Annotated in this window: 93 protein-coding genes and 10 pseudogenes (1 of these 103 only partly in view); 59 read left to right on the forward strand and 44 right to left on the reverse strand. The window is 69.4% G+C overall.

Annotated features, from left to right (window positions below; genetic code table 11):
• Positions 1–899 carry the 5' portion of a CaiB/BaiF CoA transferase family protein gene (locus QP089_RS30520; RefSeq protein WP_285916167.1) on the reverse strand. The gene continues 361 nt to the left of window position 1, outside the view, so the window shows 899 of its 1,260 coding nt (coding positions 1–899); the start codon lies at positions 897–899; its stop codon lies beyond the left edge, outside the window.
• 331 nt (positions 900–1,230) lie between these two features.
• On the opposite strand from QP089_RS30520, the gene QP089_RS30525 reads away from it, so the two are divergent.
• Together QP089_RS30525 and QP089_RS30530 are read left to right on the forward strand one after the other, a co-directional pair.
• Entirely contained in the window at positions 1,231–1,752 is a 522-nt protein-coding gene (locus QP089_RS30525) for a nuclear transport factor 2 family protein (RefSeq protein ID WP_285916169.1), read from the forward strand.
• Between the two features lie 45 nt (positions 1,753–1,797).
• Positions 1,798–2,631, forward strand: coding sequence for a TetR/AcrR family transcriptional regulator (locus QP089_RS30530; RefSeq protein ID WP_285916171.1), 834 nt, complete (start codon positions 1,798–1,800; stop codon positions 2,629–2,631).
• A gap of 5 nt (positions 2,632–2,636) precedes the next feature.
• Here QP089_RS30530 and QP089_RS30535 read toward each other — a convergent pair whose 3' ends face one another.
• Complete coding sequence (locus QP089_RS30535; RefSeq protein WP_285916317.1) at positions 2,637–3,512, reverse strand: SDR family oxidoreductase; 876 nt, start codon at positions 3,510–3,512, stop codon at positions 2,637–2,639.
• A 141-nt stretch (positions 3,513–3,653) separates the two neighbouring features.
• Between QP089_RS30535 and QP089_RS30540 the strand changes: the two genes are divergently transcribed.
• The 5 genes from QP089_RS30540 to QP089_RS30560 all read left to right on the forward strand — a co-directional run bounded on the left by QP089_RS30540 (position 3,654) and on the right by QP089_RS30560 (position 9,669).
• Positions 3,654–4,328 (forward strand): FadR/GntR family transcriptional regulator, encoded by a 675-nt coding sequence (locus QP089_RS30540; RefSeq protein WP_285916172.1) that lies wholly within the window; start codon positions 3,654–3,656, stop codon positions 4,326–4,328.
• 578 nt (positions 4,329–4,906) lie between these two features.
• A complete protein-coding gene (locus QP089_RS30545) occupies positions 4,907–5,854 on the forward strand; it encodes a sugar ABC transporter substrate-binding protein (protein WP_285916173.1) in 948 nt (315 codons plus the stop codon).
• 38 nt (positions 5,855–5,892) lie between these two features.
• Complete coding sequence (locus QP089_RS30550; RefSeq protein WP_285916174.1) at positions 5,893–7,401, forward strand: sugar ABC transporter ATP-binding protein; 1,509 nt, start codon at positions 5,893–5,895, stop codon at positions 7,399–7,401.
• Positions 7,402–7,406: 5 nt separating this feature from the next.
• Entirely contained in the window at positions 7,407–8,483 is a 1,077-nt protein-coding gene (locus tag QP089_RS30555; RefSeq protein WP_285916176.1) for an ABC transporter permease, read from the forward strand.
• A 19-nt stretch (positions 8,484–8,502) separates the two neighbouring features.
• Positions 8,503–9,669: a flavin reductase family protein gene (locus QP089_RS30560; RefSeq protein WP_285916177.1), complete on the forward strand. Its 1,167-nt coding sequence runs from the start codon at positions 8,503–8,505 to the stop codon at positions 9,667–9,669.
• Positions 9,670–9,673: 4 nt separating this feature from the next.
• On the opposite strand, the gene QP089_RS30565 is transcribed toward QP089_RS30560, so the two are convergent.
• Both QP089_RS30565 and QP089_RS30570 read right to left on the reverse strand, forming a co-directional pair.
• Complete coding sequence (locus tag QP089_RS30565; protein ID WP_285916178.1) at positions 9,674–9,817, reverse strand: hypothetical protein; 144 nt, start codon at positions 9,815–9,817, stop codon at positions 9,674–9,676.
• A 194-nt stretch (positions 9,818–10,011) separates the two neighbouring features.
• Positions 10,012–10,541, reverse strand: a pseudogene (locus QP089_RS30570) (transposase family protein); the annotation flags it as partial.
• 672 nt (positions 10,542–11,213) lie between these two features.
• Between QP089_RS30570 and QP089_RS30575 the strand changes: the two are divergent.
• The 3 genes from QP089_RS30575 (at position 11,214) to QP089_RS30585 (ending at position 14,134) form a co-directional block, all read left to right on the forward strand.
• Positions 11,214–11,447, forward strand: a complete 234-nt coding sequence (locus QP089_RS30575) for a hypothetical protein (RefSeq protein WP_285916180.1) — start codon at positions 11,214–11,216, stop codon at positions 11,445–11,447.
• A gap of 450 nt (positions 11,448–11,897) precedes the next feature.
• The gene (locus QP089_RS30580; protein ID WP_285916181.1) at positions 11,898–12,332 is read left to right on the forward strand and encodes a hypothetical protein; all 435 of its coding nucleotides are present in this window, start codon (positions 11,898–11,900) and stop codon (positions 12,330–12,332) included.
• A gap of 128 nt (positions 12,333–12,460) precedes the next feature.
• A complete protein-coding gene (locus QP089_RS30585) occupies positions 12,461–14,134 on the forward strand; it encodes a UDP-N-acetyl glucosamine 2-epimerase (RefSeq protein WP_285916182.1) in 1,674 nt (557 codons plus the stop codon).
• On the opposite strand, the gene QP089_RS30590 is transcribed toward QP089_RS30585, so the two are convergent.
• A complete protein-coding gene (locus QP089_RS30590) occupies positions 14,118–16,184 on the reverse strand; it encodes a tetratricopeptide repeat protein (protein WP_285916184.1) in 2,067 nt (688 codons plus the stop codon). The genes QP089_RS30585 and QP089_RS30590 overlap by 17 nt on opposite strands.
• Positions 16,185–16,341: 157 nt before the next feature.
• Here QP089_RS30590 and QP089_RS30595 point away from each other — a divergent pair, with 157 nt between their 5' ends.
• Both QP089_RS30595 and QP089_RS30600 read left to right on the forward strand, forming a co-directional pair.
• On the forward strand, positions 16,342–16,812 hold the full coding sequence (locus QP089_RS30595; RefSeq protein WP_285916185.1) for a hypothetical protein: 471 nt from the start codon (positions 16,342–16,344) through the stop codon (positions 16,810–16,812).
• Positions 16,812–18,086, forward strand: a complete 1,275-nt coding sequence (locus QP089_RS30600) for a hypothetical protein (RefSeq protein ID WP_285916186.1) — start codon at positions 16,812–16,814, stop codon at positions 18,084–18,086. Before QP089_RS30595 ends, QP089_RS30600 begins: the two co-directional genes overlap by 1 nt.
• Here the strand turns inward: QP089_RS30600 and QP089_RS30605 are convergent.
• The 3 genes from QP089_RS30605 to QP089_RS30615 all read right to left on the reverse strand — a co-directional run bounded on the left by QP089_RS30605 (position 18,064) and on the right by QP089_RS30615 (position 21,115).
• Complete coding sequence (locus tag QP089_RS30605) at positions 18,064–20,172, reverse strand: tetratricopeptide repeat protein (RefSeq protein WP_285916187.1); 2,109 nt, start codon at positions 20,170–20,172, stop codon at positions 18,064–18,066. The two genes, QP089_RS30600 and QP089_RS30605, sit on opposite strands and share 23 nt — an antisense overlap.
• A 197-nt stretch (positions 20,173–20,369) precedes the next feature.
• Positions 20,370–20,657 (reverse strand): hypothetical protein, encoded by a 288-nt coding sequence (locus tag QP089_RS30610; protein ID WP_285916189.1) that lies wholly within the window; start codon positions 20,655–20,657, stop codon positions 20,370–20,372.
• Between the two features lie 140 nt (positions 20,658–20,797).
• Positions 20,798–21,115: a hypothetical protein gene (locus QP089_RS30615; RefSeq protein ID WP_285916191.1), complete on the reverse strand. Its 318-nt coding sequence runs from the start codon at positions 21,113–21,115 to the stop codon at positions 20,798–20,800.
• A 311-nt stretch (positions 21,116–21,426) separates the two neighbouring features.
• Between QP089_RS30615 and QP089_RS30620 the strand changes: the two are divergent.
• The 4 genes and pseudogenes from QP089_RS30620 to QP089_RS30635 all read left to right on the forward strand — a co-directional run.
• Positions 21,427–21,813, forward strand: a pseudogene (locus QP089_RS30620) (winged helix-turn-helix domain-containing protein); the annotation flags it as partial.
• Positions 21,806–22,450: a transposase gene (locus QP089_RS30625; protein WP_446474098.1), complete on the forward strand. Its 645-nt coding sequence runs from the start codon at positions 21,806–21,808 to the stop codon at positions 22,448–22,450. The pseudogene QP089_RS30620 and the gene QP089_RS30625, both read left to right, overlap by 8 nt.
• A gap of 98 nt (positions 22,451–22,548) precedes the next feature.
• Positions 22,549–24,954, forward strand: coding sequence for a UvrD-helicase domain-containing protein (locus QP089_RS30630; protein ID WP_285916194.1), 2,406 nt, complete (start codon positions 22,549–22,551; stop codon positions 24,952–24,954).
• Positions 24,951–25,088 (forward strand): hypothetical protein, encoded by a 138-nt coding sequence (locus QP089_RS30635; protein WP_285916195.1) that lies wholly within the window; start codon positions 24,951–24,953, stop codon positions 25,086–25,088. The genes QP089_RS30630 and QP089_RS30635 overlap by 4 nt, the downstream gene beginning before the upstream one ends.
• On the opposite strand, the gene QP089_RS30640 is transcribed toward QP089_RS30635, so the two are convergent.
• From QP089_RS30640 to QP089_RS30650, 3 genes are all read right to left on the reverse strand, one after another.
• Positions 25,081–25,464: a helix-turn-helix domain-containing protein gene (locus QP089_RS30640; RefSeq protein ID WP_285916197.1), complete on the reverse strand. Its 384-nt coding sequence runs from the start codon at positions 25,462–25,464 to the stop codon at positions 25,081–25,083. The two genes, QP089_RS30635 and QP089_RS30640, sit on opposite strands and share 8 nt — an antisense overlap.
• Positions 25,465–25,934: 470 nt before the next feature.
• Positions 25,935–26,267, reverse strand: a complete 333-nt coding sequence (locus QP089_RS30645; RefSeq protein ID WP_285916199.1) for a tyrosine-type recombinase/integrase — start codon at positions 26,265–26,267, stop codon at positions 25,935–25,937.
• Complete coding sequence (locus QP089_RS30650) at positions 26,264–26,482, reverse strand: hypothetical protein (RefSeq protein WP_285916200.1); 219 nt, start codon at positions 26,480–26,482, stop codon at positions 26,264–26,266. Before QP089_RS30650 ends, QP089_RS30645 begins: the two co-directional genes overlap by 4 nt.
• Positions 26,483–26,833: 351 nt before the next feature.
• Between QP089_RS30650 and QP089_RS30655 the strand changes: the two genes are divergently transcribed.
• Complete coding sequence (locus tag QP089_RS30655; protein WP_285916201.1) at positions 26,834–27,022, forward strand: protein kinase family protein; 189 nt, start codon at positions 26,834–26,836, stop codon at positions 27,020–27,022.
• A gap of 364 nt (positions 27,023–27,386) precedes the next feature.
• On the opposite strand, the gene QP089_RS30660 is transcribed toward QP089_RS30655, so the two are convergent.
• Together QP089_RS30660 and QP089_RS30665 are read right to left on the reverse strand one after the other, a co-directional pair.
• A complete protein-coding gene (locus QP089_RS30660) occupies positions 27,387–28,028 on the reverse strand; it encodes a TetR/AcrR family transcriptional regulator (protein WP_285916202.1) in 642 nt (213 codons plus the stop codon).
• A gap of 128 nt (positions 28,029–28,156) precedes the next feature.
• Entirely contained in the window at positions 28,157–28,930 is a 774-nt protein-coding gene (locus QP089_RS30665) for a transposase family protein (RefSeq protein ID WP_285916203.1), read from the reverse strand.
• 197 nt (positions 28,931–29,127) lie between these two features.
• Here QP089_RS30665 and QP089_RS30670 point away from each other — a divergent pair, with 197 nt between their 5' ends.
• The 7 genes from QP089_RS30670 (at position 29,128) to QP089_RS30700 (ending at position 39,669) form a co-directional block, all read left to right on the forward strand.
• On the forward strand, positions 29,128–29,316 hold the full coding sequence (locus QP089_RS30670; RefSeq protein ID WP_285916204.1) for a hypothetical protein: 189 nt from the start codon (positions 29,128–29,130) through the stop codon (positions 29,314–29,316).
• Positions 29,317–29,328: 12 nt separating this feature from the next.
• Complete coding sequence (locus QP089_RS30675) at positions 29,329–29,937, forward strand: alpha/beta fold hydrolase (protein WP_285916205.1); 609 nt, start codon at positions 29,329–29,331, stop codon at positions 29,935–29,937.
• Between the two features lie 349 nt (positions 29,938–30,286).
• The gene (locus QP089_RS30680; RefSeq protein WP_285916207.1) at positions 30,287–30,430 is read left to right on the forward strand and encodes a hypothetical protein; all 144 of its coding nucleotides are present in this window, start codon (positions 30,287–30,289) and stop codon (positions 30,428–30,430) included.
• 255 nt (positions 30,431–30,685) lie between these two features.
• Entirely contained in the window at positions 30,686–32,143 is a 1,458-nt protein-coding gene (locus QP089_RS30685) for a DUF2397 family protein (RefSeq protein ID WP_285916209.1), read from the forward strand.
• Positions 32,140–33,429, forward strand: a complete 1,290-nt coding sequence (locus QP089_RS30690; RefSeq protein WP_285916211.1) for a DUF2398 family protein — start codon at positions 32,140–32,142, stop codon at positions 33,427–33,429. The genes QP089_RS30685 and QP089_RS30690 overlap by 4 nt, the downstream gene beginning before the upstream one ends.
• A gap of 10 nt (positions 33,430–33,439) precedes the next feature.
• Complete coding sequence (locus QP089_RS30695; protein WP_285916212.1) at positions 33,440–38,419, forward strand: SbcC/MukB-like Walker B domain-containing protein; 4,980 nt, start codon at positions 33,440–33,442, stop codon at positions 38,417–38,419.
• Positions 38,416–39,669: a DUF2399 domain-containing protein gene (locus QP089_RS30700; protein ID WP_285916214.1), complete on the forward strand. Its 1,254-nt coding sequence runs from the start codon at positions 38,416–38,418 to the stop codon at positions 39,667–39,669. The genes QP089_RS30695 and QP089_RS30700 overlap by 4 nt, the downstream gene beginning before the upstream one ends.
• Positions 39,670–39,944: 275 nt before the next feature.
• Here QP089_RS30700 and QP089_RS30705 read toward each other — a convergent pair whose 3' ends face one another.
• Positions 39,945–40,655: a hypothetical protein gene (locus tag QP089_RS30705; RefSeq protein ID WP_285916215.1), complete on the reverse strand. Its 711-nt coding sequence runs from the start codon at positions 40,653–40,655 to the stop codon at positions 39,945–39,947.
• 119 nt (positions 40,656–40,774) lie between these two features.
• Positions 40,775–41,341, reverse strand: a complete 567-nt coding sequence (locus QP089_RS30710) for a hypothetical protein (protein ID WP_285916216.1) — start codon at positions 41,339–41,341, stop codon at positions 40,775–40,777.
• Positions 41,342–41,606: 265 nt separating this feature from the next.
• Here QP089_RS30710 and QP089_RS30715 point away from each other — a divergent pair, with 265 nt between their 5' ends.
• Positions 41,607–42,833 (forward strand): IS110 family RNA-guided transposase, encoded by a 1,227-nt coding sequence (locus QP089_RS30715; protein WP_446474099.1) that lies wholly within the window; start codon positions 41,607–41,609, stop codon positions 42,831–42,833.
• 5 nt (positions 42,834–42,838) lie between these two features.
• Here the strand turns inward: QP089_RS30715 and QP089_RS30720 are convergent, their stop codons facing one another.
• The 6 genes from QP089_RS30720 to QP089_RS30745 all read right to left on the reverse strand — a co-directional run bounded on the left by QP089_RS30720 (position 42,839) and on the right by QP089_RS30745 (position 47,530).
• On the reverse strand, positions 42,839–43,588 hold the full coding sequence (locus QP089_RS30720; protein ID WP_285916217.1) for a hypothetical protein: 750 nt from the start codon (positions 43,586–43,588) through the stop codon (positions 42,839–42,841).
• 413 nt (positions 43,589–44,001) lie between these two features.
• Positions 44,002–44,673: a hypothetical protein gene (locus tag QP089_RS30725; protein WP_285916218.1), complete on the reverse strand. Its 672-nt coding sequence runs from the start codon at positions 44,671–44,673 to the stop codon at positions 44,002–44,004.
• 16 nt (positions 44,674–44,689) lie between these two features.
• Positions 44,690–45,280, reverse strand: a complete 591-nt coding sequence (locus tag QP089_RS30730) for a hypothetical protein (RefSeq protein WP_285916219.1) — start codon at positions 45,278–45,280, stop codon at positions 44,690–44,692.
• 30 nt (positions 45,281–45,310) lie between these two features.
• Entirely contained in the window at positions 45,311–45,715 is a 405-nt protein-coding gene (locus QP089_RS30735) for a hypothetical protein (RefSeq protein WP_285916220.1), read from the reverse strand.
• A gap of 338 nt (positions 45,716–46,053) precedes the next feature.
• A complete protein-coding gene (locus QP089_RS30740) occupies positions 46,054–46,437 on the reverse strand; it encodes an STAS domain-containing protein (protein WP_285916222.1) in 384 nt (127 codons plus the stop codon).
• A 376-nt stretch (positions 46,438–46,813) separates the two neighbouring features.
• Positions 46,814–47,530, reverse strand: a complete 717-nt coding sequence (locus tag QP089_RS30745; protein ID WP_285916223.1) for a hypothetical protein — start codon at positions 47,528–47,530, stop codon at positions 46,814–46,816.
• Between the two features lie 74 nt (positions 47,531–47,604).
• Here QP089_RS30745 and QP089_RS30750 point away from each other — a divergent pair.
• Both QP089_RS30750 and QP089_RS48910 read left to right on the forward strand, forming a co-directional pair.
• A protein-coding gene (locus tag QP089_RS30750; protein WP_285916224.1) for an IS5 family transposase occupies positions 47,605–48,422 on the forward strand; the annotation gives its coding sequence in 2 pieces (ribosomal slippage) (positions 47,605–47,952 and positions 47,955–48,422; 816 coding nt in all).
• Positions 48,419–48,610 (forward strand): pentapeptide repeat-containing protein, encoded by a 192-nt coding sequence (locus QP089_RS48910; protein ID WP_353070643.1) that lies wholly within the window; start codon positions 48,419–48,421, stop codon positions 48,608–48,610. The genes QP089_RS30750 and QP089_RS48910 overlap by 4 nt, the downstream gene beginning before the upstream one ends.
• A 251-nt stretch (positions 48,611–48,861) precedes the next feature.
• On the opposite strand, the gene sigM is transcribed toward QP089_RS48910, so the two are convergent.
• From sigM to QP089_RS30765, 4 genes and pseudogenes are all read right to left on the reverse strand, one after another.
• Positions 48,862–49,611, reverse strand: coding sequence for an RNA polymerase sigma factor SigM (sigM, locus tag QP089_RS30755; protein ID WP_285916226.1), 750 nt, complete (start codon positions 49,609–49,611; stop codon positions 48,862–48,864).
• A 267-nt stretch (positions 49,612–49,878) separates the two neighbouring features.
• A pseudogene (locus QP089_RS48915) lies at positions 49,879–50,097 on the reverse strand (helix-turn-helix domain-containing protein); the annotation flags it as partial.
• Between the two features lie 14 nt (positions 50,098–50,111).
• Complete coding sequence (locus tag QP089_RS30760) at positions 50,112–50,381, reverse strand: hypothetical protein (RefSeq protein ID WP_285916228.1); 270 nt, start codon at positions 50,379–50,381, stop codon at positions 50,112–50,114.
• Positions 50,382–51,151: 770 nt separating this feature from the next.
• Positions 51,152–51,337, reverse strand: a pseudogene (locus QP089_RS30765) (transposase family protein); the annotation flags it as partial.
• A gap of 152 nt (positions 51,338–51,489) precedes the next feature.
• Between QP089_RS30765 and QP089_RS30770 the strand changes: the two are divergent.
• From QP089_RS30770 to QP089_RS48920, 3 genes are all read left to right on the forward strand, one after another.
• A complete protein-coding gene (locus tag QP089_RS30770; protein WP_285916229.1) occupies positions 51,490–52,005 on the forward strand; it encodes a hypothetical protein in 516 nt (171 codons plus the stop codon).
• 502 nt (positions 52,006–52,507) lie between these two features.
• Positions 52,508–53,590 carry a recombinase family protein gene (locus QP089_RS30775; protein WP_285916231.1) on the forward strand — a complete coding sequence of 361 codons (1,083 nt, stop codon included), beginning with the start codon at positions 52,508–52,510 and terminating at the stop codon, positions 53,588–53,590.
• A gap of 353 nt (positions 53,591–53,943) precedes the next feature.
• Complete coding sequence (locus QP089_RS48920; RefSeq protein ID WP_353070644.1) at positions 53,944–54,531, forward strand: class I SAM-dependent methyltransferase; 588 nt, start codon at positions 53,944–53,946, stop codon at positions 54,529–54,531.
• Between the two features lie 404 nt (positions 54,532–54,935).
• Here QP089_RS48920 and QP089_RS30780 read toward each other — a convergent pair whose 3' ends face one another.
• Positions 54,936–55,283 carry a phosphatase PAP2 family protein gene (locus tag QP089_RS30780; protein ID WP_285916233.1) on the reverse strand — a complete coding sequence of 116 codons (348 nt, stop codon included), beginning with the start codon at positions 55,281–55,283 and terminating at the stop codon, positions 54,936–54,938.
• A gap of 56 nt (positions 55,284–55,339) precedes the next feature.
• Here QP089_RS30780 and QP089_RS30785 point away from each other — a divergent pair.
• A pseudogene (locus tag QP089_RS30785) lies at positions 55,340–55,779 on the forward strand (IS5 family transposase); the annotation flags it as partial.
• 20 nt (positions 55,780–55,799) lie between these two features.
• On the opposite strand, the pseudogene QP089_RS30790 reads toward QP089_RS30785, so the two are convergent.
• A pseudogene (locus QP089_RS30790) lies at positions 55,800–57,027 on the reverse strand (IS110 family RNA-guided transposase).
• Positions 57,028–57,500: 473 nt separating this feature from the next.
• Between QP089_RS30790 and QP089_RS30795 the strand changes: the two are divergent.
• The 3 genes from QP089_RS30795 (at position 57,501) to QP089_RS30805 (ending at position 60,037) form a co-directional block, all read left to right on the forward strand.
• Positions 57,501–57,971, forward strand: coding sequence for a DedA family protein (locus QP089_RS30795; protein ID WP_285916235.1), 471 nt, complete (start codon positions 57,501–57,503; stop codon positions 57,969–57,971).
• 41 nt (positions 57,972–58,012) lie between these two features.
• Complete coding sequence (locus tag QP089_RS30800) at positions 58,013–58,720, forward strand: phosphatase PAP2 family protein (protein WP_285916236.1); 708 nt, start codon at positions 58,013–58,015, stop codon at positions 58,718–58,720.
• A gap of 225 nt (positions 58,721–58,945) precedes the next feature.
• Complete coding sequence (locus QP089_RS30805; RefSeq protein ID WP_285916238.1) at positions 58,946–60,037, forward strand: glycosyltransferase family protein; 1,092 nt, start codon at positions 58,946–58,948, stop codon at positions 60,035–60,037.
• A 20-nt stretch (positions 60,038–60,057) separates the two neighbouring features.
• Here the strand turns inward: QP089_RS30805 and QP089_RS30810 are convergent, their stop codons facing one another.
• From QP089_RS30810 to QP089_RS30825, 4 genes are all read right to left on the reverse strand, one after another.
• Positions 60,058–61,359 (reverse strand): sensor histidine kinase, encoded by a 1,302-nt coding sequence (locus QP089_RS30810; protein ID WP_285916239.1) that lies wholly within the window; start codon positions 61,357–61,359, stop codon positions 60,058–60,060.
• Positions 61,360–61,379: 20 nt separating this feature from the next.
• Complete coding sequence (locus QP089_RS30815) at positions 61,380–62,036, reverse strand: response regulator transcription factor (RefSeq protein WP_285916240.1); 657 nt, start codon at positions 62,034–62,036, stop codon at positions 61,380–61,382.
• Between the two features lie 10 nt (positions 62,037–62,046).
• Positions 62,047–62,835: a COG4705 family protein gene (locus tag QP089_RS30820; RefSeq protein ID WP_285916241.1), complete on the reverse strand. Its 789-nt coding sequence runs from the start codon at positions 62,833–62,835 to the stop codon at positions 62,047–62,049.
• Between the two features lie 70 nt (positions 62,836–62,905).
• On the reverse strand, positions 62,906–63,868 hold the full coding sequence (locus QP089_RS30825; protein ID WP_285916243.1) for a lysylphosphatidylglycerol synthase transmembrane domain-containing protein: 963 nt from the start codon (positions 63,866–63,868) through the stop codon (positions 62,906–62,908).
• A 567-nt stretch (positions 63,869–64,435) separates the two neighbouring features.
• Between QP089_RS30825 and QP089_RS30830 the strand changes: the two genes are divergently transcribed.
• Together QP089_RS30830 and QP089_RS30835 are read left to right on the forward strand one after the other, a co-directional pair.
• A complete protein-coding gene (locus QP089_RS30830; protein WP_285916245.1) occupies positions 64,436–65,083 on the forward strand; it encodes a phosphatase PAP2 family protein in 648 nt (215 codons plus the stop codon).
• A 540-nt stretch (positions 65,084–65,623) separates the two neighbouring features.
• On the forward strand, positions 65,624–66,484 hold the full coding sequence (locus tag QP089_RS30835) for an isocitrate lyase/PEP mutase family protein (RefSeq protein ID WP_285916248.1): 861 nt from the start codon (positions 65,624–65,626) through the stop codon (positions 66,482–66,484).
• Positions 66,485–66,615: 131 nt separating this feature from the next.
• Here the strand turns inward: QP089_RS30835 and QP089_RS30840 are convergent, their stop codons facing one another.
• The 3 genes and pseudogenes from QP089_RS30840 to QP089_RS30850 all read right to left on the reverse strand — a co-directional run bounded on the left by QP089_RS30840 (position 66,616) and on the right by QP089_RS30850 (position 70,337).
• The gene (locus QP089_RS30840) at positions 66,616–68,856 is read right to left on the reverse strand and encodes a bifunctional glycosyltransferase/CDP-glycerol:glycerophosphate glycerophosphotransferase (protein ID WP_285916250.1); all 2,241 of its coding nucleotides are present in this window, start codon (positions 68,854–68,856) and stop codon (positions 66,616–66,618) included.
• A 424-nt stretch (positions 68,857–69,280) separates the two neighbouring features.
• Positions 69,281–69,466: pseudogene (locus tag QP089_RS30845) on the reverse strand (transposase); the annotation flags it as partial.
• Between the two features lie 295 nt (positions 69,467–69,761).
• Positions 69,762–70,337 (reverse strand): GNAT family N-acetyltransferase, encoded by a 576-nt coding sequence (locus QP089_RS30850; RefSeq protein WP_285916251.1) that lies wholly within the window; start codon positions 70,335–70,337, stop codon positions 69,762–69,764.
• Here QP089_RS30850 and QP089_RS30855 point away from each other — a divergent pair.
• From QP089_RS30855 to QP089_RS30875, 6 genes and pseudogenes are all read left to right on the forward strand, one after another.
• Positions 70,336–70,560, forward strand: coding sequence for a hypothetical protein (locus QP089_RS30855; protein ID WP_285916253.1), 225 nt, complete (start codon positions 70,336–70,338; stop codon positions 70,558–70,560). The genes QP089_RS30850 and QP089_RS30855 overlap by 2 nt on opposite strands.
• A gap of 332 nt (positions 70,561–70,892) precedes the next feature.
• Complete coding sequence (locus QP089_RS30860; protein WP_285916255.1) at positions 70,893–71,399, forward strand: hypothetical protein; 507 nt, start codon at positions 70,893–70,895, stop codon at positions 71,397–71,399.
• A gap of 263 nt (positions 71,400–71,662) precedes the next feature.
• On the forward strand, positions 71,663–72,286 hold the full coding sequence (locus tag QP089_RS30865) for a hypothetical protein (protein ID WP_285916257.1): 624 nt from the start codon (positions 71,663–71,665) through the stop codon (positions 72,284–72,286).
• Entirely contained in the window at positions 72,279–72,461 is a 183-nt protein-coding gene (locus tag QP089_RS49140) for a hypothetical protein (RefSeq protein ID WP_512699687.1), read from the forward strand. The genes QP089_RS30865 and QP089_RS49140 overlap by 8 nt, the downstream gene beginning before the upstream one ends.
• Positions 72,389–73,492 (forward strand): NsdA family TPR-like regulatory protein, encoded by a 1,104-nt coding sequence (locus QP089_RS30870; protein WP_512699688.1) that lies wholly within the window; start codon positions 72,389–72,391, stop codon positions 73,490–73,492. The genes QP089_RS49140 and QP089_RS30870 overlap by 73 nt, the downstream gene beginning before the upstream one ends.
• Positions 73,493–73,724: 232 nt before the next feature.
• A pseudogene (locus tag QP089_RS30875) lies at positions 73,725–74,600 on the forward strand (transposase); the annotation flags it as partial.
• Positions 74,601–74,620: 20 nt separating this feature from the next.
• Here the strand turns inward: QP089_RS30875 and QP089_RS30880 are convergent.
• From QP089_RS30880 to QP089_RS30895, 4 genes and pseudogenes are all read right to left on the reverse strand, one after another.
• Positions 74,621–75,142 (reverse strand): annotated as a pseudogene (locus tag QP089_RS30880) (transposase family protein); the annotation flags it as partial.
• A gap of 25 nt (positions 75,143–75,167) precedes the next feature.
• Positions 75,168–76,652: an ISKra4 family transposase gene (locus tag QP089_RS30885; RefSeq protein WP_285916260.1), complete on the reverse strand. Its 1,485-nt coding sequence runs from the start codon at positions 76,650–76,652 to the stop codon at positions 75,168–75,170.
• Between the two features lie 51 nt (positions 76,653–76,703).
• Complete coding sequence (gene ltrA / locus QP089_RS30890; RefSeq protein ID WP_285916262.1) at positions 76,704–78,482, reverse strand: group II intron reverse transcriptase/maturase; 1,779 nt, start codon at positions 78,480–78,482, stop codon at positions 76,704–76,706.
• Between the two features lie 824 nt (positions 78,483–79,306).
• Positions 79,307–79,528 carry a hypothetical protein gene (locus QP089_RS30895; RefSeq protein WP_285916264.1) on the reverse strand — a complete coding sequence of 74 codons (222 nt, stop codon included), beginning with the start codon at positions 79,526–79,528 and terminating at the stop codon, positions 79,307–79,309.
• A 541-nt stretch (positions 79,529–80,069) separates the two neighbouring features.
• Here QP089_RS30895 and QP089_RS30900 point away from each other — a divergent pair.
• The 3 genes from QP089_RS30900 to QP089_RS30910 all read left to right on the forward strand — a co-directional run bounded on the left by QP089_RS30900 (position 80,070) and on the right by QP089_RS30910 (position 83,108).
• Positions 80,070–81,995 (forward strand): NACHT domain-containing protein, encoded by a 1,926-nt coding sequence (locus tag QP089_RS30900; protein WP_285916266.1) that lies wholly within the window; start codon positions 80,070–80,072, stop codon positions 81,993–81,995.
• Between the two features lie 115 nt (positions 81,996–82,110).
• Positions 82,111–82,374 (forward strand): hypothetical protein, encoded by a 264-nt coding sequence (locus QP089_RS30905; RefSeq protein WP_285916268.1) that lies wholly within the window; start codon positions 82,111–82,113, stop codon positions 82,372–82,374.
• Positions 82,375–82,715: 341 nt separating this feature from the next.
• Entirely contained in the window at positions 82,716–83,108 is a 393-nt protein-coding gene (locus QP089_RS30910; protein WP_285916269.1) for a peptidase inhibitor family I36 protein, read from the forward strand.
• A 211-nt stretch (positions 83,109–83,319) separates the two neighbouring features.
• On the opposite strand, the pseudogene QP089_RS30915 reads toward QP089_RS30910, so the two are convergent.
• Positions 83,320–83,541: pseudogene (locus QP089_RS30915) on the reverse strand (transposase); the annotation flags it as partial.
• A gap of 617 nt (positions 83,542–84,158) precedes the next feature.
• Here QP089_RS30915 and QP089_RS30920 point away from each other — a divergent pair.
• Positions 84,159–85,745: a carboxylesterase/lipase family protein gene (locus QP089_RS30920; protein WP_285916270.1), complete on the forward strand. Its 1,587-nt coding sequence runs from the start codon at positions 84,159–84,161 to the stop codon at positions 85,743–85,745.
• A gap of 103 nt (positions 85,746–85,848) precedes the next feature.
• On the opposite strand, the gene QP089_RS30925 is transcribed toward QP089_RS30920, so the two are convergent.
• Both QP089_RS30925 and QP089_RS30930 read right to left on the reverse strand, forming a co-directional pair.
• Complete coding sequence (locus QP089_RS30925; RefSeq protein WP_285916272.1) at positions 85,849–86,949, reverse strand: sensor histidine kinase; 1,101 nt, start codon at positions 86,947–86,949, stop codon at positions 85,849–85,851.
• 215 nt (positions 86,950–87,164) lie between these two features.
• Positions 87,165–87,773, reverse strand: coding sequence for a M15 family metallopeptidase (locus QP089_RS30930; RefSeq protein ID WP_285916274.1), 609 nt, complete (start codon positions 87,771–87,773; stop codon positions 87,165–87,167).
• Positions 87,774–88,170: 397 nt separating this feature from the next.
• Here QP089_RS30930 and htpG point away from each other — a divergent pair, with 397 nt between their 5' ends.
• From htpG to QP089_RS30950, 4 genes are all read left to right on the forward strand, one after another.
• Complete coding sequence (gene htpG, locus QP089_RS30935) at positions 88,171–90,060, forward strand: molecular chaperone HtpG (RefSeq protein WP_285916276.1); 1,890 nt, start codon at positions 88,171–88,173, stop codon at positions 90,058–90,060.
• A 1,363-nt stretch (positions 90,061–91,423) separates the two neighbouring features.
• Entirely contained in the window at positions 91,424–92,095 is a 672-nt protein-coding gene (locus tag QP089_RS30940; protein WP_285916278.1) for a response regulator, read from the forward strand.
• A gap of 399 nt (positions 92,096–92,494) precedes the next feature.
• A complete protein-coding gene (locus QP089_RS30945; protein ID WP_285916279.1) occupies positions 92,495–93,481 on the forward strand; it encodes a ParB/RepB/Spo0J family partition protein in 987 nt (328 codons plus the stop codon).
• A gap of 56 nt (positions 93,482–93,537) precedes the next feature.
• A complete protein-coding gene (locus QP089_RS30950) occupies positions 93,538–93,771 on the forward strand; it encodes an MbtH family protein (RefSeq protein WP_285916281.1) in 234 nt (77 codons plus the stop codon).
• Between the two features lie 86 nt (positions 93,772–93,857).
• Here the strand turns inward: QP089_RS30950 and QP089_RS30955 are convergent, their stop codons facing one another.
• Both QP089_RS30955 and QP089_RS30960 read right to left on the reverse strand, forming a co-directional pair.
• Positions 93,858–94,628 carry an ABC transporter permease gene (locus tag QP089_RS30955; RefSeq protein WP_285916283.1) on the reverse strand — a complete coding sequence of 257 codons (771 nt, stop codon included), beginning with the start codon at positions 94,626–94,628 and terminating at the stop codon, positions 93,858–93,860.
• A complete protein-coding gene (locus QP089_RS30960) occupies positions 94,628–95,641 on the reverse strand; it encodes an ATP-binding cassette domain-containing protein (protein WP_285916285.1) in 1,014 nt (337 codons plus the stop codon). The genes QP089_RS30955 and QP089_RS30960 overlap by 1 nt, the downstream gene beginning before the upstream one ends.
• 677 nt (positions 95,642–96,318) lie before the next feature.
• On the opposite strand from QP089_RS30960, the gene QP089_RS30965 reads away from it, so the two are divergent.
• The 9 genes from QP089_RS30965 (at position 96,319) to QP089_RS31005 (ending at position 106,757) form a co-directional block, all read left to right on the forward strand.
• A complete protein-coding gene (locus tag QP089_RS30965; protein ID WP_285916287.1) occupies positions 96,319–97,659 on the forward strand; it encodes a lysine N(6)-hydroxylase/L-ornithine N(5)-oxygenase family protein in 1,341 nt (446 codons plus the stop codon).
• The gene (locus QP089_RS30970) at positions 97,659–98,372 is read left to right on the forward strand and encodes an FMN-binding negative transcriptional regulator (protein WP_285916289.1); all 714 of its coding nucleotides are present in this window, start codon (positions 97,659–97,661) and stop codon (positions 98,370–98,372) included. Before QP089_RS30965 ends, QP089_RS30970 begins: the two co-directional genes overlap by 1 nt.
• Before the next feature lie 5 nt (positions 98,373–98,377).
• A complete protein-coding gene (locus QP089_RS30975; RefSeq protein ID WP_285916291.1) occupies positions 98,378–99,823 on the forward strand; it encodes an AMP-binding protein in 1,446 nt (481 codons plus the stop codon).
• 3 nt (positions 99,824–99,826) lie between these two features.
• Complete coding sequence (locus tag QP089_RS30980) at positions 99,827–100,933, forward strand: hypothetical protein (protein WP_285916293.1); 1,107 nt, start codon at positions 99,827–99,829, stop codon at positions 100,931–100,933.
• Between the two features lie 47 nt (positions 100,934–100,980).
• Positions 100,981–103,776, forward strand: coding sequence for a helix-turn-helix transcriptional regulator (locus QP089_RS30985; RefSeq protein ID WP_285916295.1), 2,796 nt, complete (start codon positions 100,981–100,983; stop codon positions 103,774–103,776).
• A 231-nt stretch (positions 103,777–104,007) separates the two neighbouring features.
• Positions 104,008–104,382 carry a nuclear transport factor 2 family protein gene (locus QP089_RS30990; protein ID WP_285916298.1) on the forward strand — a complete coding sequence of 125 codons (375 nt, stop codon included), beginning with the start codon at positions 104,008–104,010 and terminating at the stop codon, positions 104,380–104,382.
• A 35-nt stretch (positions 104,383–104,417) separates the two neighbouring features.
• Positions 104,418–105,494 (forward strand): branched-chain amino acid aminotransferase, encoded by a 1,077-nt coding sequence (locus QP089_RS30995; protein ID WP_285916301.1) that lies wholly within the window; start codon positions 104,418–104,420, stop codon positions 105,492–105,494.
• A 173-nt stretch (positions 105,495–105,667) separates the two neighbouring features.
• Positions 105,668–106,087 carry a cold shock domain-containing protein gene (locus QP089_RS31000; protein ID WP_285916303.1) on the forward strand — a complete coding sequence of 140 codons (420 nt, stop codon included), beginning with the start codon at positions 105,668–105,670 and terminating at the stop codon, positions 106,085–106,087.
• A gap of 43 nt (positions 106,088–106,130) precedes the next feature.
• Positions 106,131–106,757 (forward strand): DUF1707 domain-containing protein, encoded by a 627-nt coding sequence (locus QP089_RS31005; protein ID WP_285916305.1) that lies wholly within the window; start codon positions 106,131–106,133, stop codon positions 106,755–106,757.
• A 108-nt stretch (positions 106,758–106,865) separates the two neighbouring features.
• Here the strand turns inward: QP089_RS31005 and QP089_RS31010 are convergent.
• On the reverse strand, positions 106,866–111,060 hold a 4,195-nt coding region (locus QP089_RS31010; RefSeq protein ID WP_285916307.1), incomplete at its 5' end, for a non-ribosomal peptide synthetase.

Below are 111,060 nucleotides of genomic sequence, written 5' to 3' on the forward strand. Positions count from 1 at the left end.
ACCCGGTCGGCGTTCGTCGCGTAGCGCGGGTCGTCCGCCTCGAGGTGGAAGGCGGCGCTGAGGCGGTGCCACATGGCGTCGTTCCCGCAGGCGATCTGCACGCTTCCGCCCGCGCAGCGGAACAGCCCGTAGGGGGCGATGGTCGGGTGGTGGTTGCCCTGCGCGCGACCGACCTCGTTGGCCACTGTCCAGCGCGTTCCCTGGAACGCGTGGGCCGCGACGACGGAGGACAGCAGCGACGTGCGGACGATCTGTCCCCTGCCGGTGCGGTCGCGCTCTCGCAGCGCCGCGAGTACGCCGAACGCGCCGTTCATGCCGGCGAGCAGGTCGGCGATCGGCACTCCGACGCGCTGCGGATGCGCGGGGTCCGGTCCGGTGAGGGACATCAACCCGGCCTCACCCTGGGCGATCTGGTCGTATCCGGCGCGGCTCGCCTCAGGGCCGTCGTGCCCGAACCCGCTGATCGACAACACCACCAAGCGCGGGTTGAGCCCCATCAGCCGCTCGGTCCCGAATCCCAGCCGCCGCAGTCCGCCCGGCTTGTAGTTCTCCAGCAGGACGTCCGCCCGCTCGATGAGCCGGGCCAGCAGCCGGGAGTCCTCGTCGCTCTTCAGGTCGAGCGTGATCGACTCCTTGTTCCGGTTGCAGGACAGGAAGTACGTCGACTCCGCAGTGCCGTCCTCGGCGCGGACGAACGGCGGCCCCCAGGACCGGCTCTCGTCTCCGGCAGGACTTTCGACCTTGATCACGCGAGCGCCGAGGTCGCCGAGCATCATCCCGGCCTGCGGTCCGGCGAGCGCACGACTGAGATCGATGACGAGCAGCCCTGCGAGCGGCCCGCCGGATGCCGGCCCGCTCGCGGGCGGATCCGTATGGTTCTCGACTCTGTCTGTCGGCACGATCGTGGCGCTCGATTCTGACTCGGAGGAGTGGATGTGGTGAGCACCCTAGGAAAACTCGAGGCAAAGTGTCAACATTTTCACGAGCGGCCGGTCGGGTTGACCTGGCCGGGCAAGCTCTCGCCCCTCCACCTTGGCCTTACTGAAACCCCCTAGATCTTGCAGGGGCTTAGATCATGTGGAGTCGTTTCAGTGCGGAGGCGGGCACGGAGTGTCGCGGGCAAAGTGTTGACACTTTTCGTGGAGCCTCCTTAGGGTGAGCCGCGCAACCGAAGGGCGCTCGGTCGGGCATTGACGCCGATGGGCGACCGCAAGGACGAGGAGGGCAACCATGGTTGAACACGACAAGGCCGCCATCATCGAGGCCATGAACCTCTACGGGTTCGCGCTCGACGCCCACCAGTGGGATCTGTTCGACCGGGTCTTCACCGAGGACGTGACGGCGGAGTTCGGCCCGGCCGGAGCCGCATGGAAGGGCCTCGCCGAGTTCAAGCGCTCGTTCGCCGAGTTCCACGAGACGCTGGACGGCCACCAGCACACGATGATGGGCCATCTGGTGCACGTCGATGGCGACAGGGCCCACGCCTTCGCCTACGGCAACTGGCTGCTCGTGCGCGAGGCGGCCGAAGGCGGTCCGACCTGGCAGGGAACCGGCTGGTACGACGACGAGCTCGTCCGAACCGACCGCGGGTGGCTCATTCGGCGGCGCGTCTGCCGGCTGATGTCCTGGACCGGCAACCCCCTGGTCCCCGAGCCGAACGCCGAACACAACCCGGACATGAAGACGAACGTGCTGCGCGAGCACGGCGACGCGGGCATGATCGGATTCCTGAAGGCGATCCAGGCGGAGTAGCCGCCCGTTTCGCCTGACATGCGAGTTCATAGTAAATTGAACGATATGTCACGCATCAAGAGCTCGCCCGGCGGTCAGGTCCCGCAGGAGATCATCGAAGCCACACTGCGGGCCGCGGCGGACCGGGGCGTCTCCGTGGCCGAGGTGACCCTGCGGGACATCGCCCTGGAAGCCGGACTCTCCCGCAGCACACTGGTGCGCCGGCTCGGCGGCACCCGGAACGCGCTGGACGAGGCGTTGCTCGCCGCCGGCGTCGAACTGGGAGGCCGGAAGCCGGTCAGGGAGCGCGCGATCGAGGTCACGGGCACCATGATCAGCACGCAGGGGCTGGGACGCGTGACCTTCGAGCGGGTGGCGGCTGCGGCCGAGTGCTCCGTGCCCAGCCTCTACACGACCTTCGGGAGCCGCGACGAACTCCTGCGGGCGGTGTTCGAGCGTTACAGCCCCATCCTCGACGTCGAGGCGTTCCTTGCCTCGTCGCGTGGCGACCTGGAGGACACTGTCCGACGCCTGACCCGGCTCATGGTCGACACACTGGAGCGCGAACCGCGCGTCCTGCCGACGCTCCTCGCGGAGGTCTTCGCCCGTCCCGGTGACGAGAGCGTCCACATGGTCTTCCAGAACCTCACCCCTCGCCTGCTGGCGGGGCTGGGCGCATGGCTCGCCGAGGAGGCCGCCGCCGGTCGCATCCGTGATCTGCCGCCCCTGCTGCTCACCCAGCTCATGGTCGGCCCGATCTTCCTGCACTTCCTTCTGCGCCCCGTCACGAGCCAGGTCGTCCCTGCGGCCGACCTTCCCAACAAGGACGAGGCCATCGAGGCCTTCGCCCAGGCCTTCCTCCGAGCGGTCGCCCTGCCTCCGACGGAGCCGCTCGACTAGCTCCCTCAGTACGAGGCTTTCTTGGCCGTGAAGGCGTCGAATTCCCGCTGGGCGAACTGCTCGAAAGTGGTCGGGGGTCGGCCGAGCAGCCACGTCAGTACGTTGGGGTTTCCGATGAAGTCATGGCTGCTGTAGCGATCGCTGATCGCCCGCAGGAGCCGGGCCTGGTACGGGAACCGGGTGGGGCTCTCGGCTCCGAGGGTCGCCTTGAGAAAGGTCTCGGAGTCGATGCGTTCGGCGGTGACGTGGCGCCCCGTCACCTCTGACAGGATCTTCGCGAGGTCGTGGGCCGTGTATCGCCCGGGCGCCACCAGCTCGTAGGTGGCGCCGGCGTGCTGTTCGGCGTCGATGAGGACGCCTGCGGCCACTTCGGTCACGTCACCCAGGTCCACCATCGACTGGTAGCGGTCGAGCGCCCAAGAGAGGGCGAAGACGTCCCTCTCGAAGGCGGCCCTGAGCCGATGGCGCAGCATGTAGTTGGCGGGTTGGAGGATGGTGAACTCCATCCCCGACGAGAAGAGATGTTCTTCGAGGTCGCGCTTGATCTCGTGTTGGACGAGGTCGGTGATGATCGGGTGAAGCACCGAGCTGAAGACGAAATGCCGTACACCGGCCGCCCGGGCGGCGTCGATGGCGGCGATCCCCATCTCCCGTTCTCGGGGATGGAGAGCGGGCCCGACGTAGTAGACCTTCTCAACGCCTCGCATGGCTCGGGTCAGGACGTCCGGGTCGGCGGCGTCCCCGACGACGACGTCGGTGACACCGTTCGCGTGCAGGGCCTGTGCCGACTCTTCGGAGCGAACACAGGCACGAAGTGTGACTCCGGCCGCCATGAGTCGCGGGAGTAGCACCTTGCCTTGATTGCCGTTCGCCGCCGTCACCAGTAGCAACTGCCGACTCCTTGATGAAATAGACCGAACCAATAGGTTTGATAATAATGCGGTCTCCGGCCGGTTCCGTCAAGGGAGGAGCCGGCCAGACCGGATCCTGGTCGAATCGGGCGTATCCGTTAGGCTCCATCCATGGTCCTACCTGCCCAGCGAACCCGCGCCGAGGACGTCGTGGCCTATGTCGAGGACAAGATCGACAAGGACGGACTGCGTCCCGGTGACCACATAGGCACCCGTGCCGACCTGCGTGAGCAGACCGGCGTCGCGAAGGCCACTGTCAACGAGGCGATCCGGCTGCTGCAGGAACGGCGGCGGATCGTGGTTCGGCCCGGGCCGGGCGGGGGACTGTTCGTCGCAGCGGCCGATCCGGTCGTCCGGCTCGGGCGTACGCTCCTCGTCGTGCACGGTGAGCCGTTGGCGGTGGCCGAGGCCATCGAGGTCCGCGAGCAGCTCGAGCCGCTCGTGGCCGTGCACGCGGCAAGGCACCGCTCGGCGAAGGACGGGCGCGAGCTCAAGGCGCTGATCCGGGCGATGGAGAAGAACCTCGAGGACGTGTCCCAGTTCGTCTCGCTGAACTGGGACCTGCACGTCCGCATCGCGGCCATCTCGCCGAACGCGGTACTGAGGGGCACCTACGTCGGGCTCTACGAGTTCGTCAACCAGGTGTCGCTGGTGGATCCCCAGCCCCGCGACAACGACTACCTGGCGCAGCGACTGAGGGTCCACAGCGACCTGGTCACCGCCATCCTGGCCGGTGACGACGACGCCGCCCGGCAGGCCGCGGAAGCGCACCGGCACTCGAGCTGAGCCCGGCGGTCACCGACTCCTGCTGTCGCTCTGAACCGAGAACCAGGTCCGGGGATACCGGGCCGCCGGCCCCGCCTCGAAGGACCCCATGGGCTCCGGCCTGCGCGTCGGCGTGTCCGCGCTCGGCTACGGCCATCGAAATCAGACCTAACCATTAGCCCTGATACAGGCGCCGGAAGTCTTGACGCGGCTCATGGGCGAGGTGCAGGGTAAGGCCTATTGGTTCGGCCCATTTAGGTCGGGGGACAGCACCGACCGCGGAGGCCCCCGAGGCGTGCCGGGGCGAGCCGGTTCGCAGCATCACGTCATTTCTGCACCCATCCACCCCCACAGGAGCGCGAAAGATGCTCGCAAGGTTCAGTGACCTGGGGCGCGGCAGCGCCGTCGGCGGACGCGCAAACCGCGGCGCCACCTGGAAGATGATCATCACCTGTGTCTCGGCGGTCGCGGTCATGTCCGTCGCGGCCTGCGGTGCCTCATCAGGTTCGGCCGCCGCTTCGAAGTCGGGGCGGAAGGCGAACGTCGCGGCGGCGAAGACGGCACTCGCGCCCTACACGGTTCCGCCGACCGGCTTCCCGGTGACCGAGCCTCTGCCGCAGAAGCTGCCGGCCGGCAAGAAGTTCGTCTATCTCCAGTGCTCGACGCCCATCTGCGCCGCGGTGGGCATGTTCGTGCAGCAGGCGGTCAAGGCGATTGGCGGGACGTACACCGCGGTGAACGCCGGTTCGACGGCGCAGACGGCGCAGGCCGCCGCGTCGAGCGCGAACGCGCTGAAGCCGGACGCCGTCATCCTCGGTGCGATCGACCCGGCGCTGTTCGGCAGTGGTCTGAAGAAGCTCGCCGACGGCGGCGCGAAGCTGGTCTCCCTCCAGATCGACAAGGACGTGAAGCCGTACGGCATCACGTTCAACTACCTGGGCACCGACCTGAGCCGGCGCAACGGAAAGCTCCTGGCCGACTGGGTGATCGCGAACAAGGGCGCACAAGCCCACCCGGTGCTCTACACCCTGCCCGCCCTCGACATCTCGGCTCCGGTGCAGAAGGCCTTCCAGGCCGAGATGAAGGCGGACTGCCCAGCGTGCAAGGTGCGCGTCGTCCCCATCGACGTGAGCACTCTCGGGACAACGGCGCCGCGGACCATCGTGACCGACCTGCAGGCCCACCAGGACACGAACGCGGCGGTGTTCGTGAGCCTCTCGGCGGCCGGAGGGCTGCCGCCGGTGATGAAGGCCGCCGGTCTGTCGGTCACGACCGTGGGCTTCGGCCCCACCGCCGGCAACCTGCAGGACATCAAGAGCGGCTCGCTGACCGCCGCCCTGAACATCGACTTCCCGGTCTCGACGTGGACCGCCGTCGACGCGGCCGCCCGCCTGATCGAGGGCGCCCAGCCGACGGCGAACGAGCAGGCCGGCGTGGTGCCCGAGCAGTTCTTGGAGCAGAAGGACATCACCTTCAACCCGACCCTCGGCTGGTCGGCGTTCCCCGACTACGCCCAGCGGTTCGCCAAGCTCTGGCAGGTCTCCTGATGGCCGACACCGCGGCGCCTCTGCTTCGGATCGAAGGCATGTCGAAGACGTTCCCGGGGCTGAAGGCGCTGGACGGCGTGTCGCTGGAGGTCCACCCGGGGGAAGTTGTCGCGGTGCTGGGACACAACGGCTCGGGCAAGTCGACCCTGGTCAAGATTCTGGCCGGTGTGCACCAGGCCGATCCCGGGACCGTCGTCGAGGTACGTGACGCCGACGGCGAGTTGGCGTCGGGACCGGCGGCCCGCGAGAATCTGCATTTCATCCACCAGGATCTCGGTCTGGCCGACATTCTGACGGCAGTGGAGAACCTCGGGTTGGGCAGGTCGGCGCGCGGCCGGGCGCTCGCACCCGTCCGCGGGGCCGCCGAGCGCCGCCACGCCCGGCAGCTCATCGCCCGATTCGGCGCCAGCCTGGACGTGACGGTCCCGGTGGGGAAGCTGTCGCCGGCGCAGCGGACGATCGTCGCGATCGCCCGGGCGCTGGACGGCTGGACCCGTCCGGACAACGTACTGCTGCTCGACGAGCCCACGGCGGCGCTGCACGGCGATGAGGTGCAGGTTCTGTTCGAGGCGATCCGGCGGGTCGCCTCGTCCGGGGCGGGGGTCATCTTCATCTCCCACCGGCTCGACGAGGTGCTGGAACTGGCCGACCGTGTGGTGGTGCTGCGCGACGGGCGGGTGGTCGCGGAACAGGCCACCAGCGAGCTCGACCACGACACGATGGTGACGCTCATCGCCGGTCGCGAGATCGCCGAGACGACCGTGCGGAGTCGGGACGAGACCGGTGAGCCGGTACTGACCGTGGCCGGCATCAACGGTGCGGAGATCCACGACTTCTCGCTGAGCCTGCGGGCGGGTGAGATCGTCGGTGTCGGCGGCATCCTGGGCTCAGGGCGAGAGCAACTCGCACCGATGCTGTTCGGAGCCCGGCACCGGTCCGGCGGCCGGGTCGAGGTCGGCGGGCGGGAACTGGTCCCCGACGACGTCCCGGCGGCGATAGAGAGCGGGATGGCCTACGTACCGGCCGACCGCCGGCGGAGTGGCGTGGTGATGGAGATGAGCGTCCGGGAGAACCTGACGCTGCCGCTGATGCGCCCGCTGCGACGATCCTTCGGGCGTCTGGACAGGCGAACCGAGCGGGCGCAGACCCGCTCCTGGATGCGGACCGTCGGACTGCGCCCGCCCCACCCCGAGCAGCCGCTCAAGCTGTTCAGCGGCGGCAACCAGCAGAAGGTCGTACTGGCCAAGTGGCTGCGCGTCCGTCCTCGCGTGCTCCTGCTCGACGAGCCCACCCAGGGCGTCGACGTGGGCGCCAAAGCCGCCATCTACGAACTGGTCCTGGCCGCCCGACGGGACGGGACCGGCGTCCTGCTGTGCTCCTCGGACTCCAAGGAACTCGTGTCCCTGTGCGACCGCGTCCTGGTGCTCAAGGACGGCCGGGTGGTCAGCGAGGTCCCGCAGGAGGCCCTGACCGAAGAACGTCTGGTCCGCGAGGAGTTGGGGCTCCAGACGGTCGACGCTCGCACCAGTACGAGCGATCCGGAGTGAGGAAAATGCAGACGACCAGTATCGCCGCGAGTCCTGGGCAGGCGTCTGGCGACGCCTTGCCGGCAGCGGTGTCCGAGGTGCGTTGGTGGGTTCGGTTGCGGCGTGCGGTGGCGTTTCGGAACGTCTCGGCGTTGTATCTGCTGGCGTTCATGGTCGTGGTGTTCGCGTTGTGGGTTCCCGGTACGTTCCTGACGGCCGGGACGTGGCGGTCACTGCTGTCGGATCAGGCGCTGACCTGTCTGGTGGCGGTCGGGCTGGTGGTCCCGACGGCTGCGGGTGTGATCGATCTGGCGATCGGTGCGCAGGTGGGGCTGGGTGCGGTTCTGGTCGCGCGGTTGCTGGTCGGTCACGTTCCGATCCCGGTGGCGATCGTGCTGTCGCTGTTGGCCGGTGCCGCGGTGGGGGCGTTCTCCTGGTTGATGATCACCCGCGCCCGGATTCCGTCGTTCATCGCCACACTGGCCGTGAGTTCGCTGCTGGCGGCGTTGACCGCTTGGGTCTCCGGCAGCCAGCAGATCGTCGACCTTCCCGCCGGCTTCGGCAAGCTCGGCACCGGCCAACTTTTCGGCATCACCTACCCCGTCTACATCATGCTCGCCGTCGCCGTGCTGCTCTGGTACGTCCTGGAACACACACCCGCAGGCCGCCGCGTCTACGCCACCGGCGGCAATCCCCAGGCCGCTGCTCTGGTGGGGGTGCGCACCTCGCGAGTCATCCTGTTCGCGTTGCTGACGTCCGGCGCGGTGGCCGGGTTGGCGGGGTTGCTGTTGACCTCCCAGCTGTCCACCGGCGACCCGACCGTCGGGCCCGGCTACCTGCTGCCCGTGATCGCCGCGGTGTTCCTCGGCTCCACACAGTTCCGGGGCGGCCGCTTCAACATCTGGGGCACCGTCGTCGCCGCCTACACCCTCGCCGTCGGAGTCAAAGGCCTGCAACTGGCCGGCCTGCCCATCTGGATCCCCGACCTTTTCAACGGCACCGCGCTCCTGGCCGCCGTCGGCCTGGCCGCATGGCGAAGGGCACCCGCCACCCGCAGGATCGGACCGGGTCGGCTCCTGCCTCCCCGGCCTGCGGCCCGGTAGCAACTGAAGGAGGTCTCTCATGTCCACGGGCATCGACTCGGCCCTGTTCCGTGAAACGCTGGGGCACTACCCGACCGGGGTGGCCGTCGTCACGGCGATTGCCCAGGACGGCCGCCCCACCGGGATGGTCGTCGGAACATTCTCCTCCGTCTCTCTGGACCCCCCGATGGTCGCGTTCTTCCCGGCCACGAACTCCAGGAGCTTCCGTCAACTGCGGACGGCCGGAGCCTTCTGCGTCAACGTCCTGGCATCTGACCAGGAGCCGCTGTGCCGCCGCATCGCGACGGGCGGAGCGGACAAGTTCGACGGCGTTCGCTGGCGGCCCGGACCACTCGGTTCGCCCATCATCGAGGACTCCGTGTGCTGGATCGAGTGCACGTTCCAGGACATTCGGGAGGCAGGCGACCATTTCGTCGTCCTCGGGCTGGTCCACGAGCTGGCCGTCGAGCGGTCAACGCTTCCGCTGCTGTTCTTCCAGGGTGGCTACGGACGGTTCTCACCCGGATCTTTCATCGCCACGCCGGATCCCGACCTGATCCAAGCTGCGCAGCTGGCCGAAACGATCCGATCCCAGATCGAGGACCTCAGCACCGAGCTCGCTGTCAACTGTGGCGTCCTGGCCGAGATCCGCGGTGACGCCGTGCAGGTGCTCGCGGCGAACCGGGGATCGGTCGCTGAACCCTTTCCCCTCGGCCATCGGCAGCCGATCATCCCGCCGCTCGGAGCGGTCTTCCTGGTGAACTCGACAGCGGCGCAGGTCGAGGAGTGGCTGCGGCGCGCCCCCGATGACAGTCGCGACCGCCGCGATCTCTATCGTGCCGGGCTCGACAAGGTACGCGCGTGCGGCTACTCCCTTCTCGCCGCCGAGCCCCGGCTCCTCCAGCGCCAACAAGCGGCACTGTCCGCGTTCGAGGAGTCCGACCGCCTGCCACGACACGAGCGCGCGGTGCAACAGGCGACCTCCGAGCTAGCCGAACTGTTCTGCCCTGACCTCCTGCCGGGCGAACTGTACGACCTCGCCTCGATCGTCGCGCCCATCCCCACTGACGCAGACCTGCCCCCGATGGCGATCCGGATAACCGGTATGCCCGCCGCCGTTCCAGCGGAACAGATCGAGTCCTGGGTTCACAGCCTCAAGCGCGTCGCGGCCGCCGCCGGAGCTGCCATGACCGGTACACGCGGATGAGCAGCTACCGGTACACGCTGCGCAGCAGGGTGGACGTGCCGCGGCCGTTGCGGCCGACGAGGGCGACGAACTCACCGGTCGCGGCGGCGAGGCCGACCATCGGGCGGGCGTCGATATGAGCGGCGACGCCGGCCAGGTCGAGGCGCATGGTCGCCTCCCGTGGCCCGCCGCCGCAGCAAGCCGCAGGAAGAACGGACGCCGAGGCCCGGCGTGTGAAGGTCCCGACCGACAGCTCGTTGGGTCGGCCAGCGATCCTGGCGGCAAGGTCGACCAGCACCATGAAGACCGCGCCGGTCAGCGGCGTGACCCGCAGTACCTCGCGGTGTCTGCCAGACAACGTGGGATTCCCGCCTTCTCCAGCTCCCGCAGGACTCCCCAGACGCGGGTGGCGGTCAGGTCGTGGACCTTGCCGGGCATCGCCCCCGAGGTCCACAGGATCGTCCCGTCCGGTCCGGCGATCACCTGCACGTTCATCCCGTGCACCCGGTGCTTGCCGCAGAAGTAGGGGCGGTCGGCCTTCACCCGGTCGGTGTGGATCAGCGTGCCATCCAGGACCAGGTGCGTCATCTCGTCCGTCTTGGCCTTGCGCAATGCAGCCCCCAGCTTGGGGGAATGCGCCGACAGCAACGCGACGATCTCCTCGACGTAGCGCCAGGCGGTGGCCACCGACACCCCGAAGCCCGCGGCGGCCTCGACGAGCGTCTCGCCCTTGCGCAGATGCACCAGCACCAGCACCAGCACCAGCAGAGCCTGCCGGCCCGGGTTCAGCAGCCGCCACCGCGACCCGATCGCCCGGCGATGACGCCGGACGATCCCCCCACACACTTCAGCGTCGGACGCGACAAATCCACAGCGGCACGGTAAAACAGCATGCAAAAGCTCCTGGTGGGACGGCGTGGGTTGTGGTGATCAACCCGTCTACCAGGGGCTTCTCTGCATCCGAAAGGGGGTCCATCAACTCGCGATCATGCTGTGATCAACCCGCATGTCCGAGGATGAAAGAGAGTCATTGTTGCGACGACCAATTGAATCCGCCGAGTGCATCACCTTGCCCACCTGGCGGCGGCCCCAAGCGGACCCGTTCCCCCAGATTCACACCGGTCTGCACCCGTTCCTCCTCCTCGTCGTTCCTTCGGTCGGTCAGAGGACACCGGCGGCATCGCCGGGTCGCGCGCGGAAACCGCTGCCCCGGCGTGGGTGACCGAACCGCACCGCACCGCATTGCCGGCGGCCTGGCCCAGCCGGCCTCGCCCACTGCCGAACACCGACCGCGCCGGGTTCAGAAACACCACTGCCTCACCACCGAGGGCGGTCAAGGATGAAGCCGTCCCAGGACAGCACAACCGGCGGCGGGGAATCATCAGCCGAAAAGGTTGTGATCCGATCCCCCGGAGGATCACCCCTGGACCCGGCCTCCGATCGAAAGAAATCTGTTCGCTCATTAACCTGCGTTTGTTCCAGCGCATCGAGCTGGTCCGCGCCCCTGGCGGCCGAGCCGCGGTTACTGCTGGAAGAGCCCTGCAACAGGGCTCAGACACAGCGCGGTGGACAAGTTCGGAGCGATCGAGTCCATGCAGTGGGCCACAGGCACCGCCCGGCTGCTCAAGGGCCGCACCACCAGGCCGGTGTTCTTGGCCGACCGGCAGGTCCCGGCCTCGGGGCGGCGGGTCCCGGCGGCCGGCAACGTGTGCCCGGTCACTGGCCGCGGCCGGCCCTCGTACCCGCGCGCGGAGTACCTGTTCCAAGACCGCCTCGGCCGCCTTGGACTCGCACGGTAAGGGGTGGACGGTGCATCAGTTGCGGCACTCGGCGCGGACCCGGCTGGCGGCCAGCGATCGGCTATATCCGCAAAAAGGCGCCAAGTTCTGGCGCTACGGCGATCACAGAGATTTCAACGAACATCGGAGGACCTGCTGCCGTCATCGCACTGGCAGCCGGACCTCAAGAGAACACGCGTCGTCGTGGCCGGATTCGAATCCCAAAGGTGTATCTACTCATCACAGACGAGGCGACAGAACTCGCGAGTAAATCCTTGAGCCGGTCGCCATCGAGGAGACCCTCAGGTTGGACGAACTCGACAAATGGCTTCGGACGGCGCCGCCTGGGTTCACCTCTGGCTTCGTTGCGGGATTCGGATGCGGCCAGTGCGTCGGCTTCAGTGGCGGATCGGCGGGACACGTGGTCAACTTGTCTTGACCGTCAGCCCCGCCGACGTTGGAGAGTGATCGATGGTGGACCCGTTGACCTTGGCGATCGCCACTGCCGCAGCAGGGAAGGCTGTCGAGCTCACCGGCCAGCCGGTCAAGGACGGGATCGTCGCCCTGGGCCGCAAGGTGCGTGGCCGATTCCGCGGCCGGCCGGACGACGAGGAGGTACTGAGCGGCGCGATCGCCGATCCCGAGGATGACGCCCGGCTCGTCCGGCTCGCCGAGACGCTGCGTCGCGAGATGGAGGCTGAGCCCGCGTTCGCCGACGAGCTTGAGGCCGCGCTCCGGCGCGCCATGGGTGAGGACTCCGGGTTCCGCACCGAGGTCGAGAACAGGCTCCAGCAGACACGCGTGGAGGCGACCTCGAAGGACGACGGGGTCACGAACGTTTTCAACGGGAACGCGGAGAAGGTCATCCAGCTCGGGGACCTGCACGGCGGGCTCACCATCAACTGACGCACCCTCGCTATGGTTGCCCTGTTTGTCGGTTTGGTGACACAGGGCGGGCGATGACAGAGGAGTGGGCCAGGGTTCCGGTCGGACCGGAGTCCGAGCGCTGGACGACCCGACCCGGGCGGCGCACCGTGCTGGCGATCGTCCACAACGTGACATCGCTGACCCGGCTGCTTGACGTCGTCTCATTGCTCCACGGCGACCTACGTCTCCAGGTGCTGTTCACGTGGACGCGCTCGTCGCCTTTCGTCCATGACGTCGAGCAATTTCTCGCCGACATCGGCGCCATCGTCGTCCCGTGGGAGCAGGCGTGCACGATCGACGCCGACCTGGCGATTGCGGCCAGTTACGGCGGCGAACTGGGGGAATTGAAGGCCCCACTGGTGGTTGTATCCCATGGAATGGGATACAATAAATACCTGGAATCGAGGAATCGAGGAATCGAGGAATCGAGGAATCGAGGAATCGAGGAATCGAGGAATCGAGGAATCGAGGAATCGAGGAATCGAGGAATCGAGGAATCGACGAGCCCAGGCCCGGTGTTCGGACTTTCCGCCGGTTGGCTCCTGCATGACGGGCAGCCGGTGGCGGAGCGGATCGTCCTGTCCCATCCCGAGCAGTTGGAGCGGCTGCGCCATGGCTGCCCCGAGGCGGTGCCGGCGGCGTTCGTGGCGGGAGACCCGTGCTACGACCGGCTGTTGGCAAGCCTCTCCCATCGGCGCCGCTACCGTCGCGCGTTCAGCGTCGACGACCGGCGCAAGCTCGTCGTCGTCACCTCCACATGGGGACGCGAGTCCCTGATGGGGCGCCTGGGTGAGCTGCTGCGCGACCTGCTCGCCGAGCTTCCGCTGGACGAGTACCGTGTCGCGGCGATCCTGCACCCCAACATCTGGCATGGGCATGGGCCGTGGCAGGTGCGTTCCTGGCTGGATGCGTGCCTGCGCTCCGGTCTGATCCTGCTGCCGCCGCGGGACGGGTGGCGGGCGGCGCTCGTCGCGTCCGACCTGGTGATCGGCGACCACGGGTCCGTCACCTTCTACGGGGCGGCGCTCGGGCGGCCGACCTTGCTCGGGACGTTTCCGCACGACGCCGTCGATCCCGCTTCGCCCGTGGCGCGGCTCGGGCGCACCGCACCGCGGCTCCGCACCGATCGGCCGCTTCGGCCGCAGATCGACCAGGCCATCGCCGAGCATGAGCCCGGACTCCATCAGGCTGTCACCGCGCACACCACTTCGGTGCCCGGCCGTTCCGCGGAGTTGCTGAGAGCCGAGTTCTACCGGATCATGGGTCTTTCTGAGCCGGCCACTCCTCCGGTGGTGAATCGGGTGCCGGAGCCCGAAGACTGCGTCATACGGGAGATCACCGCCACGCTCGCGTCGGCGTCCTGGGATGGCGATACTGTGAGCGTCGTGCGCTTTCCTGCCGGGGCGGCTCTCAATGGTGAATCGATGCCCGGGGGTGCCCACCTCGCGGTGGACGAGCGCGAGCCCGAAGAACGCGTCATCGAACTCGCGGACGCCGTTTCCTGCCGTGCTGATCGGCTCGACCGCCCCGCGGATGACTGGCTTACCGAGACTCTCGAGCAGTACCCCGGGTGCCACCTCGCCGCCGCCGAGCACCTGCCGGGCGAGTCACTGGTACGGCTACGCGACGGGACGACCTTCCACGTCACGGGAGGACCGGTCGAAGTGCACGCCTCCGTCGTCTACACCTGGACGGGCCGCAACCGCACACCGCCGCCCGCCGAGAGCACCGTCCTGCTCGGCCCGGACGCGCACCGGGTGTCGATCAAGCCGGCCCGGTGAGCGCGACGAGCCGTTCGCGCAGCGCCTGGACCTTGGCCGCGGGCCTGCCGTCCAAAACCTCCAGGGCCGACTCCAGCCACGAGGCGGCGGTTTCACGGTCGTTGGCGCGCTCGGCGGCGGCGCTGAGCGTCTCGAACACCACCGCGCGCTCAACCCGGTTCTCGTCGGTGCCCAGCACGTCAATGGCTTCGCGCAGCAACGGGACGGCCTCGGCGTTCCGACCTGCGCGCAGGTACGCCTGCCCGAGGTCGGTCAACGCGCGACCCTCGTTGTAGGGGTCGGGGACGGCCGCGATCAGCTCGCGTGCGCGCCTCAGATGAGTGATCGCGTCGTCGTGGTTCCCGGTCGCGCTGAGCGCGCGGCCGCGATGGCGCCACGCCAGCGCGACCGCACGGTCGTCGTCGTTCTCCTCCGACATCTGGAGGTTGAGCGACAGGTTCTCGGTGAGCAGTTCCAGCGCTCTTGCCGCGAAGTCGCCTCGCGCGGTGAGGGCGGGCAGGATCTCGGCTCCGCTACGCCGCAGATCGAGCAGGCCGAGCGACTCCACCGCCGTGGCCAAGCCACGCACGTGCCCGACCAGGCGTTCGGCGCGGCTTGCCTCGGTGAACTCCGCGGCGGCGGCATCCAGCCTGTCCAGTTCCATGTAGCCGAACCCGAGCTGGCAGCGTATCCGTCCTTCGAACCTGGAGTCACTGAGCCGGACGGCGGCCTCGCGTCCCAGCTCGAAGACGGCCAGCCAGTGGTCGTGGTACTTGCCCTTGAAACACAGGCTCCACTGGGCTTCGACGAGCTGGACGGCCTTGTCGTACCAGCCTCGCTCCACGGCCGCCCTGACTGCGGCGAGCATCGCCGCGCGCTGATCCTGCAGCCATTGCCACGCCGACGCCCGCTCCATCGGTGGCCTCTGCCCCCGGTACCTTTGGTATTCGGGGCCGAGCCACCAGCGTTGCGGCATCACGGTGTAGTCGGCGGCCACCGCCGTCCGCAGATACCAGTCCACGACGCGTTGCAGGGCCGCCTCGTGCTCTTCTTGGGTGGCCTGCTCCCGCGCATGCTTCAGTGCGAGGGCGTGCAGGCGGAAGGCAGTTCCGGCCTCCTCGACCAGCCCGGCGTCGACCAGCTCGGCGAGCGGTGCGGCGACGTCGTCGAGGCCTGCTGCGGCGGCTGCCAGGTCCGCTGAGAAATGACGCCCGAAAAGCGCTCCCAGGCAGCGGTACAAGCGGGCTGCCTTCGCGCTGAGCCCGCGGTATCCGGCACCGAACACGGCCATGACGACTTCCTTACGCTCCGCCGCCCGCTCGGTAGCGATCTCCTCGCTCAGAGACGGCCCGCGCCGCTTCATCTGCCGCGCGGCGGCGGAGAGCGACAGTGGCTGCCCCTTGCACAGGGCCGCGATGGCCTCCGCGCCGTCAACGGTCCCGGCCAGGCGCTCGATCAGCATGACCGCTGCCGCTAGTTCCATCGGTTTCACTTCGAAGGACTGCACGTTCGGCACGTTCTCGAGCGGCTCCCGGGCTGTGACCACCACGACGCTCCCGGCTGAATTGGGCACGACCGCCCTCACCTGGGAGGCCAAGGTGACGTCGTCCAGGAAGACGATCGCAGGATTCTCGCTGGTCAGCGTCCTGAACATCGCGGTCATCTCGGCGAGGGTCCGCGGCACCTCGGCGGGTTCGACGCCCATGGCGCGCAAAAATTCACCCAACGCGTCCTTCGCGGACGCAAGTCCGCCGTCCTTCATGTCCTTGTACAGATGCGGACCGGGCACTTCCCCTGCGATCTGCCACGACCACTTGGTAGCCAGTTCCGTCTTGCCCATCCCCGCAGGACCGCTGATCACCACCACCAGCGGAACGCCGTTCTCCCGCGCCAGCCGCCACGCGTCGGTGAGCTCGCACAGCAGCTCCTCGCGGTCGGTGAAGTAGAGCGTCACCGGCGGCAGCGCCCGCGGTATCGGCCGCGAGCGCGGCCCGGAATGGTAGTGGGTGTGAACACCGCCAAGGATGTCTCTGGCCTGCACGACCGTCTCGGCCCGATGCACATCGCCCATGCCGGGATCTCGTACCACCGGACCTCCACTCAACCGCTTCGCGAACCTCACCCATTATCGACGCCCGCCCCACACAATTCACCCCGGAAGCCGAGCGCAGCGGGCGGTGCGTCCGCTTCTGCAGCGTTCTGGGGCTGAAGGCTATGCTTGTCCGCCTGTGACCGACACGATGGCGGATCTCCCCCCGATCGCTCGCCGGATCCCTGCGCTGCTCCCCGGGTGGGGGACCGTGCGGACCAAGCGGCGCGTGCTGATCGTCATCCATAGCGTCACCTCCGCGACACGGCTCAGCGATGTCCTCCCGGCGTTCCACGACCCGAACCTCCACCTCTTCTGCACGCAAACGTCCGACGCGATGTTCTCCAACGGGGTCGCTTCCTACATGAGCGCCAGGGGTCTTCTCTGCCTGACGTGGGAGCAGGCCGCGTCAGTGAAGTTCGATCTCGTGGTTACCGCGAGCCTGGGCGACAATTTGCACGAATTGACCTCACCCATCCTGCGTCTCGCCCACGGAAACGGCTACAATAAACGCTGGAACCAAGAACCAAGAACCAAGAACCAAGAACCAAGAACCAAGAACCAAGAACCAAGAACCAAGCGGTCTTCGGACTGTCCGCCGGGACCTTGATGCATGACGGGCGCATTATTCCGGCGGCCATCGGGCTTTCGCATGAGGAGCAGTTCCAGCGGCTCGCCGAAGGATGTCCCGATGCCGTCTCGCGTGCCTTCCTCGCAGGCGATCCCTGCTATGACCGGATGCTCGCCAGCGCTCCTCGCAGGCTCCACTACCGGCACGCCTTCCATCTACGTCCCGGCCAGCGACTTATCACCGTGAACTCCACGTGGCGCGAGAATTCCCTCTTCGGCCTCGACCCGCTGTTCACCCAACGGCTCCTCTCCGAACTTCCTTTCGACGAATTCCGAGTCGCTCTCATCCTGCATCCGAATGTCTGGGCATCTCACGGTGCACAGCAGATCGAATCATGGCTTTTCGACGCCCGCCGCGCCGGCCTGATCCTGCTGCCCCCGCAGGAGGGATGGCGCGCCGCGGTGGTCGCCTCCGACTGGGTTCTGTCCGACCACGGATCGGTCGGCATGTACGCGGCCGCGGTGGGACGGCCGGTTCTGCTGGAGCAGAGCGGCCGTCCAGGAATAGACCCGCATTCCGGCCTCGGAAGGCTTTTCGACGTCGCACCGCCCCTAGATCCGCACGCCCCGATCCGCCCGCAACTGGAGCACGCTGAACGGATGCGCGAACGCACGCATGAGGTCGCCGCGACCTGGATCAGCTCCGCGCCCGAGAAGTCACTCCAACTGATCCGCGACGAGGTCTACCGGATCTTCGGTGATGTGCCGCCCGCGACCGGCCTTCCGCGCCTTGCCGTCCCATCGCCGACGATCGACGACGCGCTGCCGACATCGCTGTGGACGCGCGTCGAGCAAGGAGCTTCAGGCAAGCTGTCGGTGCACAGGACGCCCGCGACCGTCGCCGGCGACCACCGCGGCGTACTGCTCGTCTCCGACGAGGAGCTCGATCACCGCCTGACCGGGACGGCCGACATCATCCGCATCACCTCGCTGGCGCTGCCGGCGGACGAGGAGACCTGGTCGGCAGCCGTCTTCGAACATCGCATCGGAGTGCAGCTCACCATCGTCCACGACCGGCAAGGCGCCCGCGTGCGGACCCGAAACGGCGCATGCACCACCATCCTCCTCGACTCGATCAGCCACCCAGACGACGCCGAACTGCTGTTCGCCGTACTGGCCGAGCGGATCCTGACCGCCGGCCCGGACGCCGCCGCCCTCAGCCCGCTGACAGTGCACGCGTCCCGAGAACGGACGATCAGCGCCGAGTTCCACGTGCGCACGGCGCCACCGCCTACCCGAGGCGGACGAGCTTGACGCGCACGCGCTCTGCCGCTTGCGCATGGCCGTGCCGCTCGTAGACCTCGAAAGCCGACCGCCAGTACGCGGCGTCGCCGTCCAGATCGCCCAAGGCCTCCAGCGCCTTGGCCTCCTGGTAGGGCCGCCGAGCCGCGCGGAACCGGGTCAGTGCCTCCTCGAACAGCGGCCTGGCCAGGCGCGGCTCCTGCGGCACGAGCAGCTCCCCCTGCCCGCTGAGCACCTTTCCCTCGTTGGCCTGATCGCGCCGCCCTTCGGCGGCCAGTTCGCGAAACAGCCCCATGGACGTCGCGTACTCCTCCAGCGCAGCCGACCGGTCCCCCAGAAGGGCGAACGCGTCGGCCCGATGCATGTGGTGCAGCGCCTGGCTCCGCTTGCGGGACGGGTCGAGATACGGCCGCGCCTGGTCGAAGTACTCCAGCGCCTTGCGGGCGTTGCCGCGGCGGCGTTCGGTGATGCCCAGCCATTCCAGCGCCGCACCGCGTCCCCGGGGATCGGTGCCCGGCTCCTCGGCAGCGGCCAGCGAGCGGCGGAACCGGTCCTCGGCCTCGTCGATCCTGCCCTGGCCCAGCAGCATCTCACCCCACTGGGCCTGGATGCGGGCCTGGGCATCGGCGTTCCCGCAGGCGCGCGCGTCGTCCTCGGCCCACCCCAGGACGGTCGCGCGCTCATCGTGGCGGCCGTGGGAAGTGAAGTAGCCGTGCGTCGCCTCCGCCATCTGCCAGCGGTAGCCGGGAGCGGGGCGGCTCCCGTCCCAGATGCGTCCTGCACGCTCCATGCACGCCATGATCGCGGCCAGGTTGTCGCCTACCCAGTCCGCGGGGGCGGACGAGTCATCGCCGGCGAAGTCCGGCAGGGGGAACGGCGCCCGGCGGCCGTAGTACGGCCCGAGCGTCCACCGCTGTGACAGGTAAGGGCTCGCGGCGACGGCCCCGTACAGGTAGTAGTCGGCGATCCGCTCCCGGATCCGCTCCCGGTCCTGCGAGTCGCAGTCCCGCAAAGCGACCATGGCGGCATGCTCGTGGGTGAGGTCGTCCATCAGGTAGCGGCCACGCCGGTCACGCTTGACCAGCCCCCTCCTCATCAGCTGCCGCAACGCTTTCGCACCATCCTCGGCGAACAGCGCGGCGACCAGACCCGCGTCGAAGTCGCGGACCGGATGCAGACCGATCACCCGGTAGAGGCGTGCGGTGTCGGCGTCCAACTCACGGTAGGAGACGTCGAACACCGCCGAGGGCTTGGGCATGGTGTCGTCATGCCCTCCGTCCAGCACCGTCAAGCGGCCCTGCTCCGCCATCTGGGCAACCAGGTCGCCGATGCGCAGATCGGGCTCATCGTGCAAGAGACCGGCGGCGTGGCCGGCGACAAGCGGGGACCCACCGCACAGCCGGACGAGATCCGCGAGCGCGGCGGGCTCGGCAGCCGCACGATCCACGCCCACGATCTCGGTGAGCAGATCCGTTACGGCATCGTCGGCAAGCGGGGCCAGAGCCAGCGGACGTGGACGGTGCTGGGCGAGGCCAGGCAGCGGGCCCCGGCTCGTGACGACGACCAGCAGCCCAGGCATGTTCGACAGGAATGGCGTGACCTGTGCCGCGGACTGGACGTCGTCCAGAAGCAGCACCGCCTCCTTTCCCTCCAACCGAGAACGCAACAGGGTGATCTTCGCGGAGAGCGTTCCCAGCGCGTGGCCGTCGGTCGCGAGACCGCTCTCCACGAAGTAGACGTCGCACATCTCCTCGATGCTCCGGCCGAGACCGGCGCCGCCACCGCAGTCCATGGCGATCTGCGCGTGCCGGAAGCGGTGAGCGTTCTCATTGATCCAGGTCAACGCAAGGGTCGTCTTCCCCACCCCGGCCGACCCGACGATCTCCCACAGCCGGCTGCCACCCGTGCTCACCTGATCCGCCCAAACATCGAGACACGCCAACTCGGACCGGCGGTTCTGAAACACCGATGTCACCGCCTGAACCAGCCGGACGGTTCGCCTCTCCGGCTGCCCCGGGTCGACAGAACCATTGAGCGTCCCGATTTGAACCACCGTTCCGGAGACCCGTCCCTCGAAGTAGTTCCCGCTTCCGCTCACGGCACTCCGCCCCAGCTAGGATCCATTGCCAGAACAGCGTCTCAAAGTTCCGCCCGGGATGGGCCACGAGCACGAAGAATCCTGGCGAGACAGGGCGTGACACCACCGATGCGTACAGCGATGCACTCTCCGCGAACAGCAGGGCGACACCGTCAAAACGAGTCTAGAACTGGACCCGCAGCTTAGACGGCGAGGCTTCAACGCCGAAACGGCCTGCGACCGTCGCGTGCCACCTTGTCATCGAAAGTCACGAACCAGGCCGATGGACGGTAATCGCCCATGCCGATCTCGCGATTGAGATCGCTATCGGGATCTTCGACGCCATCCCAGCCCGAATCAAATAAAGTCAAGATATCATGATCCTGCAAAAGAACCTCCCCCACCATTCCCCAATCCAGGTCGTCTGGATGCTCCGGTAACCGAAGCAGAACTTCTGCCAAGTTCGCCCAGTCGTCCTCGATCGCCGCCGGGGCTACGCGCAGCATTATGTGTAGAGCCATCTCTTCGCCTGGGCATGTGGGATGCGGCCAACGCGCCCTGCCTCAATGTCGCCGGTCAGATCGTCGAAGACACGAGCAGCTTGGCGCCGCCATACCGCATTCTGCCGCCGGGTGATCGCCGGAAACTACCCGAAGACCGCCCATTCGTTTGAGTCTAACAGCGGATCGTCACCATGCTCTTCAACATCGTTGAATGCTTCGTCTGCCAAAATCTCACCGACTGCGTGCAGTGCTGCCACAGTGCGCGGCGTCAATTGGAAACCTGAGCATGACTCACACGCCTCATCGCCGCAGCGACACAGAGGAAATAAGGCTGTGAAGTCGAACAGGGGGCCGACCTCTATCCCCTGTTCATCGATTTCCTGCGCTTCGCAGGTCGTCTCTATCACCCGTGTGCCTGGCACGGCCACAGTCAGGCTGCCAGCCTCAACGAGTTGGGCCACGCTTGCCGCTAACCCCAGGTCCGTCGAGCCACCCCCCTTAGGTGACCTTTCGTCTCTTCCGCTCTGGCACTCCGAAGTATGGGCCGAGTTGGCGACAGAAGCCGCAGCCTGCTTCAGCGCCGCCTAATCGGTGATGTCCACCAGGACCTCAACAGTAAGTATCAGACGCCGAACGTTGGGCTCGCAGCCGGTCACGGAACCAAGCCTAATGGGGCTCCCAGCACCTTGAGGTGATTCCAACCTGAGTCCGCAGGTCACGGGCCGGTTGCGGACGAGTGATCGCCGCCCATAAGTAGCGAAGCTCCTGCTAGATGAGGTTGTCGACCAAGATCAACCCCGAACAACACGCATGGGTCGCCGGCGAGTTGCGGGTTGGGCTGCGGCAGGTGGAGAAGTGGCGCCAAGCCTGGCGCGCGGGAGGGACTGAGGCGCTGCGGTCCAAAGGACCGCATGGGCGGCCGCGACTGGATGATGCGCAGTTCGCGCTGCTGGAGGCGGAACTGAACCGTGGTCCGGCCGCGCACGGTTATGCCGATGACCAGCGGTGGACGCTGGGCCGGGTGGCCGGGCTCATCAACAAGTTGTTCGCCATCGACTACACCGTGCCTGGGGTGTCGCTGCTGTTGCGCCGTAACGGCTGGTCGGTGCAGGTGCCCGGCCGCCGCGCGATCGAACGCGACGAGCAGGCCATTGCGGCTTGGAAGCGGGAGGTGTGGCCGCAGGTGGAAGCACCGCGGCGGACCTGGGCGCCTGGATCTGTTTCGAAGACGAGACCGGCCAGGGGCTCAGGCCGCCCAAAGGACGGCCTGGAGCCGGCGTGGACACCGGCCGCAGATGAAAGTGCACGGGGGCGAGTACGGCAGCCGGGTATCGGTGGCCGGGCTGGTCTGTTACCGGACCGGCGAGCGGTCCCGGCTGATCTACCGGCTGCACCTGTACCGCCGCCGCAAAGGCGAACGCGCCGCCTTCACCCTGAACGAGTACAAGAGCATGCTGCAGGGCGCCCACCAGCAACTACCGGACGGAAAGATCGTGCTGATCTGGGACAACCTGGGCATCCACCACTCCATGGCGATGCGGGCGTTCATCGATGCCCACGCCGATTGGCTGACGGTGTTCTACCTGCCGGCCTACGCCCCGGACCTCAACCCGGCCGAGGGCGTGTGGTCGGCACTGAAGCGCTCCATGACCAACTTCCTGGCCGCCGACCTGGACGATCTCGTCGGCATGGTCAGACACCGGCTCAAGATGATCCAGCACCACCCCCACGTGATCGACGGCTGCCTGCCTCCCACCGGCCTCACCCTCACCACCACACCCGCCATCACCAATTAACGCTAGTTAGGGAATGTGAAAGCGTTTGACGTTCGGTGACCACACCGGCAGTCTCTGGGGTGCGGTACACAAAGCCGCATTTCCCAGAGAGGAAACCCATGGCCATTGAGCCGACCGCAGAACAACAGGCTGCCCGCGAAGTGTTCGCCGCAGGAAAAGACCTCGCGCTGGTCGCCGGCGCCGGAACGGGCAAGACCTCCACGCTGATCCTGATGGGCGCCTCCACCCGCAGATGCGGCCTGTACGTCGCGTTCAACCGGGCGATCGCCGAGGACGCCCGGCGCCGGTTCGGGCCGAACGTGCAGTGCCGTACCTCGCATTCGCTGGCGTTCCGGGCAGTCGGCCGCCGCTACGGCGACCGGCTCAACGCCGCGGCGCGGATCCCGGCCAAGCAGACCGCGCGGATCCTCGGAATCACCCGCGACATCGACTTGGGCCGCGACCGCCGCATCACCATCACCCACCAGGCGCGCCTGGTGTTGAGCATGATCCGCCGGTTCTGCTACAGCACCGACCGGCAGGTGATGGCCCACCACGCCGAGCCGGTCAACGGCCTTGACGCCGGCGGCCAGAACGCCCTGGCACGGGTCCTGTTGCGGTACGCGACCATGGCGTGGGAGGACATCATCTCCCCGCGGGGCCGGCTGAAGTTCGAGCACGACCACTACATGAAGCTGTGGGCGATGACCGGCCCTACCCTGGACGCCGAGTTCGTGCTGCTGGACGAGGCACAGGACACCAACCCGGTCCTAGAGGAGGTGTTCCTGTCCCAGGGCGCACAGCGGGTGTGCGTCGGCGACCCCGCCCAGCAGATCTACGGCTGGCGCAACGCCCGCGACGTGATGACCGGGTTCCCCGCCCAGCACCTGCACCTGACCCAGTCGTTCCGGTTCGGCCCGAAGATCGCCGCCGTCGCCAACCGGTGGCTCAAGCACGCCGAATCGCCCATGCAACTCACCGGCCACGGCCCCGCCACCTCCCGCATCGACCGCGCCGCCCACCCCGACGCCGTGCTGTGCCGCGGCAACGCCGACGCCATGGCCGAGGTGCTCGCCTTCCTCGAACTCGGCGTCCCGGTCGCGCTCACCGGCGGCGGTAGCGCCCTGCAACGCATCGCCACCGCCGCCCTTGAACTCCAGTCCGGCAGGCGCACCACTCACCCCGAGTTGTTCTTGTTCAACTCCTGGGACGAGGTGCAGGAGTACGCCGAACACGACACCGCCGGCCAGGACCTCAAGGCGATCGTCGGGCTGATCGACACCTACGGCCCCGATCTGATCCTCCAAGCCGTCGACCGGCTCTCGCCCGAGGAGCACGCCCGCGTCACGGTGTCCACCGCGCACAAGGCCAAGGGCCGCGAGTGGGACAGCGTCCGCATCGGCAAGGGCTTCGAGGCGCCCCTCGCCGACCGGGACGGCATCCACCGCGACCTGAGCCCCGCCGAAGCCCGCCTGATCTACGTCGCGGTCAGCCGCGCCCGCCACCTCCTGGACCCCGAGAGCCTGGCCTGGATCGACGACTACGAGAAGTCCCGTGCGGCAACCGGCCGGTCCCTGATCACCCTGAGCCTCACCGGACAGCTCAAACATCCCTCCTCGCCGGTCAACGAGTTCATGCAGAACCACTTGCCGGGCACCTCGGCCATCGAAGGCGACTACCTCTCCGGCCTCGCCGGGCTCCCGCACCCGGTGCAGCCGATCGACGTGAAGTATCCCGACTGGTCGGCTCTCGGCCACGCCATCGACTATCGGCTCCGGCTGTCGTTCGGTGGCGGGCTCGGCCCCGCCGTCAGCCTCGGCGTCGACGCCTTCGACGACGACACCGTCTTCCCCGGCGCACCATCCCGGCCGGTCCGCCAAGCCCTGCTGACCGCCGGGCGACAACTGCTGACCGAGGTCGACGCCTACCTGGCCGCCCCCAGCCGTCACGATGAGGACGCGGTCGCCCGGCTGTGCTACGTCGCCGCGTTCTTCGAAGACCTCGCCCGAAACGGACAGATCCGCCGCTACAGCCTGCTCGCCACCGCCGCTCCCAGCACTACGCTCACCGACCTCACCGCAGCGGTCCCCGCCCACGCCGTCAACGACATTCACCAGCAGATACGCCTGGCGCAACAGCCCTTGGCGTCACTGCGGGCCCTACCCGGCCCGGCCAAGGTGTGCGGACCGCTGTTCACCGGCAGCAGCGACCTCGGCGGCGCCGACGCCGACTACATCCTGAACGGCCTGCTGCTGGACTGCAAAGCCACCACCCGCCCCCGCCACCTCGGCCGCGAGGAGATCTACCAGCTCGCCGGCTACCTCCTGCTCGACTACAACGACCACTACGCCATCAACAGCGTCGGCCTCTACCTCTCCCGGCAGGGCGCACTGATCACCTGGAGCGTCGAGGACTTCCTGCACCGGCTCGGCAGCACCGTCCCGCTGCCTCAACTCCGCCGCCAGTTCCGCAGCCACCTGCGCGCGGCCGACGACCAAGCCGCCGACGCCTCCCAGCACTCATGAACCAGCTCCCAGACGACACCGACGGCCAGCCCGCCGCAACCGACGGCGAACTCGAGACCGGGGGCGACACGTCCTTCGTGCGCCTGCCGATCGACCCCACCGAACCCATGGCCGAATGGCTGGCCATCATCTGATCCAACACTCCACCCGATGGCCCAGGCGCACCCCGCCACCCTGGGCCGAAATCGCCCGGGTCCTACGCCACCCGCATCCGAACGGCCAACGGCGGCAACTCCGCCCGAGCCGACCCGCTAACGCCGTTGGGCCGGTCGGTTGCTGCTCAAGCCCCGTAACGGCCGGTCCACCGGTCGCGGAGGCCGCAGCCGACTGATCCTGCGGTTCGTCGACCCGCTCGGCCTTCTCCGGTTCGGGGATGAGAAGTTCCTCGACGCCGCAGCCCAGGACGGCGTAGATGACGTTGAGATCGGCGAGCTTGATGCTGGCCGGCTCGCCGGACCACAGCCCGGACATCTTCCCAGCACTGATGGTCAGGCCGTGGTCGGCGAGCATGCGCTGCAGCTCGCCGGCCTTCCAGATGCCCGCGGTTGGCTGCGGCCAGCCGCAGGTTCCACTTCACAGTCGTAGTCCTTCCAGCCGGGCGGCGGCGCGTCGCTGCCCGGCGACCCAGGCGTCCTCGACGTGGGTTCCGGGGAGGTGCACGTAACGCATCGTGGTGGCGATCCAGGTGTGCCCGAGCGTGGCCTGGATCGCGCGACCAGGCCCATCCCGCTCAGATAGAGCTGGGAGGCGCAGAAGTGCCGCAGGAGATGGGGTGTGATCTTGCCGGGCCAGTCCGGCAGATGCTGGGCGGTGGCCTCGGCGAGCGCTGACCGGAGCGTCTCGTCGCCGACTCGTCGGGCGGTGCCGTCGGCGTTCTTGCGTTCGGACGCAGCAGCGGAACCCGGGCCAGGTGTGGTCGTCGCCGAACCGGCCCCAGACATCCTCGATGAACCACCGCAGCGTCGTCCCAGCATTGTTGATCAGCGGGACCATCCGTTCGTGGGGCCCGACCCCCGAGAGCCTTTGCCGTGCCGGACGTGCGGCTTGCCGAAGTGACCCAGCTCCCACTTGATGTCAGACAGGTCGAGTCGGCACGCCTCGTTGACCCGCAGTCCGACCTCCGACATGAGATCGGCGGCGGTGTAGTCGCGGGCGGCGGTCGAGAACTTCCGGCGGGTCGACAGCTCCTGGCGCCACCTGTCGAACAGCCGCGTGACCTGGTCGGCGGTGGGCAGGATCCGCAGCTTGGCCGCCTGGTGGCCGCGGGGCCGGTTCGTCTCGTCGATCGGGCACTCGACGACCCGGCCGGTCATCTGGTGAATCTCGACCTTTGCTGGAATTCCAGGAACAGGAAGTAGGTCTTGATCGCCTGGGCCCGCGCTCGCCGGGTGCCCTTGGCAGTGCCACGCAGAGCCATGCCGAAGTACCGGCCGGCGTCAGCGGGTTCCATCTTCCACGGCGGCCGTCCAAACCAGGCCCTCACCTGCTCCAGGTGGACGACGTCGGCGGCGATCGTGCGGTCGGCCACCCGGCCGCCGCCCGAGCCAGAACGAATCCGGCCAGCACGTCGGTCTCCAACGCTTCTAGGTCTTCGGGCGTCGCCGGTGAACGCGCCACCCGGAGATCACGTACGACGGCGAGACTCAACCCTGGCCTCCTCGCCCTCATCCACCCAGCAAGATGAACGACGTGGGGTTGTCGTTCACCGGGACCTCAAGCCGTCCAACGTACTGGTGGCGGTCGACGGCCCCGCGTGTCGACGTCGGGATCGCCCGCGCCGTGACGCGAGCGTCGCCACCCGGACCGGCGCCTTGGTCGGCTCGCCGCCCTTCATGGCTCCCGAGCAGGTCCAGGGCGCCAGGTCACAGCGGCCTGCGACGTGTTCAGCCTCGGCTCGGTGCTGGCGGCCACCGGCCACCGCCCGTTCAGCTCGGGCGCCGACGGGCTGAACGCTCTACTCCAGCGCCTCCTGCGGCAGCCGCCGGATTTGGCGGGCCTGTTCGGACTGGTGCGGGACCTGGCGGAGTCCTGCCTGGCCAAGGAGCCGGAGCGCCGCCCCACCCCGTGATTGCGGCCGTGAGAAGCAGCAGGAACGTTCGTGCGTCGGTTTGAGCGACAGTCGGGGGTCCGCGGGGGCGGTGATGTTGACGAGATTCAGCGACGGTGAAGTGGCGGTGGATGGGTGGGTGGTACAGACCGAAGTCGTAGCCCCACAGTGGCGAATCAGACCCCGGAGCGGCACGCTCCGGGGTCTTCGTCGTTACGGAGGCCAGTCCCGTGACCGCTGGGACCGGAGGGACAGGTGCGCGGCCGAACACCTAGGCTCTGGGGTCCAGTTTGTGATGGTGTGGCCGGGCGTCCTGAGCGCCGGGGACAGGCTGCGGGCGGGGTCGTTGCGGGCGGTTCGCCGTTTTCGACGGTATGGTGATCGGTCAGTCGCTGTGAGTGGGGCCGGTGAGGCCGTGCCGCAGCAGCCCGGTGAGTGTGTCGATCGCCTCGTCGTCGGTGAGGGAGTGGCCGGTCGGCTCGCATTTCCCGATGAGCCAGACCGCGCAGAACGCCTCCATGAGGGCGTTGAACGCTGACGCCAGGACGACGGGGGCGCCGGGCAGGTCGAACCCGGCGATCTGGAGCCGCTGGAGGTGTTCGCGCATGGTCTGCAGTTGGGCGTGCCGGATCTGGGCGAGGCGTTCGGCGAACTCCGGGTCGACCAGTGCGGCTTGGCCGAGCGCCTGGATCTCGGGCAGGTGCGCCTTGTAGGTGTGCCAGTACGTGGCCACCCGGGCGCGCAGGGCGGGCTCGCTCGACAGGTCGTCGCCCGCCTCATGGACGGAGAGCTCCTCGCCGGCTTGGGCGAGCCAGTCGGACAGCAGTGCTTGGAGTACTTCCTGCTTACCAGCGAAGTGCTTGTAGAAGGAGCCGGCGGAGCGTCCTGCCTCGGCCATGAGGTCAGTGATCTTGGCGTTGAGGTAGCCGTCGCGGGCGAACACGCGGCGGGCGGCCTCCTTGAGGGCGATCTCGGTCTGCGCGGCCTTTTCCTTCCGGCTCGCAGTCGTCGGCTCGGACGCGGACACACGCTCCCCTGACGGACGAAGCAACTTGAGTGAATGTAGATTCATCGAATCTACATTCACTGAAAATCTGTTCAGTCACAGACAGTATGAACCACCGAAAGGGCGAGGCCATGAACACGGACCCTTTTTCATCCTTGGGTGATCTCGTAGTTTTGTAGGGCGGCGATGGCCTTGACCAGGTGGCCTGCCTTGCCGGGGCCGCAGCGGAGCTTGTGAAGCAGCTTCCATGACTTCAGCTGGGCGTTCGCGCGTTCGCCGGGTCCGCGGAGTTTGGCGTGGGAGCGGTTGGCCTGCTTCTGGGACTCGGGCTTGTTGCGTCCCTTGTACGGGGTGATGACCACCGAGGCCTCGGCGCCTTGATACCCCTTGTCGGCCAGCGTGATGATTCCGGCGTTGTCCAGCTCGCGCAGGATCCCCCACACGCGGGCGGCGGTCAGGTCGTGCGTGCGACCGGGCATCGCCCCCGACGTCCATACGATCGTCCCGTGTGGACCTGCGATCACCTGGATGTTCATGCCGTGGCAGCGGTGCTTGGCCGAGTAGTACGGCCGGTCGGCCCGCACCCGGTCGCAGGCGATGAGCGTTCCGTCCAGCACCAGCAGGTGCAGCCCCTCCTTGGTCGCCTTACGCAACGCCGCCGTCAGCTTCGGCGACCGCTCCGACAGCAGCGCCACGGCCTGCTCGATATACCGCCAGGCCGTACTCGTCGACACCCCGAACCCGGCCCCGAGCTCGGCGAGGGTCTCGCCTTTGCGCAGGTGGACCAGCACCAGCAGAGCCTGCTGCCCAGGGTCGAGCAGCCGCCAGGGCGTCCCGAGGGTCTTGCGGCGCCGGCGGATCAGTCCGGCCAGGTAGTTCAGCGTTGAACGCGACAAATCGACGGCAGCACGATAGAACAACACGCAGGGCCCCTGGTTCAGACGTCGAGATTGTGGTGATCAACTCGTCTACCAAGGGCTTCTTCGCTTCACTGGCCGAACGTCAGCATCGCGACCACTCCGTGATCACCATCACTCCAGGCCGATGAAAAAGGGTCACGGCACGCAACGGCGAGATCGAACTCGCATACGAGACCTTCGGCACCACGGACGGAGCGCCGTTGCTGCTGATCAGCGGCACCGGAGTGCAGATGCTCGTCTTCCCCGAAGACCTCTGCGACGCGCTGGTCGGCCTCGGCTTCCAGGTCGCCAGGTTCGACAACCTTGACGCCGGCCTGTCCACACACCTGACCGGCGTACCGGCGCCCGGCCGACTCAAGACCATGATCCGGCCCTCTTCGGCGCCGTAGGGGCTGAAGGATATGGCCGAGGACGCCCTGGCGGTGATGGACGCCCTCGGGTGGCGCTCCGCACACCTGGTCGGCACCTCGCTGGGCGAGATGATCGCCCAGACCCTCGCCATCCGGCACCCCGCCCGGGTCGGCACCCTCACCTCGATCATGTCGACCCCCGCGGCCCGGATCGGCACCATGCCCAAGATCGCCACCCTGAAAGCGATCATGAAACTCTCCAGCACGCCGGTCACCAGCCCGGACCAGGCAGCGCAACAGGCAGTCGCGATGAGGAGGCTCATCGGCTCCCCGCGCTACCCCTTCGACGAGAAGGAGGTGGGCGACATCGGCCGCCGCTCCCACGAGCGCCATCCCGGCAGTTCCGACGCCGACGCGCGCCAGCGCGCCGCAGTCACCGCCTCCGGCGACCGGCGCAAGACACTGGCCGCGCTACGCGTCCCCACCCTCGTCCTGCACGGCGAGGACGACCCGGTCATCCAGCTCAAGGCCGGACAGGCAACCGCAGCAGCCATCCCCGGCGCACGCCTGGTCACCTACCCCGGCATGGGCCACGACCCGCCCAGACAACTCTGGCCGTCCATGCTCGAGCAGGTCCGGGCCCTTGCCTTCACGCATTGACAGATCATCGCGCCCGACGCTCGTAGATCCACAAAGGTTCCGATTCAGGAGCCCACGACGGTCTCGAAGTCGTGCCGCGGTATCCGGCTGCCTACCACGCCGGTGACGCGAATTCCCGGCCCTGGAGGTGTCCAGACACCACAGTTCGGCGATCAGCAGGCTGCGGTGGCGTTCGGCCTGACCTTTAGCCCGCAGCCGCTCGTGCCGAGCGACTTCCTCACGGCCGTCATAGACGACCAACTCCGAGGCGTGCAGCACGACCTGGACCAGTCACAGCAGACACCACCCCGCGGGGGCCGACGCTCCCCTCCGACAGGGCCGTGTCACGGCGCTTGGCCACCGGTGCCGGATGCTGCTGGGGGCCGGGGGCACCCCCATCGCGGCCACGATGGCCCTCACTGTCGTCCTGGGGGACGGTGACAAGGTGGACGGCGCCGGCGCGGTCGGCACCCAGAATCGAAAATATATTCGCAACAAAAAAGACAAACCATGACTGCCGATTGGCAGATTGCGGCCATCTCCGAAGGAATGTGACTCCCCAGAGGTCTATTCTTGATACTCCTGACATTCTCAGCCAGAGCGGGCGCCAGTCACCGACGCTTGGGAGGCCGCCTTGGAACAACCACGGCTGTGGTGGCAGGCGGTACAGCACTCCGATTGGGCGGTGTTCTCCCTCTCCGACGATCTGGCACGCGATCGGTGGACCGCGCTCCTAGCGGCATTGGAACGCTTGTCGACCCGCGGCCCCATGGCCGATCTCGATGAGATCACGGTTGAGATGCGCGAGATCGGGTTCCACGCTCCTTTGTCGGAGCAGGATCTGCGCAGCGCCCTGGAACGCCTGGCAGGCGACGGGCTCGCCGAACCCTTCCGCGACTACACCGTCCCCGTCCGCAACTACCAAGGGCTGATCGTCAGGCAGGAGGCATGGGCGCTGACCCGCCGGGGCCGGACGGTCGTGGCGGCCGTACGGGACGCGGTCCTGGACGTCGGGCGCGCCTTGCAGTTGCCCAGCCGCCTGCTCGACAGCATCGCCACCACGATCCGAGAGATCATCAGGCATTTCGCGGAAGGCGACGACACCGCCCATGTCAAGGAGGGCAGGGGCAGGGGCCTGCTGCCGATGGACCTCGACGACGTCCGGACCCGCATCGGCGAACTCCAGCGTGTGACCGCCGACTTCTATGCCGCGCTCGGCCAACTGGTCCAGGCGGACGTCACCAACGACATGCTGTTCGGAGCGAACAGGGATCGTGTCATCGAGGCGCTGCGGCAATTCCCCCGCGAGTACGAGAGAGCGTTCGTCTCGGTCGAGAAGGCACTGGCCGATCTGGAACGGGTCGGCCACCGCCAGGTCGCCGAGGCCGCGGTAGCACACGCCGGGCTCATCGACGCCCGCGACCAACACCACTGGGTCGAGGAGCGGGTACGGCTGCTGTCGGCTCTGGGATCGTGGTTCGCCCCGGAGGGCACCGTCCAGCGGCTCATCTCCTCCGCGTCCGGCGCCGTCTACACGCTCCTCATCGCCATCGACCGCCGCTACTCGGCGCGCCGCCGCGGCTCCGACCTCGGGGCCGACTTCCACGCCCTGGCCCAGAGCCTGCACCGGCAGCGGTCCGACGAGGACGCGCGGCGCGTCCATGCCGCCGCCTTCGGCGACTGGTCCGCATGGCATGCGGTCACCCCCCGAGCCGAGGAGGATGTGGCCCACGGCACCGAGGCGGCAGGCCGCCCCGATCGCCACCGTGTGGAGGTGACGCTCCGCGAGCACGAGCGGCAAGGCCGGACCAGCGGCCGTCCCCGTGCGGTTCCTGACACCGCCGCCGACCGGAAGGCCGCGCTGGCCGAGGCCATGGCGGAGGCGGAGCGGAACCGCCGCCTGGCCGAGTTGCTGGTCACCTCCGGCGAAGTGGAACTCTCCTACTTCGCGGGGCTGGGCGCGGAGGCCGTCGAGGCCCTGCTGCGCGCCGTGGAGACCGCGCTCATGCGCCTCGACCCCGTGACGGGAATCGGGGCGGGGCACGTGGACGGGGCGAACGTCCTGGTCGAGATCCGCTGCTTCGACCGTGGCCCCACAGCCCGAGCGGACTTCGCCGAAGGGGCTCTGTCCTTCTGGGGACGCGACCTGCGCCTGCGCGTCACCTCGCTTGAGCCGGGTGCGTCCCCTCCCATCGAGAACGTGCCGTCCCGGGAGGGCATCGCATGACCGGGCGGCGCCTCGACCCCGACCTCAGTCCGGCCGCGCGCATCCTGAACGCCATAGGGCGGCTCCGGGCCGAGATCCACCCGGAGGAATACCGCACAGCGCTCAAGGGGCGCGAACGGCTCACCACCTTCTTCCACGATGAGCTCGGCTGGACGCTGGAGGTGTCGGAGACCGCCTCCCTCATCCGGCTGCACAAGCGCCGGGCGGACGTGCCGTCCGATCGAGGGCCTCGGCTCCAGCGGGCGCGCGGGGACGGCCCTCTCGCGTCCAAGAAGGTCCTGATCTGCTGTGCGCTGATCTGTGAGCAGCTGTGGCGCAGGTCGCGGATGAGCCTCCAGGAGCTCCTCCAGGCCATCGCCCAGACGTGCGCCACTGAGGAGCACGAGGGGACCCTCCCCCCGTTTCCGGTGGTTCTCGCCGAGGACGTGTCCAAGCAGCAGGCGCGGAGCAATCGGCTCTGCCTCGTGGACGCGCTGAAGCTGCTGGTCGCCGAAGGTACGGCCACCGTCGACGACGACCTCGACCGCGTGGTGGACGACGAGGACGCCAACCTGGTGGTCACGGCCTCCCGGGAGCGTCTGGCCATGAAGTTCTCCTCCCTGTCCCCCCTGCTGCTCGGCCTCGCGTCACTCCCGCCGGAGCAGCACGCCGCGGCGCTGTCGCGGGCGACCCTGAGCGATTCGGCCGAGTCCGACGTGCCGTCGCTGGATGAACGGCGGGTGAGGCTGATGCGCCGGATCGCCGACGACCCCGCGACCGATCCGGTGGACGACCCCACCGGGGGCTCCCCCTACCTCCACACCCCTGCGGGGCGCGAGCGCGCGCTGGACCTCATCACCTCGTTCGGCTACATCGCCACGGTCCGCCGGGACTGGTGGGAAGTGACAGATCGCGACGGAACCGGAACAGGCATCGAGTTCCCCCACGGACGCCGCACCGAACGGCAGGCCGCCCTCGCCCTGCTGGCGGCGATCGTTCGCCGCACCGACCCCGCGGCTCCGCTGTTCACAGCTGAGGCGGTGGAGGTGCTGGAACTGGCGCGCCGGGATCGGCCCCGCTGGGCCGCCGCCTACGCTGGGAGGCTGCCGGTGCTCGCCCGTGTCGCCGCCGCCGAGCTGACCAACGTCGGGCTGCTGCGTCCCGATCCGCACCGCGGCGGCACCTGGCTTCCCACACCCGGCGCCCGCCTGTGGCATGTCAAGGTCCACTCCCCGCCGGTTCCCGCCGCCGCCCGCACGGACGCCGGATCAGCGGTTCAGCCTTCCCTTCTCACCGACGAGGATTGAGGAGTCAGCCGTGTCCCCTGACGCAAACCCGCTCCACCCGGTGACCGAGACGGCGGTGCTGGGCGTTCCGACGGCCGAGGGCCGCTGGCAGCCGACCCGGGCCGGCGCGATCAACTCGTGGGCCTGGTCGGACGAGGTCCTCTTCTTCGCCGGTGGCTGGCTCGCCCTCGCCGGGCCCAACGGCTCGGGCAAGTCGCTCACCGCCTCCATGCTGATCACTGTGCTGCTCGACGCCGAGATCTCGCAGAAGGCGCTGTCGGTGTCGGGAAAGGCCAGCGGGACCCTGGCCAGCAGGCACACCGACCGCAACGAGCAGGAGGACCGGACCGGCCTGTGGTGGCTGGAGTACGGCTACCGCGATGAGCACACCGGGCAGACCCGGTACCTGACCACCGGGATGTGGTTGCGCTCGACCGGTGGGAAGCTCCAGCGCGCCTTCTTCATCGTGCCGGCGCGCGTGGGCCACGAGTTGGCCCTGCGGCGCGAACGCGCCACGGTGAAGATCGACGATCTCGGCGGGCAGCTCGCCGCACTCGGCGGCCGGCTGTTTCTGTCCTCGGCCGTCCCCCGCTCGGCACTCGCCGGCGTGCCGCTGAGCCTCGGGGACGAGCACGAGTTCCGCGACGCCGTCCGGAACCACCTGTTCGCCCCGTTGAACGAGATCCAGTTCGAGGCCCTCGTCGGTGTGCTGCGCAGCCTGCGCAGCGTGCGGACGGCTGAGGCGATCTCGCCCAAGGAAATGCGCCAAGTCCTCACCGACGCGCTGCCGGCGCTCGAACCCGATCGGCTCAAGGTCGTCGCCGATGCGATGGCGCGGATCTCCGAGCTGGAGAAGCAGCTCGACCAGTCCCGCAAGGAGGCGCGGCTGCTGGCCCAGACGGACAAGCACTACCGCAGCTACCGCAGTGCGGTCGCCCAGCTCCAGGCCGCCGAACTGGCCGCCGCCAACAACGCCTACGACGAACAGACCCGCCAGGCGCGCCAGGCGTCCCGTGATCTGGAGAGGGCCCAGGCGGCGGCCGAGGGCATCCAGCGGCGGCTCTCGCGGAAGTACGAGGGCGTCTCCCGGCTGGAAGGCGAGCTGTCCGCCGCCGAGGGGATGCTCAGGGACCACGCGGGGGCCGAGCTGCCCCTCCGCGAGGAACGCGCCGCCGAGCTGGACGACACCGCCGCCGACGCCGAGACGCAGGCCGAGCAGGCCGCCATCGATGCCGGTACGGCGATGGACGGCTCCGCGGAATCGGCTTCCAGAGCCCACCAGGCGCAGGGTCATCTGCTCGATTTCGCCGAGCGGCTGCGGCAGGACGGTGAACATCTCGGTGCCGCGTCCGCGACCGACCGCATGGTCTCGGTCTACCGCAGGCTCTGTGCCGCCGAGCCGCACACCGAGCCGCCGGCCGTCGATCTGGACGAACTGTGCGCGACACCGCTCGCCTGGACCGAAGCGCGCACGGGCAAAGTCGCCCGGGTCCGGACCGCGCTGCGCCTGCACGGCGAGGCCCAGACGGCGGAACGGACCCTCGCCCAGGGCAGGCAGGAGGCCGACACCGGGGAGTCCGCCGCGCGCGAAGCCTTGGAAGGCGCCACCCGCGATCGGCAGGAGGCCGAGACCGTGTTCCTCGACGAACTCGGCACCTGGTCCGGCCGGCTGCGCCACCTCCGGCCGCCGCCACCCGACCTGTGCGCACCGGATCAGGCCGCCGAGAACGACCGCCTGCCCGCGGACCGGATCCGGCGATGGCTGTCCGAGGAGGTGGCGGCCGCCGGCCTGCGCATCGACCTGGCCGGGCATCGAGAACGTGCGGCGACCGCCAAGGCCCTCGCTAACGCCGCCGAAGGGCACGCCGCCGACGCCCACACCGCCCACCGCCGGGCACTCGGCGTGGTACGGGAGGAAGAAGGCGGCCTGCTGGACGTCCAGGCCGAGAACGCCGCCGCGGAACAGGCCGATGAGACCGAGCTCGAGCAGGCGCGTGCCGACCACCACCGCGAGATCACTGACGCGGGAGAGGCGGAACGGGACGCTTGGCGGCGCCGCTCCGACGCCGCGGCCGCCGCGCTCCAGGCCGCCCGCGACTGGCTGGCCGGCGCTCACCGCTGGCGAACGGCGTTGGCCTACCTCGATCCCGGCGCCATCCCGCTCCCCGAGCCCTCGGCTCCGCTCTCCGACGAGGCGCTGCGCGGGGTCGAGCCCGCGTCCGTCCGCCTGGCCGCCCACAAGGCCCACGCGGCGGCCGCCGCGGAACTGCACCATCAGGTCGCCGAGGCCCGCGAGGTCATCAAAACGATCGAAGCGGGCATCGAGGAACTGCGCGCCGACGTGGTGCGAGCGCGCCGGACCGCCCCCGTCCCGCCCGCACCGCAATGGCGGTCGCGCTCAGCCGACGACGGCGTCCCCCTGTGGGCCGTCGTCGACTTCGCCGGCCACCTTCCCACCGAGGAGGCCGACCGGCTCGAAGGAGCCCTGCTGGCGTCGGGTCTCCTCGACGCGCTGATCAGGCCCGACGGCCGCCCGGTCGCCGGTGATCTCGTCCTCACCCCCACCGCGTCCGCCCCGCACCGGACACTGGCCGACTTCCTCCAGCCCGACGCGCAGGACGGCGGATCCGCCGAGGCGATCCACCGGCTGCTGCGCTCGATCCCGGTCGACTCCCCCGCGCCCGGCGCCCTGCGCAACGGCGTGCTCACCGCCGCCTGTCCCGAGGGCTACCAGGCGGCCTACATCGGCCGTACTGCCCGAGAACGCGCCCGGCGACAGCGCCTCGCCGATCTGGAGCAGCGCCTCGCCGAACGCGAGCAGGAACTGCGACAGGCCGGCCAGGAACTCAGCCGACGCGAAAGCCACGTCCTCGCCACGGCCGCCGAACGGGATGCCCTGCCCACCGCCGAGGCGCTCTCCTCGGCCCGCCACGACCTCGCCAGCCTGACCCGCGAGCATTCCATCGCCGAGCGGCAGGCGACGCAGCGCACCGCTCAGGCGGACCTCGCCCTCCAGCAGGTCATGACGACGCTCCGGCAACGCTCCGACGCACGTTCCGCCCGGCTCGATCGAGCCCGGCAGAGCCTGGAGCACGCCGAGCGGACAGCACGATCCGCCGGCTCCGCCGCGGCCACGGCGGAGGAGAACGCCGCGGAACTGCGGCGATCCGCCCAAGGATGCGAGACCGCCCGCCTGGAAGCCGCCCGCGCCCAGGAGGAGGCTGACGGAGAACAAAACGGGTTCCCCCACTCCGCGGTGAACGCCGTCCGCACCGCGCACAGCGCCGAAGATCGCGCGCAGGCGGCGCTCATCCACGCCGAGACCACCGCCATCGACGCCGCAGAGAAGCATGACGAGGCCACCAGGACGGTCCGGTCCGCGCTGGGCGCCCTCAACAAGGCGGCCGCCCTCCCGGACGGCTCCCTGCTTCCCACGTCCCATGACGCCCTGGACAACCACGCCGGAGCGGTCGGCGCGCTCGAACTGCTGGTCCGGGACGGCCGCATGGCAGCTCTCCGCTGCACCGAACTGATGCGGGCCGCACGCCGCGATCACCAGACCGCCGCCACGGCCCGGGCCACTGCCGCCAGGATGTCCGACCGGGCCGGCCAGGCACGCGCCAAAGCGCGGAAGGCCATCGCCGCGGTCGAGACGATGCGCAGGCTCTACGGCGCCGAATACGACGACCTTCTCACCACCAAGAACCGGCTCTCCGAACAGCTCGGCCGGGTCAAGTCGGAGATCGAGACATTCCGCACCGAGAAGGAGGAAGCCGACAAGGAGCAGACCAGGGCAGAGGTCACCCTGGAGAACGTCGCTCCGCAACGCCGGGCCGCTGAACAGCAACGCGACCACTGCGTGCGCACCCTCGGCCGCCTGATCGACGAAGGTCTGGCCACGCTGCCGGACGGCATCACCGCCGACCCGTCCGGCCGGCCGGCCCACTTGACCGCAGCCCTGGAGTGGTCGCGGCTGCTGCTGGCCGACCGCCACGCGCATGCGGACCGGCACGCCCAGCTCATCCGGTTCCGTGACCGGGCACTGAAAACGGTCGAGAACAGCGCCCGCGACACCAGTGGCGAACTCGCCCGCTTCAACCGCCAGGTCATGCTCGTCTCGATCGAGGGGACCGAGTGGCGCCGCGCCGTCGTCGCCGAGCCCGACACCGTGCGCGGCGACGACCTGAGCGATGCCCTGGCGTCCCTGGAGGCGAGCATCGCCCTGCTCGAAGAGGACCTGCGCGACGACTTCAAGCAGGCGATGCGCACCGGCATGTTCACCCGGCTTCGCAAGGACATCCAGATCCGCCGGGAGGCGGCCCGCGAGCTGGTCCGGCAGATCCGCGAGACGCTGGCCGGCGTCCGCACGGGGGTCGCGAACGTCGGCATCCAGGTCGACTGGGACGTGCGCAAGGAGGACGAGGATGCGATCCGCATGATCAAACTCATCGAGGAGGCCCCGACCGACCGGTCCTTCGAGGAGATGTACACCGTCCTGCGCCAGCGGATGGACGCGAAGGCCGACGAGCCCTGGCCCGACCGGGTCGCCCACACCTTCGACTACCGCTCCTGGCACGAGTGGGACATCTTCGTGACCCACGCCTCCTTCGGCGACGGATCGTCGAACGAGGCGTTCCGCAAGGTCGGCATGCGCTCCAATCCGCTGGAGACGCTGTCCACCGGTGAGCGCAGGCTCGCCACGATGCTGCCGCTGCTGGCCGCCGCCTGGTCCATGTACTCGGGCGACTACCGCGGGCCGCGCCTGCTGTCGATCGACGAGATCGACGCCGCCTTCGACGAACCCAACCTACGCCAGGTGCTGGCGCTGCTGCGCTCCTGGGACTTCGACGTGCTGGCCACCACCCCGTCCATCACCCCCATGATCAAGCGGGAGGCGGGCCGGACCATGGTCCACCAGGTCGTCGCCTCCGGCCGCAACCGCATCACCATCCCCTGGCTGTGGGAGGGCCGCGGCGAACCCCGGCCGGTCACTCTGGACGGGACGGCGTGAGCGGGATTCTCGCCGGGTTCGCTCAAGACCCGGACTTCGTCCCCTTCTGGACGGCCCTGCACGACCGGCTCTGCGCGGGACGGTCCGCCGACCAGATCGTCACCCTGAAAGTGACGGACCTTCCGCTGGGAGCCCTGGCCGAGCTGCGTACACACCTGGACACCTGCACCCGGCGCCGCCGCGGCCGCTCCGCCGTCACTGTCGAGGGCACCACGACCAACGTGCCGCTGCGCGAACTCCTCCAGGTCGCCGATGCGTCCGCCAACGAGGTCGCTCTCCTGGCCGAGCAGGTCACGGGCAGGCCCGTGGTGAATCGGGCCGCCGATCGGCGGGAGGCGGCCGGGCAGCGCCGCGAACTCTGGGAGCACGCCGACGCGGCGTTCCCCCGCCTCCCCCGGCTGGTCCGCCGCTTGAAAGCCAGCGGCATCGGCGCTGACATCCCCAAGGCCCGCCGCCTCATCACCGCCCTAGCCCACGTCACCGAACGCCTGCCCTATACCCCTCCGGTCAGCCTGCCGAAGCTCGCGCACGACTGCGCGGGCGACCCGCACTACTTCGACCTGGGCGGATTCAACGGCGGCTGCCTGGTCTACGCGGTCATGGAGGTCACCGGCCGACCCGAGCCCGCCCTTCCCCACCACACCCGTGCCCTGCTGGCCGAAGCGGGGATCATCGCCGACCGGCTCACGTCGACCATCCTGCTGCACCGCATCCGTACCACCGCGGACGGTGTCATCGACCGCAGACTCCGCGAGTCCGACGTCCCGGTCGCCCTGACCCTGCTGGACCTGACCCGCGATCCTCCCACCCTGGCCCCGCAGACCGTCACGGTCGTCGAGAACCCGTCCGTGCTGGAGGCGGCCATGGCCTCCGGCTCCGACGTCCCGCTGGCCTGCACCAGCGGCCACCTGCGCGCCGTCGACCACGTATTCCTGCAACTGGCCCGCGACCAAGGCGTCCGGCTCCGCTACGCCGGAGACCTCGACCATGACGGCTTCCAGATCGCCGCCACGGTAGCCGAGCAGTACGGGGCAGAACTGCTGGCCATGGACGCCGAGACCGTCACCGAAGCGGGCCCCTCCCCTTCCTCAGCCCCCCTCCGCGACCGCTTCGCCGCCTCCCTCCGGTCCGACCTCGGCCTCACCCACCACGCCGTGTTCCAAGAGCACGACGCCGTGACCCGGCGCATCCTGAGCCCCGACCTCCACGACGACACCTCGGCGCACACCACCCTCCGAGCCCGCCCCTGAGCGGTGGGCCTCGAAGGCCATCCGCGGAAGTCCTCACCCCAGTCCGGCGGAGAACCCCGCCCTACAATTGCCGAGAATTCCGTCCGTGTGATGTCCGTCGAACAGGGGAAGCTCAGTTCGCCCGGGTCAGGCACTTGCGGCCTCGAGATCAAACGAACCCGTCGGGTTGACGGTAATCCAGCGCCCAGACGGCCGCCGACCAGTTACGCGACGCGACGTCCACCTCAGCTTCCTCAACGAGTTGGACCGGTCGCGAGGTCGCGGCACCAAAAGCGTCAGAACAGTTCGTCCTCGTCGGTGTCGACATCGGTGATGTTGGAGCTGAAGACTGTGCCGATCGGAACGGGGTCAGTGGACAGCTGCCCGGCCCGCTGCATAGCGGCGAGTGCCTTGTCCCGGGCTGCTTCACGGTCACGCAGAGCGAATGACCACTCCACGAGTGCTTTTCTCCATGCCTCCCGCATCTGCCCGAGTTGGTCAGTAGAGGCCGTCGTGCGGCTGCCGCGGTAAGTGCGGAAAGCGGTGTCCGCGATGCGCCGCGCGGCTTTGACGGTGTCCGCCGCGGCGGTGAAGTTGTCGCCGGTTCGCTTCAGACGCGCCTGCAGCTCAGGATCGGGCTCAGGGGCGTCAGGATTGGGCGCACGCAGCCGATCCTTGCCATCACGTCCGGATAGGGCATCGACCGCGGCCAAGTCCACCCGCTCTGGGGACGACGGGACAGCCGGGAGCACACCGGTGTCACTTTCCCTATCCAGGAGCATGACCGCGGCCAGCGCCTCTTCCAGTACCAGAGCCTTGTGGATCCAGTCCGAAACGCCGAGGAACCAGGACCGTTGGGCGTTGGCCACCCAACCACTACCAGGCGCACGGTCCCGGCAACGCTCATAACTCGCAGCAGCAGCCTTCACCGAGGCGCGGGCCACCTCGAAGTCACGTTCCGCTTCCCGTAGTAGCGACTCTGCTTGATACCGCTTGACCGACGTCACAAGGACATTAGAAAGCCACCGAGAAGCGAAAACCACCTAACGTCCATATGCGGCCACCGGAAGACGTCATCTGTCGATACAACTTGCGCCGGTCGGGGGCCTGGACGTGCAACGCGCAATCAATCCTTGGCGGAGTCGGCAGGGTCCTCATCCACGGACGCCGGCTGGTGGACGCAGCGGATCAGAGTTTCGGCGTCGGTCTCGCGCCATCCTTGATGATCGCAGTCAGGGCAGTCTTCGATCACCGACCGGTCGAACACGCGTTGCACGTCGGCATTGAGCTTGCGTAGCGCGAAAAGCGCTACCGGCGGCTGGCGCCAGCGTGACGTGTCGTACTCGGGGATGGAGTGATGCACCTCGATCGCTTTTTCGATCTTGTTACGGATGATGGTGGCCGTAGAAGCCTCCGGCGGACCCATGCGCGCGTTGCGCTCCTTCCAGCCCGCTGCGGTGTCTGCGGCACGCCAAGCGAAGCAGATCATTTGGCCTGGGGTGTAGCCAGCGACAAGACCTAGCCTGATGTTCTCGGCGAGCTCTTGTCGACGCGCTTCATGGACTGTTGGATAGCCGTACTTGTCCACCAGCAGCTCGTCGAGGTAAGTCATCACATCGACGAACTCCATGCATTCGACACAGTCGGCGAGCGCGCGGCGGGCTTCATACGCGGCCTGTCCCGAACCGGTCAAGAGGTATTGGCTGATCCTAATCAGTCGTAGCGAGTTGCTTTAGAGCAGACTCGCTGGGTTGGTAGCCGTCGGCGGGTGAGCACTGGCTGTTCCTGGACGTGGAGTCCTGATGAAAGAACGTGCCCTTGTCGATCGGCTGGGAGAGTTGATCGCTTCTGGGATGTCGTTGCCCACCGTGTCGGTGTGAGCACTGCTTGATTAGGTCGTTGATGGTTCTCCCGCTGGCTGCCGGTGCTGGTGTTCGTCGGGTTGAGGAGCTGGGTCGTTGCGTTTGTTCGTCGGGGATGACTGGGCTGAGTCGCATCACGATGTTGAGGTGCAGGACGAGACCGGCCGCAGGCTGGCCAAGGCCCGCCTTCCAGAAGGTGTGGCGGGGGTGGCCCGGCTGCACGCGTTGATCGCTGAGCAGATCGGCGAGGCGGCCGATGACCAGGTGGAGGTGCTGGTCGGGATCGAGACCGACCGGGGCCCGTGGGTGCTGGCGCTGGTCGCGGCGGGGTACCGGGTGTTCCCGGTGAACCCGCTGCAGGCCGCGCGTTACCGCAACCGGCTTGGGGTGTCGGGGGCCAAGAGCGACGCGGCGGACGCGCACATGCTGGCCGACATGGTCCGTACCGACGCCCACCAGCTGCGGCCGATCTCCGGCGACACCCCGCAGGCCGAGGCGGTCAAGGTGGTCGCCCGGGCCCACAAGACGCTGATCTGGGAACGGACCCGGGCCGGGCAGCGGCTGCGGCACGCGCTGCGCGAATACCTCCCCGCCGCCCTGGCCGCGTTCGAGGACCTGGACGCGCCCGAAGCGCTGGACCTTCTGGCCCGGGCCGCGACCCCCGCCGAGGCCGCCAAGCTCACGATCAGCCAGATCAGCGGCGCGCTCAAGCGGGCCCGCCGCCGCGGTGACCTGGCCGAGCGGGCCAAGCCGGTCCAGGCCGCGCTGCGCACCACCCACCTCGGCCAGCCCGACGTCGTGACCGCCGCCTACGCCGCCTCCACCCGCGCACTGGTCGCGGTCCTGACCGTGCTGAACGAGCAGACCGCCGTCATGCAGGGGCAGGTGGAGGCGCATTTTGGGGCGCACCCGGCCGCTGAGATCATCCGCTCCCAGCCTGGGCTGGGAGCGGTCCTCGGTGCCCGGGTGCTCGCAGAGTTCGGCGACGACCCCGACCGCTACAGCTCGGCCAAGGCCAGAAAAAACTACGCCGGCACCAGCCCGATCACCCGAGCGTCCGGCAAGAAGAAGACCGTCCACGCCCGCTTCGTGCACAACGACCGGCTCATCGACGCCCTCATGACCCAGGCCTCGATCGCGATCCGCCACTCCCCAGGCGCCCGCACCTACTTCGACAAGCTCCGAGCCCGCGGCGCCGCCTACAACACCGCCCTGCGCCAACTCGCCAACCGCCTCGTCGGCATCCCGCACGGCTGCCTCAAGACCGGCAGCCTCTACGACGAGACGACCGCCTGGCCGACTCCCGCGAACGCTACGACTTGACACAACTAACTCCTGGGATGTCTTTCTACTCGCTCGGCGGCCATCGTGGCGTCGCCGACCAGACGCCATCTGGCGTCAGCAATAAGGAAATTGACCCCGCCGTCCTCCAGAGAGACTTCTAAACGGTCCGCTGGAGTCTCGCGGGAGAGGGCGATCAGGCCAGCATAATAAAGATCCTTCAAGGCCGTGACATCGTAGTCCATGTCGCCGGTCCAGCCAACGGGGAACAGGTCGCTTACGCTGGGGATCAAGTTGTTCGGACGGTATACGGCGTGGTTCGCCAGTGCAATGTACAGAGCAAATCCAGGCGAGGAGGGGGCAGTAAGCGTGCCGGCGGATCCGTCTTTGGCGTCTTCTTTGTCGAATTCTTCAGCAATCTTACGGGCTAACTCTTCTGCCTGTTCGCGCTGGCGTTCCTGCTCGGCTCGCGCGGCTTCCGCTCGGAGCTTGGCCTCCTGTTGTTGCTCCTGTTCACGGACGGCGGAGCACTCTGAGCAGATATAGGTGGCGTTGGGACGGTCGAGTTTCGGACCGGCGACCCTGACGGCCCACGATCGGTTAGGGACGCGGATCGGCTCTTCGCACTGGGTGCACAACGAACCCAGCAGGGTGGCGTGTGAGACCGACTTCACCGTGGCGACAACTGACTGCAGATCACCGATGCTCTCAACTGAGCGTGCCCACTTCCCGGTCTCTGTGACCTCCCAATACAGCAACGCCAGGTCCTGGGCATCCTGGGGTTGGTCAGGCTTCACCACTACGCGGATACGAGGCGCACCGGTCGGGAATACGACCGCTATTGGGGCCGCGGCGGCCCTCCGCTCTTTCGCTCGAGCCCGCTCCCGCTTACGCCGACGCTCACGCTTCCCCAACTCGTTCCTCCTCCACTCCAGATGGTCTGCATTGCGCATCCTTGGCGCAACCAAGCCCGGAACCCAAAAGTCCGAGCACACCCTCGATGCCGAGGACTGCCCCCTTGCTCAGCGCCGCACTGGAACCGGTACAGCCTCAACAGCTATAAACACGACCCTCCGTCGTCAAAGTGCGGGCGAACGTACAGAGGCGGCACACCGGGACGGTGCCGTCCGTATCGATATTCCCACCCCGCAACCGGCGCGCGAATCCGCATTCATTAACCCGCTTGCGCGGGTCAAATGATCGGTGATGATTATGCGCCCCGTCCGCCGTGGTCTGCGGCGGCGATGACCAGGAGGACCTCGGCATCGTCGATCGTCCTTGCGTCCGCCGAGACCGCTGTGCGGACGCGTTCGGCCAACTCCGCCCCGGCCCAGGCACGGGCGTGCTCTTGGGCTTCGCTGCGCACGCCGCCGTCGCTTCTCAGGCGTTCTGTCAGGTGTTCAGCCATGTAGGTAACGAAGGCGTGCAACGGGTCTTCGGCATCTCCCTCGCTGCTGAGGCGCTGGAGCAGCGTCGCGCCATACTCCGGATCAGCAATGCCGGTCTGCGGGTCGGTCAGCACGGCGATGGTGTTGAGGATCAGCAGGTTCTCCGAGACATCCGGATCCGGGCCACCATGGCGGCTGACATAGTCCTCGACCGCCCCGTACCACTCTTCGGCGTCTTGGTCAGTGAGGAACGTGCCGTCAGGGCGCGGCAGGAGTCCGCCGGTCTGCTCGTAGGCGTGGATCCACGCCGGGTCGAGCCCGACGCGTTGCAGGAGGGCCACAGTCTCCCGAGCCACCTTGGCCAAGGAGGCAATCTGAGGAGTATCGACCTCAGGGTCGAAGAAGATCGGTTCGTCGGGACGGGGAGGCCGGCCGAACTTCTCCGCGAAGCTACGGTACTGCGACTCCAACCGGGCCGCGGTGTCCGCAGTCATGCGAACCACTTTGGCCTCACGCGTTCGGACATGGGAGTGCCCGAGTTCGAACGCGAGATTGATCAGGGCCCTGCCAGGCGAGCTGTTCCAGCACCGGTCCTCGGCGCGGACCTGCTCGGTGAAGGCGGGGACCGCGAAAAGCCGACCGAGGATGTCGTCGATCGGCTGAGTCCGCCTGCGGAGCCAGCAGGAGGATGTCGGTGATCGGAAGCAGGGGTGAGTCGGGGGCGAGTGAGAGTGCCCAGATGACTGCCCTTTCTCCGGCATCGTCAACGGCTTCTTCGTCGCGACCGACCAGCGCCAGGTAGAGAGCAGGCAGCAGCATGGCAGGTTCGCTGCGTGTGGACATTCCGCTCTCGGCCAGGCGATGAAGCCCTTCACGTAGCGCATCAACGGCCGTTCCGTCATGCGCCAACTCAACCTGCGTGCCCGCCCAGAACTGCTCGACCAACTCGGCCGCACCGCCGGGCGGCTCGGGAAGCGGCAGATCGTCAGATGGCCCGAAAATCGCCCGAGCACCGGCAAGAGCCTGCTCGGGGAGGAGAGCCCGGGGTAGCGTGCGCTGATCCAGCTTGGCGCCCTCCAGCCTGCCGGCGATCAAGCGCATGAACTCACCGTCGTCGGCCGGAAGGCCGTACTACTCTTCACTGGCATCGACGACCTCATGAACGAACCGCTCAATCCTCGACCAATGAACAGTTCCACGCAGCAGCCGGAGCCAAGCATCGCGGGCGTTTGAAAACTCGAACTCGTCCCGAAACATCTTCGGCCACGCTGTCCCCAGGAACAACGCGTCGAGCGGATCGAGCTCGTGGAACCATTCCGGCCCGTCGTCTTCGGTCTGGGCCATCCCCAACGCCCCGTACCCGAAAGCGTACGCGCCCGCCAGGCTGACCTTGCCCGGCGCGTTGAGGCGCAACAACCGTGCGAGCGCAGCGTCGGCACGCGCTCGCGGATCGCCGGAGGCAGTCCCCTGCGAGGCCTTCACCTTCGGCGACGCCGTCTTACCGCATTGCCGCCGGCGCCGTGCTGCTTCGCCCATTCCCTACCTCCCGATGCCAATACTACTGCTCCAAGAGGGTCAAGATGGTCGCTGGGAAGTCGGAGCCCGTCCACGTCGCTTACCGGGACATGTGGGAGATGGCCGGGCATGACACGATCACGCACGTCCCCAGCCCTAAACGGCACCCCGTTTACGGCTCGGCGTGCCTCGCCGCAGACGGATGATCATGTGCTGTGATGATCGGTGATGTGCCACAAGGGGTCGTGCGGCGTGTGGGCGGCATCAGCCCTGCGCAGGTGCAATACCTGCTCGGACACGCTTCGGTGGCCACTGCCGGGCGCTACTTCCGGGCTGGTCGCCGAACTCGTGGAGAGTGTCTAGGGGGACGGTGCGTGACCTGGGTCGGGGCCCGGCTCGGGGGCCGGCTCGGGTGTCGGGGGTAGCGAGTCGACCACGCGCACCCAACTGTCCACGCCGGTCCTGGCCAGCAGCTCGGCCAGCCGAGGGCGCGGACACAGCACCATGATCTGCCCGTCGGCGGCCCTGGTGCGCTTCCACAGCTGGACCACCGCGTTGATCCCCGACGAATCGCAGAAGGTCACCCCGGACATCTCCAGCGCGATGCACGGCGACGCCGTCAACGCGATCAGCCTGCCGACCCGCGCGAGCAGACCCGGAGCAGTGGCCAGGTCCAACTCGCCGGTCACCTCGACCACCAGCCACGACCCGATCTGCTGCACGCCCGCACCCAACTTGGACACAGACGGCTTGGACGCAGCCGACGATGCCGCCGACGCTCCATCCGGCGTCACGGCCATGCCGCCACCTTCCGCTGGACGACGGATCCCCGGGGTCTCCCCAGCAATTCTTACGCCACGTACGGTACCCGCACAGCAACGGCTCGGGACCAAAAGGTTCCCGCTCAGGCTCCCCACCTGGCCAAGCGCGCGGACAGCGTCGGCCGCGTGCGGTGCAGACGCTGCTCCTGGCGCTCGCTGTTCACCGGGCGACCTGGCCGACGGTCGCGGGAGAAACTGAAACTGGTCGCGGCGCGGGCCGCTTGTGCCCGGCCCCGTGGCGGCCAGCGGTCGGGCGGGCGCGGCCTACCGTGCCCGAGGCCTCCTTCTCGTTGCTCGGTCACCCGGGCTGTTCACCCTCGATCCGCGCGAGGGCTGCCTCGATCTGGACCTGCCACAGCGCAGTCGGAACCCGGCCTCGGCCCTCTTCCAGATCGAAGCTGTGGCGACCGGGATGGTGGGCGGGAAGCTCGCAGAGCTCTTTCTCGTCCGGGCGCTCGGCTTCACACTGGTCCAGGGCGGCCGTCAGTTCGCGTAAGCCGGCGGCGGGTGACCACCGGATCCAGACTTCGCCGTCGGGTTGGAAGCCCTGTCCGAGCGCCAGGTGGGGATCCGAATGCCCGGCCTCCAACTCGCACAAGGTTTTTGCCTCGACCACGTGTGCAGCCTGGGAGAGCGCCTCCAGATAGGCGATCTCATCGGCGGTGCGGTGGTGGTGGCGGTATCGTTGCTGTACACCGCCCGTTCCTACCGGCTGTCGCACCGTGGGCAGGTCACCAACCGGTTCACCAAAGCCCTGGAACGCCTGTCCTCCAACGACATCGACGCTCGCCTCGGCGGCATCCACGCCCTGGCCCACGTCGCCAACGACTCCCGCCCGCACCACGACGACGTCGTGGAGGTTCTGGAAGCCTTCGTCCGCCGCCGCACCCCAAAACCCGCCGTGACGACGGGCCGACTTTGGCCCCACGTCCTCATTTACCAGGGCGACCCGCCTCCGATGTTCAAGCCGCGTTGCCCACACTCGGTCGGCGGCCCCACCGTCCAGAGCGCGCATCCTCGATCTCAGTGGCCTCCACTTAGAGCGTGTCTCACGTGGGTTGCGTGTGTTCTGCGGGATAATGCGGGATCGTGTCGTCGGATCTTGCGTTGCGTCTGGTGCCGGATGAGTTGTGGGAGCTTGCCGAGCCGCTGATACCGGCGTTCAGGCCACGGCGGCAGGGTGGCGGGACGGCGGCGGTGGATGATCGGGCGGTGTTCACCGCGATCGTGTACGTGCTGACCAGCGGGTGTGCGTGGCGGCATCTGCCTGCGGAGTTCGGTGTCAGTGTGCCGACCGCGCATCGCCGGTTCACCGCCTGGACGCGGGCGGGGCTGTGGCCGCGGCTGCATCGCGCGGTGCTGGACGAGCTGGGTGCACGGGGGCAGGTGGACTGGGCGTCGGCGATCGTGGACGCCGCGGCCGTCCGCGCGAAAAGGGGGGCACGCTGACCGGCCCCAATCCGGTCGATCGAGGCAAGAAGGGCAGCAAACTCCACGTACTGTCCGACGCCGCCGGGCTGCCGCTGGTGGTCGCGGTGTCGGCGGCCAACGTCCACGACAGCCAGGCGCTCAAGCCGCTGCTGATGGCATTGCCGGCGATCCGGTCCCGGCGGGGACCGCGCCGGCGCAGGCCGGTCAAAGTCCGCGCTGACAAGGCTTACAACTCCGCCGAGCATCTGGCCTGGCTGCGCAGACGCGGGATCGTCCCGCGGATCGCCCGAGCGGGCGTCGAATCGAGCGAACGCCTGGGCCGCCACCGCTGGATGATCGAACGGACGCTGGCCTGGCTGTTCGGCTACCGGCGTCTGACCGTCCGCTGCGAACGCCACGGCCACCTGTTCAATGCCTTCCTCGTCCTCGCCGCCGCCATCACCTGCTACAAGAAGCTCGCAAAACTACCCACGTGAGACACACTCTTAGTCGGCGCTCGCCTGGCCAACCTGGACCTGAGCAGGGTGGGCTAAGAGACGCCGACCTGAGGGCCGCGAACCTATGGGGCGCGAACCTGTACGGCGCGAACCTGTGCGAGGTGGCAGGCCGGTCCGAGCGGGAAATTCATGCGGTGGCCAAGGTGAATGAGCGCACCTACTTCTGATCGTCCATAAGACGACCGCCATCGTTTTCCGACGCATCTCGGGTAGGAAGCCGCTTCTTCGTGAAGCGTCATGAGCTCGCTGCGGAGCACACGCTCGGTTCTCAGGGGGACGATCGGCCGGCGGCCCCAGAGAAGGCCGCCTTGGGGGGACGCGGTGTGTCCAAAGAAGGCCGCCTCGTTGAGCCCGGCCTCCCCAGAGAAGATCGCCCCGAACCAGGCATCGCCGGAGAAGCTGAACGCAGCCAGGTTGATCATGAATGCTGTGCAGGCTCGACAGATGGCCGCTCGCCTGCGGGGTACGTGGTGGGGTGTTGGAGGTTTGTCAGCAGCGGGGCGATGCGTTTGAGTGCGCGCGCGCGCCGAGACTTGAGTGTTCCGGACGGAACCTCCATGACCTCCGCCGCGTCGTCGACGGAGTAGCCCATCATGTCGATCAGGATGAGGGCGGCGCGCTGCTCGTACGGGAGTTGCTCCAGGGCGGCGCGGACGTCTAGTGACACCCCGTGGGCGTCGGTCGGGTCGGGCAACTTGGGCGCGACGGCGTCGAAGGTCGCGTCGTCGCCCATCGAGGTCGCGGGCCGGGCGGACCTGCGGCGGATCCGGTCCAGGCAGGCGTTCACCACGATGCGGTGCAGCCAGGTTGTGGCGCTGGCGTCGCCGCGGAACCGGCCGGCGGCGCGGAACGCCGACAGGCACGCGTCCTGCAGGGCGTCGGCGGCCTCCTCCGGGTCGCCGAGCGTGCGCAGCGCAACGCCCCACATACGATCTCGGTGGCGGTGCAGCAGCTCGGCGAACGCGTGCGGGTCTCCTTCCGCGTGCCAGGCCATGAGGTCGGCGTCGGTCGCTTCAGATCGGCGTCGCGTCTGCTCTTCAAGGCTCTGCCGACTGGTGCGGTTGGGCGGCTGTGGCTGATTTTTGAGGCGGGACCAGGCGTTTTTCCAGCGTGCGGCGTGTGCTTCGCCCACACCGCATGCGGCCACGTAATCCAGTACGAACTCCAAACGGGTGGGCAGCCGATCCCGTCGCAACGCCTCGCTGACGGTCGCAGGCGGTAGCCGGTAACCACCCGCCCATTGATTGAGAGCGGACAAGGACGGGTTACCCGCCCACGCCCGTAGGCCCCTCAAGAGCGCGACGAACTGCGCTGGAGTCGCTGCCGTTTCGGGGTCAGGTGGATCGCCGCCCGGCAACTCCGGGTGCTGGATTACTGATCTTCCTGCAGCCTGGCTGGCCTGGGAATGCAAGGTGTGGGCACGTTCGATGTCTCCTCCGCAGGCACTGACGAACAGCCGGGTGACCTGCCAGGTCGGGAGTTCTCGGCCGCTGGCGGCACTGCACAGGGTCGAGCTGGCTATGCCAGTGAGCGCAGCCAGCTCCCGATAGGTGGCGCCCTTCCGCCGGCGCAGTCGACGCAGCTCGCACGCGAGCTCGTGCGACGGGCCGGCGGAAGGGACCAGCGGCTGCTCTGGCCGTCCACCGCCAGGCATCACATTGCGTAACGCTAGGCGTTGTCGATCGACGCGATCTGGAGCCGGGCGGCGATTTCAGTAGCAATCAGCCCGGCGCCACCGATGACCGCAAGCGCGGCGGCACTGGGGTAGCCGTGGCCTAGGAGCCACAGCACCCCCACCATCACGATGATCAGGATTACGATCGACCCGCGGACCGCACCACCGGCCAGCCGTGCCCCGGGTGGAGGAAGCTCTCCCGCGGGCCGATTCCGATCCAGGCGCGACTTTGCGCGCACGAAGGGCAGCATCGTCGAGTACACCCCTTCCCATTGTCCAGTGGCGTGAGACGAGGACTTGAGAGTTCAGGCGGGCGTGGTTACCGCCACACCCGACCTGAGATTCGACTCCCATCTCAACTCTCCACCAATGTTCATGAAGGGGTAAATCCCTTTGAGTTGTTCGGAGGCATTCGGATTCTGCTCACCTCTGGACAGCCGAGAGGCGCGCGCTTCGCTGGGGTTTGACGATCATCGCGCTTGCAGGCTGGCGCGATACCTATCTCGCCAGGTCAAAGCGCGTTTCGATCCGGGCGGGTGCTAACTAGTTGGCCAGGAATGCCTTACCATCATGGAAGTGGGTTCTTTCTTGTGAGCCCAGACGGTAGAGGCGCGCCATCCAACAGGAGCACATTCACCACGTCGCCGAGCACCCCGGTTTCATTGGCGTGAGACGAGGCGCCCAGGCGATCAAGGCGGGCATCTGTTACCGCAGGTGCCCGCCTCTGCACGTGAGACGCGGGGGCTGGGGAACCCAGGCACAGTGTCTCACGCCAATGAAACCGGCAGTTATCGGCAAGAACGATCTTGCTCGTTGGGTGGCGGGTTTGGATCTTCGTTTTACGACAAATATGTCGCTATGCCATCTAGCAGCCACATGAGTCGCCTCCCGGTCGCGTCCTTGAAGTTGACCGTGCCACCCGCGGAATGGACGCGCTCGAAGGCGACCATGCTGACGGCGGGGCCGGGCGCGCGGGGGCGGCCACATGTGGTTGGGAGGGGCGGACTGGGTCGTGTCGGGGGCGCTCGGTGGTGATGATGCCGTGCTCCCGGGCCGCGGTCAGATCATGAATGGACCCCGGCAGGGCCGGCGAAGCCCAGATCAACTCGCCGCGCGGATCGGTGAGGAACTGGACGTTCACGCCATGGCAGCGGTGGTTGCCCGAGTAGTGGAGCCGGTCGTTCCCGCCCGACAGGTAGTCGGTGGCCGCCAGCATGCCCGTCGAGGATGGCGGCGGCCTGCTCCTGGCGTTGGCGTTCCAGACACGGCGGGTCTACCTCCAACGGCCCGGGCGTGGTCCCAGTTGCGAGGCTGCACAATGCGCTTCAGAGTCGGGCGAGGGGCATCAGGCGCGAAGGAGGCGAGGATCTCGTGAGCGGGAAGACGGTCACCGGCCTGGCCATAGTGTTGGCGCTCGCGCTGATCGGTTGCTCCGATTCGTCCTCCAGCCGAGGGGAGCAGGAAGGAACGCCACGGACGGCCCCGTCTGCCTCCCGTCTGACAGCGACACCAACCGCCTCTTCCAGTGCCGATGTCGGCGCGGTCTGCCAGACGGTGGACACCGCGGCGTGGAACCAGGCGGTTGCCGCGACGCTCGCCGTCGGCGCGAACAAGAAGAACTACTCGGCGTTGCGGGCCGACGTCGCGGAGACCTACCGGGACCTTGCCGACCAACTGTCGGCAATCGCCCCGCAGGCCCCCCAGAAGCTGCGGTCGGCACTGACACGGTGGGTGTCCGCCAGCACCGCGGTGGCGCGTTTCATCGCCAGGCAACAACCCCGCCCTGGCATCGTCATCGACTACGGGCCGCCGGAAAAACAATGGGAGGCGGCACAGAAGGCCGCCGAAAAGAAATGCGGGCGCCGACTCCCCGACCTCGATCACTAACGGCACACTCCTCAAACGTCCCTGCGGGCGGTGTCCGGGATTCCAGCCGGCCTTGCCGAAGGTGTCGCGGGAACTCGGGATGGTCTTGAAGCCGCGGAGCGACGGTGCCGTCTCCGATCCCTGCGGTCTGGCAAGCCAGCGGCAGACTGCCGCCGGCGGAGGGCAGCGCGGCGCGGACGCCTTCGGTCGCTGTCAGCGGATGGCAGCCTGAATACGGTCGAACCCTCCCCACCCGCAACCTTCGACACCACCTACTGCCAGTGGTGCCCCGAACACGGCATCGACCCTGATCGACACTGCAGCGCATAACTCGCTCGATGAGCCCGCCAGGTCAATCAGTGAAGACGATTTCGGGAATCAGTGCAGAGGGCTCCGGAAATCGACACCCTGGATGGGCCGGTACTCCGGCCAGCACTGTCGAAAAACGTGTCGGATAGTCCGGGCGTTCATCTAGTCTTGCAGCACCCTTTTTCGTACACTCGCGGTCATCGAGGAGATGTACGTGTCGAAGAACGTCGAGCTTCCGGCGGGCCCGCTGCTGGACGGCTCGCTCGGCGACGACCCGCTCGCGCCGGAGCCGGCCGTACTCGAGGGCGGGATCCTGATCGGCTACGCCCGGGTGTCGACCGGCGGGCAGCGCCTGGACCGGCAGCTCGCCGCGCTTGAGCAGGCCGGGTGCGCGCGGATCTATGCCGACAAGAAGGCCGGCGAGAACGTCGAGCGCGCCGAGCTGTGGAAGGCGCTGGAGTACGCCCGGCCCGGCGACACCCTGGTGGTGCCGTCGCTGGAGCGCCTGAGCCGCTCGCTGAAGGACCTCATCGCGATCGTGGCGAACCTGCGCACGCGCGGGATCGGGTTCCGGTCGCTGCACGAGGCGATCGACACCACCACGCCCGGCGGCCGCCTGGTTTTCCACGTGTTCGCGGCGCTGGCGGAGTTCATCCGCGAGCTGATGGTGGAGGGCACCCGCGAGGGCCTGCAAGCCGCGCGGGCACGCGGGCAGCGCCTCGGCCGCCCGCCGGCGCTCACCCCTGATCAGGTCCACCAGGCCCGCGCCCTGCTGACCCGGCCGGAGGAGTCGGTCACCTCCATCGCCCGGCTGCTCGGGGTGAGCCGCTCCACGCCGTACAAGTACGTCCCCGAGGCGGCAGGCGGGTCCGGTGTCGTCGGGCCCGCCGCCGACACCGCGCCCGCGCCCGGGGAGAACGCGCCCGCGGAGGACGCGTCTCGGGAGGACGAAGGTGTGGCACCTGTTGGCTGGGACGGGGAATGGCGGCTGGTCCCCGACGATCAGGACGAAGACCGCTGGCACCTCACCCACCACGGGCACCCCGCCGGAACCATCACCAAATCGGAAGCACGGGAAGGTCCTCGCGCCGAGGAACCCGCCGATCGTGACTGGCCCCCGGGAACCCGCCCGGGATGGCGGGCCGTGACCTCCAACGGCCGGCACCTACCCGCCGAGCCCGGCTACAGCTACAGCCCGCGCAGCACCGAGACCTGGCGCACCCGTGACCTGGCGGCCACCGCGGTCGCGCGGGCACACCTGCTCCACTGCCCGACGACCCCGACGGCACCGGCCTGATACGGCCATGGCCCGGCATCCCCGGACGCCGCGCCGCCTGGTGCTCCAAGACCTGCCACTCGGCGGCATGGCGGGCGCGCATCGCGGCGGAGCGGGCCGGGCGGGAGGCGGCCGAGATCTGCGACCGCGTCGCCGGCGACGCCTACAGCGCCGTCCAGGCAGCGACCGGGGCGCTGGCCGCCGCGGTGCTGGAGATGTGCGGCAGGGCGATGACGTCCCCGTCGACGTTCACCAAGGCCCACCTCGTCCCACGAATCCGCCGATAGCTGACTCAATGGGCCACGGCCAGATCGAAGCTAACGTCGAAGGTTCACGTCATCTGTGATGGGTTGGTTGCACACGGGAGGTCGACCATGGCGCCGACTGCGGCTTACATCCAGATTGCGGACTGGTATGAGCACGAGTTCCTCGGCGGACACAGCACCGGGGCCAGGACACGAGACGGCAATCCGCTCGATCTCGATGGCGTCTTGCGCCACCTCCTTGACGAGGGCAGCGGGATCTGCCTGGAGATCGGGTGCGGCACCGGCGTCCATGCCGTCCAAGTCCGCGAGCTCGGCTGGACGCCCATCGGCATCGACCTGTCCGCCGGGATGCTCCGACACGCCCGCAGCCGCCTGCCCGTCGCGCAGGCCAACGCCGAGCACCTGCCCTTCCCAGATGACTCACTGCCCCGCCGTCATCGCGATGATGGTCCATACCGACATGCCCGCCTACCCCGCAGTGCTGCGCGAAGTGGCCCGGGTCCTGCAGCCTGGTGGCGTGTTCGCGCACGTCGGCGTCCATCCCTGTTTCTGCGGCGGATTCGCCGACCGCAGCAACCTGGATGCGGTAGTGCTCCACCCCGGCTACCTCGACGGGCACCCCCACCTTGTCCAGTCCAACGCTTCGGCGAGCGTGTCGCGGATGGGCGGGACGCTGGCGACGGTCCCCAGTCGTGATCGACCCGCGGCGTGTGACCGTGATCGCCCGGTCCCGGTCGGGCCGGTGGTCGGGTGCGGTGGTCGGGTGCTTGTCCTGCGCGCTGCTCAGTCTGGTGTAACGGTTGTGTTGTGGTGGTCGCCCATCCGCAGCGCCGGCGCTAGCTCCTGTTACCTGGCCGGGGGGCGCCGTGGTCGCCGGCCCGGTAGGAGATGCCGAGCCGGGCAGTGGGCCGGCGACCACGGTGGCGAGCCGGGCCTGGTCACCTCCCCCCCGGGGTGGCCGCCTGGTCCGCCTTCCGAGCGAGCTACCCGGCGACTTGCCAGCTAACCGCGGTGGCTGGCCTCGCGTGGTCCGATGTCCTTCCTGGCCGGAACACCTGAGGTCTTGTCGTGTTCGGGGAGAGCGAGGGCCGGAAGGGTGATCATGGCTGGTCACCTGTTGTGTACATGGCCGGTGACCAGCGGTGTAGGGCGTATGCGGTGATGATGCCGGCGATGGTGCCGGCGGTGACGTCGCCGGGGTAGTGCGCGCCGGTGTACACCCGCGCGTAGGCCACCACGGCGGCGGCCGCGGTGACCGGGGCGGCGGCTTGGGGGGCGGTGAGCGCCACCGCGGTGGCGAACGCGGAGGCGGCCGCGCTGTGCCCGGACGGGAACGCCCCGGAATCGGGGACTCGTCCCGGCCGCCGCTGCCGCACCGCCCTTGGCGGCCGGTCCCGGCCCACCGCGGGCTTGCCGAGGGCGTTGCAGACCGGCCCGGCGACCAGCATTGCCGCTAGGGCGTGTCCGATAGATCTTGATCTATCGGTTCGGTAGTTGTTGGTCGGTGACGCGGCGGTTCGAGCTGACTGATGAGGAGTGGGAGCGGCTTGCGCCGCTCCTGCCGTCTTGTGGTGGTCGTGGTGGTCAGTGGGCCGATCACCGGCGGGTGGTGTCGGGCATCTTGTACCGCGTTCGGACGGGGGTTCCATGGCGGGACCTGCCAGAACGGTTCGGGCCGTGGAAGACCTGCTATGAGCGGCATCGCCGCTGGTCAGCGGACGGGACCTGGGGCCGGATCCTGGACGAGCTACGGATCGGGGCCGACCTGGCCGAGGGCGATGACTGGACGGTCGGGATCGACTCCACCGCGGTGCGTGCGCACCAGCACGCGGCCGGGGCCCGGCATCGCCGACCGCGTCGGCTCCGCAAAAGGGGGACCTGAGACGGGACGAATCCGACGGACGGGAGGCGTTGGGCCGGTCTCGCGGTGGGCTGACCACCAAGACATCCGATCTCCGTAGGAGTCAAGTTCCGGCCGGTCTGGGCGTTCCCGGGAACGCGATGGTTTCGTCGAATGGAGTGCCTTCTTGGAGGCAGTGGTAGAGGCATCCGAGGAAGCGGTTGTAGAGGTTGCGTAGCGCCGCTGCGTGCCGGTCGCCGACGTCGCGGCGGCGGTCGTAGTGAGCCCGGGCCCCGGGCGATGGTTTGAGCGCGGCGAAGGCCCAGGAGAAGCCACGGCGGCGAGGCGGTCGTTCTTGACTCGGCGATGGGTGACGATGGTGCTGCGTCCGGAGGCCTTGGTGACGGGCGCGGATCCGGCGAATGCCTTGACTGATCGGGCATTGGCGAACCGGTCGCGGTCGTCGCCGAGTTCGGCGAGGATCCGGGCTCCAGAGAGGTCGGCGAGGCCGGGGAAGCTGGTGATCACCTCGTAGTCGGGGTGCTGCTTGAAGGCCTCCATGGTGGCCTCGCCGAGTTGGTCGACGCTGTCGCACTCGGCGTCCAGGGTGGCCAGTAGGCGCAGTGCCTGGGCGCCCATGGCCTGCTCGACCAGCGGGGCTTGGCGCAGATGCGGCCGACGCAGGATCTGGTGCAACTCGGCGGCGACTTCCTCGACTCCGCGGGCACGGCCGGCCTTGCGCAGCGCGGCGATGATCTGGGTCTTGGAGAGCTTGGCAGCGGCGGCCGGGGTCGGTGCGAGCTTGAGCACAGCGCGGATGAGCGGCGAGGTCAGGGCTCCTTTGCGGGTCGCTGCGGCTTCCTGCATGGCGGGGTAGTACTCGCGCAGCAGGGAGCGGAACTCGTTGGATGCGCGGGTGCGCCGCCAGGAGGCGTCTTGGCAGGCGCGGGCCAGGACCGCGATCGAGCGGGCCAGCTCGCTGTCTTCGGGCAGCGTGCGGTGGATGTGCGCGTCGGTGCGCAGGATGTTGGCCAGGACCATCGCGTCCAGGTGGTCGGACTTCTTGCCGGTCGGTGAGTACCGTTCGCGATAGCGGGCGACCGACATCGGGTTGATCGTGTAGACCTTCCGGCCGCTCGCGCGCAAGGCGGCGACCAGCAGTCCGCGAGGTGTCTCGATCGCGACTGGGATCGGGGCCTCGGCTGTGTCGCCGGCCTCGGCCAGCATTGCCAGCAGTTCGTTGAAGCCTTCAAGGGAGTCGCCGATGCGGCGCTTGGCGACCAGGCCGCCGTTCTCGTCGACGAGGGCGATGTCATGGTGTCGGCCCAGTCGATGCCGCATGTGATCTTCAAGCTCGTTCTCCGAGGACTAGGTGTTGGTGCTGGTCAAGCCCTGTTAGGAACCACACGGCGCCCTAATGGAAAGGCTCTGCGGCCTGACATCCGATTAGCCGTCCGTGATCCCAGCGACCGTCACGGGTCCCTGTCTTCAGTGAGGACTCAGACGGCCCGGATCTTTCGAGGGATGTGCCGTGCTGGCGGGCTCGAACCACGGAAATCATCAAACTGGACGAACAGCGACAGACGATCAGCGGGTGACGGAAAGCTCCGCCCCCGCTGAGGGGCACCTCGTCCTCAGCCGGTCTTGCACGAGGCTCCGAGGGCCAGAGGTGTCTCAGGTCATCGAGAACGAGACGCCCCAGCTCGGAGAGGGTTCCTCCCGAACCTGCCAGTCTTGGTGGGGAGCTCGAAGCCCCTGATCCATCTAGGGCATCGTCCGGGAGGAACCCTTCGAGCCCCATTAGGTCCATCTGTCTCTGCCCCTGGTGCTGGTGGCGGCGGTGGCCGGTGCGGTCGCCGGGGCGCAGACCGGGTTCTGGCTGGGCCGGCGAGGAGGCCGGGCGTTGCTGGCCCGGACGACCAACCGGCACCTGTTGGAGGGGACGGCCAGGGCGCGGCACTTCCTGGCCCGGTACGGGCATGGCAGGGCGATCGTGCTGGCCCGATTCGCCCCGGTGGTGCGGACCGTGCTCAACCCGCTGGCCGGGGCGTTGGACGTGCCCGCCGGGACGTTCGCGCTCTGGCAGGTCACCGGGGGGCTGCTCTGGGCGGTCGGGGTGACGGTCACCGGGTACCTGCTCGGGTCGAGCATCCCGGGGGTCGATCGCTATCTGCTTCCCATCGTGGCGGTCATCGTGGTGGTGTCGCTCGTGCTGGTCGCACTGGAGGTGCGCCGAGGCCGGCGCGCCGGTGTGTCGTCCAGGGCGCGTGATCGTGACGGGGCGGTCGACCGGTGATGGGGCCACTCAAGCGTGTCAGCATCGCCGCTGAGGCGCCCGTGGCTGCGCTGATCGTGCTCTCGCTTGGGTTCGTGCTCGCTCTTGCGGCCCTGAGCGTGGAAGTCGCGGCGAAGCACACGGGCGGCTGGGATCGGCCGGTGCACGCCTGGTTCGTCGGCCATCGGTACGGGGTGGTGACCGGGTTGATGGAGGCGCTGACCTGGCTCGGCTCGACGGCGGTGCTGGTACCGTTGCTGCTGGCCGTCGGCGGTTACCTGGTCTGGAGCCGCCGTTCCTGGAGCACTCCCCTGTTCGTGTGGGCCGCTTTCGCGGGTGCTGTGGTCCTCGGCGAGACGGGCAAGGTGATCTTCGGTCGGGCTCGGCCGCCGGCGGCGGACATGATCACCCGGGCCGGGGGCTACGCGTTCCCATCTGGGCACAGCGTCCAGGCCATGACGGGTTGGGGATTGCTGGCCGTCCTCGCCGTCGGGAGCGGGACCCTGCGGCGGCGGACTCGCCTCGCGCTCGCCTGGGCCTGCGCGGTAGTGATCGTCCTGGTCGGGACGTCGCGGCTCTACCTCGGAGTCCACTGGCTCAGTGACGTGATCGGCGGGTTCCTTCTCGGCGCGGCGTGGTTGTCGCTGCTGCTGGCCTTCCGCACCGGACATGGTCGGCTCGGGCCTCCTCCCCCGCGCACCGTCGTCCTCGTCGAAGGCGACGACGTGACCCAGGACGACGAGGTCTGGGAAGACACCGACACCTCCTGACCTCTGGCCAGGAGTTCCTCGGAGCCGTCCTGGCTCGAAGTTCGTCCACGCCTTGCTCCCGCACGCCCACCGACAGGTCAGGGAGGGGGTCGGCGGGCCGTGCGCGACCGGAAGGAGTCTGCCGTGCGCAACCCCGGGCAGATGGAGAATCTTTCCACCGATGCTCCAGGGCCAAGCGGTCTGAGGGCCCGGCTTCACAAGGCTGTCCGGTCGATCGAGGGGTGCGTGGGGCTTTGGGCCGGTCTGTGCGCGTGGCATCTGCTGTGGGTGCTGGCACGCTCGCCCGGCGCCGGCGGCTCATGGCATTACTTCGCCACGGGCGCCGCCGTCCTGTTCGGTGACGACCGGGGCGAGGGCCTTCACCTGTACGCGACGCATCCGGAGTTGCAGATCGGTCCGCTGTCCTTCGCGGTGGCGTTGCCGCTGGACGCGTTCGGGCCATTCTGGGGCCGGGCGGTCGCAGTGTTCCTCATGTCGTGCACCGGCCCGCTGCTGCTCGCCGGGATCTGGAAGCTCGTCCCGCTTCCGTGCCGCCGTCCGGGGCGGCTGCTGGCCGCAGGCCTGGTGTTCCTTCCGATCTGGGCCGAGTTGGCGACCCATGCGGGGCATCTGGACGACGTCCTGGCGCTGTCGCTGGCGATCGGCGCCCTGCACGCCCGCGCCCGCGACAGCCCCGTCCTGGCGGGGCTGCTGGTGGGCGCCGCGACCGACGCCAAACCATGGGCACTGGCCTTCGCGGCCGTTCTCCTCGTGCGCCCGGCACGGTCTGCGATCGCCGCGTTCGCGGTCTGCCTCGCCGTCGTCGCCGCCGTGTGGCTGCCGTTCCTGGTCTACGACCCGCACACCATGCACGCCGCCCACTTCACCATCGCCAACGCCGCGGGGTCGGGGCTGCGCGTCCTGGGCTACCACGGGCCCCGCACACCGCCGTGGGACCGCCCCGCGCAACTCGCGCTCGGCGGGCTGCTGGGCGCCGCAGCGGTGCTGCGCCGCCGCTGGGAGGCGGTCATCCTGCTCGCGACGGCCGCCCGTATCCTCCTGGACCCCGAGGTCTACGGCTACTACACCGCCGGAGTCCTCCTCGGCACCGTGGTGTTCGACCTGGTCGCCACCCGGCGGCAGGTCCCGTTGATCACCATCACCGCCGCAGCCACCCTCTACCTCTCCCGCCAGTTGTCGAACATCCACGCCGTGCCTTTGACCAACGCTGAACTCGGCCTGCTACGGGTCTCCTTCGTCATCATGGCCCTGATCGCCGTCTTCGGCGCCGCCCGATCACGACCTCGTAGCGCAACGGGCACCGGCGAAGCCGAGTGAGGTGGTCGCGGGCGGCGGGATCAGCCGGGCGGGAGGGCGACCACGAAGGCCGCGCGTCCCTCGAGCGTCAGGTCGCCTCCCGCGGACCTGGCGAGCCTGCGGGCCAGGGCGAGGCCGAGGCCCGCGCCCGGGTGTCCGTCGGCGGGCTCGGCCCGGAACCCCGGTTCGAACACCCGGTCGCGCACCGCCTCCGGCACACCGTCGCCGTCGTCGTGGACCACGATGCGCACGCCCGGCTCCACGCGTAGGACGACCGTGGTGGCGGCGTAGCGGCGCGCGTTGTCCAGCAGCGGCGCCAAGAGCCGCTCCACGATCTCCGGCGGGGACCCCGCGGTCAGTTCTTCGGCCAGCGTCTGCAGGGTCAGCCGCGGTCCGGTGGTCGGCCATCGCGCGGCCAGGTCCACCGCCATGGCCGACAGCGCGCAGCGGCCGGGGAGCCGGGTGCCGCGGGTTCTCGCCTCGGCCAGGAGCGTCTCGCATATCCGCTGCATCTCCTCGGCGGCACCTTTGATCACGTCGAGCGCGGCCCGGTGCCCTTCGGCCGAGCGGGGCCGCCGGGAGAGCCAGTCCGCCTCGGCGACGATCCTGGACAGCGGGGTGCGCAGCTCGTGGGACAGCTCGGCGCTCCACTGCTGCTCGTGGCGCAGGACGAGCGAGAGCCGGTCGAGCAGCTCGTCCAGACCGGCCGCCAGGGCCGACAGTTCAGCGGGGCGGCGGCCGGTGCCGAACCGGCGGCCGAGGTCGTGACCGCTCCAGTCGGCGGCCTGCCCTGTCATCTCGGCCACCGGTTGCAGCGCGCGCCCGACCACGGCCCGGGTCACCGCGTAGACGCCGAGGAGCAGCAGCAGCGCCAGGACGATCGATCCGGTGAGCGCTGAGGTCAGCATCCGGTGGTAGGAGTTCAGGCCCACCGCCGTCACGACCGTCCCGGCCCGCCGGCCGGCGGCGGAGATGGGCCGGGTGTACAACCGGATCTCACCGGTGGTGGTGAAGCCCGTCGTGGAACCGGCGAGGGTGTCGGCCTTGCGCTGCAGCCAGGGCTGTCCCGCGGGCCGTTCCACGGCGCGGGTGCCCTGGTAGATCCAGATGTCGGTGTCCAGGGCGCTGTCGTCGGCGGGTTCGGCGATCTTCAGCGTCCCGCCGGGCAGCACCTGCACGGTGGAGGCCGCCGCCTCCGCTCGGGTCCGTAGCAGGTCGTCGGCGTCGGCGCGGAGCCTGCCGCCCAGCAGCACGTTGAACAGCAGGGTCAGCAGCACCACCCACGCCGCCGTGGTGACCAGGGCAAGGAACGCCAGCCGTCCGCGGAGCGTGCCCGGTCTCATGCAAAAGGGTGCCCGTGACCTCATGCGAACCGGTAGCCCACGCCGCGGACGGTGGTGATGCCGCTTTGCGCGTTCAGGCCGCGGATCTTGCGGCGCAGCCGCGTCAGGTACTGGTCGAGAGTGTTCTCCGAGACCAGAGCGCCATCGGGCCAGGCGGCGCTGAGCAGGGCGTGCCGTCGGACGACTGCGCCGGGCTCTGCCATGAGCCGCGCGAGAAGACGGAACTCCGTCGGGGTAAGGGGCACTGAGCGGCCCTGGCGCTCCAGGACGTGGCGGACCGGGTCCAGCGTGAACTCACCCGCCTTCGCGTGGGCCGGGCCGGCGCGGCGCAGCGCGGCGCGAAGCCGCGCGGCCAGTTCCGCGAGGTGGATCGGCTTGGCCAGGTAGTCGTCCCCTCCGGAGGAGAACCCCGAGAGCCGGTCCACCAGGGCGTCATGGGCGGTGAGGAACAGGACCGGGACGTCCACGCCGCGGGCCCGCAGGGCCTGGCAGACGTCCCGGCCGTCGGAGTCGGGCAACGCGACGTCCAGGACGACCGCGTCGCTCTGCTCGGCGCGCAGTGCGGAGGCACCGTCGCAGGCGGTGGACACCGCGAAGCCCTCCTCCCGCAATCCGCGGGCGAGGGCCGCACGCAACTGGTGGTCGTCTTCGACGATCAGTACGCGATGAGCGGTCACCGGCCCAGTATCACGCCTGCTCGACCGAGGTTCGGTCGCGCCGCGACAGCGTAAGGTAGACGACCAGGGCACAGATCACGCTCAGGAAGATCGCGCTGGTCACCGTGGTGCCGAGGCCGAGCCCGCCGTCGTTTCGGGCCTGGGAGAGGTAGTCCCCGATCGACGCCCCCAGCGGCCGGGTCAGGATGTAGGCGATCCAGAACGCCGCGACCGCGTTCACCCCCACCACGGCACGGGCTCCGGCCACGACCGCGATCAGCGCGCCGAACAGCACCACCGACAGCGGGTACCCCAGGTTCAGCCGTTCGGCGACCAGGTCGCCCGCGGCGGTGCCGAGCGCGAAGGTGAACAGCACGGCCGCCCAGTAGAAGCCCTCGCGGCGCGTGGTGAGGATGGTGTGGATGGACAGGGTCCGCTCGGCCGCGTACCAGGCCGCGAAGGTCGCCGCGAGGACGACGGTGAAGACCGCGGTGGTGATCGCCAGCGGCACACCGAGACCATCGGTGAGCTCATCGGTGATGAGGGTGCCCACGATGCTGATCAGCACGACCGACACCCAGTAGACGCCGGCCACATAGGTCCGGAGCCGGAACTGCCACACCAGCGCCGCCACCAGCCCGACGCTCATCACCAGCGCGGTCCAGGTGAGGCCGAGGCCGACGGTGTCGTTGAGGTAGTCGGCGGCCGTCTCCCCCACCGTCGTGCAGAGAACCTTGATGATCCAGAAGTACAGCGTGACCTCTGGGACCTTGTTCATTTTCAGGCGCGGCAGAACCGCGTGTCTCGTCGTGGTGGTCATGGTGGCGAGACTTGCAGCCGTTACCTGAAAACGACCTGAACACATCGTCCGGCCGCTGGCCGACGCCCCGTCAGATGATGCGGCGCCGCAGCAGGACGACCAGCACGCAGGCGGTCGGCAGCAAGGGCAGCCAGGCCGTGATCAGCCGGTAGCCGAGCACGGACGCCAGAGCGGTGGTGGACGGGACGCCCGCCGTGACCAGCGCGGCGACCAGCGCCACGTCAAGGCTGCCGATGGCGCCCGGCGCCGGCAGCAGCGCGCAAACGGCGGACACCACCACGTAAACAAGCAGCACCGTCCCCAGCGGGACCGGGTTGCCGAGGCTCCGCAGAACGGCGTAGAGGATCAGCGTGTGCAGCAGCGGCGCCGAGACCGACCCTCCCCACAGAGCCGCCGCGCGTCCCGGGTGGCGCAGCACCGCACGCAACTGCCCCAGGTCCTGGGTCAGTTGCGAAGTCGTCTTGGAGCGGTGACCGCATCCGCGCCTCCTGAGCCGCAACCCCAGCCAGGTGAGCGCCCCCACACCTGCAAACACGCCGATGGCGGCGATCACCGTCGAGTCGGTTCCGGAGAAGGGGCCGAGGGCGGACCAGTGCACTCGCGGAGCCAGCGTCGTAGCGGCCGACGGCGCGGCCGCCACGACGCCCGCCAGCAGGAGCAGATGGGTCACCAGCCCCGCGAGCGAGTTCAACCCGACCGCGCCCGCGGCCGCGCCGCGGCTCATCCCCAAGCGGCGCATGAACCGCATGTTGACCGCCATACCGCCCACCCCTGCCGGCAGGACGTGGTTGGCGAAGCTCGCCCCCATCTGCACCACGAACAACCGGCCGAAGGGCGGCAGCAGCGGCATCGAACCCAGATGCGCGATCGTGCCGACGATCCACATCAGGAGGGTCGCCGAGGCGGCGACGACCAGCCACTCGCCGTCCGCGGACGCGAGACTGTCCCCGCCGGCGTCGACGGCGGCCCGGTGCAGAAACCCGATGACCAATACCGCCACGGCCGTCGCCAGCCCGAACAGCAGGCGTGTCATCGAGGGACCGGTGAAGACCGGACGCCGCAAGCCCGCGCCTACGCGATCCGGGCCGTCTCCCATACCCGCACCTCCAGCCTCCTACAACGAGCGCGACTCCGCTGGTGTGCCGCTGATGGGGCTACCGAGGAACTCCCTGACCAGCAGTGATCAGGGAGCCGCCGAGTCGTCATTCCACGCTAAGCAAGATCGTCTTTCGCGGCGACGCGAGTCCACCACCCACGTCCAAGCCATCTGAGGGCGAACAGGGTGTGCGGGTCGCTGGCCGCTTCGGAGCTGAACGCCTCCGGTGGCCACCAGAAGCGCCGCGGTCCAGGTCGTGGCAAAGCCCGGCCGGGCTCGTTGTGTCGTGTGGTGTTACTGGCCAGGGAGGTTTCCCGACGGCTCGTGATCACCGGAATCGCCGTTCTTGAGTTGGACACCGCTCGTTCATTGTCTAGAGTCCCACCTAACTTCTACACGCGTATAGAAGTAACGCGTGTTCCGAGTGTGCCTTGCCCGCGACCGGCCGCACCATCACCAGCTGCACCATCACCGACAGCGGGCACTGCCGGACAAGGACGACACATGACCTCCCCTGCCGTGCCGGTTGCCTCGCCTCCCATTAACGCGGGGGCCTTGGACGGGCCCTCGATCGACGGTTCCGCCTACCGGCAGGTCACCGACTTCGCCCGGCGCACTCCCTGGCTGCACGGGTTCATGTCCGCCTACACCACTGCGGGGATCATCGCACTGTGCGTCCTGTTGGCGGCGGGGTGGTGGCTGGCCCGTCGCTCCGGCGACCTGGCTCAGATGACTGCCGTCGCCTGGACCTGCTGCGGCACCGTGATCGCCGTTGCCGCCGGCCTGTGCCTCAAGCAAGTCTTCACCGAAACCCGGCCCTGCCTGGCCATCCACGCCACCACCGTGCAAACCTGCCCCGGCCCTACCGACTACTCCTTCCCCTCCGACCACGCGACCGTCGCCTTCGCCCTCGCCGCCGGTATCTGGCTCGTCAATCACCGCCTCGGTCTCGTCGCCGCGCTGGCGGCCCTCCTGGAGGGGGTCTCCCGCGTCTACCTCGGCCAGCACTACCCCCACGACGTTGTCGCCGCGCTTGCGCTCTCCGCCCTCATCCTGTTCCCCGGATGGATTCTCGCCCGTCGGCCGCTGAACGGCGTCCTGCGCCGGGTCGCCCGCACCCCGCTCGCGCCTCTCCTGGCCACCAGGCACTGATCACCTCCTGAACCGTCGAGAGCATCGGGCCGCAGCAGGCCTCGACAGCCGATCCCCCGGCGGAGTTGTGCGGCCCGATGCCGATCGCGATGAACAGGGCCACGCGTTCGGTTGGGGTGGCGGGTGCCGGTCGATGCTGGACCGGTGCCGGGTGTGGCACGGTGGCGACGTCCGGCCCTCGGGATGCTCACGAGTCCGGCGGGACGCGAAGATCCGGCGGTCGCAGTACGCGCCAGGCTGGCCACCGGCTGCCTACGACGAATCCGCAGTCCGCCCCACACTCCGCCCCCAGGCACCAGCCTGCCCTCCCACCACAACACCGCCGATCGCCACCGCGCCTAGGATGCCCGAAATCTCAGATCCATCCCCTCCAGCAGCACCACCGCAATGCACCGCCCCAACCAGAGGAGCTTGGCCGCCTGTCACGACGAACTTCTACAAGCGTGTAGACGTTCACGTTCAGCTTCCCTATGCTCACCGTGAGCGTTCGAACTGGCGCTGACACCAATCGCTGGTACCGACATCACCGGGGGATCACGCATGACCACGACGACACCATCGACCCGCGGCGCCGGGCACCGCCTCCGCCAGGACGTCAGGGCTGCGGGAGTCACGCCTCTCGTCGGCGTGTTCGACATGTTCTCCGCAACCATCGCCGCACAGCACTTCGACGGGCTGTTCGTCTCCGGCTTCGGGTTCGCCGCCTCCCACTACGGCCTGCCCGACATCGGCTTCATCGCGTGGCCTGACATGGTCGCGTTCGTGTCCCGGCTCCGCCCGGCCTTCCCGCATCACCACCTGCTCGTCGACATCGACGACGGCTACGTCGACTCCGAGGTGGCCTGCCACGTCGTCGGGCACCTGGAGGCCATCGGCGCCTCCGGCGTCATCATCGAGGACCAGAAGCGCCCGCGCCGCTGCGGGCACGCGGACGGCAAGCTGATCCTGCCGCTGGAGGAGTACCTGGCCAAGCTCGAGATGGTCCTGGCGACCCGCCGCGACTTGCTCGTCGTCGCCCGCACCGACGCCACCGAGGACGAGGAGATCCAGCGCCGCGCGGAGGCGCTGGCCGCCACCGACGCCGACGTGATCCTCGTCGACGGCGTGCGCAGCGCCCACGCCATCCGGCGAATCCGCGAAGTGATCGGCGACAAGCCGCTGCTGTTCAACCAGATCGCCGGCGGCAAGTCGCCGCGGCTCTCGCTGACCGACCTCACCGCTCTCGGCGTGGACGTCGCCATCTACAGCACGCCTTGCCTGTTCGCCGCGCAAACTGCCATCGAGCAGTCGCTTCAGGACCTGAAGAAGGCTGACGGGCTGCTGCCGGAGCACTCCATCGGCGTCGCCCACTCCACCGCCCTTCTCGAAGGCAACATCAGCCGCCACCACAGCCCGGCCTAAGACCGGACTATGGCGGGCGGCTCGTCCCGCGCCGCGTGGAAAGCTGGAGCGGGCCACCCGTCCAGCCGGACTCGATCGCCACGTTGAAGCTGACCAGCGGCGCGGCGCGTCCCCGCGACCTGTCCACGGCTTCAGCCGCCCCGGCCCCCGGGGCTCCCGGGTGACGTGCGCTCAGTCGTCGCCAGGAAGATCCTTTCCACGGTGCGCTCCGCCGCATGACCGTCGTCCCAGGGGCAGAACCGGGCGCGGAAGGCGGCGCGGGCCTTGGCCGCCGTGTCGCTCCACGGCTCGCCGGTCCGGAACGCCTCGATCAGCTCATCCTCGGTGCGGGCCAGCACGCCGGGCGGGGAGGCGATGATGTCGAAGTTGACGCCCCTGGTGAGCCGGTAGGTCTCCCAGTCGTTGGCGAGGACGACGATCGGCCGGCCCCCTAGGACGGCATAATCGAACATGATCGAGGAATAGTCGGTCAGCAGCACGTCGGAGGCGATGCACAGGTCCTCGACCGACGGGTGACCGGAGACGTCCATCACCAGTTCGTGGTGCAGGCCGTTTCCCGCTGTCGGATAGTAATAGTGGGAGCGCAGCAGCAGGACATACTGATCGCCGAGTTCGCGGATGAACCGTTCGACGTCGAACATCGGCCGGTACTCATCTCGGTACTCCCGGTGCGTCGGGGCGTACAGGATCGCCTTCTTGCCCTCAGGGACGCCGAGCCGAGCGCGCAGCCGGGCCCGCTCGTCTGGGGTCGCCGCGGCGAGCCGGTCGTTGCGCGGATATCCGATCTCCAGTATCTCGTAGCGGCAGGGGAAGCTGCGGCGCCACGCCTCGCTGGACAGCGGGTTGGACGACACCAGGAAATCCCAGCGGTCGGCGCGGACGAGTTGGGCATGGAAGTCCAGCCCCTTGGCGCCAACGGGGAAGGCCATCTGGTCCAGCCCCATCTTCTTCAGCGGGGTGCCATGCTGAGTCATGACGTGCACCTGCCCGGGACGCTTGCTGACCGCGTTCGGGAACGTGACGTTGTTGACGAAGTACTTCGCCCGCGCCATCACCCGCAGATACCGCAGGGTGCCGGGCGCGACATGGTCCACACCGTCCGGCACGGGGCCGGGGGCTCCCGGTTTCACGACCCAGACACCGCGCAGGTGCGGCGCGATCTCCGTGGCCTTCTCGTAGATGGCGGCCGGATTGCACGAGACACCGCGATACCAGTACGCGGCGTACACCACGAGGTTCTCATCGATCGGCATGCGCAGTTGCACGCGGTAGTAGAGACGGCCGAGTAGCCGTCTGCCCGTGCGCATGGCGCGCCGCACAGGCCGGACGGCCGCCCTCGGGAGCGTCCTGGCTCCCCGCCGAGCCCCGAGGAGCGTGACGGCCACCTGGTACGGCCGGTACGCGCCCCTCTCCAGCAAGCGGTACTTCACGGCCTTCAGCCGACCGCCCGGGACACCGTCCCCAGCCGGACGACGGCGCCGGTAGAACTCGGTGAGGCGGCCGAAGAAGTCGGCGCGGTCCGATGGGGAGATCCGGTCGCCGCATTCCAGGATCATCAGCGCGTGCCCGACCACCCGGTCGAACATCAGCCCGCGGAACGGCTCGGTGCCGGGATGGGAGTCCATGAACGCGAAGATCCGCTCGTACTGGTCGAAGGCGTCGAAGTGGCGGCGGCTCGCGCTGCTCGTGATGCCCCCGGACCGGCGCTGCCGGTAGACGTAGCAGACCCGATCCAGCAGGCTCAGCCGCCCGGCCGCCATCAGAAGCGGGAAGGAGACGTTGAGGTCCTCGTAGTAGCCGGGACTGAAACGCCGCCCCAGTTCGAGCAGGTAGTCGCGGCGGATCACCTTGTTCCAGACCGCCATCATGATCCGCAGGACGCTGGGACGCTCCGCGCAGGTGAAGGTGTCGGGCGCGGGCGGGTCCCGGAAGTAGCGGCCGCCGGAATTCGGTACGCGGGTGCCGTCCCACAGCTCGCGCTCGTGGTCGACGACCAGTACGTCGGGCCGGGTCGTCCTCAGCCGGGCGAGGATCGCCCGGACCGCTCCCTCCTCGGCGTGGTCGTCGCTGTCGAAGAACCAGACGTAGTCGCCCGCCGCCATCTCGAGCCCGAGATTGCGGGCCTGCCCGAGCCCGACGTTGCGGTCCAGGTGCCGGACGCGGAGCCGGGGATCGGCTGCGGCCATCTCGTCGAGGATCGTGCCGCAGTTGTCAGGCGAGCAGTCGTCTACGGCGATGACTTCCAGGTCGGTGACGGACAGGTCGAGGATCGATTCGAGGCACTGGCGTACATAACCCTCTACCTCGTAGACGGGCACGATGACGCTGAGGGCGGGGCCGCCGGATCGGGCGGTGCTTTCGGGTGCGGGCATCGCCGGTCCCTGGTGATGAGGGACGTGTGGTCGGCTTTCCGGGCTTTCGCGATCGGCCGGCGGCCCGTCCACGCCGGAGGCGTCCTCTGCGGTCACAGCCTGGATATGCGCTGCTCAGCCCGGTGCAAACGTGGCGCATCGACCATTCGATCCACAATCTACTACAGCGATCGTAGTTCGCCCGCACTCTTGGCCGGGACGGCTCAGCCCACCCTTCCCTCGGCCCACCCCTTCCCGAGGGCCGCCCGTCGGGCGCCCTGTCCAGCCGTTCGACGGCCAGACCGTACAGATCCTCGGTCCGGCGCAGCACGCCCGCGCCCGTCCAAACGGTCCGGCACGAGGTCACCGAACTTGAACGTCACCCGGTAGCGGTCCGTACCGACAAGAGGTGTCTCAAGAGCTGGAGAGGTGACGCGCCGTCCTCATAGACGGTCTTCCAATTGCCGTACCGCTCGGGCAGATCCCGCCACGGCACACCGGTGGCCAACTTCCACAAAATCCCGTTCAGCACCGTGCGGTGATCAACCCACCGGCCGCCCTGGACGGGTTGCGCAGGCAACAGCGGCTCGATCCGCCGCCACGCCGCATCGGTCAACTCATGCCGTCGCACCACGACACACCATCAACCCACACCCACCAGATCGTCCTCAGCACAACACCAAGATCTACCGGACAGGGCCTAGGAGCAGGATGGAGGCCGGCCTGGACGCATCGATCGGCACCGTCGGCGACGCCCTGGACAACGCCCTCATGGAGTCCCAGATCGGCCTGTTCAAAACAGAGCCCATCGAGCCTCCACCGAACCCGGCGCAGTGCACCCCAATGAATACCCCACCCAGAACGCGGCGCCATCCCAGTCTGTCCACTCAGCCAACCGGCCAGGATGATCCCAGCGGAGCGTTGCATCACTCGGGAGCGGGCCATTCCTCGGCCAGGAGCGCGTATGAGAGACCGTCGAGCCATCCCCTGGTGCGGTGGAGTGAGTCTCTCACCGTGTGCTGTTCGCGGCGCATCCCGACCCGCTCCATCAGCCGCCATGAAGGTTCGTTGTCATAGAAACAGTCGGCGTGCAGGCGGCGCAGGCCAAGACTCCCGAAGGAGATGTCGATGAGGGCGCGTACCGCTTCGGTGGCGTAGCCCTTGCCGCCGTAGGAGGGATCCAACGTCCACCCCAGCTCTCCTTGGACGCTTTTCGCCTGGTCAGCGACCTCCTCCTGGGTCCAAGCGTCCTGGACCTGCAGCGTTAGATCGCCGATCACCCGGCCGTCCAGTTCGATGATGAGCAGGTCTGCCAGCCGCTCCTGGCGGAGAAAACGCTGACGGTAGTCGTCGTACGTCGTCGTGGCGACCCTGACCCATTCGTGAGTCTCCGGCAGCTGCTGGTAGGCCCAGGTCGCGTCCACGTCGTCGGGGGTAGCCCGGCGCAACAGCAGTCGGTCGGTGGAAATCGGCCAGTCCAGCGTGTCAAGAGGTTGGTGCATGGGCTTCATGCTGGCAGAGAGCCGTGGTCATACAAAGCGGATTACTGCGGGCGGCGAGGAGGTGATGGCGCCGCTGCTGCGCGCCGCGCTGTTCTACGTCACCACCGCCAGCGGCGACCTGGCCGCTGCCCGAGCCGAACTGGCCGACCTGCACACCCATCTGCGCGCCCGCCCGCCGCTGGGCCACGGCGAAGGGAAACAGGTACTTATGGACGTCGCCTGATCAATACTCACGGGCGCGAGGTGTTCGTCCGCCCGGAGGCCTCCCGTTTTGGTCGTTCGCGTCGCTAACGGAAGTCCCGGTGGCCTTGGCGGCTTCGGGCAGAGCAGCATCAGGTCTCCGAAGACCCGACAGATCGTCAGGGAGGCGGTTTACCCTCCGGTCATGACCCCCGTCCAGGCAAACGACCCAATCCGAAGAAGGACAAGAGCGCGCGCCGGCGGCGCGGCTCCAAGCCCGGCACCTTCACCACCGGCTTCCTGGATCCCGGGCAGCGTGATCGGCTGAATCGGTCGACGCTCCAGGCCAAAGACGCGCCACCAGAATCGTTGCTGGTGGTGCTGCTCACGGTGACCTGGGCCGACGCCCAGAGCGGCCAGAGCGCTCACCACTGCGTCGACTCCTGCCGCACCCTCGGATACGCGCTGGGGCACCTCGGCGTGGCCACCGAGCTGCGCGCCGCCGGGGTCGTCATGCACCATCAGCGGACCGGGATGACGACCTCCTGCGCTCCGGTCATGCCGTCCTGGCGGAACCGCAACGAGCTCGATGGGCACTGCCTGCTGACCATCCCCGACCAGGGCCGGTACATCGATGCGACCATCGAGCAGTTCCCCGGCATGTCGCAGCTCCGCGCGGGTCCGGCGGTCGGCCGGTTCGGAGCCCTCCCGGACCCGACCACCGGCGAGATCAGCGACGTAGGAGACTTGATGGGACGGCCACCCGCCGGCACCAGCATCGCGCTGCCGCGCGGCGACCGGGTCCTGGTCTACACCCTCAGCCCTGATGCCGGGTCCAAGGTCATCACCGAGCACCCGACCGTGACGACATTCGCCGCGTAGCACCGCCGGGCCGCGCTGAACCTGCTGGCCGTCACGCTGAGCGCGCTGAGCGACCACGAGAGCGGGCTCGGGAAGAAGCTCCGCGCGATTCCGCTGCCGCGTCTGCAGGCACTCCTGGACGCCATCGACGGCATGCCCACGACCCGCGCCGACAACCAGGACGTGCTCTTCACGCTCGGCGGCCGGACGCTGCGCCTGGAAGAGGTCCCACTCCCGGACGACCTCCCGCCCGCCGCCACCCCGAACTGATCATGAGAGAGTTCATGAATCGGCTGCTGCGCAGCCTGGACGGAGAGCGGCCGCGCTTCGGATACGGCCGCTACGGCCGCCCGCTGTGGGACGAACGATGCCGTGACGCCGAACGCATCCGCCGCGCGCTACGCAAGGCCAAGATCCGCGAGTTCGGCGAGGACGGTGGCTTCTCCGTCGAGCAGCCTGCTGAAGACGGTGGCCCCTACACCGTCGCCGCCGCACTCGATGATGACGAGGACCTGGAGGCGGTGATGGCCGACTACAGGCGTGCGCTCGCCGCTCAAGGATGGCGGATCGGGCCCGACACCGGCCCAGACCCCCCAACCGCAGATCCTGGAAGTCTGGATCACCCCGGGCTGACCGGACCTGCCGGAACGAGAACGGAGCGGGTCCGGTCCCTGGCCGGATCCGCCGCGGATCGCCGGCGGACCGGGTCCCGTTGTGCTGGTCCCATGACAACCTTCATCGCGCAGATCGTCGTGCCGTTGGTGGTCGCCGCACTCAACGCCGCAGTGGGCTTGCGAGTCGCCCACGCCAGCTTGCCCCGGCCGCGCCGGTGCCCGCCCCTCGGCGATCACGCAGGTCGCCGAAGAGAACGGCCTCGCCCTTGGCTGCTCCCCGGCCGCCGTGGGTAGGTGGCTCAATGGAGCGATCCCGCTGCCGCAGAGCATCGCCGTCGCAGTCGCAGCGTTCGCGTGGCTGCTGGACCGCCCCGGCCCGTCCGCCGCCGACCTGGGCTGGCCGACAACGCCGGCCGTCATGCCCGACGACCCTGGCGCGGGGACCCCGTCGCCTGGCTCACCCGACTAGGACACGACGACATGCTCCACCGCCGCACCACGCTCACCCTCGGCCTGTACGCTCTGGCCGAGGCCGCCCTTCCCCGCCCCGCCCACGCCATCACCTCGCGAACCGGCCCATCCCGCCGCGGCGGCGCCGGCGACGTCGGCCGCATCCGTGAGACGACCGCGGCGTTCGGACGGCTGGACGACCTGTACGGCGGCGGGCACGCCCGAGGCGCCGTCGCCGCCTACCTGGCCGGCGACGTCGCGCCGCTACTGCGCGGAACCACCGGCCGAGCCCGCCCCGCCCTGTTCACCGCCGCCGCCCAACTGGCCTACCTCGCCGGCTGGATGAGCGCGGACATGATGCGCCCCGGCCTGGCGCAGCGCTACTACATCATGGCGGTCCGCCTGGCCGACGAGGCCGGCGACGACCTGATGCGCTCGACGGCGCTACGCAGCCTGGCGGTCCAGGCGGTCGAACTCGGCCATCACCGCGTCGGCCGCGACCTCGCCGACGCGGCCGCCGACGGCATCCGCACCAGATCACCCGCTCGAACCAGAGCATGGATCACCGGCATGTGCGCCGAGGCCGCCGCCGCCACCCACGACCAACGCCGCGCGCACACGCTCCTGCGGACCGCCGAAACCGAGTTGGAACACGCCGACTCCCGCCCCGACAACGCCGTGACCGCCAACTACCGCCGCGAATCGTTCGCCCATCAGGTCGGGTTGACCCTGACCCACCTCGGGGACCTCAGCGGCGCCGAGGAACACTTCGCCGCCTCCCTCCATTCCCGCCGGCCGGTCGAACGGCGGACCCGCGCCCTGATCGGTGCCCGGCTGGCGCTGACGCAACTGAACCGGCAACACCCGGACGTCGCGGCACGGACCGTGCTGAACCTGCGCGACGACCTGTCGGGCGTAGAGTCCAAACGCGTCCACCAGACCCTGTCGAAGATCTGCACCACATGGCGCAACGCCACAACCGACGACCCGATCGGCGAAGCCGACCGGCTGCTGGCGACCCTCGCCGGAACCGGCGGACCCGGCCGATAGGGCCCGCGTTGCCGGGTGGCACCCCCGCCGTAGACTCCGTGCCGAAGCAGGCGACCCTTCCCCGTCGCGATCGCAGATTGGACGGGGAGAGCCATGCGCATCTGGGTGGAGTTGCCCCCTAGTGGAGTAGGTGCAGGTTCCCCCACCTCTTATCCCACAGGCAGCCGTCCATCTAACGACCTCGTGCATGGTTGTGGTGGTGGCCGGGTTCCTGATCGTTGATCATGGTCGGATGGTCCGGTCGGTGGCTCGTGCGGTGGTTGTGGGGAATCGTCGGATCACCGGTCTGTCGCCGACAGTGATCGCCGAGTTGGTGGCGGAGGTCGGGCCCGTGTGGCAGGAGCGGCACCAAGCGGTGCTGGCCGCTCGTCCGCGGAGGCGCGCAGTGGGTGCTGGCGCGAAGTACAAGCTGCTGTTCGTGGACCGGCTGCTGGCCACGCTGATCCATCTGCGGCACGGGGTGACCCACGATGTGCTGGGCTGCTGGTTCGGCGTCAGCCGATCCACCATCACCCGAGCCATCGCCGAGGTCCGGCCGCTGCTGGCCGACCGTGGCTGCACGGTCGAGCCGGGAATCTGGTTGCGCACGCTGGCCGAGGTGATCGAGTACCTGGGCGCCAGCGGGCAAACCGCGATCATCGATGCCACCGAGGTCAGGGTCCGCCGACCGGCGGCCAAACGGCCGGACCGCAACGTGTTCGTCTCCGGCAAGAACAAGCAGAACGCAATCAAAGCCATGGTGGTCACCGACGCCGGTGGTCACCTGCTGTTCTGTGGACAAGCCGAGCCCGGAAGTTGCGCCGACATCACCCAGGCCCGCCGGTCGGGACTGGTCGAGCTACTGGCCACCGGTCCGCCAGTGCAGATCCTGGCCGACGCCGGCTACCAGGGCCTGGGCGCCGAGACCGCCGGTCAGGTAGTGACACCGCCGCACCGCAAATTCCGCAAGAACGCCCCGGCCTGGTACGAAGAGCTCCACGCCGCCCAGCGCCACGCCCATTCCGTCCGCCGTAACCGGGTCGAACACGGCATCGCCCACCTGAAGAACTGGCGCTCTCTCGCCCGCCATCACGGCCGCCGCGAACACCTCGCCGACATAGCCAGAGCCGCTGCAGCACTGAGCCCTTTTCAGCGTGATGCGGTCTCGCGGAGTTGCAGGGTGTGGATGGCTTTGGCGAGGTGGCCGGCGCGGTGGGGGCAGCAGCGCAGCTTCCGCAGGATTCGCCAGGACTTGAGTTGGGCGTTCGCGCGTTCGCCCGGTCCTCGGAGCTTGGCGTGTGCGCGGTTGGCGTCCTTTTGCGGCTCGGGCTTGTCGCGTCCCTTGTAGGGCGTGAGGACGTGTGGGCCGGCGCCCTGGTACGCCTTGTCAGCCAGTACGAGCAGGCCGGTGGCGGCCAGTGCCCGGATGACGCCCCAGATCCGGGCCGCTGTCAGGTCGTGGACCGAGCCGCGCAGCGGTCCCGACACCCATAGCAGTGTCCCGTCCGGTGCGGCGATGACCTGGAGGTTCATGCCGTGCAGGCGATGCTTTCCCGAGTAGTAGGGCCGGTCGGCGGCGACCCGGTCGATTGAGATCAAGGTGCCGTCCAGCACCAGGTAGGGCAGCCCGGCTTTGACCGCTTTGGCCAGCGCCGCGCCGAGTTTGGGTGCGGTTCCTTTTCAGGGACTGAAGTGATCAAGCGGTGAGGTTGTACTCGTCCTGGTAGCGGGCGTGGTGAACGCGCTGGTGTTCTTGCTTGAGGTGGAAGCGCCAGTAGTCCGGGAAGGTCCCGTTGGCGACCACCGTGCGGAGTTTCAGGACCGCTTCTGCTCCGGCCAGGCCCCAGCGGGCGCCGGAGATGTCGAGCCGGTCGGCCACGATGTGGCGGACGGCGCCCTCGATGACGCCGGTGGCGATCGGCCACCCGGCCCGCAGGGCCTGGTCGTAGCGCAGGAACGCGGCATGGCCGGCCAGGTAGCGGACGCAGGCGTCGATCTTGTGGCGGTGGTGCTCGCCGAGGGCGGCGGCCTGGGCGTTCAGGGCGGTGGTGACCTGGTCGGTGTTGCCGGCCAGCAGGGCCGTCGCGTGGGCGTGGACCCAGTCCTCGGCAGCGGGGTCGCCGGGGTGGTGCAGGTCCCAGGCCGCGGCCCAGAGCTTCTCGATCACGTGCACGAAGTCGATGACGATGTGGACGGTGACGCGGCGGCGGGCGGCCTCGGCCCGGATGAGATCGAGCTGGTGGCGGGCGCCGTCGACCAGCACGACCCAGGTCCGGGCGTGGGCGGGGTCGCGGGCCTGGGCCTGGTCGAAGACCCGGGTGATCACCTCGCCGGGCTCGGCGATCACCGACCCGCACAGCCATTTCCCGGTCGCGTGCGGCCCCGGACGGACGGTCCGGTCGCCGTGGCGGCCGCCGGGCACGGCGATCACATCGTGCGGACGGCGGGGCGCGGGCTCGGCGTCATAGACCGCGCCGAGGGCGGCCATCCGTTTGCGGGCGGGTTTCTCCCCGGCGGCCAGGCGGGTGCGGAGGGTGCGGGAGTGCCGTGCGGCCGCCTGGGCGGTCGCCGGCCGCAACGCCTCGGGCCGCATCACCACGCCCTTCTGGTCGGTGCTGAGGACCAGCAGTTCGTCGGCGGTCCTGGGCACCGGCCTCACCGAGGCGTCGAAGGCGTCGATGTCGGCCGCCGCCCGCCGCACCAGCTGCAGGAGCGCTCGTTTGCCGACCACGTCCCCGCAGCGCGCGGTGATCGAGGCGCGGGCGTCGTCGAACGAGCCGCGCACCGCCTCCACAGCGGCCAGGCGGGCCAGTCCGTGGCTGTGCCGCCCGGCCAGCGACAGCTGCTCATCGGCCGGATACAGGTTGCAGGCTCCCGGGGCGCGCCAGGCGCAGCGGGAGACGGCCACCGTGCCGAACACCGTGGCCAGCAGCCGGTGATGCCCGCTCTCCAGCCGGTGCCGCCGGACACCGTCGGCACCGACCGTCCCGGCCCCGGCGGCGCGGGCACGTTCGGCGGCCCGCCGTTCGCCGGCGGCGCGCAGGTCCAGGTGGGCCTGCAGCATCTGCCGCAGCAGCTCACGTCCCCGCTGCTCGAGCAGTTCCTCCAGCCGATCGTGCGGCCAGGACGCCGCCTGCGGGCCGGTGAGCTGTCCGAGCGCCGGGTAGCCCCGGATGATCACTCATCCGAGGCCCCCTCAGAACCGTGCGTGCCACTCATCGCGGCACACGGCTCAAGCAGATCGCGAGGGCGATCGGGGTTGCTGCGCTGGGTTCTCTCTGCGGATGCGGGCGTGGAGCCCGCGTTGGCAGGAGCTGTGCACCAGGCGTGTTCGTTTATCGCCGGGTGGGCCGGGTCTCCGGTGGTGGGTGAGGTAGCTGGCGGCTATCGCCCTCCGGGTGACCTGCTGCCACCATCGTTCCCAGTCACGGGGGGATTGCGGTGGCTGCTCGGCGGTCAGCAGGTGTTGTCCGCAGAGTGGGCACCGGCCGTCCTGCTTGGTGAGCAGGCGAAGCGTGTACTCATCCAGCGGGGGTTTCACTCGTTGCCGCCGTTTGGCCCAGTAGTCGGCCAGGGCGGGGTCGTCGGGGGACGCCGCGCCTTTGACCATGACGTGCCGGACGATCCCGGTCCAAGAGAACTTGTCCAGGTAGGTGCCGCTGTCGCGGTCACCGAATACCCAGTGGTCGTCTCGGAACGGGTTGAACTTGCCGTAGTAGCAATCGGTGACCCATCGGCGACCATGGTCGCCGTGGCGGTGTCTGGCCCACTTGTAGGTGAGTGTCCACACGTGGAAATCCAGGTTGGCGAACACCCCGGATGACACCACGCCCCGGTAGTAAGCCGCCCATCCCCGAATGATCGGAGACAGCGTCCTGACGACCGCCGCCGCGTTCGCGCCACGCAGGCGGCGCATTTCGACGGCGAGTCTTTCCCGGAGCCGCCCAATTGCCGATCGGCTTGGCTTGATCAGCAGCTTGGAACGGTAGCGGCGAACGTTGAAACCCAGAAAATCAAAACCGTCTTCGAGGTGCACGATCTGCGTCTTATCCTCGTTGAAAGCCAGCCCTCTGGGTGCCAGCCACTCCGCCAGCCGTGCCTTGACCCGCCGTGCCTGCTCCTGGCTGTGGCAGAGCACGGTCGCATCGTCGGCGTATCTGATCAGGATCGGGGAGCCCTGCTTCACCTCCCCAGCACGGATGCCGGAGGTGATCCGCTGGACCCCGGCCGCACCCTCCATCCCGTGCAACGCGACATTCAGCAGCAGAGGGCTGATCACACCGCCTTGAGGAGTTCCCTCCTCGGTCGGCGCGAACCCCCTGCCCGGCTCGAATAGTCCCGCCTTCAGCCACCCCCGAATCATCCCCCGAGCGGGGAAGTCACCGAGAGCCGACAGCAGCCGGTCGTGATCGATCCGGTCGAACGCCGCGGCCAAGTCCGCGTCCAGCGCCCAGACTCGCTTGGCCCGAGGGCCCTTGCACGCCTGATAGACAGCGCCGATCGCGTCTTGACAACTGCGGCCCGGCCGAAACCCATACGACCGGGACTCGAACCGGGCCTCCCACTCCGGCTCCAACGCATTCCGGACCCGTGCCTGATGACACCGGTCCATGATCACGGGAATGCCGAGCGGCCTCAGCTTCGCACGGTCGGAAGCCTTTGGTATGTACACACGCTTGACCGCCATCGGCCGCCAGGACCCATGCGTGGCCAGGACCTGCCCGGCCACCCGCGCCCTGGCCGCAGAGGTCAACGCGACCTCTCCGTCAACCCCGGCGGTCTTGCGCCCAGCATTGCGCTGCGTCACCTGGCGGACCGCGACCAGCGCGTTCGCCCTGCTGCGCAGCATCAGCTTCTGCAGATTCCTGACCTTGCGCCAGTCCTCTTCCCGAGTCGCCTTGAAGATCCGCTGCCGCAGACGCCGTACCTCCCGATCGCACATATCCCAGTCGATCGAATCCCACTCGACCACTTCCGGGTCTGCGCGCGAAAAGTCCTCAGGTCCGTTCACCTTGCGGTGCCCAACTTGCCCTTCAGTTTCAGCGTTCACTGACAGCCCAGCACTCCAAAGATCCACCTGCCCACGTCGGCCCGCTTTCGCGGCCCCGCACTTGACGGGGTATCCGGCCGGTTGAGCGGGACGGGCGGCGGAGGAGCCGTCCATTGCCTCGCCCTTCCCGTTGCCTTTCGGCCACCGGCATTAGCTTCTTGGGCATCCTTTCCCGCCGGGGAGTTGGGCCCTCCTTGCGGTCGGCTTACCGGCCAGCGGCCGGACCTCGACGGGGTTTCCATGTTCCACTCGCATGAGACTCGACTGGGGTTGGGCGTCCTCTGTACTCCGGGGACGGCGGTGTCCACACGGCCCGGTGTCCTTCCTGGCCGCCGCCTGCCGCCTCTTAACGGCCGGTCCCTATCACCCCGGCTATCAACCCGTCGCGGGGTGGGTTCATCACGAAGCCTCAGCAAGGATTCACTGGCGTTCGCCCCATGCCCAGCCTTTCCCTCGCCTGTGACCCCCGGACGGGACGCGGGTCCTTGGGCTTTACCGTGAGCTCCGCACCCACCGACTCAGGAAGCCGGCACGCACGTCACGGCGGGAACGGGTCCAGACACCGACCCGGGCTACGTATCCGGCATCAACCGGACCTCCAATCCACAGCCACTCATCACGAGCGACCTCACGTCGCAAAGACAGTTGAACGTGCGTTTCGCGTCGGCAAAGCAGTCAGCATCGACGGCGTTGTCGTACCTTTCCATCACGGGCTCTTCTTCCCGGCGCGGTTCGGGCAGGTTTGGTCACCTTCGAACCTGACCGGGGGAAGAGCCCGGCCGCAATCACCCCGCCGGTGAGGAGGTGATGCCGCCTGCGCCACCGGCCGGCCCACCGGGCTGCCCGGCGATCTCGCGGGCCACCGGCCCGCACAGGGCGAACAGCCCCGGGCCGTCCTCGACGGCCCAGCCGCGCTCGACCAGCCGTTTGAGCTTGGACCGCAGCCCCTCCCGCTTGGCCGCCGAATCCGCCAGCCCCATCGCGGCCGCGACCTGCCCGGCCCGCATCGCCCCGGCCGCATCGCCCCGGCCGCATCGGCCAGGATCTCCACCGCGTCGCGGTAGGCGACCGGCAACACCGACACCCCCATGCCCGGCCGCCACGGCGGCACCGTCAACACCCCCACCGGCGACCCCACACCCGCCACCACATCGACCGGCTGGGCGGACACGTCCTGCTGTGCGGGGCCCTCGACCGGCCGGGCGGTCTCACCCAAGACCTCCTGCACCGTCTCCCGCGTGATAACCAGCCGCGACAGCCGGTCCTCCTCGACCTCCAGCAGCCCGTTCAACTCGGCGATCCGCTCACCGAGCTCTTCGATCCGCTGCCGGGCGGCGGCCTCCCGCCGCGCCAGCTCCTCCAGCAACGAACCCATCGCGATCGCCTCCACCACGCACGGTAGAAGACAACCGGTCACACTGCGACCGACCCCTCAAAACCCCAGCTCAACCAGTCCCTGAAAAGGAACCACACCCGTTCGGGTTGTACGCGGGATTGGCATCAGGCCGCATCGTGGTGACCGGGCGGCAGGGCAGCGGGAAGACCTCGATGGCGATCTTGACCGCGCTGGAGGCGTTGGATTCGCGTGGCGCACTGCCCTTCGAGCTGCGCTGGCAGGTGCCGGTTCCGGTGCTGCTGACCGCTGACAGCTGGAATCCGCAGCACCAGAGCCTGCGGACCTGGCTCGCCGATCAGCTGGCCGTGCGCTATGGATTCCTCACCAGCGACGCCTACGGCAGCGACGCCGCCGGGCAACTGGCGGCGCGCGGGAAGATCGCGCTGTTCCTGGAGGGCCTGGACCAGATGGATGCGGGTCTGCGCCAAGCCGCGTTGCAGCAGCTGACGTCCGAGCACGCCATCCGCACGGTCGTGATGAGCCGCCCCCGCCAATACGCCGCGGCGGCTGCGGCGGTGCCCCTGTCCGGCGCACTGGTCATCGAGCTGATGCCGGTGCCGCTCCAGGACGCGCTGGAGTATCTCCAGCGGCGCCAGTACGGGCCGGCCGAACACATGACGGCAGCGGTGGTCCAGCACCTGCAGCAGCATCCCGACAGTCCGCTGGCCCAGGCCCTGGACTCCCCGCTCAGCCTCACGCTGCTGCGCGCAGATCCCCACGCCAACCAAGCACTCCTGACCAGAGCGGGCGTCCACACCCGGCGAGAGGTCGAAGATCTTCTCCTGGACTGCTTGATCCCCCGGGCCTACAGTGCCGAGCGGCCTGAGGGGCTCACGGCAGAGCAGGAACGGCCGTGGCAGACCCGCATCGACGCCACCCGCACCGTCCTGGAACTGATCGCGGCCAGGATGACAGAGACGGGAACAACCAGCCTGGCGTGGTGGCGGATGCACTACTGGAAGCCTGCTCGCTGGCGCATCGGCGCCAACACTGCGGCGGGAATCATCATGGGCGCCATCGGCATGCTCGTCTTCGGGCCGATCGGAAAGTACACCGTCAACGGTCACACCGGTTTGCGGTTCGGCACGAAATACGGAGCGTTCATGGGTCTGTGTTTCGGCTCGCTGGCCGGGGCTATCTCCGAGGTGCGCGACCTGCGCCCCGCTCGCCTCACCAGGCTCGACAAGGTCCTGGAGCACTGCCCGGAGAGGATGAAACGCCGGTGGCCGCAGCTCGGCAGCGCTGCCAGCGCGCTCGCGTCGTTCAATCCCGCGATTGCGTTGCTGATCTTCACTGCCATGATCATGGCTGTCGGCAATCAGGGCGGATGGCCCATCCTCGGCCATCTGTTGTTCGGTGTCCCCGCGGGCCTGGTCGCAGCCGGCGTGACCGGGCGGGCCGCCGCTCGCGAACGGCTGCGGCCCATCGGCCGGTCCCGCTGGATAATCCTGCGCCCCACCAGAGCCGACCTGCTCGCCGCGGTCAGCACCGGCCTGCCCATCGGGCTCACCTACGCACTGACCAAGACCACCGAGTTCGGCCTGTGGGCCGGGCTGTTCACCGGGTTCACCTTCGGCCTCATGACCGCCGTGGCCCGCCCCATCAGCAACCCCGACACGCCCGCCACCCCCTTCACTCACGACCGTGACGATCGGCGCCGCGCTCGCCGAACCGCGCTGGTCGTCGCGGTCCCCATTGGTGTGGCCCTGGGATGGCAGAACGGCCTCGCCCACGGCCCGCTCGCCGGGATCACCGCCACCCTCGGCCTGGCGACCATCATCTCCCTGGGCTGCATGGCCGCTCTCTCCGACTCCTGGCGCACCACCCTGGCATTCACACAACTGCACCTGCACGGCCGCTGGCAGCGCTTCCGCGGCGACCAGAACGCGACCGTCTTCCCCCTGCACGGAATACGGTTCCTCAAAGACGCCTGCGCCAAGGAGGTCATGCGCAACTCAGGCCCCTTCTTGACCTTCCGGCACACCCAGCTCCAGCACCTGCTCGCCGACGCCTACACCAGCCGTGCCACCGCCACACGGCAAACCAGCCGAGAGGATCACCCAACCCCACACAGCTGATCACCCTGGGTACGACGGTTCTCCGGGCACGGCGGTCCCTGCTTGGGGAGCGCGAGGTACTCACGCAGCTCCGCGCGCGACATCCGCTATGACGCCGTACGGCACGACAAATACCGTGTCTATAAGAGCGGCGTTCAGCGGGTCACAGCCCAGCCTGCGCCCAGCGGCCCGCCGTCCCAACCCCGCCCCCGCGGCGCGGGCCGACGAGTTCGCCGCTGCGGCGGAACGTCTGCGCCCGCTCCGGATCGAGAAACTGCCCGCCACCGCGATCATCACCAAGTATGGGCTGGCCGACGCCGTCCTGTACGTCGACCCGCCGTACCTGGAGACCATCAGGGCCAGGCGGGACCGCTCGCGCGGCCGCGACTACCGTCCCTAGCGCGTCCGGATCGGGTAGGCGCGTTGCTTTCGACGTCGGCCGTCGGCCACCCCAGATCGGCGAGAACGAGCTCCGCGGCGACCCCGCCCACCAAGCCGCGGTCACCGCGCTGAAAGAGGCCGGAGTCCTCTCCAGAGACACTGCCCGCACCGCGCCGGCGTGCACCCCGCCGTGCTGCTCGGCATGCGCTACGAAGACGACACCCGCCTCGCCCGCCAACTCGGCGAAGACCTACCGTGCGCCCACCGGGCTCCTTAACGTGACCGCCCGTTCGGTTACTAGCTCCAGCACCCCAACCTATGTGACACTAGGTAATCGTTTCACTACGAAAGGGGATCGGGATGAAGGGTAAGAGCACGGCCATCGCGCTCATGGTGGTCTCGGTAGGGACGGCGGTCCTTACGGCGCCCGCTGCGTCCGCGCAGCAGCAGGGGCCCAAGGACCACCGGTGCGATAACGGCGAGTTCTGTCTGTACGTCGGCTACTTTCAGCACGGCAGTGTTTCCGTCGACCGCCGCTCGTTCGAGGAGAACGTGCGCGCCTACACCAACATCGCTCGTTCCTGGAGAAATCTGACCGGCCGCGACTGGTACATCTACGACCAGCCGCATTGCAGGGGGAACAGCTATCCCCTGCTCGTCCGCGACGGCACCACCCACAATCTGGACACCTCCTGGCAGCACCGCATCCGCTCCATCGCGCGCAGGGACAAAGTCGGCCAGTGCCAGCGGTGATCTAGAGCAGAGATGCGAGGACCTCGATCGCCTTCAGGGTGGCCGATGGTCCGAGCCGTCGCCCGAGTCAGCGCGGAGGCGGGGTCACAACCTGCGTGCAGCGCGTGCCTCCAAACACGCGCGCAGCCATGATCAGGAGATTGAGAACGGGCACTATGAACCGCGCCGGGTTCGGTGGAGGTAGAGCCTCCACCGAACCCGGCGCGGTGCACTTGAGCTCCGCAGACTCCTTGGTCGTGGTCCCCGGCCGGGCACCGGCGTCGACCTCGGCCTGACGCACCCAGGACCACACCGTCTCGGCATGCTTGACACCCAGTCTGGTCGCGACGGCCTTCCTCGCCGACCACTCACTGGGATAGCCCGGACGCACCTCGGCGACCATACGGACCGCCCGCCTGCGCAGCTCAGGCAGATAGGAGGACTGAGCTGCCATGACTCGATCCTCTCAGGGAGACGAGCCTCGCGGGGCGCTTCACTGGCTCGACGTCCCGACGAGCAGGTCGTCGAGCGCCTGCGCACGGATCTGGCAGCCGCCCGTGGCTCCCCGATCTAAGCGGGGAGCCACGGGAGCCAGCGCGGGGAGCCAACGCACCTGGACCACTCACGATCTCTCGCGACCTCCTACCTGTATCGCTGCAGGTAGGAGGCTCCCCGATCGACTCTCCTGGACGTGGTCGGACCCCTCGGTCTTACCTGGGAGGTAGCCCCCTCGGCCCCGGTGCCGAAGATCGTGTCCACGACCCCGACTCCACCCGTGAGCACGCACGTGAACCGGCGCCGGTAGACGGTCTCGGTGGACCGCGCGCCGGAATGGCATCGGCGCGCCTTCAGCGTCCTCGTACCGGTCCTGCTGGTCACGGGCGCCCTGGTCACCCGTCACCGACCGGCGCGCCGATCATCCAAGGGCTCTGACCAGCCCTTTTCTGGATTGGCGTACCGACTGGTCGGTACGCCAATCTAGAAAAGGGTCTTGCCTTCCCGCCTGGAAGAGGTTTCTAATTCGGTGGGGCGGCTCGGGGGCGCCGGAAGCAGGCTTGCGGAAGGAGACCCATGAGGCTGAAAGGCATCGCCATACTGGTAGCCGCGCTGGTCGTCGCCGGTGGCGCGGCACCGGCGTCGGCGTCCGCCGCGCAGAACTCCCCCGCCGTCGTCCGGACGAACACCGGACTCGTCCGGGGAGAGGTAGGGAAGGACGACCGGCTCTTCCAGGGCATCCCGTACGCGCAGCCCCCGACGGGCGCGTTGCGCTGGAGACCGCCGCAGTCCGCACGGCCGTGGGCCGGCACCTACGACGCGACGTTCCCGCGCAGCCAGTGCGCGCAGATCGCCCCGGTCTACGGCGGCGAGACGACCTACACCGAGGACTGCCTCTACCTGAACGTCACGACGCCGAACCGCCATCTCCAGGGCCGGCACGGACTGCCCGTCATGGTGTGGGCGCACGGCGGCAGCAACGTCACCGGCACAGGCAGCGCCTACAACGCGTCCAAGCTCGCCGTCCGCGGCGGCGTCATCGTCGTCACGATCAACTACCGGCTCGGGCCCATCGGTTGGCTAGCGCACCCGGCGCTGGAGACCGGCGCCGACCGGCGCTACCAGGCCGGCAACTACGGTCTCCTCGACCAGCAGGCCGCCCTGCGCTGGGTGCGGCGCAACATCGCGGCCTTCGGCGGCGACCCGCGCAACGTGACGCTGTTCGGCGAGTCCGCCGGTGCCGCCGACTCCTGCGCCAACCTCGTCTCGCCGTCCGCCGCCGGGCTGTTCCACAAGGTCATCCCGGAGAGCTTCAGTTGCGCCGCGCCTACGCGGACCGAAGCCGGCGCGGAGGCCGACGGCGCCAAATTCGCCGACGCCGTCGGATGCGGGGGCAAGGCCTCACCTGCCGAGACGGCCGCCTGCCTGCGCGTCGTACCGGTGAAGACCCTGCTGGAGACGTTCCAGGCCAAGGACATGACCGCCGGCCCCGTCGCGGGTGGCGACCGCGTCCTGCCGCTGCAACCCGCCCAGGCCATCGCGCAGGGCCGCTTCAACCGGGTCCCGGTGATGCACGGCAACACCCTGGACGAGATGCGCCTGTTCGTCTCCCTCACCTACCCGCAGCCGATCACGGCGGCGCAGTACGAGGGCATCGTCCGCTCGATGTACGGCGCCAACGCCGACAAGGTCCTGGCCCGCTATCCGGCGCGGAACTACCCGGACCCGCGGATCGCGCTGTCCACGATCGAGACCGACTTCGGCACGTCCCTCTCCACCTGCCTGCACCAGGACGCGTTCCAGGCACTGTCGCGCGCCGGCGTCCCGGTGTACGCCTACCAGTTCGCCGACCGGACGGCGCCGCCGCTCGTCGACGTCCCCGGATTCGACGAGGGCGCCGAGCACGCGACGGAACTGACCTACCTGTTCCCCGGGCTGCTCGGCGACCTGAACGCCCAACAGCAGCAACTGTCGGACGCCATGGTCGACTACTGGACCTCGTTCGCCCGCAACGCCCACCCGACCGCCGCCAACGCACCGCACTGGCCGCGTTTCCACTCGTCCACCGACGTCCTGTCCTTCACACCCGGCCCCAACGGCATCCACCCGACCGACACCGCGGCGCAGAGCAACTGCGCATTCTGGAAGTCGCTGTCGTCCTGAAGCGAGCACGGCCTCCCTCCCAGCCCTGGGCGGGAGGCCGTGTTCTGCCCCGAAGACGCCTGGCCTGCGATGGCCTACTGCCCGAGGTCGACTGCTCGACGGTCTAGCCGATTCCGTTCGGGGACGGTCCGTGCGGCGCGACGGGGAGTCGGATCGTGACGAGGAGGCCGCCGGCGGGGCGGGGGCTGAGGTCGAGGGTCCCGTCGTGTACTTGGACGATGGTGTTCACGATGGCCAGCCCGAGGCCGACGCCGGCGTGCTCGTCGGTTCGTGTGCGTTGTGTTCCGCGTTGGAAGGGTTCGGTGAGGGTCGGTAGGAGTGCGGTTGGGATGGGCTGGCCGGTGTTCTCGACCTGCAACACGCTCGCGTCGTGGTGCGTTTGGGTGTGGACCGTCACGGTGCCGCCGGTGGGGAGGTTGTGGACGATGGCGTTCTGGACGAGGTTGGTCACCATCCGCAGGAGGAGCGCCGCGGAGCCGACGGTCTGTGCCTTCTCGCCGGTGACGGAGAGCGTGATCTGACGCTTTTCGGCGAGAGGAAGCAGCGTTTCGGTGGCTTCTTCGGCGATGAGGGACAGGTCGACGGGTTCGCGGGTGAAGGTCCTGCGGTTGCTGCGGCTGAGCAGCAGGAGGGCCTCGGTGAGATCGATCGCCCTCGTGTTGACGGTGTGGAGGCGCTCGATGAGCTCGCCCTGGTCCCGCGCGGGGTCGCTGCGGGCGACGTCCAGGAGCGTCTGCGAGATCGCCAGCGGAGTGCGCAGTTCATGGGAGGCGTTCGCGGCGAACCTCTGCTGTTCGCTGACGTGGGATTCGAGCTGGTCGAGCATGGTGTCGAACACGTCGGCGAGTTCGCGGAACTCGTCTCTGCGGCCCTGCAGCCGGATTCGATGGGACAGTGATCCGTTCGCCGTCATCCGTGCCGCGTCCGCGATCCGGGTGAGCGGGGCGAGCATCCGCCCGGCGAGGATCCATCCTCCGAACAGGCCGAACAGCAGCAGGAAAGCCAGCGCCAGGGCCACGGCGGGGGCGAAGCGCAGGCGGACGGAGCGCGCCAGCGTCCCCTCCGGGGTGGTGATCACCCCGGGTGCGTAGCGCAGCAGGTACATCCACACCACGGCCAGCAGGACAGCGCCGGCGACCAGGAGGAATCCGGCGTAGCTGAGGGTGAGTTTCAGTCGGGCGCTGAGCCCCGGGCGCCTAGTCATGAGTGCCGCCAGAGTGGGCGGGCCTCGTCCTCCACGATCGGCAAACGCATACCTGAAGCCTAAGCAGCACGGCATATCGCCGACGTATGCGACGCGGACCCTGCCGACCAAGCCCGCGCCGTCGGCGCGGCCCGCGTAACGTGCGCGCCGGGTTCGTCCACCGACCCGACCGCGGCATCAGCCTCGGTGCCGCCGGGGGGCGACCGGGGTCCGGTTCACGGCCGCATCCTCGGGTCCTCAGCGGGGTCGGCGTACATCGGCGGGTAACGGCCGTCGGCAGCGTCGGGACGCGGTTCGTGTCGCCAAGGCTCATTGCCGTAGATCTGGCCCGGCCCATACGCGGCGCGATGTTGCGGCGGCCAGGCTGCGGCGCCCGGGTGCGGCAACCGGACCGGCTCGACCGTTCGGTACTCGAAGTGCCACCACTCGTTGTCGTAGACGCGGTAGAGCCCGTAGCGTCCGCCGTGCCGTTCGAGCCACCGCGCGCCCTCGGTCGGCCGGACGTCGAGCGCGAGTCCCCGCACGTGGCTGGATTCTGGCGGTGGCAGCACCCGGCTCCGCGCCGCGAGCACCGAGCCGGTGCGCCGCACCTCCTCGGCGAAGATCCGGTGCTGTTGTGCCGCGTCGCGATATCCCGAGGTGAGACCGATCAACTGACCGTCGCGCCAGAACGCTTCCGCCCGCGCGTGCGTGAACGCCATCAGCGTTTCCGGTGCCAGCCCGCGGAGATCCTCGGCGGGGAAGCGCAGGCTCAACGCCCACTGGCAGGCCAGGAAGCGGCCATGGCCCGGTGCCCGGCAGAAGGCGATCGGCACCAGCAGCACTGCGACGAGCCGAGTGAGGGCCGCGAGGACACGCACTCTGATCGCCGATGAGTTCGCCACGACTCACCGCCGAAGGGTCAGGCCGTACGCAGGGCCTCGGTCGGCGAGCGCCGGGCAGAGCATCAGCCCGTCGATCCCTGGACCGACGAGCACGACCCCGGCCATACGATGGGCCGCCGCTGACAGTGCTGCACTGTGGTTCATGTCTCCACTGAAAGCGGAAGGCTGTTGCGGCGCCGTATGCGGTTTTCGATACGCCCGCGATACACGCGATCCCCGGCACCGCCCGCTCGGTGAGTGCGGGCCGTTCGGCGGCGTGGGTTGTCCGCGGTTTTCGGGGTCCTTACTCTGGCCTCGCACACGCCTACAACCGCGGTTAGAACGGGGAGGAGAACCGGTGACCCTGCCGGCGGAGGAGGAGACCCTCAGCTTCCAGGCCGAAGTGGCGCAGCTGCTGGACCTGATGGCCCACTCCCTCTACAGCAACAAGGAGATTTTCCTGCGCGAGCTGGTCTCGAACGCGGCGGACGCGATCGACCGGCTGCGCTTCGAGCGGATGACCCGGGCCGAGTCCGCCGGGTCCGGCGAGGACGACGCGCCGCCGCGGATCCGCGTCGAGCACGACCGGGACGCCCGCACCGTCACGATCACCGACAACGGCATCGGCATGACCCGCGACGAGGTCGTCCGCAACATCGGCACCATCGCCAAGTCGGGCACCGCGGAGTTCCTCAGATCGCTCAGCGGCGACCAGCGTGCCGACGCCGCGCTGATCGGCCAGTTCGGCGTGGGGTTCTACTCGGCGTTCGTGGTCGCCGACCGGGTCGTGCTCACCACGCGGCGGGCGGGGCGGCCGGCGTCGGAGGGCGTCCGGTGGGTCTCCGAGGGCAAGGGTGAGTTCACCGTCGAGAGCGTGGAGCGCCCCGAGCACGGCACGAGCATCGAACTGCACCTGCGCGAGGGCGAGGACGAGTTCCTCAGCGGCTATCGGCTGCGGTCGATCATCAAGCAGTACTCCGACCACATCACCGTGCCGATCGTCATGCCGGACCAGGCGGCGGACGCGGAGGGCTCCGGCGGGGAGACCGTGGTCAACCAGGCGTCCGCGCTGTGGGCCCGGCCGAAGAGCGAGCTGACCGACGAGGACTACAACGGCTACTACCGCCACCTCACCAACGACCTCGACGACCCGCTGACCTACCTGCACGCAAAGGTCGAGGGGCGGTACGACTACACGCTGCTGCTGTACGTCCCGTCGCGCGCGCCGCACGACCTGTGGCTCCCGCAGGCGCGCCAGGGCGTCAAGCTCCACGTGCAGCGGGTGTTCATCCTGGAGGACGACGACGGACGCCTGCTCCCCCAGTACCTGCGGTTCGTGCGAGGCATCGTCGACTCGGCCGACCTGCCGCTCAACGTCTCGCGGGAGATGCTGCAGGGCAGCCTGGCCCTGGAGCACATCCGGTCGAGCGCGACGAAGAAGGTGCTGAAGCTCCTCAAGGACCTGGCCTCCAAGGAGCCCGACAAGTACGCGAAGTTCTGGGACGAGTTCGGCGCCGTCCTGAAGGAGGGCGTCGGCGACGACTACAGCAACCGCGAGGACATCGCCGCGCTGCTGCGCTTCACCACCACCCAGGGCACCGGCGTCTCGCTGGAGGAGTACGTCGGCCGGATGAAGGACGGGCAGGAGAAGATCTACTACCTGCTCGCCCCGAGCCCGGAGGCGGCCGCCGCGAGCCCCCACCTCGAGGCGTTCCGCGCCAAGGGCGTCGAGGTGCTCCTGCTGGGCGAGGCCGTGGACAACTGGCTGGTCAGCAGCCTGCAGGAGTTCGGCGGGAAGCGGCTGCAGTCGGTCGCCCAGGGCGACCCCGACTTCGGGGAGCTGCAGGACGAGCAGGAGAAGGAGACCGCGCGCAAGGCGGAGGACGACTACGCGGACCTGGTCGCGAAGCTGAAGGAGCACCTCGACGGGAAGGCCTGGGACGTCCGCGTCTCCAACCGGCTCACCACCTCGCCGGCGTGCATCGTGGCGGGCGAGCCCGACACCGACCTCAACCTGGCGCGGCGGCTGCGCGGCAACGGCCTGCCCCACCAGCCGGTGCTGGAGCTCAACCCCGGCCATCCCCTGATCGAGCGGCTGAACCGCCGGCAGGACGACCCGCGCCTGGGCGACTGGGCCGGGGTGCTCTTCCACCAGTCCGTCCTGACGCTCGGCGCCCGGCTCGACGACCCCGCCGCGTTCGTCGGGAGCCTGAACGAGCTGCTGGTGGCATTGACCATCGAGGAATGACACGCACCCGCGGCGATGAAGGCGGCCTGGACGCTTGTCCCGGCCGCCTTCGTCATTATCGGCGGCCATTCGGTGCGGAGGTCCCGATAAAGCAAAGAGTCGAGTGACGGAGACGCCTTCTCTCCGCCGATCGATTGAGCCTCGGCGAGTTTCCCCCACCGGCGGGGACGAATATCGAGCCGCGATCCAGGGCGTCGAGGGTCGCCCGGCCGCGCCGCGACCGCGCGCGAAAGATCGAAAACGCGAGCGTGTTTCACAACATCGGCGTGCCGGGCCGGAGCTCGCGAGCAGGCGCGCCGCTCCCCCGCGGCGCGGTCCGCCCGGCGCGAAACCCGCCTCGCGGCGCTCCGGCGAGCAGACCAACGGCGGACGCACCATTCCCGAGTTACGGCCGTCCGTAAGCCGGACGTTGGGCACGGCGCCTCATTCGTGTCACTAATTTTTCACCCTGCACAGCCTTATTTTCGGACATAGAGGCCAGATGAGGAGGCATGTCCGTAATACCCATTCCAGGTCAGTGGCGAGACCCTCACCGACCGCAGTCGGAGAGTGACGAACCGCTCGTTGACGGGTGCTTCCGGGCGGTGTAATCCTCTTCACCGTCGACGGCCCCAGAGAGAGCTATTTCGGCCTGATACTCGGGGACTCTGGGAAGCGGCGACGGCAGGAAACTGGGGATGCCCGTCGTGATCTTGGTCGAGCCTCGCGGCGGGCGGGCGCCGTGAGAGGGTGCGTTCGTGGGGTGCCAACGCGATCTGGGACGGGGCGTTCTGAACGGCGCCGCGATCGGCGGCGGGACGGTCGGCGACGGGGCGCCGCCGCGCGCGCCTCGGAAATGCGCGGAACGGTCCACCGGTAAGCCGCCCCGGCGCCGCGATCGCATTTCCCCCGGAAATGCCGCGTCCCGTGGACGGGGCGCGGGGCGCGGGCATCTCAATGCGCCCTCGGCGATATGCGGACGGCATGCCCTCGCCGGGCGAAATCGGTTGAGGCTTTCCCCCGAAAGCCGCGCAATTCCTGGTTCCCGGCCGGAAGGCGCCTGCGAGGTTCCGGCGCGATGGAGGACGGGCGCGCACCGCAGCGGCGGCAAGCACGCGCTGGCCGGTGCCCGGGCCCCTTGAAGAGGTACCGGCCCTATCCGCGGGTCCGCCCGCCGCGCCGCGATGGGCGGCACGCGGTTCCGCGGTCGGCGGGGGCGGCCGGTACGCGGACCGCACCCGCCCCCGCCCCGCCGGCGTTCCCGCCCGCCGGCCGACCCGGCCTCGTTCCGGGTCGGCGCGCGCATGCCGGCACTCCCCGTCCGCACCACTCCCCGGCCGCCGACGCCGGCCGGCACCTCCTTCGAGCTCCCCGAGGGGACAGTATGACCCGGGACCTGATCAGGAAGATCACCATCGTGCTCGTCGATGATCATCGGCTGTTCCGGGAGGGCGTGCGCGAGATCCTGTCGGCCACGGCCGACCTGGAGGTGGTGGCCGAGGGGCGCTCCGGCGCGGACGCGGTGCACCTGGCGGCCCGGTACCGGCCCGACATCCTGCTGCTGGACGTGCGGATGCCGGGCATGAGCCCGGTCCTGACGATCCGGCAGGTGGCCCGGGTGTCGCCGGCGACCCGGACCGTCGTGCTGTCGATGCACTCCGACAACGACCTCGTCCTCAGCCTGGTCGCGGCCGGAGCGGCGGCCTACCTGTCCAAGGACATCGGCGGCGGCGAGCTGTGCGACGACCTGCGCTCGGTCGTCGCCGACGGCCAGGTCTTCACCGCGCGCCTGCAGCGGACCGGCGGGCACACCGCCGAGGCCCTGCGGCCGTCCGTGGCGCTGACCGACCGCGAGATCGAGGTGCTGCGGCTGGTGAGCATGGCGCTGAGCAACTCGCAGATCGCCATGAAGCTGTGCGTGAGCGAGGCCACCGTCAAGCGGCACCTGACCAACGCCTTCACCAAGCTGAAGGCGCGCTCGCGGCTGGACGCGGTGAACCGGGCCATCGCGCTCGGCATGCTCGCGGGACCGGAGAACCGGCACACCGTCGGCTGACCGGGCGTCCTTCCGCGGACCCGCGCGCCCCACCGGACGGTGCGGCACGCGGGTCCCCATCGCGCCCGCGGCCGCGGCACTGTAAGATCATTTGAAATTTAAACCGGCATCGCGGCGACCGCGCGCGGCGCGCCATTCCCGCCGCCCTCTCCGCCCGTCCCGCGACCGCACCCCCGGCGCCCTTCGACCACCCGGTCATACAACGAAAGTCGTAGCCGGGCGTGCGACTCGGCGCTCAATCGCGCCATGAGACGCCCGTGTTGTCGCGAAAGTCGTGGTCCCCTGTTTTACTCGTCCCTGCCAAGGCGAGCATGCACCAACGGCCTGCCCCGGTCGGAGGGCTCCGGAAGGTTCCACAAGAACAGGGGGCTGTCAGTGAGCGTCATATCCGTCAGTTCGTTGCCCGCGGACGGAGCCGGAGGGAAGCCCGTACTGCGCGAGGTCCGCGACACCGGCACCGTCGAGATGCCGATCGTCGATCTGCTGCCGGCGAATTCACCCCGGCTGACCGAGGACGACGACCATATCCAGGTCCTGTCGGAAACCGATACCGAACTGCCGCCAATTCTGGTGCATCGTAACACCCTGCAGGTGATCGACGGAATGCACCGGCTGCGCGCAGCGCAGCGCCGCGGCGACACCGCCATCGCGGTCCGCTACTTCGACGGCGACGAGCGCGAGGCCTTCGTCCAGGCCGTCCGGCTCAACAGCGAGCACGGCCTTCCCCTCACGCTGGCCGACCGCAAGAACGCCGCCCTGCGGATCATGAACTACCACCCGGAATGGTCCGACCGCGCCATCGCCGCGCTCGTCGGCATCTCCGACAAGACCGTCGGCGCGATCCGCCGCCGCGAGGGCGACAACCTCCCCCGGCCCACCGCCCGCATCGGCCGCGACAACGAGAGCCACCCGCTCAACTCCCGGCAGGGGCGGCTGCGCGCCAGCGAGATCTTCCAGCAGAACCCCCACGCCACCACCCGCGAGGTCGCCAAGCTCGCGCAGATCTCCGCCACCACCGCCAAGGACGTCCGCAACCGGCTCCTGCGCGGCGAGGACCCCGTCCCGCCCAAGCAGCGCGGCGCCGCCGCGCCGTCGGCTCCCGCGGCTCCCCGCACTCCCGCCGGCGCCACCCCGCCCACCCGGCGGCCGCCGGCCGTCGCGCTCAGCCGTCTGCGCACCGACCCGTCCCTGCGCTTCTCCGAGACCGGGCGCACGCTCCTTCGGTGGCTGGAGGCCCTCGGCAACCAGCCCGACGAATGGCTCGCCGTCGCCCAGAGCGTTCCCGCCCACTGCGCTCCCGCCATCGTCGAGATGGCCCGCCAGCGCGCCGAGGACTGGCACAACTTCGCCAGCGCACTCGACCAGCGCATCCGGGCCATCTCGTAAGGGCGGGCCGGTGTTTCCCATCCACCGATTCCCCCACGACGAAACCGAGGGACGACATGAGCACAAACCCATTCGACGATGAGGACGGCCGCTTCTTCGTACTCGTCAACGACGAAGAGCAGTACTCCCTCTGGCCGTCCTTCGCCGAGGTCCCGAGCGGATGGCGAGTGGTGTTCGGCGAGGACGGCCGCGCGGAATGCCTCGACTACGTCGAGCGGACGTGGACCGACATGCGGCCCAAGAGCCTGCGCCTGGCCATGGCGGCGGACGGCGACGACTCGGCCTCCTGATAAGGCGCGTCAGAAGAACGCACGAACGGCGATGCGGCGACCTTTTCCAGGTCGCCGCATCGCCGTTTCGTTGCGAGAGCCGCGCGCTACCGGGCCGTCTTCTTGCTGAAGACCGACCTCGACCAGACGTAGCCGACCACGGTGATTCCCGCGCACCAGGCGACGGAGATCCAGCCGTGGTCGCCGACCCTGCCGTCCATCATCAGCGCACGCAGCGCCTCGATCACCTGAGTCATCGGCTGGTTGTCGGTGAACGACCGCAGCCAGCCCGGCATGCCGGACATCGGGGCGAACGCGCCGCTGAGGAACGGCAGCATCGAGATGAGCGAGGCCGAGCTCGCGGCGCCCGAGGTGTTGCGCGAGGCGAGCCCGATCCCGGTCGCCACCCACGACACCGTGAACAGCAGCAGCAGGATCAGCCCGGCCGCGGCGAGCCAGTTCATCGGATCGGTGGTGGGGCGGAAGCCAAGGGCGAGCCCCATCAGGACGACGACCACGATGCCGACACCGGTGCGGATGGTGTTGCCGATGACGTGTCCGACGAGCACGGAGCCGCGGGAGATCGCCAGGGTGCGGAACCGGTCGATGACGCCCTCGCCCATGTCGGTGCTCACGGCGACCGCGGTGGCGCTGGCCGAGTACCCGGCGCCCATCATGATGATGCCGGGGATCAGGTAGTCGATGTACTTGATCCCGCCGGTGTCGAGCGCCCCGCCGATCCCGTAGTTCAGCAGGAGCAGCAGGATGATCGGCAGCATGATCGACATCAGCAGGGTCGAGGGGTTGCGCGCCGTGTGCCGCAGCACCCGGCCGATCATCGTCCGGGAGTCGGACAGCGCGAGGACGATGGCGCTCATCACTTGGTCGCTTTCTGCGCGTCGGTCTCGTCGGCGGGCTCGTCGGGTGCTCCGTCCCCGGCCTCGTCGGCCGGTTCGGCGGCGCCGTGGTCGGTGAGGGCGAAGAAGACGTCGTCGAGGTCGGGCGAGTGAATGGACAGGTTCGCGACCTCGACGGAGTCGTCGTCGAACTTCGCCAGCAGGCTCTTGAGGGAGGCCACGCTGCCGTCGCTGGGCACGTCGACGGAGAGCATCTCGCGGTCGCACGGGGGGCCGCCGAGGATGCGCAGCGCCGCCTCCAGGCTCTCGGCGTCGGCGAAGGTCAGCGTCACGTGCCCGCCCGGCACCTGCTTCTTCAGCTCCTGCGGCGTGCCCTGCGCGACCAGCTTCCCGCCGTCCAGCATCGCGATCCGGTCCGCCAGCCGGTCCGCCTCCTCCAGCACCTGGGTGGTCAGGAAGACGGTGGTGCCCTCGCCGACCAGCTCCTGGACGATCTGCCACATCGTGCGGCGGCTGCGCGGGTCGAGCCCGGTCGTCGGCTCGTCCAGGAAGATGATCTGCGGCCGCCCCATCAGGCTCATCGCCAGGTCGAGCCGGCGCCGCATGCCGCCGGAGTAGGCGGAGGCGATCTTGCCGGCGGCGTCGGCCAGGTCGAACCGCTCGAGCAGCTCGGCCGTCCGCGCGCGCCCCTCCTGCTTGCCCAGGTGCGCGAGCCGCGCCATGAGCAGCAGGTTCTCCTCGCCGGTGAGGAGCTTGTCGACCGCGGAGAACTGGCCGGTGACGCCGATGGCCGCGCGCACGGCGCGCGGCTGCTTGGCCAGGTCGTGGCCCGCGATCACGGCCCGGCCCGCGTCGGGGCCGATGAGCGTGGTGAGGATCTGCACGGTCGTGGTCTTGCCGGCTCCGTTGGGCCCGAGCAGCGAGAAGACGGTGCCGGCGGGGACCTCGAAGTCGATTCCGTCGAGCACCGTTTGCTTGCCGAACGATTTCCTGAGCCCGACCACCTCGATCGCCTTCGACGGCGCGCTGGTCATATGGTCCTCGTCTTCTGCTGGGGAGATGGCGGAGAAACCGCCGCGGCGAGCCGGAACCCGCGGTTCCCGACTCCGGCGGACCTCACCGATCCACGGTCTTCCACATTTCAGAGGGAGTGCTGGCGATACGCAAGCGGCGGTAGCGAGTCGACGTACCGCGGTTGTCGCACCGGGATGAGCCTACTCAGCTGATCGGCGCGCCACTATAGCCGCTCCGCTCACGTCGTCCTTACTGAACATGTGGGCGGCTTCGGAAGGGCGCAATGCCCATCGCAAGGGCCGGGCGGATCGGTCGCGTTGACGACTGCCGCGGGTATGCGGCCCGGTTATGATGCGGTGCGTCGCCTTGTGCCCGGCACGGCCCGCCGGGTGGTCGCATGCGGATATTCCGCAGCTGACCACCGCACCTGCGGCGCGCCGACCGCTCCCCCACCGCCGCGCTCTTGCCAGAGCGGCCGCATATCCCCATTCTGGCGCGGGGGCCGCGCTCTGCGAGTACTCGATGGTACGCGCCGCACCACGCCGCCCGACTGCCCGCCGCGGACGGCCGCGCGCCCGTTTCCGCGGCCCGTCCTCCCCGGCGGCCGCATTCTTGACCAGGGTCCGCGCCGGCCATAGCGTGATCGAAAAAGACGGGAGTTTTGTCCATGCGAGATGACGGATCCAGGATTCACGATGTGATCGGAATAGGTTTCGGTCCGTCCAATCTCGCACTCGCGACGGCTCTCGACGAACTCGGCTCCGAACCGGGCGGCCGCGCGATCGACGCGGCGTTCTTCGAGAAGCAGCCGGCACTGGGCTGGCACCGCGGGATGCTCCTTCCCGGGTCGAAGATGCAGGTCTCGTTCCTCAAGGACCTGGCGACCTTCCGCAATCCGGCGTCGCCTTACAGTTTCGTCGCCTACCTCCATTCGGAGGGACGGCTGGCGGCGTTCGTGAACCGCAAGGACTTCTTTCCCAGCCGCCAGGAGTTCCACGATTACCTCGAGTGGGTCGAGGCCAGGTTCACCAAGTACGTGACCTACAACGCCGAGGTGGTCTCGGTGAGCCCCGAGCACGGGGAGGACGGCGAGGTCGACCGCCTGCGGCTCGAGGTGCGGCAGGACGGCACGGACGCCTCGGACGGCACCCGGACCGTGCACGCGCGCAACATCGTGGTCTCGACCGGGCTGGCGGCGTGGATGCCGGACGGCATCGAGCGCGGCGACACCGTCTGGCACAGCTCCGAGTTCATCACCCGGTTCCGGGAGTTCGACACCACCGGCGTGCGGAGCGTGGCGGTCGTGGGGGCGGGGCAGAGCGCGGCGGAGATACTCCGCTTCGTCTACGACAACCTTCCCGACGCCGAGGTGTACGCGATCCTCTCGCCGCTGGGGTTCTCCGTCGCCGACAACACCCCGCTGGCCAACCAGGTCTTCGATCCCAGCGCGGTGGACGACTTCTTCTACTCGTCCGAGAGGTCGAAAGAGGCGGTCTGGCGCTACCACCGCAACACCAACTACTCCGTCGTGGACGACGAACTCATCCACGACCTCCACGAGCGCATGTACCAGGACGAGCTGAACCGCCGCACGCGGCTGACGTTCCTGAACCTGAGCCGTGCGCGGTCGGCCGAGGCCGCAGGCGGCCGCACGCGCGTGGCCGTGGAGTCGCTGCGTTCGGGCGCGGTGGACCACCTGGACGTCGACCTGCTCGTGTGCGCGACGGGCTACGAGCCGATGGACCCCACGCGCATGCTCGGCGACCTCGCCGGCCTCTGCCGCCGCGACGGGGAGGGCCGGCTGCGCGTCGACCGTGACTACCGCGTGGTGACGAGTCCGGAGATCCGCTGCGGGATCTACCTGCAGGGCGGCACGGAGCACACGCACGGGCTGTCGTCGTCGCTGCTGTCGAACATCGCGGTGCGCAGCGGCGAGATCGCGAACTCGATCGCGCAATCCTGCGCCCGTCCCCCGGCCGGGCTCGGCGGCGGCGCGATGCCGGGCCCGAACGGCCTGTCCGGCGTGAAGGCGGTCTGATGCTGGTCCCGAAGATGTACCGGCCGCGCCGCGCCGCCGACGTCATCGAGGTCGTCCGGCGCAACCCGCTGGCGCTGCTGGCCAGCAACGGTGCGCGCACGCCGTTCGCGACGCACGTCCCGGTCATCGTCGACCGGGTCGCGGCGGCGCCCGACGGCGAGCAGACGCTGGTCGGCGCGACCCTGCTCGGGCACATGAACCGCCAGAACGAGCATTGGCGGGCGCTGCGGGAGGGCGGGAACGTCCTGGTGATCTTCCAGGGGCCGCACTTCTACATCTCCCCCGTCGCCTACGAGAAGCGGCCCGCGGCGCCGACGTGGAACTTCATCACGGTGCATCTGCGCGGACGGGTGGAGCCGATCGACGCCGGCGAGCCGACGTTCGACGTCGTCACCGCGACGGTCCGGGCGCTGGAGGGCGTCGCGGGCACCGGGTGGGACATGACGGGCTCCTGCGGCTACTTCCGCGACATCCAGCCCGGGGTCGGCGCGTTCCGGGTGCACGTCGAGTCGGCGGAGGCCATGTTCAAGCTCAGCCAGGAGCATCCGGAGGAGGTCCGCAGTTCCATCCGCGATCACCTCGCTGCGCGCGGCGCCGGGTCGAGCCGTGAGCTGGCGGAGGCCATGTGGTCGGAGGAAACGGCCGCGGGCGTCCGGGAGTCCGTGCCGGCGCCCGCCACCGCCGACCGCGCCGGCGAGCCGGGGAAAGGGTGATGGCCATGGACCCGCGGGCCTGGCCGGACACGCTCGGCGCCCTCGTCCGCTCGCTCCGCGACCGTGATGCGGCGGTGGTGGTCGACGACCTGTCCCATGATCCCGTCGAGGCCGGGGGCCTGGTCGCGCACGTCGCGGCGATCTGCGCCGCACTGCGCGCCGCCGGCGTGGACGGCGGGGAGCCGATCGCGGTCCGCGTCGGTCACGACGCGCCCTCCGTGGCGGCGCTGCTCGCCGCGGCCTCCTACGGCGTCGCGGCCCCGGTCGCGGCGGACGCGCCGGACCTGCCGAGCGGCCCGTTCGGCATCCGCGCCGTGGTCACGACCGTCCCGCCTGTCGGGGATGAGGCGCCGGTGACGGTCGACGCGTCCGACCCGTCGGCGCTCCCGCCCGGTGACGCCGGGGAGGTGCCGGTTCGGGCGCCGGAGGATCCGGCGCTGCTGCTGTGCACGTCCGGCACCACCGGCGAGCCGAAATGGGTGCGGCTCTCCCAGCGCAACCTCATCGCGGCGGGGACGTTCATCAGCGAATCGCTGAAGCTCTCCCCCGGTGACCGCGGCCTGTCGACAATGCCGCTGCACCACGGGCACGGGATCACCGCGGGCGTGCTCGCGCCGCTGCTCAGCGGCGGCGAGCTGGTCATCATCGACTCCTCGGACCTGGACTTCCTTCAGGAGGGCCTGCGCTGCGGGATCACCTGGTACTCCGCGGCACCGACCGTGCACGCGTCGCTGCTGGTCGCCAAGCGTTCGTGGCCGTCATGGTTCGCCGCGTTCCGGCCCCGCGTGATCCGCTCGACGTCCGAGGCGCTGCCGGCCCGCGACCGCGCCCGGCTGGAGGCGGAGTTCGGCGCGCCGGTCATCGAGGCGTACGCGCTCACCGAGGTCCCCGGGCACGCCTGCACGCAGGTGCTCGGCACCGCCACCGATCCCGGCTGGATGCCGCCGCAGGACGGCCTTCAGGTCGAGACGGTCGGCGCGGACGGCCGTCCCACCGCACCCGGCGTCCCGGGACGGGTCCGGGTGCGCGGCCCGAACGTGATGCTCGGCTACCTCGGCCACGACCCGATCGGCCCGGACGGCTGGTACCTGACCAGCGACATCGGGGCGTTCCGGCCGGACGGGGCGCTGTCGGTGCTGGGCCGCGACTCCGAGGCGATCAAGCGCGGCGGCGAGACCATCGCCCCGGCGGTGGTGGAGTCGCTGGTGGAGAAGCATCCCGACGTCGAGCGGGCGAGGGTGTGCGGGATGCCGCACGAGAGCCTCGGCGAGCAGATCTGCGTGGCGGTGATCAGCCACCGCGGCGAGCCGGACGCCGGCGACCTGCTGCGCGAGCTGCGCGCGCTGCTGCCGACGAGCATGGCGCCGTCGAAGCTGCGGGTCGTCGAGGCGTTCCCGGACAACGGCGGGAAGGTCAGGCGAAGCGACCTGCGCCCGCTGTTCGCGGAGTAGCCGATGACCGGACGGGAGGCGCGGGTCGCCGCGGGGCGGCCGGACGCGGGATCGCTCGCCGAGGTCGCCCGCGACGTGCTGCGCGTGGCGAGCGGCTCGTCCAGCGTGCGCGGCCGCCGCCCGACCGTGCTGGTGTTGAGCGACGGCTCGTCGGTGCTGAGCCGCGGCGACCTCGGCGCCGAGGCGGTGCGCCCGGTGCTGGAGCGCAAGTGCCGCGTCGTCGAACGCGCCACGGGGATGGACGCCTTCCCTCTGGCGTTCGCGCGAGCCGAGCCGGGCGAGCTCGTCCGGACACTGGAGCTGCTGCGGCCGAACTACGACGCGATCCTGATCGCCGACGTCGCCGCGCCCCGCTGCTTCGAGCTGCAACGGCTGCTGGCGCACGGTCCGGTCGCCTGCCCGGTGCTGCACGACGACCAGCAGGGCACGGCCGTCATGGCCGCCGCGGCGGTGCTGGTGTCGCTGGCCGGGACGGGCCGCGAGCCCGAGGAGACCTGCGCGGTCGTCGTCGGAGCGGGCGCCGCCGGGTCCGCCACGGCCCGGCTGCTGCACCACCTCGGCCTCGGCGAGCTGCGCGTGGTCGACTCGGCGGGCATCCTGCGTCCGGGCCGGTCCGGGCTGACCGCGGACAAGGCGGAGCTCGCGGCCCTGACGAACCGGCGCGGCCTCTCCGGCCCGCTCGCGGCGGCGCTGCGCGGCGCCGACCTGTGCGTCGCGCTGTCGGGCAGCCCGATCGCCGCGGACGACCTCGCCGGGATGAACGCCAAGCCGATCATCATCCCGCTGTCGTATCCGGACATCGAGGTGGGGGCCGAGGACGCGGCCGCGCTCGGCGCCACCTACCTGCCGGCGCTGGAGAACGACCTGAGCAACAACCTGGCCACGCCGGGCCTGCTGCTGGCGGCGTGCCGGCTCGGCCTGCGGCGGCTGTCGATGCGCGACCTGCACGCGGCGGTGGACTGCCTGACGTCCCTGCCGGGGCCGCGGGCGGGCGCCGCGCCCTTTCCGCGCGTCGCTCCCGGCCCGCTCGCCGAATCGATCGCCCGCGCCATCGCCGACCAGCGCTCCGGGACCGCGCGGACGTGCGGCTGCGACGCGGCGCCCGGTTGACGGGCCGTCCCGCCACCGCGTCCTTCGGGCACACCATGTGAGGGGTCATGGAAAGGATCGAGAACAGCGAGCCGCGCGAACGCATCGTCGGCACGCCGGTCGGCGACCTGGAGCCGGACGAGGCACTCGCGTTCCTGCGCGAACGGCTCGCCGGGGACGGCGCCCGGCAGGGCCGGCTGATACTCGTCGGCGGGAGTGTCGCGAGCGGGAAGACCCGCCTTCTCGATGGCCTTCTGGACGCCGCCGCACGGGCGGGCGTCCGCGCGCTGAGCGCGACCGGCACGGCGGACGAGCGGCTTCTCCCCTACGGGATCGCCGATCAACTGGTCTCCGACCCGGGCATGCCGCGGGCTGCGGCCGAGCAGGCGCGGCGCGCCGTCGAGGCCCTTCAGGACGCCGCGTCCGGTGATGCCGTGGAGGGTGCGCCGACCGGCGCCACCGCCCACCTGGTCCGCCGCCTCGCCCGGGCGTTCCTGGAGCCGGCGCGCGACGAACCGCTGCTCGTCGCCATCGACGACGTCCACCTGGCGGACGACGCCTCGGTGCTGCTGCTCCGGTGCCTGCAGCGCAGGCTCCGTTCGACCGAGCTGACGCTCGTGGTCACCTTCCGGGACTGCCCCGGAATCGCCGACCGGCCTACGGACTTCGCGCTCCAGCGGGATGAGCGCTTCCAACTCACTCCGATGTCCGAGCGCGCCGTCCGCGACCTGATGGCCGCCCGGCTCGGCGACGACCTCGTCAACGGGACTCTCCCCGCGCTGGTCCGCAGGCTCGGCGCCGGCATCCCCATGCTGGTGGACGCCCTGGTCGACGACTACATCGTCACCGGCTCGCTGGGTGAGGAGGCAGCGGCCGGCAAGGCGTACTCCGCGGCCCTCGCCGCCTACCTGGACCGCTGGGACCTCCCCTTGCGCGAGACGGCCGGGGCGATAGCGGTGTTCGGAGCGGCGCCGTCCACCGAGGTCGTGGCCGGACTGGCTGGGACCGCGACCGACGCCGCCGGGGACGCCATCGGGGCGCTGACCGCCTGCGGTCTGCTGGTCGACGACCGGTTCCGGCACGCCATTACGGCATCGGCGGTCCTCACTGGCCTCTCCCCTGCCGCTCGGGCCTCGATGCACCTGCGGGCAGCCGAACTGAAGCTGCGGCGGGCGGAGCCACCGGCGCATGTGGCCGAACACTTGATCGCCGCCGGTTCCGCGGAGCCGCCTTGGGCGATCGCGGTGCTACAGGACGCCGCCACCCAAGCCGTCGACGACGACCGGATGGACTTCGCCCAGCGGTGCCTGGAACTGGCGCTCGCCTCCACGACGACCGACGCCGACAGAAGGCCGATTCTCGGCGCCCTTGCCCGCTGCACCTGGCGGACCAGCCCCGCAACGAGCAGAACCCATATCGACGCGCTGCTGGATCTCGCCCCTGACTCCCCCGCACCCTCGGAGGGCACCGAGACGGCTGCCGTCGCCCGCACCGCTCTCTGGCAGGGCGACGAGGCGGGATTCCGCCGGAGCTGGGACGCGTCCGCCGGGCGGCTCGATACCCGGACGGCCGCCGAACTCCGGCTGGCTCGCGAGTGGTGGTTCGGTCCGTCCGACGACGGCTCGCCGGCTCCGCACCCTGACGACGATCCCTGGCAGGTCACGGCGACGGCGCTGTCCCGGATCTGGCGGGAGTCCGGCAACGACGCCTCCACGACCGCGGCCGAACGGATCCTGCGCAGCTGCACCCTCTCCGACGCAAGCCTCGAAGCGCTGACGACCGCGCTGCTCGCCCTGGTGTATGCGGGACGGCCGGAAGAGGCCCGTTCGCATTGGCGCTCGCTGAAGGCCGAGGCGGACCGGCGCGGCGCGGTGACCTGGCAAGCGGTGCTCGGCGGCCTGTGGGCGGGAGCGGCGCTGCGCGCGGGCGACGTCGCGTACGCGGCCGAGCTGGCCCGCCACACGCTGAGCCTGCTGCCCGGCCCGGACTGGGGTGCGGCGATCGGCGACCCGCTCGCCACCCTGGTCCTGGCGTACACCGCGGCGGAGGAGTACGACCGCGCCGCCGAGGTCCTGGCCCGCCGCGTCCCCGCCGCCGTGTTCCGGACGGTCGGGGGGATCCGCTACGTCAGGGCGCGCGGCCACTACCACCTCGCCACCGGCCGGCTGCTCGCGGCGGTCGACGACTTCGAGGAATGCCGCCGGCTGCTCGCCGCACGAGGCGGCGACCTGCCGGTCATCGCCCCCTGGCGCGCCGACCTGGCGGCCGCGAACCTCAGGCTCGGCAACATCGACGCCGCCCGCGACCTCGCCGCCCGGCAACTCGACCTCGCCGCCGGAACCGACGCCTACACCCGTGCCCTCTCCCTGCGGACGCTCGCGCTCACCACGGAACCGGCGCAATTGCCCGGTGCCCTCGCGCAGTGCGCCGAGATGTTCGCCGCAAGCGGCGACCAGTGGGAGGCCCGCAGGACGTCGCGGATTCTGGAAAAGCTGCCGCAACGGCGCACCGCGGCCACACTCGGTGACCGCGTCGCACCATTCCGCAGCGCGGAATCCGCCGCTTCCCGGCAAGCCGCGCCGGTCGAGCGGATGGTGCTCACCCGTAATGCCGTTCCCGCCGCGGCCGCTCCGGTGGGCGTGTCGGCGACTGCGCAGATCGACCGGGGCCGCGGCGCCTTGGAAAAGATGAGCGCGGCGGAGGCGCGGGTCGCCAGGCTCGCCGCCCGCGGCCTGACGAACCAGCAGATCAGCAGCAGCCTGTTCATCACGGTCAGCACCGTCGAGCAGCACCTCACCCGCGTCTACCGGAAGCTCGGAATAAGGAACCGGACGCTGCTGGCCGCGAAACTCGGCGCCGAGTAGAACCTGGCCGCGGCGATTGACGAAAGCGGTCCGGCTCTGCTTGAGTGACATTCTCAAAACGCTATTTTCAAAACGGGTACGAGGAAACACGGTCCGCACCGGCAGGTGAGGAGGCCGCCCGTCGCGCGGCCACAACAATGCCGGGCCCATTTCGCCGCGGCCGGTTCCCTCCATTGCCCGGAAGTGGGCGGCACGGATGGCCTGCCGATCGCCGAGAGGGAGACCCGCGCCATGCAGAACCAGCATCAGGACACCGGCGTCGAGGAGAAGACCGTCCGCGAGTACTACCGGCTGGTGGACGCCGAGGACGTCGACGGGCTGCTCGACCTGTTCGCCGACGACGCCGTCTACGACCGGCCCGGCTACCCGACCATGCGCGGGCGGAGCGACCTGGCCAGGTTCTACGGGGGCGAGCGCGTCATCGCCGGCGGCCGCCACACGCTCGACCGGGTCGTGGCGAGCACCCCGCAGATCGCGGTGACCGGTTCGTTCGAGGGCGTGCTGAAGGACGGCAGCGAGACCCGGGTGCGCTTCGCCGACTTCTTCGTCCTGGACGGCCCGCGGATCGTCCAGCGGGACACCTACTTCTTCGCGCCGCTGGTGTGACGGACGCGGCCCCGAGCCCGAGAGGACGCCGAGCCATGCCGCCCAGTCCCGAATCGCCGCCCGCGCGGGCCGGCGCCAGGTCCCTGGCGTTCGGCACCGCCTTCACCGCGCACATGGTCTCGATGCGGTGGACCACCGAACGGGGCTGGCACGAGATGGAGGTCATGCCCCACGAGCCGCTGGTGATGGACCCGGCCATGGTCGGCATCCACTACGGGCAGAGCGTCTTCGAGGGGCTCAAGGCGCACCGCGTGCCCGGCGGCGTCGCGGTGTTCCGTCCCGAGGCGCACGCGGCCAGGCTGCGGGCCTCCGCCCGCAGGCTCATGATGCCGGAGCTGCCGGAGTCCGCCTTCCTGGCGGCGGTGGACGCGCTCGTCGGCGTCGACCAGGGCGAGCTGCCCGACGACCCGGGTGTCAGCCTGTACCTGCGCCCGATCGTCTTCGCCACCGAACGCACGCTGGCACTGCGGCCCGCGCAGGAGTACCGCTTCCTGCTCATGGCCTTCCTGACCGAGGGCTACTTCGGCTCGGAGCAGCGGGCGGTGAGCGTGTGGGTGACCACCGAGTTCTCGCGCGCCGCCCCCGGCGGGACCGGCTTCGCCAAGTGCGCAGGCAACTACGCCGGCTCTCTCATGGCGCAGGAGCTGGCCAAGGAGCAGGGCTGCGACCAGGTCGTCTGGCTCGACCCGGTGGAGCGCCGCTGGGTCGAGGAGATGGGCGGGATGAACCTGTTCTTCGTCCACGGCGCGGGCTCCGGCGCGCGGCTGGTGACCCCGCCGCTGAACGGCAACCTGCTGCCCGGCGTGACGCGCGACTCGATCCTGCGCCTCGCGCCCGATCTCGGCATCGCGGCGTCCGAGGAGCCGGTGAGCGTGGACGGCTGGCGGGCTGGCTGCGCGTCCGGCGAGATCACCGAGGTGTTCGCCTGCGGCACCGCGGCCCGCGTCACCGCGGTCGGCCAGGTGAAGTCCGAGGAGGGCGGCTGGACGGTCGGCGACGGCTCCGGCGGAGAAGTGACGAACCGGATTCTCGCCACCTTGTCCGGCATCCAGGGCGGGCAGCTTCCTGACCGGCACAGTTGGCTGCGCCGGGTCACCGCAGCGGACCAGTAGGAACCGAAGCCCGTTGGACCTGAATCACCTTGACCGCCGATGTTTCTACGCCCTTGATAAACGCATGTTCGATTGCTAATTACCTGGAACTCGATCCGTCAGCCATCAGGCGTGATGGAGATCTTTCCACAGGACGATCGAACGCCATTTCATTGATGTTGTGAGGTGAATCCGTGGTGGCAAGGGGATCGATCGTCTCGTTCGACCGGATCAAGGGCTACGGGTTCGTGGCCCCCGAGTCCGGGGGCGAGGACGTGTTCGTCCACGTCAACGATCTTCTGGACGACAAGAGCCAGATGGTCCCGGGACGGACGGTGGAGTTCGTCCTGGACCAGGGCGACCGGGGGCCGAAGGCGTCGCGGGTCACGGTGGTCCCGACCGCCGCGGCGGCCCCGCGCGCGGAGGCGGGGCAGGCCCGGCCGGAGCCGCAGGACGGCGACGACATGTGCGACGTGCTGTCCGCTGCCGAATTCGGGCACGAGCTCACTGAAGTGCTGCTGCACGCCGCTCCGGCCCTTTCGGGCTCGCAGATCCTCGACATCCGCGAACGCGTGGCCGCGTTCGCCCGTTCCCACGGCTGGGTGGACGGCTGATCGATTCGGGACGGATCACCGCGCGGAAGCGTATGCTCACGCCATGGACTCCTCCCAGCCGGCTGACGCCAACTCCGGCCAGTCCCCCGAAAACACCGTCGTTCCCGCGGAACAGGCACTTCGCGCCTCCGATTCCGACCGCGAACGGGCCGCGGCCGTGCTCCAGGAGGCGACGGCCGACGGCCGGGTCTCGCACGCCGAACTCGAGAAACGCCTCGACCTGGTTTACCGGGCCAAGTCAAGGGCGGAACTCGAATCCCTGGTGAAAGACCTCCAGCCCATTCAATGGGCGGACGGCAGCCCCACGGCGACCAAGGATTCGGGCATCATCAGCTCGCTCGTCCGCAAGGGCCGCTGGGTCGTGGGGTCCGAGTACCGCGCGACCGCGGTCATCGGCTCCGGGGTGGTCGACCTGCGCGAGGCGCAGTTCACCGGCCCCGAGACGACCATCCGCATCAGCGCCTGGCTCAGCACGATCTACGTCGTCGTCCCGGAGAACGTCGAGGTGCGCGTGTCGGGCTCCGGCGTCATCGGCGGGTTCGAGCAGGACCGCGAGAGCACCGGCCACGGTGCGACGCACCGGGTCACCGTCACCGGTGTCGCCGTGTGCTCCACCGTCCGCGTCGTCCACCGCCTCCCCGCAAACCAGGAGCGCCGCCTTTCGAAATGACCGGGAAGGGGCACCGGACCCGTTCCGCGTGCCCGGCGAACGCGACGATGAGGCGGGCCGGCGACCGGCCCGCCTCATCGCATGCCGCGGCCTCGCGCGGCCGCGTCCTCAGTCCCAGTCCGCCAGCGCGTCGTTCATGATGGCGCCCATGTACCGGGCGTTCTCCGGCAGGTGCATGTCGTGGTGGGTGCAGGACACCTCGCGCTCGTCGATGGCGCCGGTGATGTTCGACCGCCATTTCCGCGTGCCGGACGATCCGCCCGGCTGCCGGCCGAGCATCGCCGTGAACAGCAGCGCGTCGCCGTCGTAGACCGGGGAGACGAACGACTGCAGCTTCTCGTGGTGGTCGGTGATGATCCTCGTGGCGAGGTCGACCATCGGGAGGTAGTCCTCGCCGCCGTGCATCCGCGCGAAGTACTTCTCGTACTCGACCCGCATGATCCGTTCGAAGTCGGCGCGGTCGTAGGCGTCGGCGCCGTGCCGCGGCGCGGCGTCCATCAGCGCCAGCATCCCGACCTGCCGGCCGCGGGTCTGCAGCTTCACCGCGATCAGGTGCGCGAGGATCCCGCCGAAGGAGTACCCGAGCAGGTGGAACGGCCCCTCCGGCTGGGTGCGCAGGATCTCCTGCAGGTAGTCCTCGGCCATCGCGTCGATGGACTCGGGCAGCGGCGTCACGCCGTCGAAGCCGCGGGCCTGGATGCCGTAGACGGGGCGGTCGGGGAAGCTCGCGGACAGCCCCAGGTAGATCCAGCTCAGCCCGCCGCCGGGGTGCAGGCACCACACCGGGTTGCGGGTGCCCTCGGCCTTGATGGGCAGGACGGTCGCGAACGGGTCGGCGGGCTGCGTGCCCGCCTCGGGCCGCAGCCGCGGGGTCAGCGCCGCCACCGTCGGCGCCTCGAACACCGCCCGCAGCGGGACGTCCACGCCCAGCGCGGCCCTGATCCGGCCGATCAGCCGGGTCGCGCGCAGCGAATGCCCGCCGAGCGCGAAGAAGTCGTCGTCGACGCCGACCCGGTCGACGCCGAGCACCTCGGCGAACAGCCCGGCGAGCACCTCCTCCTCCATCGTGCGCGGCGCCCGGTAGGCGGCGCCGGTGATCGTCGGGGACGGCAGCGCGGCCTTGTCCAGCTTTCCGTTCGGCATCAGCGGCAGCCGGTCCAGGACGACCAGCGCCGCCGGGACCATGTAGTCGGGCAGCCGCGCCGCCGCGAACCGGCGCAGGTCCTCCACCCGCCGGGCGGCGTCGGGGTCGTTGACGTGCTCGGACAGGGCGTCCACCGGGGCGTCCGGGACGTACACGCCGGTCAGCGGCGCGTCCGCGCCGGAGCGCAGGAAGACCGCGTCCATCCGGCCCGGCACGGACGACCAGGTCACCACCGCCTGGTAGCCGAGGTCCGCGGCCATCCGGCGGCAGTCGCCGGGCGTGAGCATCGCCTTGCCGGCGTCGGTCCGCCGGATCTCGGCGGCGGGCAGGTGCCCCGCCGCGGCGTCCAGGTCGCGCACGAGGTCGGCGACCGGTTGCACCTCGGCGTGCGGGATCCCCCGCAGCCGCACGCTTTCGGGGCGCTGCTCGGTGAGGAACCGCCGCAGCACCTCCGGCGAGCCGAGGGCGTCCCACGCGACCGTGGCGACGTCGGCGAGGGACCGCACCGTCTCCGGCGACTTCCGCAGGACGACCTCGTAGCGGTAGCGGCTCAGCTCGTTGGCGGCGTCCATGTCCTTGAGCCGGACGTCCACCGCGCCGATCTCCGGCAGCAGCCGGGGCAGACCGGTGAAGAACTCGGGGGCGAGCAGCAGTTCGCGTTCGGCGAGCATCTCCAGCCGCACCCGCTCGCGCAGGCCGTCCACGGTGGTGCCGGCGTCGGAGTGCGCCAGCTGCACCTCGGTCGCGAACTCGCGCAGCAGCGCGTTGTTGCGGATGTCGCCGAGGTACATCGCGCCGCCCGGGGCCAGCAGCCTCATCGCCTTGGCGATGACGTCGATGAGGTAGCCGGCGTTGGGGAAGTACTGCACGACCGAGTTGACGATGATCGTGTCGAAGTGCCCCGGGGGCAGGTCGTCCAGCTCGTCGGCGCGGCGCGTCCGCAGCCGCACCCGGTCGGCCCACGGGGCGTCCAGCCGGCTGATCTGCTCCCGCAGCGACTCGATGGTCGCGCGCGAGAAGTCCAGCGCCCAGTACTCCTCGCAGCCGGGCGCCAGCGGCGCCAGCAGCAGGCCGGAGCCGACGCCGATCTCCAGCACCCGGGACGGGGCGAGCCCGCGGACGCGCTCGACGGCCGCGGCCCGCCATTCGCGCATCTCGTCCAGCGCTATCGGCGCTCCCGAGTAGCTGCTGTGCCAGCCCTGGAAGTTCTCGCCGAACTCGACCGCGTCCTGCTCGGCGGCTGCCGCGTCGTCGGCGACGTACGCCTCCTTGTGGGAGTAGAGGTCCTCGTACACCTGCTCCCACTGGCCGACCGACTCCGCCTCGACGGCCTCCTGCCGGACGAGCGACGCCTCCCGGTCCAGCACGACGTAGCCGACCAGGTCCTTGGACCCGCCGCCGGCGGAGTCGCGGGCCACGACCACGGCCTGCGCGACGGCCGGGTGCGCGGCCAGCGCCGCCTCGACCTCGCCGGGCTCGATCCGGAACCCGCGCACCTTGACCTGGTCGTCGCTGCGGCCCGCGAACACCAGCTCGCCGGACGGGGTCCATTGGACGAGGTCGCCGGTGCGGTACATCCGTCCGCCCGCCGGGTCGAACGGGTCGGCCACGAACCTCGACGCCGTCAGGGCGGGGCGGCCGCGGTAGCCGCGGGCGACGCCCGCGCCCGCGACGTACAGCTCGCCGACGACGCCGGGCGGCACCGGGACGAGCCCCGGGCCGAGCACGTACGCCCGGGTGTTGGGCAGCGGACCGCCGATCGGCACCGTCCCGTTGCCGGTCCGGTCGGCGGCGTCCGCGGCCGACACGGTGTGGTAGGTCGCGTCGACGGTGATCTCCGTCGGGCCGTAGGCGTTGACGACGTCGGTGCTCGGATGGGTCCGCTGGAACTCCTCGACCACTCGGGCCGTCACCGCGTCGCCGCCCGTCACGACCCGCTCCAGCGACGCCAGACCGTGGTCGTCCGTCGCCAGCATCTCCAGCAGGGCGGGCACCACGAACAGCGAGGTCACGCCGTGCTCGTCGACAGCGCGCGCCAGCGCGTCGACGTCGCCGGGGTCGGCGGGCCCGATCACCAGGGTGCCGCCGGCCATCAGCGCCGGCCACGTCTCGAACGCCGAGGCGTCGAAGGAGATCGAGGACAGCAGCATCGTCCGGCCGCCCGGCTCCGGCCAGCCGTGCAGCGCCAGGTCCGCGACGTTGCACTGCGTGATGGCGACGCCCTTCGGGACGCCGGTGGAGCCCGAGGTGTAGATGACGTACGCGAGATGCTCGGGACGCAGCGGGCGGAGCCGGTCGGTGTCCGTGACCGGCGACCGGCGGGGCGCACGCTCCTCGTCCAGGTACAGGCGCGGGATGTCGGACTGCGGCAGGACCGCGTCGGTCGCCCGGTCGGTGAGGATCACGACCGGGCGCGCGTCGTCGAGGATGAAGGCTACGCGCGGGCCCGGATACTGCGGATCGATCGGCAGGTAGGCGCCGCCCGCCTTCACCACCGCAAGCAGAGCCACCACGTAGTCCGCCGATCGGCCGGTGGCGATGGCGACGACGCCGTCCGGGCCGACCCCACGGTCGATCAGTTCGATCGCCAGGCCGTTGGCGCGGGCGTCGAGTTCGGCGTAGGTGAGGGAGCAGGTTCCGTCGATGACGGCGACGGCGTTCGGCGCGGCGGCGACGACGTCCGCGAACATGTTCGGCAGGGTCGTTTCCGGGAGCGGGCCCCGCGTGTCGTTCCACTGCCGCAGCACCAGCGCCCGCTCGCCGGCGGTGATCACGTCGACCGCGCCGACCGCCGCGTCCGGGTCGGCGATGATCTGTTCGAGCACCCGCACGTACCGCGCGGAGATCGCCTCGATCGCCGCAGGGTCGAAGACGGCCCGCTGGTACTGCAGCGACATCCGCAGCGGCTCCGGCGCCGCCATCAGCGTCAGCGGGTAATGCGTGCCGTCCACCGGTGTCGAGCGGCTGATGGTGAACGGCGCGTCGGTGATCGCCTGTTCCAGCGCGTCCCGGTCGATCGGATAGGACTCGAAGCCGACGATGGTGTCGAAGAGGGTGGGTAGGCCGGTGTCCTTTTGGATGTCGGCCAGGCTGTAGTGGTGGTGGTCCAGCAGGGCTGCTTGGCGGTCTTGCAGGTCGGTGAGTACGTCGGCGAGGGAG

The sequence above is a fragment of the Actinomadura opuntiae genome (genome assembly GCF_030283205.1).
Taxonomy (GTDB): Bacteria; Actinomycetota; Actinomycetes; order Streptosporangiales; family Streptosporangiaceae; genus Spirillospora.

Bases quoted from the DNA above. Each gene is read 5' to 3' on its own strand.
- QP089_RS30525 (WP_285916169.1), top strand. From the start codon at position 1,231: ATGGTTGAACACGACAAGGCCGCCATCATCGAGGCCATGAACCTCTAC.
- QP089_RS30530 (WP_285916171.1), top strand. From the start codon at position 1,798: ATGTCACGCATCAAGAGCTCGCCCGGCGGTCAGGTCCCGCAGGAGATC.
- QP089_RS30540 (WP_285916172.1), top strand. From the start codon at position 3,654: ATGGTCCTACCTGCCCAGCGAACCCGCGCCGAGGACGTCGTGGCCTAT.
- QP089_RS30550 (WP_285916174.1), top strand. From the start codon at position 5,893: ATGTCGAAGACGTTCCCGGGGCTGAAGGCGCTGGACGGCGTGTCGCTG.
- QP089_RS30555 (WP_285916176.1), top strand. From the start codon at position 7,407: ATGCAGACGACCAGTATCGCCGCGAGTCCTGGGCAGGCGTCTGGCGAC.
- QP089_RS30560 (WP_285916177.1), top strand. From the start codon at position 8,503: ATGTCCACGGGCATCGACTCGGCCCTGTTCCGTGAAACGCTGGGGCAC.
- QP089_RS30565 (WP_285916178.1), bottom strand. From the start codon at position 9,817: ATGCGCCTCGACCTGGCCGGCGTCGCCGCTCATATCGACGCCCGCCCG.
- QP089_RS30580 (WP_285916181.1), top strand. From the start codon at position 11,898: ATGGTGGACCCGTTGACCTTGGCGATCGCCACTGCCGCAGCAGGGAAG.
- QP089_RS30590 (WP_285916184.1), bottom strand. From the start codon at position 16,184: ATGGGCGATGTGCATCGGGCCGAGACGGTCGTGCAGGCCAGAGACATC.
- QP089_RS30600 (WP_285916186.1), top strand. From the start codon at position 16,812: ATGCATGACGGGCGCATTATTCCGGCGGCCATCGGGCTTTCGCATGAG.
- QP089_RS30610 (WP_285916189.1), bottom strand. From the start codon at position 20,657: ATGCTGCGCGTAGCCCCGGCGGCGATCGAGGACGACTGGGCGAACTTG.
- QP089_RS30630 (WP_285916194.1), top strand. From the start codon at position 22,549: ATGGCCATTGAGCCGACCGCAGAACAACAGGCTGCCCGCGAAGTGTTC.
- QP089_RS30635 (WP_285916195.1), top strand. From the start codon at position 24,951: ATGAACCAGCTCCCAGACGACACCGACGGCCAGCCCGCCGCAACCGAC.
- QP089_RS30640 (WP_285916197.1), bottom strand. From the start codon at position 25,464: ATGCTCGCCGACCACGGCCTGACCATCAGTGCTGGGAAGATGTCCGGG.
- QP089_RS30645 (WP_285916199.1), bottom strand. From the start codon at position 26,267: ATGACCGGCCGGGTCGTCGAGTGCCCGATCGACGAGACGAACCGGCCC.
- QP089_RS30675 (WP_285916205.1), top strand. From the start codon at position 29,329: ATGGCCGAGGACGCCCTGGCGGTGATGGACGCCCTCGGGTGGCGCTCC.
- QP089_RS30680 (WP_285916207.1), top strand. From the start codon at position 30,287: ATGCTGCTGGGGGCCGGGGGCACCCCCATCGCGGCCACGATGGCCCTC.
- QP089_RS30685 (WP_285916209.1), top strand. From the start codon at position 30,686: ATGGCCGATCTCGATGAGATCACGGTTGAGATGCGCGAGATCGGGTTC.
- QP089_RS30690 (WP_285916211.1), top strand. From the start codon at position 32,140: ATGACCGGGCGGCGCCTCGACCCCGACCTCAGTCCGGCCGCGCGCATC.
- QP089_RS30725 (WP_285916218.1), bottom strand. From the start codon at position 44,673: ATGACTGCGGACACCGCGGCCCGGTTGGAGTCGCAGTACCGTAGCTTC.
- QP089_RS30730 (WP_285916219.1), bottom strand. From the start codon at position 45,280: ATGCGCTTGATCGCCGGCAGGCTGGAGGGCGCCAAGCTGGATCAGCGC.
- QP089_RS30735 (WP_285916220.1), bottom strand. From the start codon at position 45,715: ATGGGCGAAGCAGCACGGCGCCGGCGGCAATGCGGTAAGACGGCGTCG.
- QP089_RS30745 (WP_285916223.1), bottom strand. From the start codon at position 47,530: ATGCGCGCTCTGGACGGTGGGGCCGCCGACCGAGTGTGGGCAACGCGG.
- QP089_RS48920 (WP_353070644.1), top strand. From the start codon at position 53,944: ATGGCGCCGACTGCGGCTTACATCCAGATTGCGGACTGGTATGAGCAC.
- QP089_RS30780 (WP_285916233.1), bottom strand. From the start codon at position 55,283: ATGCTGGTCGCCGGGCCGGTCTGCAACGCCCTCGGCAAGCCCGCGGTG.
- QP089_RS30810 (WP_285916239.1), bottom strand. From the start codon at position 61,359: ATGAGACCGGGCACGCTCCGCGGACGGCTGGCGTTCCTTGCCCTGGTC.
- QP089_RS30820 (WP_285916241.1), bottom strand. From the start codon at position 62,835: ATGACCACCACGACGAGACACGCGGTTCTGCCGCGCCTGAAAATGAAC.
- QP089_RS30825 (WP_285916243.1), bottom strand. From the start codon at position 63,868: ATGACACGCCTGCTGTTCGGGCTGGCGACGGCCGTGGCGGTATTGGTC.
- QP089_RS30830 (WP_285916245.1), top strand. From the start codon at position 64,436: ATGACCTCCCCTGCCGTGCCGGTTGCCTCGCCTCCCATTAACGCGGGG.
- QP089_RS30835 (WP_285916248.1), top strand. From the start codon at position 65,624: ATGACCACGACGACACCATCGACCCGCGGCGCCGGGCACCGCCTCCGC.
- QP089_RS30840 (WP_285916250.1), bottom strand. From the start codon at position 68,856: ATGCCCGCACCCGAAAGCACCGCCCGATCCGGCGGCCCCGCCCTCAGC.
- QP089_RS30855 (WP_285916253.1), top strand. From the start codon at position 70,336: ATGGGCTTCATGCTGGCAGAGAGCCGTGGTCATACAAAGCGGATTACT.
- QP089_RS30850 (WP_285916251.1), bottom strand. From the start codon at position 70,337: ATGCACCAACCTCTTGACACGCTGGACTGGCCGATTTCCACCGACCGA.
- QP089_RS30865 (WP_285916257.1), top strand. From the start codon at position 71,663: ATGAATCGGCTGCTGCGCAGCCTGGACGGAGAGCGGCCGCGCTTCGGA.
- QP089_RS30895 (WP_285916264.1), bottom strand. From the start codon at position 79,528: ATGCGGGCCGGGCAGGTCGCGGCCGCGATGGGGCTGGCGGATTCGGCG.
- QP089_RS30900 (WP_285916266.1), top strand. From the start codon at position 80,070: ATGGCGATCTTGACCGCGCTGGAGGCGTTGGATTCGCGTGGCGCACTG.
- QP089_RS30910 (WP_285916269.1), top strand. From the start codon at position 82,716: ATGAAGGGTAAGAGCACGGCCATCGCGCTCATGGTGGTCTCGGTAGGG.
- QP089_RS30920 (WP_285916270.1), top strand. From the start codon at position 84,159: ATGAGGCTGAAAGGCATCGCCATACTGGTAGCCGCGCTGGTCGTCGCC.
- QP089_RS30925 (WP_285916272.1), bottom strand. From the start codon at position 86,949: ATGACTAGGCGCCCGGGGCTCAGCGCCCGACTGAAACTCACCCTCAGC.
- QP089_RS30940 (WP_285916278.1), top strand. From the start codon at position 91,424: ATGACCCGGGACCTGATCAGGAAGATCACCATCGTGCTCGTCGATGAT.
- QP089_RS30950 (WP_285916281.1), top strand. From the start codon at position 93,538: ATGAGCACAAACCCATTCGACGATGAGGACGGCCGCTTCTTCGTACTC.
- QP089_RS30955 (WP_285916283.1), bottom strand. From the start codon at position 94,628: ATGAGCGCCATCGTCCTCGCGCTGTCCGACTCCCGGACGATGATCGGC.
- QP089_RS30960 (WP_285916285.1), bottom strand. From the start codon at position 95,641: ATGACCAGCGCGCCGTCGAAGGCGATCGAGGTGGTCGGGCTCAGGAAA.
- QP089_RS30970 (WP_285916289.1), top strand. From the start codon at position 97,659: ATGCTGGTCCCGAAGATGTACCGGCCGCGCCGCGCCGCCGACGTCATC.
- QP089_RS30975 (WP_285916291.1), top strand. From the start codon at position 98,378: ATGGACCCGCGGGCCTGGCCGGACACGCTCGGCGCCCTCGTCCGCTCG.
- QP089_RS30980 (WP_285916293.1), top strand. From the start codon at position 99,827: ATGACCGGACGGGAGGCGCGGGTCGCCGCGGGGCGGCCGGACGCGGGA.
- QP089_RS30985 (WP_285916295.1), top strand. From the start codon at position 100,981: ATGGAAAGGATCGAGAACAGCGAGCCGCGCGAACGCATCGTCGGCACG.
- QP089_RS30990 (WP_285916298.1), top strand. From the start codon at position 104,008: ATGCAGAACCAGCATCAGGACACCGGCGTCGAGGAGAAGACCGTCCGC.
- QP089_RS30995 (WP_285916301.1), top strand. From the start codon at position 104,418: ATGCCGCCCAGTCCCGAATCGCCGCCCGCGCGGGCCGGCGCCAGGTCC.
- QP089_RS31005 (WP_285916305.1), top strand. From the start codon at position 106,131: ATGGACTCCTCCCAGCCGGCTGACGCCAACTCCGGCCAGTCCCCCGAA.